Source organism: Desulfoluna butyratoxydans (assembly GCF_900699765.1).
Taxonomy (GTDB): domain Bacteria; phylum Desulfobacterota; class Desulfobacteria; order Desulfobacterales; family Desulfolunaceae; genus Desulfoluna; species Desulfoluna butyratoxydans.
Window position 1 is genome coordinate 344,257 of record NZ_CAADHO010000003.1, and the last position, 115,343, is coordinate 459,599.

Annotated in this window: 91 protein-coding genes and 1 riboswitch (2 of these 92 only partly in view); of the genes, 57 read left to right on the top strand and 34 right to left on the bottom strand. The window is 59.9% G+C overall.

Annotated features, from left to right (window positions below; translation table 11 throughout):
- From MSL71_RS10415 to MSL71_RS10430, 4 genes are all read left to right on the top strand, one after another.
- Positions 1-1,181, top strand: the end of a protein-coding gene (locus MSL71_RS10415) for a right-handed parallel beta-helix repeat-containing protein (protein ID WP_180139945.1). It extends 1,312 nt beyond the left edge of the window; the window shows 1,181 of its 2,493 coding nt (coding positions 1,313-2,493); its start codon lies off the left edge, out of view; it ends in the stop codon at positions 1,179-1,181.
- 88 nt (positions 1,182-1,269) lie between these two features.
- A complete protein-coding gene (locus MSL71_RS10420; protein ID WP_180139948.1) occupies positions 1,270-2,202 on the top strand; it encodes a glycosyltransferase family 2 protein in 933 nt (310 codons plus the stop codon).
- 11 nt (positions 2,203-2,213) lie between these two features.
- Positions 2,214-3,329 (top strand): glycosyltransferase family 4 protein, encoded by a 1,116-nt coding sequence (locus MSL71_RS10425; protein ID WP_180139951.1) that lies wholly within the window; start codon positions 2,214-2,216, stop codon positions 3,327-3,329.
- A 29-nt stretch (positions 3,330-3,358) separates the two neighbouring features.
- A complete protein-coding gene (locus MSL71_RS10430) occupies positions 3,359-4,456 on the top strand; it encodes a glycosyltransferase family 2 protein (RefSeq protein ID WP_218951000.1) in 1,098 nt (365 codons plus the stop codon).
- A 104-nt stretch (positions 4,457-4,560) separates the two neighbouring features.
- Here MSL71_RS10430 and MSL71_RS10435 read toward each other — a convergent pair whose 3' ends face one another.
- On the bottom strand, positions 4,561-4,845 hold the full coding sequence (locus MSL71_RS10435; protein ID WP_180139957.1) for a hypothetical protein: 285 nt from the start codon (positions 4,843-4,845) through the stop codon (positions 4,561-4,563).
- A gap of 558 nt (positions 4,846-5,403) precedes the next feature.
- On the opposite strand from MSL71_RS10435, the gene MSL71_RS10440 reads away from it, so the two are divergent.
- From MSL71_RS10440 to MSL71_RS10495, 12 genes are all read left to right on the top strand, one after another.
- Positions 5,404-6,267, top strand: a complete 864-nt coding sequence (locus MSL71_RS10440; protein ID WP_180139959.1) for an ExeA family protein — start codon at positions 5,404-5,406, stop codon at positions 6,265-6,267.
- Between the two features lie 353 nt (positions 6,268-6,620).
- Positions 6,621-7,334, top strand: a complete 714-nt coding sequence (locus MSL71_RS10445) for an ElyC/SanA/YdcF family protein (RefSeq protein ID WP_180139961.1) — start codon at positions 6,621-6,623, stop codon at positions 7,332-7,334.
- Positions 7,335-7,415: 81 nt separating this feature from the next.
- On the top strand, positions 7,416-9,413 hold the full coding sequence (gene asnB / locus MSL71_RS10450; RefSeq protein ID WP_180139963.1) for an asparagine synthase (glutamine-hydrolyzing): 1,998 nt from the start codon (positions 7,416-7,418) through the stop codon (positions 9,411-9,413).
- Positions 9,414-9,446: 33 nt separating this feature from the next.
- The gene (locus MSL71_RS10455) at positions 9,447-10,532 is read left to right on the top strand and encodes an adenine nucleotide alpha hydrolase family protein (RefSeq protein WP_180139966.1); all 1,086 of its coding nucleotides are present in this window, start codon (positions 9,447-9,449) and stop codon (positions 10,530-10,532) included.
- Positions 10,533-10,534: 2 nt separating this feature from the next.
- The gene (locus MSL71_RS10460) at positions 10,535-10,873 is read left to right on the top strand and encodes an acyl carrier protein (protein ID WP_218951001.1); all 339 of its coding nucleotides are present in this window, start codon (positions 10,535-10,537) and stop codon (positions 10,871-10,873) included.
- Between the two features lie 14 nt (positions 10,874-10,887).
- Positions 10,888-14,097: a non-ribosomal peptide synthetase gene (locus tag MSL71_RS10465; protein WP_180139969.1), complete on the top strand. Its 3,210-nt coding sequence runs from the start codon at positions 10,888-10,890 to the stop codon at positions 14,095-14,097.
- A 39-nt stretch (positions 14,098-14,136) separates the two neighbouring features.
- Positions 14,137-15,423, top strand: coding sequence for a methyltransferase domain-containing protein (locus MSL71_RS10470; protein ID WP_180139972.1), 1,287 nt, complete (start codon positions 14,137-14,139; stop codon positions 15,421-15,423).
- Positions 15,420-20,759 carry a non-ribosomal peptide synthetase gene (locus MSL71_RS10475; protein WP_180139975.1) on the top strand — a complete coding sequence of 1,780 codons (5,340 nt, stop codon included), beginning with the start codon at positions 15,420-15,422 and terminating at the stop codon, positions 20,757-20,759. The genes MSL71_RS10470 and MSL71_RS10475 overlap by 4 nt, the downstream gene beginning before the upstream one ends.
- A complete protein-coding gene (locus MSL71_RS10480) occupies positions 20,756-27,127 on the top strand; it encodes a hybrid non-ribosomal peptide synthetase/type I polyketide synthase (protein ID WP_180139978.1) in 6,372 nt (2,123 codons plus the stop codon). Before MSL71_RS10475 ends, MSL71_RS10480 begins: the two co-directional genes overlap by 4 nt.
- 32 nt (positions 27,128-27,159) lie before the next feature.
- Positions 27,160-27,921 carry a serine aminopeptidase domain-containing protein gene (locus MSL71_RS10485; protein WP_180139981.1) on the top strand — a complete coding sequence of 254 codons (762 nt, stop codon included), beginning with the start codon at positions 27,160-27,162 and terminating at the stop codon, positions 27,919-27,921.
- A 185-nt stretch (positions 27,922-28,106) separates the two neighbouring features.
- Positions 28,107-28,970, top strand: a complete 864-nt coding sequence (locus MSL71_RS10490) for an alpha/beta fold hydrolase (protein WP_180139983.1) — start codon at positions 28,107-28,109, stop codon at positions 28,968-28,970.
- Positions 28,967-29,968, top strand: a complete 1,002-nt coding sequence (locus tag MSL71_RS10495) for a polysaccharide deacetylase family protein (RefSeq protein WP_180139986.1) — start codon at positions 28,967-28,969, stop codon at positions 29,966-29,968. Before MSL71_RS10490 ends, MSL71_RS10495 begins: the two co-directional genes overlap by 4 nt.
- Before the next feature lie 19 nt (positions 29,969-29,987).
- Here the strand turns inward: MSL71_RS10495 and MSL71_RS10500 are convergent, their stop codons facing one another.
- The 3 genes from MSL71_RS10500 to MSL71_RS10510 are packed head-to-tail and all read right to left on the bottom strand — an operon-like array spanning position 29,988 to position 36,959.
- Complete coding sequence (locus tag MSL71_RS10500) at positions 29,988-35,444, bottom strand: PKD domain-containing protein (protein WP_180139988.1); 5,457 nt, start codon at positions 35,442-35,444, stop codon at positions 29,988-29,990.
- Positions 35,445-35,455: 11 nt separating this feature from the next.
- Entirely contained in the window at positions 35,456-36,217 is a 762-nt protein-coding gene (locus MSL71_RS10505) for a YveK family protein (protein ID WP_180139991.1), read from the bottom strand.
- A 22-nt stretch (positions 36,218-36,239) separates the two neighbouring features.
- The gene (locus MSL71_RS10510) at positions 36,240-36,959 is read right to left on the bottom strand and encodes a nucleotide-binding protein (RefSeq protein WP_180139994.1); all 720 of its coding nucleotides are present in this window, start codon (positions 36,957-36,959) and stop codon (positions 36,240-36,242) included.
- 617 nt (positions 36,960-37,576) lie between these two features.
- Here MSL71_RS10510 and MSL71_RS10515 point away from each other — a divergent pair.
- The 4 genes from MSL71_RS10515 (at position 37,577) to MSL71_RS10530 (ending at position 41,218) form a co-directional block, all read left to right on the top strand.
- Positions 37,577-38,698 carry an MlaE family ABC transporter permease gene (locus MSL71_RS10515; protein WP_180139997.1) on the top strand — a complete coding sequence of 374 codons (1,122 nt, stop codon included), beginning with the start codon at positions 37,577-37,579 and terminating at the stop codon, positions 38,696-38,698.
- A 1-nt stretch (position 38,699) separates the two neighbouring features.
- A complete protein-coding gene (locus tag MSL71_RS10520) occupies positions 38,700-39,470 on the top strand; it encodes an ABC transporter ATP-binding protein (RefSeq protein ID WP_218951002.1) in 771 nt (256 codons plus the stop codon).
- Positions 39,471-39,517: 47 nt separating this feature from the next.
- Positions 39,518-40,516 (top strand): MlaD family protein, encoded by a 999-nt coding sequence (locus tag MSL71_RS10525; protein WP_180140000.1) that lies wholly within the window; start codon positions 39,518-39,520, stop codon positions 40,514-40,516.
- Between the two features lie 111 nt (positions 40,517-40,627).
- The gene (locus MSL71_RS10530; RefSeq protein ID WP_180140003.1) at positions 40,628-41,218 is read left to right on the top strand and encodes a PqiC family protein; all 591 of its coding nucleotides are present in this window, start codon (positions 40,628-40,630) and stop codon (positions 41,216-41,218) included.
- A gap of 82 nt (positions 41,219-41,300) precedes the next feature.
- Here the strand turns inward: MSL71_RS10530 and MSL71_RS10535 are convergent, their stop codons facing one another.
- Entirely contained in the window at positions 41,301-42,209 is a 909-nt protein-coding gene (locus MSL71_RS10535) for a hypothetical protein (RefSeq protein WP_180140005.1), read from the bottom strand.
- A 365-nt stretch (positions 42,210-42,574) separates the two neighbouring features.
- Between MSL71_RS10535 and MSL71_RS10540 the strand changes: the two genes are divergently transcribed.
- Positions 42,575-44,137: a glycerol-3-phosphate dehydrogenase/oxidase gene (locus MSL71_RS10540; RefSeq protein WP_180140007.1), complete on the top strand. Its 1,563-nt coding sequence runs from the start codon at positions 42,575-42,577 to the stop codon at positions 44,135-44,137.
- 4 nt (positions 44,138-44,141) lie between these two features.
- On the opposite strand, the gene MSL71_RS10545 is transcribed toward MSL71_RS10540, so the two are convergent.
- Positions 44,142-44,489, bottom strand: a complete 348-nt coding sequence (locus tag MSL71_RS10545) for a hypothetical protein (protein WP_180140009.1) — start codon at positions 44,487-44,489, stop codon at positions 44,142-44,144.
- Between the two features lie 242 nt (positions 44,490-44,731).
- On the opposite strand from MSL71_RS10545, the gene MSL71_RS10550 reads away from it, so the two are divergent.
- A complete protein-coding gene (locus MSL71_RS10550; protein ID WP_180140011.1) occupies positions 44,732-45,355 on the top strand; it encodes a TetR/AcrR family transcriptional regulator in 624 nt (207 codons plus the stop codon).
- A gap of 24 nt (positions 45,356-45,379) precedes the next feature.
- Positions 45,380-46,264, top strand: a complete 885-nt coding sequence (locus MSL71_RS10555) for an MBL fold metallo-hydrolase (protein ID WP_180140013.1) — start codon at positions 45,380-45,382, stop codon at positions 46,262-46,264.
- Between the two features lie 68 nt (positions 46,265-46,332).
- Here MSL71_RS10555 and MSL71_RS10560 read toward each other — a convergent pair whose 3' ends face one another.
- From MSL71_RS10560 to MSL71_RS10570, 3 genes are all read right to left on the bottom strand, one after another.
- Complete coding sequence (locus tag MSL71_RS10560) at positions 46,333-46,953, bottom strand: Rnf-Nqr domain containing protein (RefSeq protein ID WP_180140015.1); 621 nt, start codon at positions 46,951-46,953, stop codon at positions 46,333-46,335.
- Between the two features lie 225 nt (positions 46,954-47,178).
- Positions 47,179-47,460 carry a peptidylprolyl isomerase gene (locus tag MSL71_RS10565; RefSeq protein ID WP_343052620.1) on the bottom strand — a complete coding sequence of 94 codons (282 nt, stop codon included), beginning with the start codon at positions 47,458-47,460 and terminating at the stop codon, positions 47,179-47,181.
- A gap of 107 nt (positions 47,461-47,567) precedes the next feature.
- Positions 47,568-48,230, bottom strand: coding sequence for an HAD family hydrolase (locus MSL71_RS10570; RefSeq protein WP_180140017.1), 663 nt, complete (start codon positions 48,228-48,230; stop codon positions 47,568-47,570).
- A gap of 475 nt (positions 48,231-48,705) precedes the next feature.
- On the opposite strand from MSL71_RS10570, the gene MSL71_RS10575 reads away from it, so the two are divergent.
- Positions 48,706-49,005 (top strand): DUF2845 domain-containing protein, encoded by a 300-nt coding sequence (locus MSL71_RS10575; protein WP_180140019.1) that lies wholly within the window; start codon positions 48,706-48,708, stop codon positions 49,003-49,005.
- 115 nt (positions 49,006-49,120) lie between these two features.
- Here MSL71_RS10575 and MSL71_RS10580 read toward each other — a convergent pair whose 3' ends face one another.
- Together MSL71_RS10580 and MSL71_RS10585 are read right to left on the bottom strand one after the other, a co-directional pair.
- Positions 49,121-49,837 (bottom strand): enoyl-CoA hydratase-related protein, encoded by a 717-nt coding sequence (locus tag MSL71_RS10580; RefSeq protein WP_180140021.1) that lies wholly within the window; start codon positions 49,835-49,837, stop codon positions 49,121-49,123.
- 18 nt (positions 49,838-49,855) lie between these two features.
- Complete coding sequence (locus tag MSL71_RS10585) at positions 49,856-50,605, bottom strand: enoyl-CoA hydratase/isomerase family protein (RefSeq protein ID WP_180140023.1); 750 nt, start codon at positions 50,603-50,605, stop codon at positions 49,856-49,858.
- Between the two features lie 607 nt (positions 50,606-51,212).
- On the opposite strand from MSL71_RS10585, the gene MSL71_RS10590 reads away from it, so the two are divergent.
- Positions 51,213-51,692, top strand: coding sequence for a hypothetical protein (locus MSL71_RS10590; RefSeq protein WP_180140025.1), 480 nt, complete (start codon positions 51,213-51,215; stop codon positions 51,690-51,692).
- A 108-nt stretch (positions 51,693-51,800) separates the two neighbouring features.
- On the opposite strand, the gene MSL71_RS10595 is transcribed toward MSL71_RS10590, so the two are convergent.
- Positions 51,801-52,388, bottom strand: coding sequence for a hypothetical protein (locus tag MSL71_RS10595; protein ID WP_180140027.1), 588 nt, complete (start codon positions 52,386-52,388; stop codon positions 51,801-51,803).
- Positions 52,385-52,783, bottom strand: a complete 399-nt coding sequence (locus MSL71_RS10600; RefSeq protein ID WP_180140029.1) for a (deoxy)nucleoside triphosphate pyrophosphohydrolase — start codon at positions 52,781-52,783, stop codon at positions 52,385-52,387. Before MSL71_RS10600 ends, MSL71_RS10595 begins: the two co-directional genes overlap by 4 nt.
- A gap of 372 nt (positions 52,784-53,155) precedes the next feature.
- On the opposite strand from MSL71_RS10600, the gene MSL71_RS10605 reads away from it, so the two are divergent.
- Positions 53,156-53,953 carry a methyltransferase domain-containing protein gene (locus MSL71_RS10605; protein ID WP_180140031.1) on the top strand — a complete coding sequence of 266 codons (798 nt, stop codon included), beginning with the start codon at positions 53,156-53,158 and terminating at the stop codon, positions 53,951-53,953.
- Between the two features lie 308 nt (positions 53,954-54,261).
- On the opposite strand, the gene MSL71_RS10610 is transcribed toward MSL71_RS10605, so the two are convergent.
- The 3 genes from MSL71_RS10610 to MSL71_RS10620 all read right to left on the bottom strand — a co-directional run bounded on the left by MSL71_RS10610 (position 54,262) and on the right by MSL71_RS10620 (position 57,548).
- Positions 54,262-55,254 carry a sensor domain-containing diguanylate cyclase gene (locus tag MSL71_RS10610; RefSeq protein WP_180140033.1) on the bottom strand — a complete coding sequence of 331 codons (993 nt, stop codon included), beginning with the start codon at positions 55,252-55,254 and terminating at the stop codon, positions 54,262-54,264.
- 228 nt (positions 55,255-55,482) lie between these two features.
- Positions 55,483-55,716: a MoaD/ThiS family protein gene (locus tag MSL71_RS10615; protein WP_180140035.1), complete on the bottom strand. Its 234-nt coding sequence runs from the start codon at positions 55,714-55,716 to the stop codon at positions 55,483-55,485.
- Between the two features lie 101 nt (positions 55,717-55,817).
- Complete coding sequence (locus MSL71_RS10620) at positions 55,818-57,548, bottom strand: aldehyde ferredoxin oxidoreductase family protein (RefSeq protein ID WP_180140037.1); 1,731 nt, start codon at positions 57,546-57,548, stop codon at positions 55,818-55,820.
- 451 nt (positions 57,549-57,999) lie between these two features.
- Between MSL71_RS10620 and MSL71_RS10625 the strand changes: the two genes are divergently transcribed.
- From MSL71_RS10625 to MSL71_RS10655, 7 genes are all read left to right on the top strand, one after another.
- Positions 58,000-59,361, top strand: coding sequence for an MFS transporter (locus MSL71_RS10625; protein WP_180140039.1), 1,362 nt, complete (start codon positions 58,000-58,002; stop codon positions 59,359-59,361).
- 279 nt (positions 59,362-59,640) lie between these two features.
- On the top strand, positions 59,641-63,333 hold the full coding sequence (locus tag MSL71_RS10630) for an autotransporter family protein (protein WP_180140041.1): 3,693 nt from the start codon (positions 59,641-59,643) through the stop codon (positions 63,331-63,333).
- Between the two features lie 96 nt (positions 63,334-63,429).
- Complete coding sequence (locus MSL71_RS10635; protein WP_180140044.1) at positions 63,430-64,293, top strand: dienelactone hydrolase family protein; 864 nt, start codon at positions 63,430-63,432, stop codon at positions 64,291-64,293.
- A gap of 776 nt (positions 64,294-65,069) precedes the next feature.
- Positions 65,070-66,041: an ABC transporter permease gene (locus MSL71_RS10640; protein ID WP_218951003.1), complete on the top strand. Its 972-nt coding sequence runs from the start codon at positions 65,070-65,072 to the stop codon at positions 66,039-66,041.
- A gap of 8 nt (positions 66,042-66,049) precedes the next feature.
- Positions 66,050-66,877 (top strand): ABC transporter permease, encoded by an 828-nt coding sequence (locus tag MSL71_RS10645; protein ID WP_180140046.1) that lies wholly within the window; start codon positions 66,050-66,052, stop codon positions 66,875-66,877.
- Between the two features lie 12 nt (positions 66,878-66,889).
- Positions 66,890-68,521 carry an ABC transporter ATP-binding protein gene (locus MSL71_RS10650; RefSeq protein WP_180140049.1) on the top strand — a complete coding sequence of 544 codons (1,632 nt, stop codon included), beginning with the start codon at positions 66,890-66,892 and terminating at the stop codon, positions 68,519-68,521.
- A gap of 303 nt (positions 68,522-68,824) precedes the next feature.
- The gene (locus MSL71_RS10655; RefSeq protein ID WP_180140051.1) at positions 68,825-70,414 is read left to right on the top strand and encodes an ABC transporter substrate-binding protein; all 1,590 of its coding nucleotides are present in this window, start codon (positions 68,825-68,827) and stop codon (positions 70,412-70,414) included.
- Between the two features lie 269 nt (positions 70,415-70,683).
- Here MSL71_RS10655 and MSL71_RS10660 read toward each other — a convergent pair whose 3' ends face one another.
- From MSL71_RS10660 to rbsD, 8 genes are all read right to left on the bottom strand, one after another.
- The gene (locus MSL71_RS10660) at positions 70,684-72,315 is read right to left on the bottom strand and encodes a methyl-accepting chemotaxis protein (protein ID WP_180140053.1); all 1,632 of its coding nucleotides are present in this window, start codon (positions 72,313-72,315) and stop codon (positions 70,684-70,686) included.
- Positions 72,316-72,858: 543 nt separating this feature from the next.
- The gene (locus tag MSL71_RS10665; RefSeq protein ID WP_180140055.1) at positions 72,859-73,488 is read right to left on the bottom strand and encodes a hypothetical protein; all 630 of its coding nucleotides are present in this window, start codon (positions 73,486-73,488) and stop codon (positions 72,859-72,861) included.
- Positions 73,489-73,622: 134 nt separating this feature from the next.
- Positions 73,623-74,012 (bottom strand): hypothetical protein, encoded by a 390-nt coding sequence (locus MSL71_RS10670; RefSeq protein ID WP_180140057.1) that lies wholly within the window; start codon positions 74,010-74,012, stop codon positions 73,623-73,625.
- Positions 74,013-74,467: 455 nt separating this feature from the next.
- Complete coding sequence (rbsK, locus tag MSL71_RS10675; RefSeq protein ID WP_180140059.1) at positions 74,468-75,394, bottom strand: ribokinase; 927 nt, start codon at positions 75,392-75,394, stop codon at positions 74,468-74,470.
- A 278-nt stretch (positions 75,395-75,672) separates the two neighbouring features.
- Positions 75,673-76,554 carry a ribose ABC transporter substrate-binding protein RbsB gene (gene rbsB / locus MSL71_RS10680; protein ID WP_218951004.1) on the bottom strand — a complete coding sequence of 294 codons (882 nt, stop codon included), beginning with the start codon at positions 76,552-76,554 and terminating at the stop codon, positions 75,673-75,675.
- A gap of 252 nt (positions 76,555-76,806) precedes the next feature.
- Positions 76,807-77,784 carry a ribose ABC transporter permease gene (gene rbsC / locus MSL71_RS10685; RefSeq protein ID WP_180140061.1) on the bottom strand — a complete coding sequence of 326 codons (978 nt, stop codon included), beginning with the start codon at positions 77,782-77,784 and terminating at the stop codon, positions 76,807-76,809.
- Complete coding sequence (gene rbsA, locus MSL71_RS10690; RefSeq protein WP_180140062.1) at positions 77,781-79,286, bottom strand: ribose ABC transporter ATP-binding protein RbsA; 1,506 nt, start codon at positions 79,284-79,286, stop codon at positions 77,781-77,783. Before rbsA ends, rbsC begins: the two co-directional genes overlap by 4 nt.
- Positions 79,287-79,514: 228 nt before the next feature.
- The gene (gene rbsD / locus MSL71_RS10695) at positions 79,515-79,934 is read right to left on the bottom strand and encodes a D-ribose pyranase (protein ID WP_180140065.1); all 420 of its coding nucleotides are present in this window, start codon (positions 79,932-79,934) and stop codon (positions 79,515-79,517) included.
- A 1,011-nt stretch (positions 79,935-80,945) separates the two neighbouring features.
- Between rbsD and MSL71_RS10700 the strand changes: the two genes are divergently transcribed.
- The 11 genes from MSL71_RS10700 (at position 80,946) to can (ending at position 90,508) form a co-directional block, all read left to right on the top strand.
- On the top strand, positions 80,946-81,344 hold the full coding sequence (locus tag MSL71_RS10700) for a (2Fe-2S) ferredoxin domain-containing protein (protein WP_180140067.1): 399 nt from the start codon (positions 80,946-80,948) through the stop codon (positions 81,342-81,344).
- A gap of 94 nt (positions 81,345-81,438) precedes the next feature.
- Positions 81,439-83,232, top strand: a complete 1,794-nt coding sequence (nuoF, locus tag MSL71_RS10705; protein WP_180140069.1) for an NADH-quinone oxidoreductase subunit NuoF — start codon at positions 81,439-81,441, stop codon at positions 83,230-83,232.
- A 12-nt stretch (positions 83,233-83,244) separates the two neighbouring features.
- Complete coding sequence (locus MSL71_RS10710) at positions 83,245-85,014, top strand: NADH-dependent [FeFe] hydrogenase, group A6 (protein WP_180140071.1); 1,770 nt, start codon at positions 83,245-83,247, stop codon at positions 85,012-85,014.
- A gap of 80 nt (positions 85,015-85,094) precedes the next feature.
- Complete coding sequence (nuoE, locus tag MSL71_RS10715) at positions 85,095-85,583, top strand: NADH-quinone oxidoreductase subunit NuoE (protein ID WP_180140073.1); 489 nt, start codon at positions 85,095-85,097, stop codon at positions 85,581-85,583.
- Positions 85,584-85,858: 275 nt separating this feature from the next.
- Entirely contained in the window at positions 85,859-87,235 is a 1,377-nt protein-coding gene (locus MSL71_RS10720) for a [Fe-Fe] hydrogenase large subunit C-terminal domain-containing protein (protein ID WP_180140075.1), read from the top strand.
- The gene (locus MSL71_RS10725; protein ID WP_180140077.1) at positions 87,235-87,588 is read left to right on the top strand and encodes a serine kinase; all 354 of its coding nucleotides are present in this window, start codon (positions 87,235-87,237) and stop codon (positions 87,586-87,588) included. Before MSL71_RS10720 ends, MSL71_RS10725 begins: the two co-directional genes overlap by 1 nt.
- Complete coding sequence (locus MSL71_RS10730; RefSeq protein ID WP_180140079.1) at positions 87,569-88,306, top strand: PHP domain-containing protein; 738 nt, start codon at positions 87,569-87,571, stop codon at positions 88,304-88,306. Before MSL71_RS10725 ends, MSL71_RS10730 begins: the two co-directional genes overlap by 20 nt.
- Before the next feature lie 5 nt (positions 88,307-88,311).
- Complete coding sequence (locus MSL71_RS10735; protein ID WP_180140081.1) at positions 88,312-88,884, top strand: ATP-binding protein; 573 nt, start codon at positions 88,312-88,314, stop codon at positions 88,882-88,884.
- Between the two features lie 10 nt (positions 88,885-88,894).
- Entirely contained in the window at positions 88,895-89,239 is a 345-nt protein-coding gene (locus MSL71_RS10740) for a DRTGG domain-containing protein (protein ID WP_180140083.1), read from the top strand.
- 28 nt (positions 89,240-89,267) lie between these two features.
- Positions 89,268-89,681, top strand: coding sequence for an ATP-binding protein (locus tag MSL71_RS10745; RefSeq protein WP_180140085.1), 414 nt, complete (start codon positions 89,268-89,270; stop codon positions 89,679-89,681).
- Positions 89,682-89,839: 158 nt separating this feature from the next.
- Positions 89,840-90,508 (top strand): carbonate dehydratase, encoded by a 669-nt coding sequence (gene can / locus MSL71_RS10750; RefSeq protein WP_180140087.1) that lies wholly within the window; start codon positions 89,840-89,842, stop codon positions 90,506-90,508.
- A 162-nt stretch (positions 90,509-90,670) separates the two neighbouring features.
- Here the strand turns inward: can and MSL71_RS10755 are convergent, their stop codons facing one another.
- From MSL71_RS10755 to MSL71_RS10765, 3 genes are all read right to left on the bottom strand, one after another.
- Positions 90,671-90,976 carry a panthothenate synthetase gene (locus MSL71_RS10755; RefSeq protein WP_180140089.1) on the bottom strand — a complete coding sequence of 102 codons (306 nt, stop codon included), beginning with the start codon at positions 90,974-90,976 and terminating at the stop codon, positions 90,671-90,673.
- A gap of 1,181 nt (positions 90,977-92,157) precedes the next feature.
- Positions 92,158-94,668 carry an ATP-dependent helicase HrpB gene (hrpB, locus tag MSL71_RS10760; RefSeq protein WP_180140091.1) on the bottom strand — a complete coding sequence of 837 codons (2,511 nt, stop codon included), beginning with the start codon at positions 94,666-94,668 and terminating at the stop codon, positions 92,158-92,160.
- A gap of 110 nt (positions 94,669-94,778) precedes the next feature.
- Positions 94,779-95,354, bottom strand: coding sequence for a DUF3332 family protein (locus MSL71_RS10765; protein ID WP_180140093.1), 576 nt, complete (start codon positions 95,352-95,354; stop codon positions 94,779-94,781).
- Positions 95,355-95,975: 621 nt separating this feature from the next.
- Between MSL71_RS10765 and MSL71_RS10770 the strand changes: the two genes are divergently transcribed.
- From MSL71_RS10770 to MSL71_RS10785, 4 genes are read left to right on the top strand one after another with little or no spacing between them, the layout of a single operon-like run.
- On the top strand, positions 95,976-96,548 hold the full coding sequence (locus MSL71_RS10770) for an ECF transporter S component (protein ID WP_180140095.1): 573 nt from the start codon (positions 95,976-95,978) through the stop codon (positions 96,546-96,548).
- A gap of 11 nt (positions 96,549-96,559) precedes the next feature.
- Positions 96,560-97,303, top strand: coding sequence for an energy-coupling factor transporter transmembrane component T family protein (locus tag MSL71_RS10775; protein ID WP_180140097.1), 744 nt, complete (start codon positions 96,560-96,562; stop codon positions 97,301-97,303).
- A gap of 32 nt (positions 97,304-97,335) precedes the next feature.
- Positions 97,336-98,103 carry an ABC transporter ATP-binding protein gene (locus MSL71_RS10780; protein WP_180140098.1) on the top strand — a complete coding sequence of 256 codons (768 nt, stop codon included), beginning with the start codon at positions 97,336-97,338 and terminating at the stop codon, positions 98,101-98,103.
- The gene (locus MSL71_RS10785) at positions 98,100-98,882 is read left to right on the top strand and encodes an energy-coupling factor ABC transporter ATP-binding protein (protein ID WP_180140100.1); all 783 of its coding nucleotides are present in this window, start codon (positions 98,100-98,102) and stop codon (positions 98,880-98,882) included. The genes MSL71_RS10780 and MSL71_RS10785 overlap by 4 nt, the downstream gene beginning before the upstream one ends.
- A 443-nt stretch (positions 98,883-99,325) precedes the next feature.
- Here MSL71_RS10785 and MSL71_RS10790 read toward each other — a convergent pair whose 3' ends face one another.
- A complete protein-coding gene (locus tag MSL71_RS10790; protein WP_180140102.1) occupies positions 99,326-100,999 on the bottom strand; it encodes a long-chain-fatty-acid--CoA ligase in 1,674 nt (557 codons plus the stop codon).
- Positions 101,000-101,446: 447 nt separating this feature from the next.
- Between MSL71_RS10790 and MSL71_RS10795 the strand changes: the two genes are divergently transcribed.
- Positions 101,447-101,887 (top strand): flavodoxin, encoded by a 441-nt coding sequence (locus MSL71_RS10795; protein ID WP_180140104.1) that lies wholly within the window; start codon positions 101,447-101,449, stop codon positions 101,885-101,887.
- Between the two features lie 93 nt (positions 101,888-101,980).
- Positions 101,981-102,367: a hypothetical protein gene (locus MSL71_RS10800; protein ID WP_180140106.1), complete on the top strand. Its 387-nt coding sequence runs from the start codon at positions 101,981-101,983 to the stop codon at positions 102,365-102,367.
- A gap of 141 nt (positions 102,368-102,508) precedes the next feature.
- On the opposite strand, the gene MSL71_RS10805 is transcribed toward MSL71_RS10800, so the two are convergent.
- Positions 102,509-103,909, bottom strand: a complete 1,401-nt coding sequence (locus MSL71_RS10805; protein WP_180140108.1) for a caspase family protein — start codon at positions 103,907-103,909, stop codon at positions 102,509-102,511.
- 196 nt (positions 103,910-104,105) lie between these two features.
- The gene (locus MSL71_RS10810) at positions 104,106-105,350 is read right to left on the bottom strand and encodes an OmpP1/FadL family transporter (protein ID WP_180140110.1); all 1,245 of its coding nucleotides are present in this window, start codon (positions 105,348-105,350) and stop codon (positions 104,106-104,108) included.
- A gap of 858 nt (positions 105,351-106,208) precedes the next feature.
- Between MSL71_RS10810 and MSL71_RS10815 the strand changes: the two genes are divergently transcribed.
- The 4 genes from MSL71_RS10815 (at position 106,209) to MSL71_RS10830 (ending at position 109,356) form a co-directional block, all read left to right on the top strand.
- Positions 106,209-106,529 (top strand): hypothetical protein, encoded by a 321-nt coding sequence (locus MSL71_RS10815; protein ID WP_180140112.1) that lies wholly within the window; start codon positions 106,209-106,211, stop codon positions 106,527-106,529.
- A gap of 342 nt (positions 106,530-106,871) precedes the next feature.
- Positions 106,872-107,009: a DUF1737 domain-containing protein gene (locus MSL71_RS26895; protein ID WP_180140114.1), complete on the top strand. Its 138-nt coding sequence runs from the start codon at positions 106,872-106,874 to the stop codon at positions 107,007-107,009.
- Between the two features lie 487 nt (positions 107,010-107,496).
- A complete protein-coding gene (locus MSL71_RS10825) occupies positions 107,497-108,564 on the top strand; it encodes a GTP pyrophosphokinase (RefSeq protein WP_180140116.1) in 1,068 nt (355 codons plus the stop codon).
- 166 nt (positions 108,565-108,730) lie between these two features.
- Positions 108,731-108,808, top strand: a riboswitch (cyclic di-GMP riboswitch).
- Positions 108,809-108,852: 44 nt separating this feature from the next.
- Positions 108,853-109,356, top strand: a complete 504-nt coding sequence (locus MSL71_RS10830) for a PEP-CTERM sorting domain-containing protein (protein WP_180140119.1) — start codon at positions 108,853-108,855, stop codon at positions 109,354-109,356.
- 260 nt (positions 109,357-109,616) lie between these two features.
- Here the strand turns inward: MSL71_RS10830 and MSL71_RS10835 are convergent, their stop codons facing one another.
- Both MSL71_RS10835 and MSL71_RS10840 read right to left on the bottom strand, forming a co-directional pair.
- Complete coding sequence (locus MSL71_RS10835; protein ID WP_180140121.1) at positions 109,617-110,399, bottom strand: hypothetical protein; 783 nt, start codon at positions 110,397-110,399, stop codon at positions 109,617-109,619.
- A gap of 294 nt (positions 110,400-110,693) precedes the next feature.
- Positions 110,694-111,176, bottom strand: a complete 483-nt coding sequence (locus MSL71_RS10840) for a pyridoxamine 5'-phosphate oxidase family protein (RefSeq protein WP_180140123.1) — start codon at positions 111,174-111,176, stop codon at positions 110,694-110,696.
- A 327-nt stretch (positions 111,177-111,503) separates the two neighbouring features.
- Here MSL71_RS10840 and MSL71_RS10845 point away from each other — a divergent pair, with 327 nt between their 5' ends.
- Complete coding sequence (locus tag MSL71_RS10845) at positions 111,504-112,109, top strand: peptidylprolyl isomerase (protein WP_180140125.1); 606 nt, start codon at positions 111,504-111,506, stop codon at positions 112,107-112,109.
- Between the two features lie 87 nt (positions 112,110-112,196).
- Here the strand turns inward: MSL71_RS10845 and MSL71_RS10850 are convergent, their stop codons facing one another.
- The gene (locus MSL71_RS10850) at positions 112,197-113,009 is read right to left on the bottom strand and encodes an amino acid ABC transporter permease (RefSeq protein WP_180140126.1); all 813 of its coding nucleotides are present in this window, start codon (positions 113,007-113,009) and stop codon (positions 112,197-112,199) included.
- Between the two features lie 86 nt (positions 113,010-113,095).
- On the bottom strand, positions 113,096-113,893 hold the full coding sequence (locus tag MSL71_RS10855; protein WP_180140127.1) for a substrate-binding periplasmic protein: 798 nt from the start codon (positions 113,891-113,893) through the stop codon (positions 113,096-113,098).
- A gap of 475 nt (positions 113,894-114,368) precedes the next feature.
- Here MSL71_RS10855 and MSL71_RS10860 point away from each other — a divergent pair, with 475 nt between their 5' ends.
- Positions 114,369-115,211 carry a MerR family transcriptional regulator gene (locus MSL71_RS10860; protein WP_180140128.1) on the top strand — a complete coding sequence of 281 codons (843 nt, stop codon included), beginning with the start codon at positions 114,369-114,371 and terminating at the stop codon, positions 115,209-115,211.
- Between the two features lie 100 nt (positions 115,212-115,311).
- A protein-coding gene (locus MSL71_RS10865; protein ID WP_180140129.1) for an agmatine deiminase family protein crosses the window boundary here: on the top strand, positions 115,312-115,343 show its 5' end (the start). Its footprint extends 1,090 nt past the window's final position; only the first 32 of its 1,122 coding nucleotides appear in the window; its start codon is at positions 115,312-115,314; the stop codon falls past the right edge of the window.

The window sequence follows — 115,343 nt, forward strand, 5'->3', positions numbered from 1 at the left end:
AACCCGTGGACCCGGATCCTCCCGATTCCAATGTGCCGGTGCCCCGTGTGGACAGCGTGGAGGTGGTGGATGAGGTGGCCGGGGACGACACCATTTTCATGGACGATTTTGAATCGTCTTCCCTTTCCAGCGACTACTCCGACTACAACGCCGGGGACAACACCGCCCTGTCCATTACTTCGGACCAGGGGTTCGGCGGCTCCTCCAAGTCTCTTGTGGCCAAATGGTTTACCGCAGGCCAGGTGAGCGCCGGGTCGGTCTCCTACTTCTTCGGCCGAAACCCTGCGGGTTCCAAAAGCCGCAGCTCCGAGGATTTCGATGAGGTTTTCTGGCGGTTTTACATCAAGCTCTCCAAGGGGTGGGAGGGCAACGCCAAAAAAGTCACCCGCGCCTCGGTGTTTTCCGCCTCGGACTGGCGCCAGGCCATGATCGCCCACGTGTGGCACGGCAATGAGCTGGCCCTGGGAACGGACCCCAAGACCTTTGTCTCAGGCAGCACCGTCACCTCCACCACCTACAACGACCAGAACAACGGGACCTGGCTGGGGGCCAAGTCTGGGAGTACCCAGATCTATGCCACGGACAACGCCGACCATTGGATCTGCATCGAGTCCCGGGTCAAGCTCAACTCACCGGGCAACAGCGACGGGGAACAGGACCTCTGGATCGACGGGGAGCTGGAGATTCGCCAGACAGGCCTCAACTGGATCGGTTCCTGGCGTGACTACGGCATCAACATGATTTCCCTGGGCAACTATTGGAACGGTGGGTCCCCCCGGCCCCAGCAGCGGTATCTGGATAACCTGGTCATCGCCACCTCACGCATCGGCATGGCAGGCTCTCCGGTGAATCCCGCCATTTACAAAACCGCCTTTGACTATGCGGGCCACACCCAGAGCGGGTTCGAAGGGCAGGTGAGCACCACGTCTTCGGAGACCGGCATGGTGTGGGCCGGGCAGGTGTCGGGCACCGGCAACACACTGGTGGTGAACAGCAGCTCCGGTGCCTTCCAGGGAAGCCTTGCAGGCCAGGCCTCCCTGGCCCAGTGCACCACCTACTACGCCCGGGTCCGACAGGCCGACGAAGGGGGAAACCTCTCGGGCTGGTCCCCCTGGAAGATGTTCGTCACCCTTGAGGCCCCCTGGGGCGGCGGGGAGGTCGGCCCCCTTGAGGTGAACTGAAACGGCTTAAATCATGACAGCGATGCCTCCGGCAGGGCCGCGGAGGCATCGTTGACAACCTAATACTATAAAAGACCAACGGAGACCCATGGATTCACAAGGTCCATCCCTGTCCGTCATTATTCCCGCCTACAATGAAGAGGATTTCATCGGCGCCACCCTGGGGCGTGTGTTTGAGCTGCTGGACGACGACCTTCTCAAGGAGGTGGTGGTGGTGGACAACGGCTCCACCGACGGTACCGCAGCCATTGCCCGGGGGGTGGAGGGGGTGACCCTTGTCCCCCTTGCCGAGGCCGTCACCATTTCGCGGGCCCGCAATATCGGGGTTGCCTCGTCAACAGCCCCGGTCCTGGCCTTTCTGGACGCCGATGTGCTCATCACCGACGAATGGGTGAGGCAGCTCCGCCAGGAGCTTCCCCTGCTGGAGGGCGGTCCCCTGGTGGTGACCGGGGCCCGGTACGACCTCTCCGAAGAGCCCAGCGCCCTTGAGGAGGTGTGGTTCGCCCATCTGGTCCGGCGGACCCATCGGGCCGCCACCTACCTCAATGGTGGAAACATCATCACAACGCGGGCCGTGTTTGAGGCAGTGGGCGGGTTTCGGGAAGACCTGGTGACGGGAGAGGACGTGGATTTCTGCGACAGGGCCCGGGCCGCCGGGGCGGCGCTGCACATCAACCCGGGGTACAGGACCCACCACGAGGGGTACCCGAAAACCGTGAAGGCGTTTTTCCTAAGGGAGCTCTGGCACGGCACCGGGGACATGCAGAGCTTTGCGGCCTTTACCCGATCCAAGGTGGCCGTGGCCGCTTCGGTCCACAGTGCCCTGTGGTGCCTGTCCCTTCTCCTGCTGGTGACGGGGCGCTTTGCAGGGGCCATGGTGGCTGCGGTGGTGGCCGTGGCTCTCAACGTGGGGCTCACCGTCACCAAATTCGGTTTTATCACGCCCCGGGCCCTGGTGCCGAATGTGTTCTACCATGGGGTGTACCTGGTGGCCAGGAGCCTCTCTTTTCTTAAACGCTGACCCGAAAGGCCATGATGCGCGTCTGTTACATCGTCTCCGATGATCTCTGGGCCGGTGCCGAGGTCATGGCGTGGAACCTTGCCCGGACCCTGCATGCGTCGGGCAGGGTGGACGTTCAGGTCATCGCCCTGAACCCGGGGCGGCTCTCCCGCCTCCTCCGGGAAGAGGGTGTGCCCGTGTGGGTGGTGCCTGAGGAGACCCTCTCCTTTGGGGCCCTGTTGGTGAAGGTGCGCAGGATCCTCAAGGACACAGCGCCGGACATTGTCCATGCCCACCGATACAAGGAGAATATCCTCGCCTTTCTGGCCTGCGGCCTGGTGCGAAGGCCGCGGCTGGTCTCCACCCAGCACGGGATGCCGGAGACCTCCCTTAAAGAGTCAGGGATTCTGAAACGATGCGTATCACGGATCAACATGCTGCTGCTCACCCACGGCTTTCACCGGTATGTCTGTGTCTCCGACGATTTAAGGAGAGCCATGGCTCGCAGTTTCGGCCTCAAGGATGGGAAGGCCTGTGTGGTCTACAATGGGGTCACCCCCTCTGGGGGCCTTGCACACCGGCCGGCAGGGAACACCCTCACCATCGGCTCCGCAGGCCGGTTTTACCCGGTGAAGGATTTTGCATTGATGATCGATACGGCCGAGGCCGTGGGGCGCCTCCTGCCTGAGGTGAGGTTCAGGCTGGCCGGGGACGGCCCCTTGCGGGATGCCCTCCAGGGGCGGGTCCAGGCTGCAGGGCTATCGGACCGGTTCTCCTTTGCCGGGCATGTGACGGACATGCCCGCCTTTTACCGGTCCATCGACATCTACCTTAACACCTCCGTGCACGAAGGCATCCCCATGAGCATCCTGGAGGCCATGGCCGCCGGGGTGCCTGTGGTGGCCCCCGATGTGGGGGGGCTCGGCGAGATCATTACCCACGGCAGGGACGGGTATCTGGTGCCCACCCGGGACCCGGGGGATTTTGCCCGGTGCCTGGTGCCCCTATGTGAAAGCGGTGATCTGCGCGGGCAGGTGGCCCTCCGTGCCGAAAAAACCGTTCAGGACCGTTTCTCCGCCGAGGCCATGGCGGAGCATTACCATCAACTGTATGAAGGGGTGCTGGACCGGCCCGGGGGGGATCGATGAGTGCATGGCTGTTCGCGGGGTCCGTGTTCATGATTTTTTTCGCTTACTTTGGCTACCCCCTGTCCCTGAAGCTGATCCGGCCGAGGCATGCCCCGGTGCAAAAGATGTCCATTCTTCCGTCGGTGACCTTTATCATCGCAGCCTACAACGAGGAGAAGAGGATCGGGCAGAAACTCGAGGACACCCTTGCTCTGGACTATCCGCAGGACTCCTTTCAGGTGGTGGTGGCCTCCGACGGCTCCACCGACGGCACCGCCGATATTGTCAGGACCTTTGAGGACCGGGGGGTTGAATTTCTCGAAATGCCGGGGCGCAGCGGCAAGGAGCGGGCCCAGAAGGCCGCCCTGGAGCGTGCCCGCGGTGAGATCGTGGTCTTTTCCGATGTGGCCACTGTCCTGGAACCCCACGGGATCCGGGCCATTGTCGCCAACTTTGCGGACCCGTCGGTGGGGTGTGTCTCCAGCGAGGACAGGCTCCTGGCCCGGGACGGCAAGCCGTGCGGGGAAGGGGCCTATGTCCGCTATGAGATGTGGGTGAGGCGGGTGGAGTCTTCGGTTCACTCGGTGGTGGGGCTCAGCGGCTCTTTTTTTGCCGCCCGAAAAGAGGTGTGCCGGGATTTTTCCGGGGAGATGCAAAGCGACTTCAGGATGCTGCTGTCCGCGGTGGCCCTGGGGTATCGCGGGGTCAGCGATCCCAAGGTCCTGGGGTATTACCAAGACATCGCAGACCCGGACAAAGAGCTGAGCCGGAAGATCCGTACCGTGGTCCGCGGCCTCACCGTGTTTTTTGAAAACAGGCGGTTTCTGAACCCCTTCAGGTACGGTCTTTTTTCCTATCAGCTCCTGGGCCACAAGCTCTGCAGGTGGCTGGTGCCCTTTTTCCTTGTGGTCGCCTTTGGGGCCAACCTGGTCCTTGCGCTCTCGTCGTTTTTTTTCTGCCTGCTGTTTGTGGGGCAGGCGGCGTTTTACGGTATTGCCGCCGCCGAGCATGTGAGAAAGGTCCCCTTTGGCCACTCCCTGCTCCGGATTCCCGGGTATTTTGTCACCGTGAACATTGCCATTGCCCTGGCCTGGAAACTTTACTGGAGCGGGCATCGCATCGTGATGTGGACCTCATCGGAGCGGTAAGGAAAATGATGGAGGAAGAACAAGGAGGCAGTCCATGGAAAAAGGAGAATGGGGTGCCATTCTCCTTTTTTCATGGGCATGCCCCCCCCAGGGGGGGAGGCTGCTCAGTGGGCTTTCTTGGCTTCGAGGCGTCGCCGGCAGATACCGGCAAGGCCGAACAGGGCGATACCGAGGAAAAAGAGCGACGCGGGGTCGTAAACCGGCGCTGCGTCAGCCTTGGCAGCCTTTGGTGTGGTGAGGCTTCCGCTGACGGGTTGCACGGCGTGGCCCATGGTGCGGGAGGTGTCCTGACTGCTGAAGGACGTGGTGACCGTCACGGGCGAGTGGGTCGTATCGGCGGAGGCTATCAGCTGGTGATGGGTTGTGTACCCGGCCTCCGGTGCCACCATGGATTCATGGATAGTATGTGGTGAGGCAAAAACAGTTTCCCTTGCCAAGAAAATGGCGAAAAACGTCAATAGCCAAGGGGTCAAACGGTATTTCATTATGTCTCCAAACGTGGGAAGGGTAAACGATGAGACGATATGTCGGAGCATGACGGAGATGTTTGGAATCGCGGCCCATGGGCGTTGTGCGATCCGGTCATGACGAGGGGGAGTGAGAGGTTACAACTTAAGTGGAAAATACTGCAGGAATGATGCCAGAACACCCTGATGAATCGCAGGGTATGGATGGTTCGTAAATACACCATGTTCAGTTCAAGATGCCATGGGCGGGGCTGGCGCGGAGTGTGGCGGTGTGTACCTTTTTACATACTTTGATGTGTTGATGTGTAACCGATTACACAGTTTGTCCCGCCCGGGAAGCCCGAATACGCCGACGGAAAAACGTCAATGCCATTGGGTTTGATCAAACCACCAGAAACCTCAAGAGTTACCGGTTGTAACGGCATTCGTCGATTTGGTGTCATTGTTATTCCATGAAATATCCGGGCAAGGAGTGTAGCCATGTACGTAGAGCACTATAGCCTGAAGACCAAGCCCTTTGAAATCACCGCGGACCCGGAGTTCCTCTGGCTCGGGGAGAAGCACAGGGAAGCCTATGCCATGCTGCGGTACGGGGTGCTTGAGAACAAAGGGATCCTTTTGCTGACCGGTGATGTGGGGGCGGGAAAAACCACCCTGATCAAGGCCCTTGTGGGGGACCTGTCCGGGGATGTGATCTGTGCCACCGTCCCGGATCCCGGGGTGGGCGTGATGGACTTTTACAGGTTCATGGCCCGCGGGTTCGGCATTGATGCTTCCTTCTCCTCCAAAGGTCAGTTCATCACCGTTTTCGGCACCTTTCTTCATGAATGTTTCAATAGACGAAAGATCGTTCTGCTTATCATTGACGAAGCCCAGAGGATGAGCGAACGATTGCTGGATGACGTGCGCATGCTCTCCAACCTGGAGCACAACGGTGTCAAGATGCTCAACATCTTTTTTGTGGGCCAGCAGGAGTTTCTGGTTGCCATCGGCACCCAGAAGTTCAGGGCCTTTCGGCAGCGCATTACCCTCAGCTATGCCATCGAGCCCCTGGACCTGGAGGAGACCTACCGGTATATCGCCTCGCGGCTGAAGAGGGCCGGGGCAAAGACCAACTGCTTTACCAAGGGTGCCATCAAAGAGATTCACGAGTATTCAGGGGGCTCGCCGAGGGTGATCAACCTGCTCTGCGACATGGCCATGATGGTGGGCTTCTCCAAGGGGGTAACACGACTGGAAAAACAGACGGTCCGGGATGCAGCCGAAAAGCTGCCCGGGGTGACGGCTCCCGTGAAGAAAAAACGGAAGCTGAGACGGGACGAGCCCCGTGAACCGGCGGTTTGAATTGTCTTGATGTATTGAGATGCTGTGCTATAATGTATTTAATTTTTAATCCCTTATAAACTGAGCGTGACAGCCTCATACCTTGTTTTTCATCATGCCTTGCGCAGATTTGCAAGGGATGATGACGGGCTGAAAAGTGGTATCGTACCGCGTTTTTCGTGCCTTTGTTTCCGTGCGTCTGCAGCTTGTCCGCTTGCCGGGGCCTCACAAGCCGTTTGACCGAGACCGTCTTTATCCCACTCACCTCTGTACTCTGTCTTCCTTGAGCACCCCTGTCTCTCATCCCCGTGTATCCCTCAGGTTCATGCTGACATCGCAGGTTATCTCAGCGCATCCATCGGCGCCACCAGTCAATGCCGTCCACCCACGGCTTCGAAGGGATCGGATCGTTTATCGTGCGCAGGCCAAAAGCAACAACGGAAAGATTCGTCCCTCCATGGGCGACGGTGCGGCTCTGGGTGCTGGGCGCTGGTCTTTTTGTGTGCGGGGCATGCCTTCTGGCCTTGTCTGTTCCGGCCGTCAAGGTGGAGCTGAGGGCCGCCCTCGGTGGGGAGCTCATCGACGTGGATTCCCCGCTTCCGGGGAAAGTGGACGTGATTTACGTTCTGGGTGGGGGCGTTCGAAGCACCCGTGCCCATTTGAAACGGGCGGCAAACCTGTACCATCAGGGTGTCTCGGAAAAGATCCTCTACTTTCACCGGGACGGTGACACGGTGAGGGACTGGTCCCTGGGACGCGACATCAGCCGTGACGCCTGGGTGATCAGGCAACTGGCCGCCCGTGGGGTTCCCGTCCCGGCCACCGAGGCCGTCCCTGTCATGGAGGGGTTCTGGGGGACTTACTCCGAAGCCGAGGCGGTGTCGGCCCTTGTGGTGGAACGACGTCGGAAGAGCCTGCTGCTTATCACCTCGCCACACCATACAAAGCGCGTTCGGCAATCCTTTGCCTATTTTCTCCGGGGGCAGGGGGTCTCCGTCTTCGTGGGCGGCTCCGAGGACACGGCCTATCTCCGGGAGCTTTTGATGGAGCACCTGAAGGTGAGGGTGTACGGAATGTTTCTGCTGTAGGAAACCTCGATGAAAATCGACGGCGCACCGGGATCCTGTCAGGGAAAGACGGTGCGGCGGACAATGCAAGGAATCATGCCTATGTGCGGCGTTTCAGGGATATTGGGCGGTCACCTGGACGGACCGTCAAGGGAGAGGGCGATCTGCTCGATGGTCTCCACCTTGACCCACCGGGGACCCGACGGATGGGGCATCTATTGTAGCGGTGAGTTGGCGCTGGGGCATACCCGGCTCTCCATCGTGGACCTTCAGGGCGGTCATCAGCCCATGATGAGCGACCGGTTCGTGATCTGCTACAACGGAGAGATCTACAACCATATTGAGCTCCGGCAGGAGCTTGAGAAGAAAGGGGTCACCTTTGAGACCACGTGTGACACGGAGGTGGCCTTAAAGGCCTTTGAGGTCTACGGCACCGATGCCTTCTCCCTGTTTAACGGGCAGTTTGCCATGTTGATCTGGGATCGGCAGAAAAAGGAGCTGGTGGTGGCAAGGGATCGTTACGGCATCCGTCCCCTGTACGTCCTCCAGTATGGGGGCGCCTTCTATTTTTCCTCGGAGATCAAGGCCTTCGATACCCTGGAAGGGTACCGGCGCACCATGGACATGCAGGCGCTGTTCGAGCATGCCCTGCTGTGGAACACCATGGGGGACAGCACCGTTTACAACGGGATCCGCAGCGTGTCGTCCGGGACCTTTGAGCGGTTCACGGCCCAGGGCCGGGTCGGGGGCGGTCGCTATTACGAGATCGGCGAATCCTGCGGGGCGTCTCCGGAGACCCTTGAGGAGGCGGGAGAACTCCTGGAATCCCTGCTTTTGGATTCGGTGCGCCTGCGGCTCAGGAGCGATGTGCCGGTGGGGGCCTACCTGAGCGGGGGCATCGACTCGTCCGTGATCACCCACCTGACCTCGGTGTGGAACCGCGAGAAGTTCAAGACCTTTTCCGTGGCCTTTGAAGACGCCGAGTTTGATGAGTCCTTTTTCCAGCGGGAGATGGTCTCCCGCATCAACTCGGATCACCTGGCCCTTCAGGTGGGCTACAGTCACATCAACGAGCATTTCCTCGATGCCGTGTATCACTTTGAGCGGCCGGTGTTCCGCACGGCAGGGGTCCCCCTGTTCATGCTCTCTGAGAAGGTCCGGGAGCACGGGATCAAGGTGGTGCTCACCGGGGAAGGGGCCGATGAGATCCTCTGCGGGTACGACTCCTTCAAAGAGCTCAAGCTCCTGGAGTTCTGGGGGCGGGACCCCTCCTCCACCATGCGTCCTCTGCTGATCAAAAAGCTCTATCCCCACCTTCGGCACTACAGCAACCCCAGGCAGTACGGGTTGATGAAGATGTACTACGAGGGGTTTCTCGGGGAGTATGACAACGAGCTCACCGGCCTGAACATCCGCGCCGGCAACAACCGGATCCTTGCCAAATACTTCCACAAGGACCACCCCGTGACGTTCGAAAAGGAGCGCCTCATCGAGACGGCCAGGCAGGTGCTTCCCGACAATTTTTCGTCATGGACCCTCCTCCAGAAAAACCAGTTCATGGAGATGAAGACCCTCCTTTCCGGCTACCTGCTTTCGTCCCAGGGGGACCGCATGTCCCTGGCCCACAGCGTGGAGGGGCGCTATCCCTTCCTGGACCACCGGGTGGTGGAGGCCCTCTTCTATTTCAAGGACAGGTTCAAGCTCCGGGGCTTTTCCCAGAAGTACCTGCTGGGCAAAACCTACGGGCACCACCTGCCCGATGCCATCGTCAATCGCCCCAAAAAACCCTACACCGCCCCGGACCTGAAGTCCTTTTTCCATGGGGGCGGCCTCTCGGAGCAGGCGGCACACTTCCTCTCCCCTGAGATGCTCCGGGAATACGGGGTCTTTGACGAGACCATGGTGGAAAGGCTGGTAAACAAGTTCAACCGCCAGATACCTGCTGAGATCGGCTACCGCGACAACATGCTCATCACCTTTATCCTGTCGTGCCAGATGACCCACCACTGGGCGGGGCACCCGAAAAAGGACCTGCTGGATCCGGCGTCCATGACGGTGAGGATCGACGACCGGCAGGGAACCACAGGGGCTGTTGGATAGGATCGTTGACCTAACCCAAGAGAGGACCATTCCATGAGGGAACATACCCAGGACCGCTGCGTCAGCTGCGTTCTTTCCGCTTCTTTTCCGGGCATTGAGTTTAACGCTGAAGGGGTCTGCAACTTTTGTCGGAACAAGCTCCAGATAACCTCCGATGCCGAGGCCATTGCCCGCGCAAAAGAGAAGATCGAGTCCACCATCAGCCAGCAGCGCGGCCAGGGCCGGTACGACGCCCTGATGTGTTACAGCGGCGGCAAGGACAGCACCTATACCCTGATGCTTGCCGTGCATAAATACGGGCTGAGGGTGCTCTCCTTTACCCTGGACAATGGGTTTTTGTCTGCCGGGGCCATGGACAACATCAACCGGGTGGTGGACGGCCTGGGCGTGGACCAGGTGACGGTGAAGCCGTCGTCGACCTTTTTCCGGTCCGTGGTCAAGGCCAGCGCCCTCAACGATATCTTTGGGGACCGGGCCCTTGTGCGCATCTCCTCCGGGTGTCATGCGTGCATCTCCCTTGTGAACATCACCGCCCAGACCATGGCCCTTGAAAAGGGCATCCCCTTTATCCTGGCCGGGTTTACCCTGGGCCAGATTCCAGCCAACGGCGTGATGTACAAGACCAACTACCGCTTTTTGATGGACAGCCGCAAAACTGCCATGGACAACCTCAGGGCCCACGTGGGCGACGAGGTGGATGCGTATTACGGGATCCGGGAGTCCCTCATCGATGCGGTGACCTCCTACCCGTACACCATGAACCTGCTCTGCCTTGAAGATATCACCGAGGCCGAGATCGTGCGGGCCATCGAGCCCCTGGGCTGGCAGAGGCCCGGAGATGTGGACGGTTGCTCTTCCAATTGCCGCCTGAACACCTTCAACAACCATATCCACCAGGTGAAATACGGATACAGCCCCTATGAACTCGAACTCAGTCACCTTATCCGAAAAGGGCTGATGGCAAGGGACGAGGCCTTGGAGAAGATATTTGATCAGCCGGTTGATCAGTTTCAATCGGTGATGAGCCAACTCGGCATGACAGACAACGACATCGATTCCCTTGAACCCCGGAGGCAGGAGGCCTGTTCCGGGGGCCTGGGAGCGATGGGGGGGACTTGACCATGGGATCAGTGAACTCAGGAGACCGCCCCGACAATGGGGCTGAAGGAACCAACACCATCGTGTTTCGAAAAAAGGAGATCCAGGAGGCGCTGCTGGAATTCATCACACGAAACTTCATGGTGGAACGCAGTGACATCAAACTGGATCTCTCCATGATTGACGAAGGGATCATTGATTCCTTCGGTCTGGTTGAAATCGTCACCTTCATGGAGACGACCTTCGACATGGAGGTGGCCGACGACGACATGAACCGAGACAACTTCGGCTCGGTCCTGAAGATCGTGGATTACATCCACAGGCAGACCGACACCGACATCCCAATCCGTGCCGCAACATAACCCCGGGAGGTATTATGACGACCTTCAGCAGCGAGGCCGCGAGTTATCCTGCATCGGCCATTCAAGAGCAGTTCTGGCTCATCAATCAGCTCCATCCGGAGAGCTCTGCCTACAACATTCCCCTTTTATTTCGCATCAGGGGGCCCCTTGATCGCGACAGCCTGGAAAAAAGTCTCAACGACATGATCGGACGCCATCAGATCCTTCGGACCCGTTTCGCCATGGACCGGGGGGATCTGGTGCAGCATGTGGCGCCCAGCCTGAACCTTCCCCTGGCCTGCGATGTGCCGGAAGGGGAGGAGGCGGTGAACCGCTGCGTCCGTGAGGAGCTGAGGCGGCCCTTTTCCCTGTCGGAGCTTCCCCTGATTCGCTTCCGGCTTTTTCGGACAGGGGAGGAGGAGCATCTCTTTCTCATTGTCATGCACCATATCATCACCGACCTGCGGACCAAGGAGCTCTTTACCGAAGAGCTCTCCTCCCTGTACGGAGCGGCGGTGACCCGACGCCCGGCCCTTCAGCCCGCCTCGTCGGTGCCTTATGCTGAGTTTTCGAGGTGGCAGAGGGACTGGCTCGCAGGGGATGAGTGCCGCTCCATGCTGGTGTACTGGAAGGAGCACCTCAAGGGCCGCACCGATTCCCTTGACCTGCCCATGGAGAAAAAGCGGCCGTCGCTTCTCTCCCTGGAAGGGGAGGCCGTGTTCTTCCATCTGGAGCCCTCCTTTGTGGGGGAGTTAAAGCAGTTCAGCAGAGACCGCAGCGTCACGATTTTTCTGACCCTTCTGGCCGCCTACGCGGCCTTGCTTTTCCGCTACGGCGGCAATCCGCAGCTCACCATCGGCGTGCCCCTGACCAATCGTCGCAAGGAAAGATACAAGGATACCCTGGGGTGTTTTGTCAACATTCTCCCCCTGGCCGTGACCGTATCCGGGGAGACCAGCTTCCCGGAACTCCTGGGCAAGGTCCGACAGGCCATGCTGGGAGCCCACAGGCATCAGGAAGCGCCCTACCGCCTTCTGGCCCATACGGTGGAGCCCAGGACAGGGGCCAGCCACAACCCCCTGTTCCAGGCCGGGTTCACCCTGGATCCGCCTGTGGGCATGAGCTTAGAGGGCCTTGAGGTGGAACCCGTGGCCGTGCACAGCGGGGGCGCTCAGCTCGATCTCTTTTTTACCTTCTGGGAAGGGGACGACGGGATCAGGGGGTATTTTGAGTACAACTCAGACCTCTTTGACGAGGCCATGGTCCGGCAGGTGTCGGAAAATTACCGAACGCTTCTCCGGGAGGTGCTCCGGGACGGGGACCGCCCCATTGCCGCCATTCCCGTGGTGTCCGAAGGGGAAAAAGAGACCCTGTGCGTGGCGTGGAATCAAACGGAGGCACCGGCTTCCCGAGGCACGGTGGTGCACCGGCTTATCGAAGCCCAGGTGGATGCCGCCCCCCATGCCGTGGCCGCTGTATTTGAAGGGGAGTCCCTCACCTACGGTGAGCTGAACCGGCAGGCCAACCGGCTGGCCCGGTACCTTGGGACCCAGGGCGTGAAACCCGGCGATCTTGTGGGGATCCACATGGAGCGCTCCCTGGACATGCTCGTGGCACTGGTGGGGACCATGAAGGCCGGGGCGGCCTATGTCCCCCTGGACCCGGCCTTTCCCGAAGAGAGGCTCCAATACATGCTTTCCCACACCGCGGCCTCCGTGGTGTTGACCCAGGAGAGCCTCAAAGGGACCCTGCCCGCGTGCACGGCCCGCCGGGTGTGCATGGACACCGACCGGGGGGCCGTGGCCGAGCAATCCGACGACAATCCGGAGGTGGCGGTCTCCCCCGACGACCTGGCTTACGTGATCTATACCTCGGGGTCCACGGGGCGCCCCAAGGGCGTTGCCGTGCACCACGACGCCGTGGGCAACTTTTTGTCCAGCATGGCCAGGGAGCCCGGGCTCACATCCGAGGACGTGGTGCTGGCCGTGACGACCCTCTCCTTTGACATCACCGTCCTGGAGCTCTACCTGCCCCTTATCGTGGGCGCCAAGGTGGTCATCGCCCCCAGGGAGACCGTGGCAGACGGGCGGTTGCTTTTAGAAGCCCTGTCCCGGCATGGCGTGACCCTGCTCCAGGCCACCCCCGTCACCTGGCGCCTTCTCGTTGCCGCCGGGTGGCAGGGGGGGGATAACCTGAACGTCCTTTGCGGCGGCGAAGCTCTGCCCGCGGATCTGGCCGCCGCCCTTACGGCCCGGTCGTCCCGGGTGTGGAACATGTACGGCCCCACCGAGACCACGGTCTGGTCCACCTGCGCCCGCATCACGGACGGGGAGGCCAGGGTGACCGTGGGCCGCCCCATCGACAACACCCGCACCTACATCCTGGATCCCTGGATGCAGCCGGTTCCCACGGGGGTCTCAGGGACCCTTTTCATCGGCGGGGCCGGGGTGGCCAAAGGGTACCTGCACCAGCCCGACCTGACCCGGGAGATGTTTGTCCCCGATCCCTTTGCCGGGGAAGCCGGGGCCCGGATGTACAACACCGGGGACCTGGCCCGTTACCGCGCCGACGGCACCATCGAGGTGCTGGGGCGTTCGGATTTTCAACTCAAAATCAACGGGTTCCGCATCGAGGCCGGGGAGGTGGAGACCGTGCTTTCCGGCCATCCGGCAGTCTCCCAGGCCATTGTGTCGGCCCATGAGTTTGAACCCGGGGATGCCCGGCTCGTGGCGTACATCACCCACACCAACGGCGGCCAGACCCTGGTCTCCGATCTCAGGGCACACCTTGCAGGGAGCCTGCCCGATTACATGATCCCCTCCATTTTCATGCCCCTTGACTCCCTGCCCCTGACCCCCAACGGCAAGGTGGACCGCAAAGGGCTTCCGGTGCCGGATACCCGGCGGCCCCGGACGGACCAGGCGTTCATGGCCCCGCAAAGTGATCTGGAAAAGCTCCTCTCGGAGATCTGGAGCCAGGTGCTGAAGGTGGACACCATCGGCACCGGAGACAGCTTTTTCGAGCTTGGGGGCAACTCCCTGCTCGGGGTGCGGGTGGTGGGGAAGGTGGGGGAATCCCTGAAACGGAAGGTCCCTGTCCTGGCGCTGTTTCAGTATCCCACCATTGCCGCCTTTGCAGGCTACCTCGCAGGGGAATCAGCGCAACCGGCTGTGGCCCAGGACAAGATTTCTGATCGCGCCACACAGAAGAAGCGGGCAATGGCCCGCCGACGGCGGTCGCCATAAGGCGTCGGCGACGCATCACAGCCATGGATGGAGACAAGGATGAACTGTTTACGCTCATACAAAATCAAAGATTTTTCAACCAACGTGGAAGGCGAGGTAAACCGCCTTCGTTCCCAGGTGGACCTCTTCTGGCAAAAGGAGGTGAGGGCGTACCGGCGGTTCGGCCTGAAGGACGGCATGCGGGTGCTGGAGTGCGGGAGCGGTCCCGGCCACGTCATTGAAAATCTCCTGAAGGCCTTTCCGGGATGCCGGGCCACGGCCGTTGAGATCGACCCTTACCTTGTGGCGATCCTCAAGGAGAGGCTGGACGGGCGGTGCGATATCTCGGAACAGTCCATCATGGAGCTGGGCTTTGCCTCCGGCAGCTTCGACTTTGTCATCACCCGCCTGGTGCTGGAGCACCTGCCGGACCCCCTGGGGGCTGTGCGGGAGGTCCATCGGGTGCTGAAACCGGGGGGCCGGGCCGTGTTCGTGGACAACGATTTTGCCATGCACCTTCGGACCCACCCGGAGATCCCGGAGTTGAGCGACCTCTACGATGCCTACTGCCGCCTGCGGGTCGACGAAGGGGGCAACCCCCTCATCGGCCGCGAGCTGCCCTCCCTCTTGAGGAAAGGCGGGTTCACCGATGTGGACCTGGAGGTGGTGTGCGCCCACAGCACCGTGACCGGGGACGACATGTTCCTCAAATCCGAAGGGGTGGGCATTCCCTCCCAGCTTGTGAAGGAGGGGTACCTGCCCTCGGGGCTCCTGGACCGGCTCGCCGTGAAGTGGCACCGGGTGCTGCGCCATGAGCACCACTCCATCTTCAGGCAGCTATTTGTCTCCGGCGGAGAGAAACGGGCATCGGGCTCCCGCGGGATTCCCAGGCTCCACGGGGAAGCGGGCTCGGAAAACCGCCTGGGGCGGGAAGGGCAAGGCATCGCTGCGGGCAGGGGGCTGGGGCCCCATCAGGTCATGGCTGCCCAGCCCCATGAGCGCCTGGCCCTTTTGAAAGCCTATCTGGTGACGCGTGTGGCCGATGCCCTGGGGGCCTCTCCGGAGTCCCTGGAGGGCGGCATGCGGGTCAGTGACCTGGGGTTTGACTCCCTCATGGCCGTGGAGGTGATGGACGAGGTGGAGTCTCAGTGGGGCGTCTGCCTCTCCCTGATGGATTTCTTTGAGGGGCAGAGCCTCGACGACATCACGGTCACCCTGCACGGTCGGCTGTTTCAGGAGGCACCGAAGGAACCGGACGAGGCGTTGGCTGAAGAGCCACAGGCCGTCCCGAGCGCCGTCACGGGCCCGGACGATGACGTCACGGAATGGGAAGAGGGTGAGATATGAGCATCGCGTATATCATGGAAAAACTCAGCCGGCTGGACATTGACCTGTGGGTCGAGGGCGGAGGCCTGAAATATCGTGCCCCCAAAGGGCGCATGACCCCAGAGCTGCGTCGCCTGATCAAGCTGAACAAACCCGGATTGATGGTGCACCTGGGGGGCTCCGTGGGGGACGACAGGTCCGGTCCCCTGTCCTACAACCAGCAGTCCCTCTGGATCCTGAACCGCATGGACCCGGATTCCGCATGCTACAATGTGTCCTTGTCGTGCCGCATCGTCACCGAGGTCCGGCCCGAGGTGATGAAGGGGGTGTGCCGTCAGCTGGTGGCCCGCCACGAGATCCTGAGGACCACTTACGGTTTTGGCGACGACGACGGGCAGACCAGCCAGACCGTCCATGACACCATGGAACCGGAGTTTCACCTGGTGGACGCCCGGGAGCTCTCCGGGGAAGCGCTTAAGGAACGGGTCCGGGAATACCATGCCCGGCCCTTTGACCTGGAGAAGGGCCCCCTGTTGAGGGTCTGCCTCTTTGCGCTCTCCGGGGGCGAGCACATCTTTGTGATGACCATCCATCATATCGCCAGCGACGGCAGCTCCTTTCATCTGCTCATCGACGAGTTCGGCAGGCTCTACCGCGCGGCAGCGGCCGGAGAGGAGGCAAGGCTCGCCCCGGTGGAGCGTCAGTATCGCGACTTTGTCCGATACCAGCAGGAGATGCTTGCAGGAGAGGAGGGGGCCCGGCTGGAGCACTTCTGGCGGGATCGGCTGTCGGCTCCGCTTCCGGTCATGAACCTTCCCCTGGACGGAACACCCCCCGCTTCCCCCAGCTTCACCGGGGCCAGCTACCCCTTTCAGGTGACCGGCGAGGCCTATGAAACACTCCGGACCTTTGTGGGCACCGAGAATGTCACCCTCTACGTCATGCTGCTGGCGGTGTTCCAGGTGACCCTCATGCGTTTCTGCAATCAGGGGGACCTGATCATCGGCACCCCGGCCGTGGGGCGGGTACGGCCGGAGTACAAGGGGGCCTGCGGCCATTTCATCAACATGGTGGCCATGCGGGGGGACCTCTCGGCGAGCATGAGTTTTCGGGAGCACGTGACCCGGAGCAGGCGGGTGGTTCTCCAGGCCCTGGACCATCAGGCCTACCCCTTCCCCCTGCTCGTGGAGAGGCTGGGCCTGGATCGCGATCCCAGCCGTTCGCCCCTGTTCCAGGTGATGTTCAACATGCTCAACCGCAAGATCCTGGGCCCTGCCGCGGACTTTTTCATGGGCGCATCCAACGAAACCCCGGTGGATTTCGGCGGTATGGGCATCATGCCCTACCCCCTGGACCAGGAGGAGGGCCAGTATGAGCTGGTCCTGGAGATCGTTGATAACGATGAGAGCCTGGCCTGCGCCTTCAAGTACCGGACGGACCTGTTTTCCGAAGAGACCGTCGCCTCCCTTGCCTCGGCCTTTGAGGGCTGCCTCGGCCACGTCATGGCGTCCCCGGACATGCGCCTGGGGGACGTGCCCATGCCCCTGGGAAGGGACGGGGACCGGCCGGGCGGAAAGGTGCCGCGAGGGGTCTCGCCCGTGCCCTGGGAGTGGGAGCAGGGGGCGCGCCTGGCATCCGGGCCTCCCGTCACCTTCATGTTTACCGGGCAGGGGGCACAGTCTGTCCGCATGGCAGAGGGGCTGTACCAGGGCGAACCGGAATTCCGGAACTGGGTGGATTACTGTGCGGACCGGCTGGTTCCCCTCATGGGTTGCGACATCCGCCGCTTTATCTATCCTTCCCCGGAAGAGGCCCCCGAGGCCGAGGAGAAGCTTAAGCAGACCGCCGTCACCCAGCCCGTTCTCTTTACCCTGGAATACGCCCTGGCACGGCTCTGGATGAGCTGGGGCGTCCAGCCCCGGGCCATGATCGGGCACAGTATCGGTGAATACACCGCCGCCTGCCTGGCCGGTGTCTTTTCCCTGGACGATGCCCTGGATCTGGTGGCCGCACGCGGTCGCCTCATGCAGGGGCAACCCGGGGGGGCCATGCTGGCCGTGGGCCTGCCGGAAGAGAAGATCATCCCGTTTTTGGGCGACGGACTCTCCGTTGCTGTTATCAACGCGCCTTCCCGGTGTGTTGTATCCGGGCCCCAGGCCTCAATCCAGGCCCTGGAGGAGAGGCTGGGCAAGGCCATGAAGATGGAGGGAAAAAAGGCCCGGTGGAGCCGTCTGCGCACCTCCCATGCCTTTCATTCGGAGATGATGGAACCGGCCCTTGCCCCCTTTGAGGCCTGCGTGGCCAAGGTCTGCCCTGCGGCCCCGCGGATTCCCATTGTCTCCAACGTCACCGGGACCTGGCTCACCGCAGCCCAGGCCATGGACCCTGCGTACTGGTCGTCCCACCTGAGGGAGCCGGTGCGTTTTTCCAAGGGCGTGGCGACCCTTTTGACCCAACCCGCAGGGGTACTGCTGGAGGTGGGGCCAGGAAGCACCCTGGCGCTTCTTGCCCGCCAGCAGGTGGCGGAAACGGGTCGCCCGTTGATCCTTACCTCCCTGCGTCATCCCGGCCAGGGCGGTTCCGACGACGCCTTTATACGGGAGACCGTCATCTCCCTGAGGGAGGCCGGGGTCTCCGTGGATTGCTCCGGGGAGGCCTTTGGCTCAGGGACCACCCCGGGCGGATCATCGGAAACAGCGGAACTCGCCTATTGGAAGGAGACCCTGGGCACGGATCTGCCTGTGCTCCAGCTTCCGGTGGACCATCCGCGTCCCGCCCATCTGGCATTCAGGGGCGGCACCCAGCGGTTCCGTCTTTCCTCGGAGTGCATCAAGGCCCTCAAAGGCCGTGGCCTGTCCGAGGGCGGCACCGTCTCTACCCTGCTGCTGGCCGCTTACGTCACCTTGTTGACACGCTATTCTGGGCAGACGGACCTCATGGTGGGGGTCTCCGGGGCCGACGGCGAACGGCCCGGAAACGGCGGGGCCTCCTCCCATGTGTTTCCCTTGCGCGCGGATGTGTCGGATCCCTGCACCTTTGATGAGCTGCATCGCCGCATTTGCGAGGCCGCGCGCACGGCACGGGCCCGTGCCGGGATGTCCCTGGCCCGCCTTGCCCAGCTCCTGGACCCGGACCATGCCCCGGATTCCCACCCGCTTTTCCAGGCGATGTTCACCTTCCAGGACGGCCCCTTGCCCGGCGGCATCGAACAGGGGGCTTCCCTTGGGGGCCCGGGTGAGCCAAAGGGGCCTGCATGCGATCTCTCCCTGTTTGTCCGTGATGATGGCGAGCGGTGGCACGGCGGTTTTGTCTACAACGCCGAGCTCTTTTCCGCTGCCACCGTGGCGCGTATCTGCGAGAGTTTCGAGGTGCTTCTGGATGCCGTGGCCGTGGGAGGGGACGTTGCCCTGGACCGCCTGCCCCTTTTGAGTCGGTCCGAACGCGACAAGCTGCTTTTCGAGTGGAACGACACAGGGCGGACCTACCCGGAGCCTGTCTGCCTTCACGAGATGTTTGAGGTCCAGGTGGCAAGGACCCCCGATGCCGTGGCCCTGACCTTCGAGGGCGATACCCTCACCTATAAGGATCTCTCCATACGGGCCAACCGCCTGGCCCATGCCCTTCAGAAACACGGCGTGGGACCGGAAAAGCGCGTGGGCGTGTTTATGGAGCGCTCCGTGGAGATGGTCGTGGCCCTCTACGGGACCCTCAAGGCCGGAGGCGCCTATGTGCCCCTGGACCCGGATTACCCGTCCGAACGGCTGGCCTTTATGCTGGAAGACACCGAGGTACCGGTGATTCTCACCCAGGAACACCTCAAGGAGATGCTGCCGGACCACTCGGCCACGGTGATCTGCCTGGATACCCAATGGGAGACCGTGGCCGGTGAGCCCGCCGAGGCCCCTGACGCCGGGGTCACCGAGGACAACCTGGCCTACGTGATCTACACCTCCGGCTCCACGGGCAAGCCCAAGGGGGTCATGAACGACCATCGGGGCATCAGCAACCGCCTGTACTGGATGCAGGAGGCTTACGACCTTACCGCCGAGGACCGGGTGTTGCAGAAAACCCCGTACAGCTTCGACGTGTCCGTGTGGGAGTTTTTCTGGCCGCTGCTCTTCGGGGCGCGTCTTGTGGTGGCCCCTCCCCGGGTTCACAAAGACCCCGACGCCCTGGGCCGTCTCATCGAGGATGAGGGCATCACCATCCTTCACTTTGTCCCTTCCATGCTCCAGCTTTTTCTCCGGGAAGACCACGGGGACCGGTGCCGGAGCCTCACCAAGGTGATCTGCAGCGGGGAGCCCCTTCCCTGCGAGCTGCGGGATCGCTTCTTCGACACCCTGTCTGCAGAACTCCACAACCTCTACGGCCCCACCGAGGCGGCCGTGGACGTGACCTTCTGGGAGTGCAAACGTGAGGACCGCGGCCTGGTGGTGCCCATCGGCAGGCCCGTTGCCAACACCCAGATCCATATCCTGGACCGGCACATGGAGCCCGTGCCCGTGGGGGTGGCAGGGGAGCTGTATATCGGCGGCGTCCAGGTGGCCAGGGGGTACATGAACCGTCCCAAGTTGACCCGGGATCGCTTTATTCCCGATCCCTTCGGCAAGGAGCAGGGGGCGCGCCTGTACAAGACCGGCGACCTGTCCCGCTACCTGCCCGACGGGCAGATCGAGTACCTGGGCCGCAATGACTTTCAGGTCAAGGTCCGGGGCCTGCGCATCGAACTCGGAGAGATCGAGGCGGTCATCGCCGGGCATCCCGATGTTCTGGAGGTGGTGGTGGCGGCTCGGGAGGATGACTCCGGCAACAAGAAGGTGGTGGCTTATGTGGTGGCGGCCCATGGGGCCACGGGCATGGCCTCGGCCCTGCGGGGATTTCTTTCGGAAAAACTTCCCGAGTTCATGGTCCCCTCGTACTTTGTCCAGCTTCCCGCCTTCCCCCTCATGGCCAACGGCAAGGTGGACCGCAAGGCCCTGCCCCCGCCCACCACGGACAGACCAGAGGTGGGCACCCTCTATGCCGCCCCGAGCAACGACGTGGAATCCGCCATCGCCGAGGTGTGGCAGGACCACCTGGGGGTGGACAACGTGGGGGTGGACGACAACTTCTTCGAGGTGGGGGGAGACTCCTTTCTGCTCGTGGAGGTGGCCAACAAGCTGGCCGGTACATTGAAGACGGACCTGAAGGTGCACCATCTCTTTGAGTATCCCACCATCCGTGCGGTGGCGGATTTTCTCAAACCCCAGTCGGTGGCGGAGTCGGCACCGGCACGCGACGACATGGAAGCGCGTCTGAAAAAGAGAAAAGAGACATTGTCCAGGAGAAAAAAAAATAGAACGGGAGATCGCACATGAGCCAGGTGGATCAGTATGCAAACGCCATTGCCGTTGTGGGCATGTCCGGCCGTTTCCCAGGGGCTTCCAGCTGTGAGGCCTTCTGGGACAATATCGTAAGCGGCGTGGAGTCCATAACCACGTTGTCCGACGAGCAGCTCAAGGCCCATGAGCTGGATTACGATGCCGTAAAAAACGATCCGAACTACGTGCCCGCCCGGGGCATCATCGAAGGGGCCGACCTGTTTGATGCAGGTTTCTTCGGCTTCAACCCCCGGGAGGCGGCCATGCTGGATCCCCAGCATCGCCTCTGGCTGGAGTGTGTGTGGGAGGCCCTGGAGCGGGCCGGGTACGACCCGGAAAAGTACGACGGGGTCATCGGCCTGTTCGGCGGCGGGAGCTTTATCGACAGCTATTTCCTGCACAACATCACCCGCAGCCACGACCACCTGGAGCGGATGCTCCGCCAGCGAACCCCGGATGGCTTTGCCGCCATCCTGAGCAACCGCATGGAGTTTCTTACCACCCGGACCTCCCACCGACTGAACCTGAAGGGGCCCAGCGTCAACATCCAGACCGGGTGCTCCACCTCCCTTGTGGCGGTGTACTATGCCTGCCAGAGCCTGTTGAACTACGACTCCGACCTCTGCCTTGCCGGCGGGGTGTCGGTGATCTTTCCCCAGGAGTCAGGGTACCTCTACCAGGAAGGGGCCATCAACTCCCCGGACGGGCATTGCCGACCCTTTGACGCCAAGGCCCAGGGCACGGTCTTCAGCGGGGGCGTGGGGGTGGTGGCCTTGAAGCGCATGGAAGATGCCCTGGCCGACGGAGACCAGGTCATCGCCGTGATCAAGGGGGTTGCCGTGAACAACGACGGCTCCCAGAAGATCGGCTACGCAGCGCCCAGCGTCCAGGGCCAGGCCGAGGTCATCGCCATGGCCCATGCCGCAGCCGAGGTGGAGCCCGACACCATCTCCTACGTGGAGGCCCACGGCACGGCAACGCCTTTGGGGGACCCCATCGAGGTGGCGGCCCTTACCAAGGCCTTCCGCATGCAGACCGATGCCAGGGGCTTTTGCGGCATCGGTTCGGTGAAGAGCAACATCGGCCACTCCGACGCCGCCGCAGGGGTGGTGGGGCTCATCAAGGCCTCCCTTTGCCTGCAGCACGGAAAGATTCCAGCGAGCCTCCATTTCCAGAGCCCCAACCCGGAGATCGATTTTGAGAACAGCCCCTTTTACGTGGTGGACCGGGCCATGGACTGGACCCCGGAACACCTCCCGAGGCGGGCAGGGGTCAGCTCCTTCGGCATTGGCGGGACCAATGCCCACGCGGTCTTGGAAGAGGCCCCGGAATCTCCCCCCGTGGGAGAGGAGCGCCCCTGGAAGCTGATGCTGCTCTCAGCAAAGACAGAAACGGCCCTTGAGGCCCAGGCCGAGCGCCTTGCCGATTTCCTGGCAGGGTCGGGGGAGACGCCCCTGGGAGACGTGGCCTATACCCTCCAGGTGGGTCGACAGGACATGGCCGTGCGGCAGGCCTTCATCTGCCGCGACGCACAGGAGGCCATGGCCGCGGCCCGTAAGGAAGAGGGGCCGTGGTCCATGACACGCACCCCGGGCCGGCGGGATCCTTCCGTTGTGTTCATGTTTTCAGGCCAGGGCTCCCAGCACGTCCGCATGGGGGAGCAGGCCTATCAGTGCGAGCCGGTGTTCCAGGAGGCCCTGGATCGGTGTGCCGACGGCCTGGAGCCCCACCTGGGGCTCGATATCCGTGAGCTCCTCTTTCCTGCCGAAGGCCAGGAAGAGGAATCCACCCGGCGCCTGGCTCGAACCGAACTTACCCAGCCCTGCCTGTTTGCGGTGGAGTACGCCCTGGCCCGGCTCTGGCAGAGCTGGGGCGTGGAGCCCGAGGCCATGATCGGGCACAGCATCGGTGAGTACGTGGCCGCCACCCTGGCCGGGGTCTTTGCCCTGGAGGATGCCCTGGCCGTGGTGGCTACCCGGGGGCGCCTCATGCAGCAGATGCCCGAAGGGAGCATGCGGGCCGTGAGGCTTCCCCAAGAGGAGCTGACGCCCCTGCTGACCCCGGGGGTGGCCCTGGCTGCGGTGAACGCACCGTCCCTCTGCGTGGTCTCCGGCGCCCACGAGCACATCGAGGCCTTTGAGCAGGCCCTGGCCGAGCGGGAGATCGACACCAGGAAACTCCACACTTCCCATGCCTTCCATTCGGAGATGATGGAGCCGGCCCTGGCTCCCTTTGCCGAGGCCCTGGAGGGCGTGGAACTCCACCCCCCGGAGATCCCTTTTATCTCCAACGTTACGGGCACCTGGATCACCGAGGAGATGGCCATGGACCCGGGGTACTGGGTCAGCCAGCTTCGTCGTCCCGTCCTGTTCAGCGACGGGATCCGCGAGTTGCAGAAGGTCTCCGGTCGGGTGCTCATGGAGGTGGGGCCCGGAACAGCCCTGAGCACCTCGGCCCGGCAGCATCCGAACCGGGCGGCGGAGCAGACCGTCATCGCCTCCCTGGGGCACGCCAAAGAGACCCTGCCGGCCCTGGCCTGCCTGCTCAAAGCCTTGGGTGAGTACTGGCTCTCCGGCGGACAGGTGGACTGGGCAGGGTTTTCCTCTGCCGAGCGCAGGCAGCGCGTCCTGCTGCCCACCTACCCCTTTGAGCGGACGCGCCACTGGATCGAACCGGCGGACAGGGCCCCCGCAGCCGAGGTGCCGGAGACCTTTGCTGCAGCGGCTGCTGCACCCGAGCCCGCAGAGGCTGTGGCCGCGTCTGCAACCCCTCGGCAGGCAACCGGCACCGATGCCATCGTGGCGCAGCTTAAAGAGATCATGCACGAGCTGTCGGGCATCGATTTTGATGCGTTTTCCCCATCGGTGACCTTCCTGGAGATGGGCATGGACTCCCTTTTCCTTACCCAGGTGAGCAATCGCCTGAAAAGCGCCTTTGGCGTTACCCTGGCCTTTCGGCACCTGGTGGGGGAGTATGCCACCTTCCCGAAGCTGGCCGCCTTCATCGAAGCCTCCCGGCCCGAGAGTGCGCCCGCTGCCCCTGAAGAGGCCCCGGCCGTGGCCCGGCAGCCCGAGGCCGCAACGGAAGGCCCTGCAGGGTTTGCCGGGTCCACCGCAACGGAAGGGGATGCCCCCCTTTCGTCCATGCAGCAGCGCCTCTGGTACATCGATCAGCTCAACCCCCTCTCCCCCGTGTACAGCCTTCCCTTTGCCATTCGGTTTTCAGGGGTTGTGGACGGGGAGGTGATGCGGCAGAGCCTCCAGGCCTTCATGGACCGCCACGACGCCCTGCGCACCACCTTTGCCCTGGACGGGGGCGCACCGGTGCAGGTGGTTGCCCCCACACAGGAGTTCGACTTTATCGCAGTGGATTACAGCACCCTTCCTTCGGAGACCCGGGAGGAGACCCTGGCAACCTATCTGGAAGCCGAAGCGGCAAGGCCCCTGAGCCTGGCCCAAGGGCCTTTGGTACGCGCCGGGCTGGTGACCCTCTCCGCCGACGAGCACGTGCTCTTCTTCATGCCCCACCACAGCATCTTCGACGGGATCTCCTTTGTGATCTTCCAGCGGGAGCTGTTTGCACTGTACGAGGCCTTTTCAGAGGGGCGAGACCCTGAGTTGCCGCCCCTTCCCATCACCTACGCAGAGTACTCCCGCTGGCAGCAGGAGGTGTGGCTGCCCGGGGAGGACTATCAGCGACAGCTCGCCTATTGGAAAGATCAGCTGGCAGGGGATTTGCCCGTGTTGCAGCTTCCGGCGGATTTTCCCCGCCCCGCGGAGTTTTCCGGTCGGGGAGCCACCGAGACCCTGGTGATCCCCGAGGCCCTGGCAGCCCCCCTGGAGGAGCTGGCGCGCCGGGAGGGGGCCACGCTGTTTATGCTTTTTCTGGCGGCGTTCAAGGCGCTCCTGTATCGCTACACCGGCCAGGAGGAGATGTGTGTGGGCTCTCCCTTCGGCAACCGTGTTCACGGGGAGACCGAAGAGATCGTGGGCTTTTTCACCAACACCCTGGTGCTGCGAACGGCCTGTGGGGGATCCCTCTCCTTTACAGAGCTCCTCGGGCGCGTCAGGGAGATGTGCCTCGATGCGTACAACCACCAGGAGATGCCCTTCGAACGCCTGGTCCAGGAACTCAATCCCCATCGGGACCTCAGCATGACCGCCCTGTACCAGGTGTTGTTTGTCTTTCTCGGGGACATGGAGCAGGAGCGCACCATGGCCGGGGTGCCGTGGCGGGAAGAGCCCGTGACCACCCACGTGGCCCAGACCGATCTGATGTGCACCGTGGGCAGGGAAGGGGCCGGCATGAAGGTGGCCTTTGAATATGCCACGGACCTTTTTACGGCCGAAACCATGAAGCGGCTCCTTGAAAGCTATGCCGTGCTTCTTTCCGGCATCGTGGCCGAGCCCGATGCCGAGCTGGCAAGGCTGCCGGTGCTGTCGGAGACGGAGCAGGGGCTTTTGGCCCAGTGGAACGAGACCAGGGTCTCCTATCCCGAGGATGCCTGTATCCATGAACTCTTTGAGGCCCGGGTCGAGGCTCATCCCGACGCCCCGGCCGTCTCCTGCAACGGAGGCTCCCTGACCTACGGGGAGTTGAACGCCAGGGCCGATGAGATAGCCGCCCACCTGCGCATCTCCGGGGTGGGGCCGGACGTTCTGGTGGGGATCTGTGTGGAGCGGTCCACGGAGATGCTGGCAGGGCTCCTGGGGATCCTCAAGGCAGGGGGGGCTTATGTGCCCCTGGACCCGGAATACCCGGCGGAACGCCTCGCCTACATGGTGGAGAGCGCCAAGGTCTCGGTGCTCCTCACCGAGCAGGCCCTCCTCGACAACCTGCCGGAGAACAGCGCCCTGGTCATCTGCCTCGACAGGGATGTCTTGACGGGCCAGGGGCGGGGCCTGGACAGCGTGTGGGAAAATCCGGGCCCCAAACATCTCGCCTATGTGATCTTTACCTCAGGCTCCACGGGCAAGCCCAAGGGGGTTCAGGTGCCCCACGGCACCGTGGTGAACTTTCTCACCAGCATGGCCCGGACCCCGGGGATGACTTCGGAAGACACCCTGCTGGCCGTGACCACCCTCTCCTTTGACATTGCCGTCCTGGAGCTTTTCCTCCCCTTGAGCGTCGGGGGGGAGGTGATCATCGCAGACCGGGAGACCGCCCGGGACGGCCTGGCCCTGGTGGACGTCCTGAAGAATTCCGGGACCACGGTGATGCAGGCCACGCCAGGCACGTGGCGGCTGCTTCTGGCCGCGGGCTGGAAGGGGGCGCAGTCCATGAAGATCCTCTGTGGAGGAGAGGCCTTTCCCCCGGATCTTGCCGAAGAACTCACCGGCTGCGTGGGCGAGGTGTGGAACATGTACGGACCCACCGAGACCACGGTGTGGTCCACATGCAGCCTGCTGGACAAAAACGGCGGGCCCATCCGCGTGGGGCGTCCCATTGGCAACACCCAAATCCACATTCTGGACGGGCGCATGCAGCCCGTGCCCGTGGGGGTTCCCGGGGAACTCTTGATCGGCGGGGCCGGGGTCACCCGGGGCTACCTGGACCGGCCCGAGCTCACCGCAGAGCGGTTCATCCCCGACCCCTTTGCATCGGGGCCCGGGGAAAGACTCTACAGGACCGGTGACCTGGCACGGTACCATCCCGACGGAACCATCGAATACCTGAACCGCATGGACAACCAGGTGAAGGTGCGGGGATTCCGCATCGAGCCCGGGGAGATCGAGGCCAGCCTCACCGACCACGAGGCCGTGCGTCAGGGGGTCGTTACGGTTCGGGAGGAGAGCGTAGGGGACGTGCGCCTGGTGGCCCACCTTCTCTACGAAGAGGGGGCCTCGGCCACGGGGTCCCAGCTGCGCAAGCACCTGCGAAAGACCCTGCCGGACTACATGATTCCCCAGCACTTTGTGGAGATCGACGATCTGCCCCTGACCCCGGCCGGAAAGATCGACCGCAAGGCCCTCCAGGCCTCCTTCAGCCTGGGGGCGGTTGCGGCCCGGGAGTTCGTGGCACCGGAGACCGACAGCGAAAAGATCCTGGCTGCCATCTGGCGGGATGAGCTGGGCATTGCCCAGGTGGGGGTCCACGACAACTTCTTTGACGCCGGTGGGCACTCCCTGCTGGCCATACGGGTCATCGCCCGGGTGCTCAAGGAGACCGGGGTGAAGCTCAGCCCGAGGGATATCTTTTTGAACACCCTGGGCCAGATCGCGGCCCGATATCCCTTTGTTCAAAAGGACGACAACAATGACGGGCCGGGAACCAGGCTCCGCCAGCTCTGGGAGAAGGTGGCCGGGGCGCTGAAGCCCAAAGGGGATCCCGTGGAGGTGCCCGTCAACGAGAACAGGCCTGCGTGACCGCGTTGCCACAGGAAAGGTGAAACACGCCCATGGTCCCATTCTATTTCGGCGCCCACGACACCCAGTTGTTCGGAATCTACTACCCCCCGGCAGGGGCGGGGCTGCACCAGGAAGGGGTGCTGCTCTCAGCCCCCGTGGCCCATGAACACATACGGACCCACATGGCGATCCGGCAGCTGGCCCTTGCCCTGGCCGCCGCAGGACGGCACGTGCTCAAGTTTGATTACTACGGGGTGGGTGACTCCGCCGGAAAGAGCGAGGAGGGGGACGTGGCCCGCTGGACCCGGGATCTGGTAACAGCGGCCGGGGAACTGAAGGATATCTCCGGTGCCCTGCGGCTCTCGGTGGTGGGCTTGCGCCTCGGGGCCTCCCTGGCCGTGGCCGCGGCGGGAGAGGTCCCAGGCCTCAAAGAGCTGGTGCTCTGGGACCCGGTGGTGGACGGAAAGGCCTATCTGGAAGCCCATCGGCGGGCAGGGGGCACAACCCGTCCGCCCGGGGGGATACAGGAGGAGATCCTGGGCTATGCCTTCTCCCCGGAGATGATCGCCTCCATTGAAGCCGTGGACCTGCTGGCTCCTCATTCGCCCCTGCCGGGTCCCGTCCACCTGGCCCTGTCCGAAGAAAAGCCCGAGTACCGGTCCCTTGAACAGGCCCTGGCCACGGCTGGAACCACCGTGGACACGGCCCTGGTGCCGGAACCCGCCGGGTGGGAGCAGTTTAACGGCCATGACGAAGTGCTGGTGGCCAACGCCATGGTCCAGGCCATCGGAGATCGGCTGACAACTCCATGAGCAGGCGGTTCTTGCAAAAGCCTGCCTCCGGCGGCGAGGTGTGCCACCTCGAAAGCTGATTGCCCTTGCGCGCTGCACCCGCCACCAACGTTGATGGCTATATGAGCGGTGCCCAAAGGCCCATAACGGTGTGGATTATATGGTTGGCCGCTGAAGGCATTTTTTATCCCCAAAGGAGATAAATCATGGAAAAAGTGCTGGTATTCGGTGAGCACCGGAACCTTGTGGGGATTTTGTCCGAGCCGGAGGGTGGTGGCGGGGGGATGCCCGGGGTGCTTTTGCTCAACGCGGGGCTCCTGCACCGTGTGGGGCCGTATCGTCTTTATGTGGAGCTGGCCCGCGGCCTGGAGGCCTCGGGGTTCCATGTGCTGAGGTTTGACGGCTCCGGTCTGGGGGACAGCGCCATGCCCCACGACTCCCGCGATTACGACGAGCGGTCCAGAGACGACATCACCGATGCCATGGATCTGCTGACGGAAAAAAAGGGGATCGAGACCTTTGTGCTGGTGGGGCTCTGTTCCGGGGCGGACAACGCCCATGCCGTGGCAAGCGTGGATGAGCGGGTTACCGGCGTGGTGATGCTGGACGGGTTTACCTACCCCACCCTGCGGTTTTACCTGAAAGACTACGCCCCGTACATGATCAACCCTGTGCGCCTGGCCTGGTTCCTGGCCAAGTGCCTGGGCAGGGCCGTGGCCCGGCTTATTCCAGCCCTGAGGGCCTCCAAGGGCGGTGGGGATGTGTACGAACGGACGTTTCCACCCAAGGCACGGGTGGCAGGGGAGCTGGCGGAGATGGCGGGGCGGGGGGTTCGCATGCTCACCATCTATTCCGGGGGCATTGCCGGGTACTACAACTATGCGGATCAGTTCACCGACATGTTCAAGGGCACGGATTTCAAGGGGCTCCTCCAGCTGGAATACATTGAGGAGGCAAACCACACCTACACGGCCCTGTCCGTGCGACGGCACCTCATGGGCATTATCTTTACCTGGGTGACAGACCATTTTGCAGGGGACGCACCCGTGTATCTGGAGGGGACGCCATGACCGTTCACGTGTACATCACCATCGATACGGAAGAGGACTCCTGGGACACCTACCACGCCACGGACAACCCGGTGGAGAACCTGGCGAGGATTCCCGAGCTTCAGCGGCTCTTCGACCGGTACGGGGCCGTCCCCACCTACCTCATCAACTGGCCTGTGGCAACGGACGACAGGGCCCGGGACATTTTGAAGGGAATCTACGACGACGGGCGTTGCGAGATCGGGACCCATTGCCACCCCTGGAACACCCCGCCCCATGACGAAGAGATTTCGGTGGAACACTCCATGATGTGCAACCTGCCCGAGGCCCTGGTGAAACAGAAGATGACCCGCCTCCATGGCGCCATTGAAGAGCGGTTCCACCTCTCCCCTGTCTGTTTCCGGGCGGGCCGGTGGGGGTTTGACGCCAAGGTGGCGCGGACTCTCAAGGCCTTGGGCTACCGCATCGACACCTCCATCAGCCCCTTTGTGGACTGGAGTGCTTACAGCGGGCCTGATTTCAGCCGGGGGCTCAGCGAGGCCTACCCCTTTGACCCGGACCGTCCCATGGTGCCCGACCCCCAGGGGGCCCTTCTGGAGGTGCCTCCCACCGTGGGATTTTATCAGAAAAACGGGCGCCTCTGTTATGCCCTCATGGAGAGGCTCCGCAAGAAGCCCCTGTCCAGGCTGCGGCTGCTGGGGATCCTGGATCGGCTGAGGCTCCTTAACTTCAGGTGGCTCTCACCGGAGCTGAGCAGCGGGGCGGAGATGGTCCGGCTGGCGAAGCAGTGCGTTCGGTTCGGCCACCGGTTCCTCAACATGTCCTTTCACTCCACCTCCATGCTGCCGGGCAAGAGCCCCTTTGTGGACAGCGAGGAGGACCTGGCACGGTTCCTGGCCGACATCGAGATGTTCCTGGACTACGCCGCAGGCCAGGGCTTTGTCTTCTCCCCCCTGTGCGAAGCCCTGGAGGCGCCCACGCTCCGTGAGGAGCGGGGGCGCCTCGGCCAGGGCCGTTAAACCACTTCCTTTTTTCCGGTTAATCTCCCCGTGAGGTGTCGATGAAGCAGCCCGAAGAACCGGAGCCGGTGTCGGGGGTTTCCTCTTCATCGGGCTCATCCGGTGTGTCCGGGGTGTAGGGGCCCATGCCGATGGCCACGAAGTGTTCGCCGTTGGAGATAAAGGGCGTGGGCCTGCTCTCACCGTTGGCCTTGTTGTAGGGGGAGAGCCCAAGCTGGCCCCACTTCACCACGGACTGGTCCGCGGTCATGGCCGGGAACCGGCCCTCGGGCAGGTGCTCGTCTGCGGGTACGGGGCCCAAGCCGATGATGATCTCGTCGATGCCGTCGTCATTGATGTCCGTGGTGGCCGGGCGCGTTTCTCCCTGCATGCTGTTGTAGTCGTTCCAGTCCACGGTGAGCCAGCTGTGGTGTACCGGGGTGCCGTCCACCATGGCGGCGACCTCCGTGCGTCCCTCGCCGCCGGCCCCCAGGCCCAGGAGAATTTCATCGCGACCGTCGCCGTCGATGTCCCCGCAGGTGGGCCAGGTGGCGCCGTTGGAGGCGTTGTACTCGGTCCACTGGCTCTGGCCCCAGGCCATGAGTTCAAAGGGATCGTTGAGGTTGCCGTTGCATACCTTGTCCAGGACGGCGTAGCGGCCGTTGGGCGTAAAGCTGGTGCTTTCGTCCGATCCCAATCCCACCACAATCTCCATGCAGGGGTCGTCGTCCAGGTTGCCCAGGGCGGGCCGGGTTTCTCCGATGGCCTCATTGTAGGCGTCCCAGGGAACAGAGGTCCACTGCCGGAGGGCGACATTGCCCAGGCTGTAGGAGAAGACAGCCAGTTTCCCCTGCCCCCCTTTGCCCAATCCCACCACAATTTCATCGACGCCGTCGCCGTCGATGTCCCCACATGCCGGCCATGTCTCCCCATTCAGGTCGTTGTACTCCTCCCAGGGAATCTGGCCCCAGGCCAGGTGCTTGAAGTCATGGGAGATGATCTGGAAGTACCCGCCGGGGATGGCAGGGTCCGAATCCACGGGCCCCAGGCCGATCACCAACTCATGATAACCGTCCCCGTCCAGGTCGCCGCTGGCCACCCGGGCTTCGTTGTTGTGTTTGCGGTAGGCATCCCAGCCGATACTGAGCCAGTCACGGTGCTGCATGTCGCTGTCAAGGACCTCGATGGAGGCGTTGCCCGTATCGTCCGTGGGGTTGGTCTGCACCAGGGTGTCGGTGACCTTGACACTGTCCGAATGGGAGAGGCCGCCGTTGTCCGTGATCGTCAGGGTAAACTCCAGCTCCACGCCGCCCGGGGTTGATTTTGGCGCCACAAAGTGAACCACGGGATCGCCCGGAGGCGTCAGGGTCACGGTGGGCCCGGAGGTCTGGGTCCAGGTCCAGGTGGAGATGCCGTCGTCCGGATCCAGGGATGCCGATCCATCCAGGGTGACCGTCTCTCCTTCCAGCACGAACTGGTCTTCCCCGGCATTGGCCACGGGAGGCTGGTTGACAAAGAGGACCTGCACGGCGGTGGTGTCCGTGTCGGTGAGCCCCTGGCTGTCAGTCACGGTGACGCGGAAGAGGAGCCTGGTTCCCTCGGTGCTCACGATGGGCGCCGTAAAGGTGGGGCTCACGGTTTCGGCGTCGGAGAGGAAGACCGTGGGGCCTGACGTCTGCTCCCACAGATAACCGGCCAGGTTGTTGTCCGGGTCATGGCTTCCCGCAGCCGACAGGGTGACCACGGTGCCTTCGTCCACCACCTGGTCCGGTCCTGCAGAGGCCACAGGGGGACGGTTCACAAAGGTGACGGTGACCTTCACATCGTCGGTGGTGAAGAGCCCGCCCTTGTCCGTTACCGTAAGACGGAAGGCGAGGGTGGCACCGTCCGTGGAGACCGCAGGCGCCGTGAAGGTGGTCACGGCCTGGTTGGGTGTGGCCAGGGCCACATAGGGCCCTTCAATCTGCTCCCACCGGTAGGCCTGGATGCCGTCATCCGTATCGGTGGAGCCTTCGCCCGAGAGGGTCACCGTGGTTCCTTCATCGGCAAAGAAGTCCTCCCCGGCATCGGCCGTGGGGGGCTGGTTGGTGTCGGTGACGTTGATGAGGACGCGGTCCGTTGCCGTGAGCCCGCCATTGTCCGTGACCGTCAGCTCAAAGGTCAGGGTGGACCCGTTGGGGCTGTCGGCAAGGGCGGTGAAGACCGGTGCCACGACCGTGGCATCGGAAAGGGTCACCACCGGTCCGGATTTCTGGGTCCAGCGGTAGGCGGCAATGGAGCCGTCGGGGTCGCTGGAGCCTGCTCCCGAGAGGGTGACCTCGGTGCCAACGGGCACGGTCTGAGCGTCACCTGCATCGGCCACCGGCGGCTGGTTGAGGGTGGAGATGGTCACCTGCACGGTGTCGGTGGCGGTTAAGCCGCCCGTATCGGTGACCGTGACCATGAAGGTGAGCTGGGTGCCGTCGGGCAGTCCGTCAGGCACGGTAACCCTGGGAGAGACGGCCGAGGTGTCGGAGATGGCCGCAGGGGGACCCAGGGTCTGGGACCAGGCAAAGGAGGCGATGCCGTTGTCCGGGTCGCTGGAACCTGCCGCCGAAAGGGTCACGGTGCCCCCTGAAGTCAGGGTCTGGTCGGGGCCTGCATCGGCCACCGGCGGCTGGTTCACGAAGATCACGTTGATGACGGTCTGTGCCGTGGCTGCGAGCCCTCGGCTGTCCGTGACCGTCAGTTTGAAGGTGAGGCTGCCCCCGGACGGCCCCACATCCGGGGCCGTGAAACCGGCAACGGCGGTATTGGCGTCTATAAGTTCAACGGACGGACCGTCCAGCTGCTCCCAGCGATAGGAGGCAATGGGATCGTTGTCGGGATCCGACGAGTTGACGCCGGAGAGGCTCACGGGCTCCCCTTCCCGGGCGGTGCGGTCCGGTCCTGCATCGGCAACGGGGGGCTGGTTCTCAAAGGTGACGTTTACAAGGCTCGTGGCTGCGTGGGTGGCCCCTTCGTTGTCCGTGACCGTCAGCTGGAAGGTCAGGGCGCTGCCGCCTTCATCCACACTGGGGGCCGTAAAGGAGGCTGTCTCGGTGTCGGCACCGGTGAGGGGCACCACGGGCTCGTCGGCGGTGGTCACCTGCTCCCATGTATAGGCGGAGACGGTGCCGTCCGGGTCGCTGGAGTTGGCGCCGGACAAGGTGACCTCAATCTCGGGTTCCACGGTCTGGTCCGGTCCGGCGTCGGCCTTGGGCTTTTGGTTGACCTTGGTGAGGGTTACCTGGACGGTGTCCTGGGCTGTGGCACCGGCCGGGTCGGTCACCGTCAGGGTGAATTCAAGAGCGGTGTGGGAGTCCACGTCGGGGGAGACAAAGCTGGGCGTTGCCGTGTCGGCGTTTTCAAGGGTGACCGTGACCTTGGAGTTGGCGTCCGTACGGACCCAGGCGTAGCTGAGAACGCCCCCTTCCGGATCCCTGGAGCCCGTGCCGTTGAGCACCACGGTGGTGGGGGTGCCGTCTGAGGAGATCTCAGGGTGGGTCTGGTCCGGCCCGGCGTCGGCCACCGGCGGCTGGTTGAGGTGGGTGATGGTGACCTGAACGCGATCCGAGGCCGTGGCACCGTTGTCGTCGGTGACGGTGAGTTCAAACTCCAGGGTGGTGTCGGCGGAAACCGCAGGGGCCGAGAACTGCGGGGTGGGGGTATCGGCCCCCTGGAGGGAGACGGAAACCCCTGAGTTCGTGTCCGTGCGGACCCAGGCGTAGCGGGTGAGGGCACCGTCCGCGTCACTGGAACCGTTGCCGTTTAAGGTGATCATCGTGGGAACCCCACCGGTGGTCTCGGGGTGGACCTGGTCCGGTCCCGCATCGGCCACGGGGGGGTGGTTCACATGGGTGATGGTGGTGCGGACGCGGTCCGAGGCCGTGGCGCCGCTGTTGTCCGTAACGGTGAGTTCGAACTCGAAGGTGGTGTTGGCGGACACGTCCGGGGCCGTAAAGCTCGGGGTGGCCGTGTCGCTGTTTTGAAGCGAGATGGGGATGTCCGCATGGGAGTCGATACGGGTCCATGCGTATCCGGTGATGGACCCGTCCGGGTCGCTGGAGGCACTGCCGTCCAGGGTCAGGGTGGTGGGGACTCCCCCGGTGGTTTCCGGCTGGGTCTGGTCCGGCCCGGCGTTGGCCATGGGGGCCAGGTTGACGTTGGTGATGGTGATGGTGACCTGGTCGGAATCCGTGGCTCCGTTGTCGTCTGTTACGGTGAGTTCGAAGATGAGGTCCACGTCCACCGAAACACTGGGCGCATTGAAGGACGGCCGCACGGCCGTGGGGCTCGACAAAATGGTGGAGATGTCGGTGTGGGAATCCACGCGTCGCCAGTGATAGGCGATGATGGTGCCGTCTTTATCCGTGGAGCCCGAAGCATCCAGGGTGATGCGGGAGGGGATGCCCCCGATGGTTTCCGGATGGGACTGATTCTCCCCTGCATGGGCCGAAGGGGAGGTGTTCCCGCCGGGCAGGGGGATGGTCTTGTTGACTTCGTTGGAGTACTCCGACGGCTGGTTGCAGGCGTTGAACGCCTGGACGGCAAAGTAATAGGTGGTGTCCTGGATCAGCCCGGACACGGTATGGACCATCTGGGGCGGAAGGGGCGATGGTTGCGGGATGGTGGTGCTGTGTTCGGTGTAGTTTCCCGCCTCGGTGCCCCAGTGGACGATGTAGTAGGAGGCCTCGGTGGAAGCGGGCCAGGTCAGGGTGGCGTCGCCTGTCTCCACCACCCGTTCGGTGATGGTGACCCTCACCTGGTCGGTGTCCGTGGCTCCCTTGTCGTCGGTGACGGTGAGCTCGAACTCAAAGGCGACGTCTCCGCTTACCTGGGGCGCGGTAAAGGAGGCCGTGGCCGTCCCGGCGTTATTCAGGTCAAAGGTGTAGTCCGTGTTTGTGTCGATGCGCGTCCAGGCATAGCCCGCGATGGATCCGTCGGGATCGCTGGAGGCGCTGCCGCTTAAGGTGACGGTGGTGGGGGACCCGTCGGTGGTGTCCGGGTGCTGTTGGTCCGAACCGGCGTTGGCCGTCGGAGGAACATTTGTCCCGGGGGCGGTGATGGTCTTGGAGACTTCGTTGGAGAAGGCAGAGCTTCCGTTGCAGGCGTTAAAGCCTTTGACGGCAAAAAAGTAGGTGGTGCCCTCGGTGAGTCCGGACACGGTATGGGTGATGCCCGACGGCAGGGGGGACGGCTGGGGAATGTTGGCGCTCTGCTGGCCGTATTGCCCGGAGGCGGTCCCCCAGTAGACCACGTAATGCGAGGCTTCGGAGGCAGGGGGCCAGGTGAGGACGGCATCCCCTGCCAGGGCCCCGGAGGGGCCGAGGAGCCAAAAAAGAGAAACCCACAAGAGGAGAAAGGCGCGTGTTCCCGATTTTGCGGGGAGGCGCCTGTTTTCCGGTCCGTTGGCGGTGCATGGGTGCAGGTGTCGGGTTCGGGGGCGGTGATCTCGTGTTGCGGGCGTGTGTCTCATGTCGTTATTGCTTATATCTCATGGCCTTGTGAGGCGTCTTTCCCAGCGGGGATGGCGTTGAGGTTGGGGAGCCGGCCCAGGATCGGGAGCCGGGTGTCTTCAGCGATCTGTTTTTCAGATTTGTACGAGCTGTCCATGGTTTCCAGAAGGATGTGGACCACCACAAAGGCCACGAGCCCGGCAAAAAGCCACAGGAGCGTGGGCATGGCCCTGTCGCTGCTCCAGGCAAGGCGAGTTGCCGGAGGCACGGGGTCCATGCGGGGTACGTCGATGATGGGGGCCTTGATGTGGGCTCCCTGCCGTTTGTAGCCCTCCTGTATCCGCTGGTGGAGGGTGGTGCTGTAGTAAAAGACCAGGTGGCTTCCCAGCTCCTTGTCGGAGCCCCGGTAAACGGTGCGCAGGTTGTTGTCCTCGACCTTGATCGACAGGTTGGTCAGCGCCTCACGGTAGATCTCGTTGGTCTTTTTCGGGGAGATGGGAAGGCCGTAACCCCGGGGGTATCCCATGATGCGCTGGGAGTTGAAATTGGCCTTGATGAAGGCCTCCCAACGGGAGGGACTGGAAATAAGAGGGGCCAGGGGGGCCACGCCCGTGGGCGTGCCCGTCTGGGCCACGGGGGCGTCCTCGGGGACGGCAAAACTCGACGAGAGGGTGTAGACGCTGGGCGTCAGGGCCATGTAACCGACATACGCCAGGGGGGGAATCAGGACCATCCAGAAGAAGATCCAATGTGCGGTAAGGCGGTAAGCCAGTCGTTCAAGGTAAAAAATCATGGTCGACCTCATGATAGGGCGGTTAGCGGTTGGAGTGCACCAGGCGCGCTCCCGCTTTTCCCGTCCCGGATCGGCGCGCAGGGCCGTGGCTTAAGGGAGAAAGGGGGTTCCGCCATTGGTTGGCGACAATGCCGAGTACCTGGGCCCCGCTTGACTGCAGTGCGCAGCAGGCGCGTTTGGTTTTGGACTTGGGGGTGACATGGGTCAGGGCCACGAGGATCACCCCGTCGGCGGCTTTGCCCAGGAGCATGGGATCGTTCATGTTCCGGTTGGTGGGGTAGACGGCCGAGGTGTCGATGAAGATCTGGTCGTACCTGTTTTTTGCCTCGTTGATCAGGGCCGCCTGGCTGGGGATGGAGCTGGCATCGTTCCAGCTCTCCGACTTGGCAAAGGCCGCGGCCGTGAGGATGGACAGGTCGCCCATGCCGGGCACGGCGATGACGTTGTCCAGAACATCATTGGATGCATTGGGTGGGGGCTCAGCGGGGATGCCGAACTGGGTGTGCACCTCCGGTGAGAACCAGTGGTAGTCGATAAGCAGCACCCTTTTCCCTTTTTCCCGTGCGGCCAGGGCCGCCAGGTTACAGGCCAGGGTCGTTTTACCCTCACCCCACCAGCCGCTGGTGATGAGAACGCTCCGGGGGGGCGACGTCCCTTTTTGTTCGAACACGACCGAGTAGATGCGTCGTGTTTCGGCGCTGTCCCTCAGGATGGACGACGTGTTGCTGTGTTTCCGATCCATGGAGTACCTTTAGGTTTTTGGATGTGTATAAAGATACGCATTCAACGGGCCCGTACACATGGTCACCGCCCCGGAAAGGGCTCACGGCCGTCTGTGGGGTGCGGGCTACGGTGTGTTTGGGTTGAACACAACGTCTCCTGTCACCGGACACAACGGGGCCGTTGGGTGGATGCGTCGGCATGTACGGACATCGGGATGTAAAACAGAATCACTTCAGGAAGGAATATCAGCAGGTTGGAATATCCATTTCGTCAAGCTGGGAAGTGGGGTGACGGGTGGTCTGGTGAAGCTCAGGGGGAATCGATGAATCCTGTGTGTTTAAGACCAAATATAGTCGAATGTGTTCTTGTTTTCAATGCAAATTAAGGTGGCACCCTTAGTTTTTTGAGGTGAGCGATGTTCAATTCAAGGGACCCCGGGCAGGCGTAAAGCCGTTGCTTGTCCGGGGTGGTTTTGGGACCGGATTTCCCTCCCAGGGGGCTATCCCGCTTGTATTATGGGTGCAATATACGTATATCTGTCTGGCATTGAGGGATAAACACGGAACATCCGGAGCCCGGGGCCGACAAGTCGGCACGGGCCGGAGCCACAGGATCGGGACAGGGAGCGAAAAAGGCATGCAGGAGCAGGGCGGTATCACCATCACAACGGAGCAGGAACAGGGCGTGGTCTCCCTTCACGGTCCCTGGGACCGGGCGGAAACGGGCCTTCGGGTTTCAGAGTCCCTTCTCGCCCTGGGGCCGGTGCGGAGGGTTCGTTTTGATACCACGGGGCTTGTCAGCTGGGATTCCCGCCTGGCCGTCTTTGTAAGCGGCCTGGTTGAGGACCTCAAGGCCCGGGACGTGACGGTGGATGAGAAAGGGCTTCCCACGGGGATGCTCCGGCTCATGGCCCTGGCCGCCCAGGGAGCCGGTGCGGCGGGCGCCTCGGTGAAGCCGCCGCGGGAACCGCTCCTGATGCGGGCGGGCCTGAAAGCCACGGCAGCGTGGGCGGTCCTTGTGGATTCCCTTGGCTTTATCGGGGAAACAGCCCTTGGCCTGGGCCGCCTGGTCACGGGCAGGGGGCGCTTCAGGCGCGACGATTTTTTCCTTCTCCTGCAGGACTGCGGAGCATCGGCCCTGCCCATTGTGTCGCTCATCAGCCTGGTTATCGGGGTGATCTTTGCCTTTGTGGGATCGGTGCAGCTCAAGTTGTTCGGGGCCCAGATTTATGTGGCGGATATTGTGGGACTTGCCATGGCCCGTGAACTGGGCGCCATGATGACGGGCATCATCATGGCGGGTCGCACCGGCGCCGCCTTTGCCGCCCAGCTCGGCACCATGCAGGTCAATGAAGAGGTGGACGCCCTCACCACCATGGGATTGAACCCGGCGGAGTACCTGGTGATTCCGCGGGTGGCGGCCCTGGTGATGATGATGCCTTTGCTCTGCCTGTATGCGGATTTTCTGGGCATCGGAGGGGGCATGGCCATCGGGGTGGGGATGCTGGACATTCCCCTGGTCCAGTACTGGAACCAGACCCGGGCTGCCCTTGACATCACCCAGTTTATGCACGGGATCCTCAAGAGCGCCCTCTACGGGGTCATCATCGCCATGGCCGGCTGCTATCACGGCATGCGGTGCGGTCGCAGCGCATCGGCTGTGGGGGATGCGGCCACCCGGGCCGTGGTGGCCGCCATTGTGGGCATCATCATCGCCGACGGCCTCATCGCCGTGGTCACCAGCATTATCGGAATGTAGCATGACAAACACACGTGTGGGGGATCCCCCCCTGAAAGTGACGGACCTCACCATGGCCTACGGCCCGCGGGTGATACAACGGGACCTCGCCTTTGAAGTGGCAAAGGGGGAGATCTTTATCATCATGGGGGGGAGCGGCTGCGGCAAGAGCACCCTGCTGCGCCATCTTGTGGGGTTGAAGGAGCCTGCCAGGGGAAAGGTCTTCCATGGCCGGACATCCCTGTATGATGCCTCGTCCCGGGAGCAGAGCGCCTTGATGCAGCGCATCGGGATTCTGTATCAGAGCGGGGCGCTTTTCAGTTCCATGACCCTTTTTGAGAACGTGGCCCTTCCCCTGTACCAGTACAGCGATTACACGGCGTCCGAAATTCGGGAGCTGGTGATGTTCAAGCTGGCCCTCGTGGGCCTGGGCGGATTTGAAGACCACCTTCCGGCAGAGATAAGCGGGGGCATGAAAAAACGGGCCGGCCTGGCCCGGGCCATGGCCCTTGACCCCGAGATTCTTTTTTTCGACGAACCCTCGGCGGGACTCGACCCTGTCAGTGCCCGTCGCCTGGACGACTTGATCCTGGAGCTCAAGGAGTCCCTGGGGGCCACCATCGTGGTGGTGACCCATGAACTGGCCAGTATTTTTGCCATCGGCACCGATTCGGTTTTTCTGGACGCAGAGACGAAGACCATGATCGCCTCAGGGCATCCCAGGGACCTTCTTGAACGGTCGGAGGATGCGCGGGTGGTCCGGTTTCTGACGCGTGGGGAAGACAGTCGGTAGGCGTCAGGAGCCGTGCAGAAGGGAACCTAATTCAGTTTGGAGCGGGCATGAAGCAGAAAGCAAAATTCAGTATCATCGGCGCCTTTGTCGTGGGGGGCTTCCTCCTGGCTTCGGCCATGGTGGTCACCTTCGGGGCCGGAGAGTTTTTCAAGGAGAAGGACCAGTATGTCCTCTATTTCGAGGATTCCCTCAAAGGGCTTGATGTGGGGGCCCCGGTGCGGTTTATGGGGGTCAAGGTCGGCAACGTGACAAGCATCGGCCTGGTGTTTGACATGAAGAACCTCTCCTTTACCACCCCGGTCCACATCGAGGTGGAGAGCGACCGGGTCAAGCTGATGGACTACGGCGCGAATACCGAGATGATCCTGGGGTCCATGAACGAGGATGATTTCAGGGAGGAACTGGTGAAGCGGGGGCTCAGGGCCCAGCTTAAGATCGACAGCCTCCTGACGGGCAAATTGTACGTGGCCATCGGGTTCCACCCGAACAAGGCGTACACCCTCACCGGCAAGTCAAAGGATGTCATGGAGTTGCCGACCGTTCTGTCCGATATCTCGGAGCTCTCGCGGGCCGTGGAGAACATCCCTGTGGAGGCCATTGCCGATCGGTTTCTCTCCACCGTGGATTCCATCGATCGCCTCATCGCCTCGGTGGAGGAGGACGATACCTTGGGGCAGATGAGCGAAGCCCTCGTGGCCTTCACCGATCTCATGCACCAGGCCAGGAAATCCCTGGACCCGATTGCCGACTCCATCGAAGGGGCGGCCACGGAGACAAAGAGCCTTGCGGTGAACTCCGGGGAAGGGATCCAGCGTACCTTAAAGGCCCTGGAAGAGGTGGCCGTCTCCTCCCAGTCCATGGTGGCCACGGCGGAAAAGACCATGCAGAGCCTCGATGCAGGCTTGGGAGCTGATTCAGCCGTCACCTACCGTTTGAACCGTATGCTAGGGGATGTCTCCGAGGCGGCCCGGGCCCTGCGGGCCCTGGCCGATTACCTGGAGAGGCACCCGGAAGCCCTGGTGTTTGGAAAGAACAAGGGGGAGTAAGGCCGCCGAGCAACGACGCAACGACATGCGGGGCGTTCGTCTTTATGGGCCTCGCAAGCTGATCGCCTGTTAAGGCTTTGTTTCCGACGTTTATACCACTGGAGAAAAAAGATGCCGAAGACTGTTAACCTGATTGTTGTGGGCGCGTTTCTGTTGATGGCGGGGTGCGCCTCCTCGTCTGCCGTGGTGACCTATCACCTGCTTCATCCCGTGGCCGCACCCGTGGAGGCCGGGCACTGGGACCCGTCGACCTACGTGGTGGTGGGGCCTGTGGAGCTGCCCTCGTACCTGGACCGCCCCCAGATGGTGTCCCGTCGAAGCGATCACACCCTTTCGGTAAACGAGTACCAGCGGTGGGCAGAGCCCCTGGATGAGGGCATCGCCCGGACCGTGGCGGAGAACCTTTCGCAGCTCACCGGTGGGGAGAAGATGTTCCTCTACCCCTTTGATGCGCCCAAGGCATCGGCCACCATGCAGGTTTTTATGGATGTGGTGCGGTTTGACACCGATGAGGCGGGAAAGGCCGTGCTGGATGTGCGGTGGGGGCTGAAAAATGGAAAAAGGGAGACCCTCTTGACCCGGCACACTTCCCTTTCCGGGGTGGTGGACGGTGAGGACCAACCGGCCCGGGCCCGGGCCCTGAGCCGATTGGTTGCAGAGTTCAGCAGAGACGTGGCCCGAACCCTTGTGAACCCGGAGTAAGGTCCCGTCGTCAAAAAATATCATCCCAAGGGGTGTCGGGGGGGAGGACACCCCTTGGGGTTTATCTCCCGGGCGGGCCGGATCAGCTCATGGCCTTGAACATCCCCGTCACTCCGTCACCGCCTGAAAAGTCCCCCAGGTCCACCTTGACCGGCTCCAGCAGGGTGGGGTCGACACCGAAACCTTCCATCATCAGGGTGTCCAGAACCCGGATCTTGTGGCGCATCTCCTCTTCGGTGTGGGACGGCCCGATCATCCCCTGCATCATCATGGTCTCCATGGTCAGGGTCTTTAACCCCTCTTCAAACTGATGGGCTTTTTCCGCAGCCGCTTCCATGTCCTGGCGGATGGCCATGAAGTGATCCTGCAGAGAGTGACCACCGCCAAAGGAGCTCATGGTGATGATGGCGGTCACCAGGTGGTCTTCCAGGTCCGCTCCCCGTTTTGCCAGCCCCTTGAGAAGCCGATTGAGAAACCCCGTGGTTTCGTCGGTCCATCGCATTTTTTCACCCCTGAGCAGCACAAGGAAAAGATCGTCCCGTCCACCGGCCAGGTGGGCCCGTGCGGCGTCCACCACGCTTTGCGGCGGGTTGGCCTTCACGTTGAGTCGTTTGACGAACAGCTCCATGCACTCCCTGGGCAGGGTGACGCACACCGGCTCGGTGGCACCTTCCAGGGTGATGTTCACGTCCACTGTTTCTTTGCAGACGGCATCCAGAAGTGTTTTTTCGTCCTCGGCGGTGAACCTGAACTCGTCAAAGAGGGGTTCGAGCCTCAGCTTGGTCCGGCGGTCGGGGAAAAAGAGCAGCTCAAAGAGCATGTCCCGGTCGGGGTGGTCCTCATCGTTAAAAGCGAGGCGCAGCTCCTCGGGGGTGGTGATGGAAAAGGTGGACTCCAGAAAGTGTGACATCTCTTTTTCAGGGGTGATTCCCCTGCGAAGTTCTTCGAGAAGTGTACGGGTCAGCTCCTCGTGTTGGCTTTTTTTGTTCATGGTCTTTCCTTAGTATTGAATGATCCATGGTTGAACATCTGGTACCTGGCCGAACGCCTTTGGGATGGTCCAGAGTTTTGACGGGGCTGGCTTTTCGACATAAGATGGTCATGCAAATGTCAACGCGCCGGGTAATGCATGGGAGGGATCGGCGGGCCGATGTGACCGGTGCGGAGTGAAGGGGACGTGAGAAAGGAGTGAATGGCGCTTACTTGTTCATAATATAATGGCTTTACGCCGCAGCGCAAATTAATTTTCGGCGACGGACTGTTTTGCGGATGCCCGGGCACCGCTGGGAAAAACAGGACGGCGCCGGGGCGGACCTGTGGCGTGAATCGACTCAATGCAGCGGAAAAGGAGGTACCATGGATCGAACCGGGATGCTCAGTCAGGCGGCAGAACACGGACGCGTATGGGACATGATCGTGGTGGGCGGAGGGGCCACCGGCCTGGGAGTGGCCGTGGAGGCCGCTTCGCGGGGATACACCACCCTGCTTCTGGAGCAGGCGGATTTTTCACAAGGCACCTCCAGCCGAAGCACCAAGCTCATCCATGGCGGTGTCCGGTACCTTCAGCAGGGAAACATCACCCTGGTGCTGGAGGCCCTCCACGAGCGGGGCCTGCTTTTTCACAACGCCCCGCACCTGGCCCGTCACCAGTCCTTTATCGTGCCCAACTACAGCTGGTGGGAGGGCCCGTTTTACGGCATCGGCATGAAGGTCTACGACATGCTGGCCGGAAAGCTCGGCATCAAGCCGTCCAAGCACTTGAGCCGCCAGCGGACCCTTGAACTCATCCCCACCCTGGAGCCGGAAGACCTGAAGGGCGGCGTCATGTACTACGACGGCCAGTTCGATGACGCCCGCCTGGCCATCACCCTGGCCCTCACCGCAGAGGATCACGGGGCGTGCCTTGTCAACGGCATGCGGGTGGAAGGGCTCATCAAGAACCAGGGGCTGGTGTCCGGGGTGCGGGCCGTGGACGCGGAGAGCGGTGACGAGCTGGAGATCATGGGGCACTGCGTGGTAAACGCCACCGGGATGTTCGTGGACGAACTCTGCCTGCTGGACGACGCCGCCCGGGAGCCCATGATCGCCCCGAGCCAGGGGGTGCACATCGTCCTGGACAAATCCTTTCTGCCCGGAGACAGCGCCATCATGGTCCCGCAGACCGATGACGGCCGCGTCCTTTTTGCCGTGCCGTGGCACGACTGTGTCATTGTGGGCACCACGGACACCCCCATTGAAAAGCCCCTCATGGAGCCCGATCCCAAGGAAGAGGAGATCGAATTCCTGCTCACCCATGCCGCCCGGTACCTCACGAAAAACCCCGAGCGAAGGGATGTCTTAAGCGTATTTGCAGGCGTTCGCCCCCTCATCGGGTCCACAAACGCCAAAAAGACCGCGGCCCTCTCCCGGGATCACCACCTGGAGATCTCCAACTCGGGCCTGGTCACCATTGCAGGGGGCAAGTGGACCACCTACCGGAAGATGGGGGAAGACGTGGTGGACCATGCCGCAAAGGTGGCCGGACTCCCGGAACGGCCCTCAAGGACGGCCTACCTCAACCTCCACGGGTGGTCCGCAGACGAGGCGGGCAACGCCCCCTACACCCTCTACGGCAGCGACGCACGCCTGATCAAGCGCCTGGAAAAGGAGACCCCGGATCTGGCCGAGCCTCTCCACGAGAAGCTGCCCTACCGCAGGGCCGAGGTGGTCTGGGCCGCCCGGCACGAAATGGCACGCACCGTGGAGGATGTCCTCTCCCGCAGGACCCGGGCCCTGATCCTGGACGCCCGGGCCGCCATGGAAGCGGCTCCGGATGTGGCAAACCTCATGGCCGGGGAGCTCGGCAAGGACAACGCCTGGGCCGATGATCAGGTGCGCGCCTTCAGGGAATTGGCCACCGGTTATATCCTGGAAGGGTAACGGGTTACTTCATTCCCTTGGCAAGGGCCATGAGGCCCTTGCCAAGGAGCCAGCAGGCCAGGGCGAGCAGGGGAAAGGCGATGAGGGCCGGGGTGTTGGCGAGTTTGGCGGCCCCCAGGATCAACTGGCGCCGAATGGCCGAGAGCCTGTCGTCCAGGATGAGCTGGAGAAAGCCCAGGTCTGCGGCCTGGTGGGTTTTCAGCCAGGCCCAGCCCCCCTTGTCGATGACGAGCATGATTTGAAGGATAAGGGCCTTGATCGTGACGATGACGGAGAGGGTGACCCCTGCCAGGGGGATGTAGGCCAGGTAGTGGAGGGCAACCGACGTTGCCTTGGATGCCGGGTGACTCATGGGAACCTCGCGGGATTGTGTGGATGGCGGCACAAAAAAACGGACACACGCCGTGAACGCATGGTTTTCCGGGGCACATCATCAGGTTGTGGGTGGTGACGGTCAAGTTATAATACGGTTCGGGGGTTGGCAACAGGGTTTTCTCCGAATCAGAGGATAAACGGGTTGATTCCCGCCATGGTGTGGGATACACTCCTCTTTTTTTATGACCGGTCGGTCGGTCATAACATATGGAGGGCGAGATGCCGAAGATTGTGGACAAAGAGGCCAGGCGGGAAGAGATCGCCGAGAAAGCCGCCCATCTTTTTTTCCTTGAGGGGTACGAGAACACACCGGTTCGGGCCATCACCGAGGCGGCAGGTATCTCCAAGGGCTCCTTTTACGACTATTTTTCGTCCAAGGAGGAGATCCTGGGCTTTATTGCCGAGGCGCGTTTTCGCAAGTGGCGGGACCTGTTTGAAGGGGCCGTGCGTTCGGTCGAGGGCCAGGGTGCCGCAGCCGAGCTATCGGCGGTGGTGACGGAGGCCATCCGGTCGGTGGCGTCCCTGACGCCCCATACGGTGAATATGCTGGACCTCTGGCGCATGGCCATGCGCGGCCGTGGCGCCTCGGACCTGGCACACGCCATGGACCGTGCCATGGCCGAGCTTCGGGCCATTCTGGAAACGGTGGTGGACAAGGGGAAGGCCGCAGGCGAGTTCCGCGGAGACACCGACTCCCGGGCCACGGCCGTGGGTGTCCTGGGGCTGGTCTCCGGGCTTACCATGCATGTGAACATGATGAACACCACCCCCATGGATCCGTCCCACATGGCTGAGAAGACCTGCGGGCTGATTTTGTCGGGGATAGAAATAAAGGCGCTGTAACGCGCCGGACGGACAGGTATACGGATGGTAGTGTCGTTGGGAGATGGTATCTCCCTGATTGTGAATGCAGGGTACGGCGGGTCAAACTGCCTGTATGTGGACGGAGAGCAGCGGGTCCTTGTGGAGACCGGCGGGGAAGAGGGCCTGTCGGAAATCGATCCCGAGGGCGTGGACCTTATTATCAACACCCATCGCCACATCGATCATGTCAAGGGCAACGGGTTGTTTCCAAAGGCCAGGGTGTGTGTTCACCCCGACGAGAGGGCGGCCATGGGGGATGTGGACCTCGTGGCAGCCAGCGGCGGGTGGCCCCGCCTCATGGACGGGGGATTCCAGGATTACATGGACGAGTTTCCCGTGGACCCGGACCTGCTGTACGCCGAGCGCCCGGTCCACGGGACCCTTACGGACGGCGAGGTGATCGACTGCGGGCGGACCCGCATGGAGGTCCTTCATACCCCCGGCCACACCGCAGGGCATTGCGCCCTGTTTTTTCCCGAGGAGGAGCTTCTTTTTGCAGGGGATATCTGCTTAACGGCGGTGGGACCCAACTATGCCGATCCCGATGCGGACATCGACAAGCTTATGGACTCCATTGATCGGATCGCGGCCCTGAAGCCCAAAGCCCTGGTGTCATCCCACAGCAAACAGGTATTCAACGGCAATTCCGCAGAGGTGCTCTCCGAGTTCCGGGGGCGCATCCTGCGTCGGGAAGAGAGGGTTCTGGCCGCCATCAGGGAGCAGCCTGCTGATATCCATGCCCTGGCGGCAAGACGGCTCATCTATCCCCGTCACCCCACCCGCTTTGTTGTGTTCTGGGAAAAGAGCATGATCGAAAAACACCTTCTCCGCCTGGAAAAGGCCGGGCTTGCCGAGGTATCCGAGGATGGAATCTGGCATCCGGTGTAGAGATGCCTCCACCTCGCCGCCGGAGGCACGTTTTTTGAGCCGACTTTAACCATAGAAGGTCGCCTATCTCAGGGCTCTTCCCTCTTTTTCTTGTTTTCCCGCGCCCCATAGGCGATGAGCCCCAGAAGGGCCCCTCCGGCCACGGCACCGTAAAAGGGGTTTTTGCCGTAGTGTGACAAAAGCTGGGTGAGAAAGCCGACAAAGAGGAGGTAAGCGGTGAATCCCAGGCCCGTGAAGGCGCCGTCCACAAGGGATTCCCGCACAGGGTGACGGCGGGGAAACCCGCCGAACCGGCTGAGGATCAGGCAGCCGATGGGGATATAGGGGGAGAGGCCCTGGACATGGGGAAAGAGCCCGGGGGCTAGGAGCCGCAGGAAAAGTTCCAGAAAGGGGATGAGCATGGAGGCGCAGAGAAGGTAGAGCATCCCCCGAAGCACGGGCAGGACGTACCGAAGGGAAGACGGCGCCTCCCTCAGGAAACAGGGCGAGGAGGACGCCCAGGAGAAGAAGGCGTTGGCGGTCAAAAGCACCAGGGTTGTGCCGCCTCCCAGGAAGAGGGCCGAGAGGACACCGGTACTCACCGAAAAGAGACTCACCAGCCAGAAAACACTGAAAAAAACCACCCACCCCGGCGGATCGATCCACACATCATAAAAAAAACGGCGGAAAAGGCGCCCCACTAAGTTCATGCGATGCTCCCTGTTGCTCAGGTTGAGACGACGTGGCCGTGCGGTCGGCCCCGGTTGTGTATGTGCTATCTGATATATCACAAAAACCATAGCACAGTTTGGACCGAAGGAGCAGGATATTTGGAAGGGGGAACCCAGGTGCGCCCCGGGTGTGCATGGATTGCCCCGGGACCGACACATATCGCGTCCCGGGGCGGGGACAAGCATGGGATGGAGCCCATGGCATCAGTCCTTACGGCTGATGACCTCCACGAGGTGGTAGCCGAAGTCTGTTTTGACGGGGCCTGTGACCACGCCGGGCTCTGCGGAGAAGACCACCTTATCAAACTCGGGTACCATCTCACCGGGCTGGAACTCGCCCAGGAATCCTCCCTGGTCACCGGAGGGGCAGGTGGAGAATTTTTTGGCGAGCTTGGCGAAATCACCGCCGTTTTCTATCTTTTTCTTCAGGTCGTTGCACTCTTTTTCGGTTGCCACAAGGATGTGGCGGGCTTTTGCACTGGCCATGATGTTGTCCTTTGTCGATGACGATGGGTTTCGGGTGTCGGCCTGTGTCCCGTTGGAGCACTGGCCCAAAGCTTTTCTATACCATGCCCCGAGCCGTGAGCGGAGGATTATCTCTGCAGGGCGTCTTCCACCCAGGCCGCGACGGCAGAGGGGGATTCGGCCACCGGGTGGCCGGCGGGCCCCCGTTCAAGGCCCCATCCGTAGGAGACGCCCAAAAAGGGAGCCCCTGCCTTTTCTGCGGCAAGCCGGTCCGAGGGCTGGTCTCCCACAAAGAGAAGGGCGGTGACCGGAATGCCCAGGGCATGCGCTCCGAGCCGGATGGCATCGGCTTTGGGCATGCCGTCGGTTGTGTCCCGGGCAAAGACGCAATGGGGGTGAAAAAGGGTGAACAGATCGCCCAGGGGGCCCTGGACATTGGCCAGGGTGTTGGCCGTAACAATGCCCAGGGGAAGGCCCGAGGCCGAGAGGCTGCGGAGCATCCGGGGAACGCCTTCGAACAGCGGAATGCGGTAGCGGTCCGTAAACCCGGCGCGATACTCCCGGTCTCCTTTTCGGGCAGCCTCTTCGGGGAACCCCACAGCACGAAAAAAGGCCGTCATGGGGCTGATGGGAATCCCGCTTGCGGCGATTTTCTTGAACGCGTCACTGTTCGGGATGTCCAGTCCCAGGGCGTACCGGGCGTTTAACTCCCTGCAGATGGCAAGGTGGGGGGGAAGGGAGTCCAGGAGGACCCCGTCCACGTCGAAAAACACGGCCTTTATTTCGGGCATGGTGTGGTTGACCTCCAACGGGCGGTTGCAGGGGCCTGGTCCGGGGCCCGGCAGCGCAGATAAAAGTGTGGGTATCGCATGAACTGGCACCTTGAGATGCACTCGAACCCTTCTTCTGCACACCATATCAGAAAAGAGTCCGGGGCGGAGGGTGTGTTTTTGGCTTTATCCCGGGGGCGCTGCCGGAAGGGGATAGTTTTGCCTGATCTTGCGTAAATGGAAGTGTTGACAGTGCTTTTCAGGTGCTGGTATCATGAAAAGGTGATTGGGTGCCTTCTTCCCCCTCAAGATTCATCTTTCGTGCTTTTCGTTTTCCTGTATCTGTTTTTTCATGCATTTTCAGTTGTGTCCGGTCGATCCGCCTGTCTGCCGATGTCAGACAGGAATGTCATGGCTTTTTTTCGAGTTGTGCCTGCATATGGGGCAACCCTCGAAGACGCCTGTGGTACCCCATAAACCTGTATAAGGAGCGAACATGATACGAGTAAAAAGTCTGGCTGTTGCCATGGTTGCCGCTTTTTTGCTGGCGTCGGCAGTACCGGCCGTTGCCGCCACCTCATTCCGGTGCGGGTCCACCATCGTCAAGCCTGGGATGCTTGACGTGGATATCCTGAACAACTGCGGCGAGCCCTCCAGCAGGGAGATTGTCGGGAAAACCACCGGTAAAATGGAGCTCAACATCGAGCGGTGGGTCTACGGCCCCATCAGCGGGTACATGTACATCCTCTATTTTAAAGCCGGAACCCTGGAAAAAATCGAATCCTACCGGCCCTGATCGGGCTTATATCAGCTTTTCCGATGCGGTTTCCCCCGGAAAGATAAACGGCACGGTCTGCCCTTTGCCCGTGAACCTCTGGTTCACGGGTTTTTTATTGGGCCGGCGCAAGCTGTCAACACTTCAGGGCCTTGGATGCGAAGGTTTTGAAGGCCGATTTTTCACGGGCGAGGCCCTCATCCACATGGGCGCCGCTCTGTACTTCGATAAAGGTTTTCACGGTGTGCATCATGGCACGGTTTACCGAAGCGATGCTCTCCGCGAGCTCCAGGGCCCGTGTGAGAAGGGCCTCCCGGGGCACCACCTCATTGACCAGGCCCCAGCCAAAGGCTTTTTCCGCCGGGACCTTTTCGCAGGTCAGGGAGATCTGGAGGGCACGCCTCCGGCCCACGGCCTGCTGAAGGAGCTGGGTCATGCCCCAGCCGGGGTGGATGCCGATTTTGGCGTGGGTGTCCATGAAGTAGGCCGTGTCGTCTGCGATGAGAAAATCGCAGTTCAGGGCCAGCTCAAAGCCTCCGGTGACGGCGTAGCCGCTCACCGCCCCGATGACCGGTGTGGCACACTCCTGAAACACGTCCACCATGTCTTTTCCGTCCCCTCGGGGGTTGACCAGGTTGTCTGTGGCAAGGCAGTCCAGGTCGATGCCCGAGCAGAAGCTGGTCCCCTGGCCGCAAAGGACCAGGGCGCCTACGTCGTTGTCGTTATCGCCCTTTTCCACGCAGTCGAATAACTCCGTGAGCAGCTGCTGGGTGATGGCGTTGCGGCGCTCGGGGCGGTTAAGGGTGATGAGCCCCACGGCTCCCTTTTTTTCGTACATTACAACCGGGGTCATGGCGGGTGTCTCCTGTGGCTACTGGTTCGGGTTGTGCATGGCAAAGGCCATGAGCATCTGGTTGCGGTCCTCCATCTGGAGGCAGGCCTCCAGGCCCCCCGCATCGATGTTGGCGTTGATGGCTTCCTTGGTCATGCGAATGCCCAACGGGTTTTTCGAGAGCATGATGGTGGCCAGCTCCGTTGCCGTGGGGATCATGGCCTCCCTGGGGACCACGCGGCTCGCAAAGCCTAAAGCCATGGCCTCTTCTGCGCCCATCCAGTTGCCGGTAAGGAGGTACTCGTTGGCCCGGCCCGAGCCGATGAGTCTGGGCAGGAAGTAGCTGGAGGCCATGTCCGCCCCCCCTAAACCGATGTTGATGTAGGCGGCGGAGAAGCGGGCGTTGTCGGCGAGGATGCGGATGTCCGAGGCCATGGTCAGGGAAAAGCCGATGCCTGCGGCGGCACCGTGGACACAGCAGATCACAGGTTGCGGTATGCGGCGCATGGCCAGCATCAGGCGGCTCATGCGTGCCTGGGCGTTGTAGGCGTCGACGGGGCGCATGGCAAAGATCTCCGGGCCGTATCCCTGCATGTCCAGGCCTGCGCAGAAGCCTTTGGCCTGTCCACCGTCCAGGATGAGGACCCCCACCTCTTCGTTGTACATGAGCTCTGCGAAAAGGGTCTCCATTTCGCGGACCATCTCTTCGTCAAAGGCGTTGTACTTATCCGGCCGGTTGAGGGTGAGTCGGCCGATGCGTCCGTCGCAGCTAAACGTGAGTCGTTCCATGGCGGTCTCCGTGTCCGTCGGTGGTTGGGTGGGGTGTGGCATCGAAAAGGTGCGCTGTCCTGCATGCTTACAGGGGGAGCTACACGGCATGGGGCGGCGCGGTGTGTTGTCCCGGAAATGCTAATGGGATTGCTCTTTGTTCGTCAACGAAAAGAGTGGCACCCATGGAAAAAAGTGGGGGCTGAGGGGTGTTTTTTCACCTTATCCCTTTGGGACGCCTGGCGTGGGACCGTGTCTTTCGCAACGTCGACAGGGCTTTTGCGATGGGGGGTCGTTTTTTTGTAACGGATTGATTTCAATGGGCTTGAACCTCCAGTTCACGGCATGGTATATTAAACTAAAATTCAATCCAGGGAGTCCATCTGATGATGCCCTGTTGATATCCTTCTCTTTATTCCATTCATTCCAAATCTTTCTTCTTTTCGGTCATACTTTCCAGACTTCTCCCCGATTGAGCTGTTCTTGCAACAGTGGTCATTCGTAATGGTGCGGGCTTCCTTCTGTTTTCGAGGTCGGCAACCCCAACGACCTGCGCATCCGGCCTGGGTCGTTCAATGATCTCGTCGGCATGCATGTCGGCACAAGTGAGCCAAATGGAGGCAAAAAAATGAAAGCTCTCAAACGATGTGTGACCCGTTTTCTTGCTGTAGCCTTGGTGGTGACGGCGGCCACCCTGGTGGCCGGACCGGTTTCTGCCGGGGTGTTTGATTTTACGTACGGACGGGTCGCCGAACCGGGCAGCGACCTGTATGCTCTGGGCAACGAAGCCCTTGAACGGGGTCTTGGGGGGACAGCCTATTTTACCAACGGTGAGGGCCGTGTGGTGGAAGTCCGGGCCAAGAAGATGGCGAGCGGGGATTTGCGCGTCACCAAGCGGCGGGTTTTTATCCCCAAGAATTACGTGGCAAAAAACCATGACCAAACCCTTGAAGCCGAGCAGACTTACAGCCGCCTTGAGGAGCTGGCCGAGGAAAGCCCCTGGGTCGGTGGGTATGCGTTGCTGCCCCAGAACGAGGGATATGAAGCCTACAAGTTTGGGGTAATGGTGGAGACCGAGTTCAACAGGAACCACGTCTCGGACAATTGATGACAGACACGTGATAACAGATAGACAGGGCAGGCGCCGTGACAGCTCGTTTCCATGGCGCCGCCCAGGCCTGATCAAAAGGGTGCATGACGTTCATGCACCCTTTTTTTATGCGCGGGGAGAGGAGACGATCCGTGGGCAGGCCCGGCCCCCATGGGGATCTTTGAACCGGCCCCTGAAGGCACCGTTGCCTTCAGGGTCGCACCAGAGAGCCGGTTTACCGGGGCTCAGCGGGGCAATCATCCGGCTCCAGAACCGGTTGCGAAGGGCCACCTGGTTCATGAAAAGGGGCCCCTCGGAGTCCATGAGGGGGAGGCCGTTGCCATCGGTCTTCGGGACCATGGCGTCGGTGGAGGAGAGGGAACCGGTGAGGATCAATCGCTCCCGTACGTCGGCGGGAAGGTGCCCGTGGAGGCGCGACCAGATCCAGGAGCCGATGCCGCGTCGTTTTAAAGCATCGGGCAGGGAAAACCGCCCCACACACATGAGGAGCTCATCCCGGCTGTTTGTGAACCAGCTCTGGGATTGGGCGTGGCGTCGGGTGGCACCGCCTGAAGAGGGATCGGGGTAGGTGAGGGTGATGGTGACGCGGCCGTGGCCCTCGGAGGGCATGGAAAAGGAGAAGGCCACCTCACACAACAGGGTGCGCTGGCTTGCACAGAACAGGCGATACGGAATAGGGGGGCTTTTCTTCACCTGGCCTGGGATTCCTCGCGCTGCATGTATCGTCTGGCAAGGGGCAGGTCGGGCTCAAGGAGGTCGTAGGAGAGAAGGTCCCGGGGGCGTACCCAGTCGATGCGGTCATGGTCTGTGGGGGCAAGGTCCCCGGACTCCCACTTCAGCTCGTAGCCCAGCAGGCGGATGGCGGCGGTACCGGTGTGGGCGATGCTCTCCCCGACGTAGGTTACGACCGAGGCACGGATGCCCAGTTCCTCACGGATTTCCCGGACAATGGCCTCCTCCGGGGTCTCTCCGTCCTCAACCTTTCCCCCGGGAAATTCCCAGCGGCCCCCATGGCGGGTGCCGGCTCGGTGCCGCGCAACAAGAATGGTTCCTTTTTTGCGGATAATGGCTGCAACGACGGTGAGCATGGGATGTTCCTTGTGGGTTCGGGTAAAAAAAAGAAATGTACCCTATCAGCTCAACCAACGGCGCGCAAGTCTTCCCGGGTGCTTCCTCTGGGCCAACGCATGTAGATTTTTGCCTCCGGCGCCCTGTCGGAGGATGCGTCCCTTCAAGGCATAGCCTCTCTTCTTTATTTTATTACCGAAACGTTTTTGCGGAGCTTTTTTCAAAAAGCGACCCGCCGGAGGCAAGTGGATTATTACATGCGTTGGCCCCCGGCGCTTCCTGGGCGCCCCTGCGTTTTTTTGGGGCCGTTGCCTCGACTTTGGGGGGGAATGGGTGTATCTGGAAGCAGGATAACCGGAAAAGGATAGACCCCAACCCACAGGACAGGACCCATGGACGACAGCCACCCCAGAGAAGACCGAAATTTTGACGACCTGGCCGATCGCTTTGCAAAGAACATCTACGGCACCACCAAAGGGCGCATTCGCCTGGCCCTGCTCACCGAAGACCTGCAGGAGAACCTGCCCGGCCTGTACGAAGGAGACCGGCCCCTGGAGATTCTGGATGCGGGGTGCGGCATGGCCCAGATGGGTTGCGAGCTGGCTGCAAAGGGGCATCGGGTGCATTTTTGTGATCTGTCTGAGCGGATGCTGGATCTTGCGGGCACCATGGCCTCGGAGGCAGGGGTGACCGAGCGTTGCTCTTTTCACCACGGGCCGTTTCAGGCGTTTATCAACGGAAAAAAAGGGGCCTTTGATGTGATTCTCTTCCATGCCGTCCTGGAGTGGCTGGTGGAGCCCAGGGCCTCCCTGGAAACCCTGGTGGGATCCCTGGCGCCGGGGGGCTCCCTTTCCCTGATGTTTTACAACGTCAACTGCCTTATCCATCGCAACGCCATTCTCGGCAACTTTCGCAAGGTGATGTCCGGGGAGTTCGGCGGATTTTCCAGGAGCTTTACCCCCCTTCATCCCCTGGACCCTTCAGAGGTGGAGACGTGGGTGGCCGGGATGGGGCTTACCGTGCTTCGGAAAACCGGGGTACGGGTGTTCACTGAATACATGCGAAAGGATGTCCTGAAGGACCGGAGCTATGAGGATACCCTGGAGGTGGAACGGGCTCACTGCCGCAAAGAGCCCTTTGCCTCCATGGGACGCTATGTGCATCTGCTTTGTCGCAAAGAGATGGAATAAAGGAACGACACGCATCATCTCCGGCGCAAGATGGGGCACCTTGAAACCCTGTGGCGAATGCACGGCGGCCGCCATCACACACATGTTTTCGGCGTACTGGCGTGGCCTCTGGCATCGGGTCAACGATTTCGTCGGTGGGCATAAAAAAACCGGCCCAACGGTCGGTTTTTTCTGGCATCCATTCTGTTTTTGGCTAAAATTCCCTATTCCCTATTCCCTATTCCCTATTCCCTATTCCCTATTCCCTATTCCCTATTCCCTATTCCCTATTCCCTATTCCCTATTCCCTATTCCCTATTCCCTATTCCCTATTCCCTGTTTTCTTCTTTGAACCGCTTCTTGTCTTCAAACATGAGGGCATCGGATTCCAAAAGCAGGGAGTCGATGGTGTAAGGCTCTGAAGGCGTACAGGTCCGGGTCCCGAAGCAGAAGGAGGGGGCCGTGATGTCGGGGTCGCCTTCCAGGATGGATTCAAAGGAGCGTCGGATCCGATTAACCAGCATGTCGGTTTCCGGCAGGCTTTTCTGGAGGGCGAGGAGCACGAACTCGTCGCCTCCCATGCGGGCTGCGCAGTCTTCGATGCGGGTGGCCTCCATGAGGGCCCGGGCAAAAGCCCGGATCAGGCGATCGCCAGCCTGGTGTCCGGCGGTGTCGTTGATGTTTTTGAGGCCGTTGAGGTCAAAGAAGGTCATGGCAATGGAGAAATCGTTGCGGCGTGCCAGCTGGACCATTTTGCGGGCAAGGTCCATGAATCCGCGGCGGTTGTTGAGCTGGGTCAGCTCGTCTTTCAGGCTCAGCTCATGGAGTTTTCGGGCGGTGACCAGCTGGCTGAGGTCTCCGTCGATGACATGTTTCAGCTGGTGCATGAGCTCGATATACTCATCGGGGAGGTCCGTCTCCTCGGTATCCATGGTGCAGAGGGTACCGAAAACCGTGCCGTCGGGCCACTGGATGGGAACTCCGAGATAGGATTTGAACCCATACTCTGTGTATTCCGGGTTGTCATCCCAGCGGTCTTCGTGGTCGGCGTTTTTGACGTACAGGGCTTTGTTCCGGGTGATGACATGGCGGCAGTAGATGTTGGCGTCCTGTGGCACGGCATCACCGGGCTTCAGGGGATTTTCGGGACCCTTGTCCGCCAGCAGGGTTTCCATGCCCGCTTCATTGGCTTGGATCAACCACGCACCGGGGGCTTTGTAGATGACGGCGATGAGGTCCACGAGGCGCTGCCACTTATCCAGGGGGATCTCCGGGGGCATGTGCTGAAAAAACGACGGCTGATCAAAGGGGGACTTGGGCATAACAGAATCTCCGGGTGCGGGGTCAAACGGACGTTGCTGAAAAGAGCATACCGACTCAGGGCAGTATACCCCATTTTTACGGAGACGTATAAGCCTTCACGCAAAAATGATGGGATCAAACAGAGGGCGGGGGTGTGCATTGCCCTGATATCAAGAGCGAAACAGGCAGGATGCCCTCCGCAGACGTAACCAAAGAGAAGCCGCTCCCCTTGGGCATGTCTGGTGGGCTTATCCGCCCCCCACCGGGGGGAAGATGCCAAGCCGGTCTCCGGCGCAGAGTTCCCGGTCCCGGTCCGCGTGCCTGCCGTTGACAAAGATCAGCCGGACCTGCTCTTCCGGGAGTTTCAGGAGCTCAATGACATCGGCCACCGTGGTGTTGTCCGGCACTTCCAGGGTGCCGTCTTCACAGGTGCCCTTCAGGTAAGGCCGGAGCGTGGCGAAGAGTTTGAGTTCAAGTTTCATGGGCTCATCGTGTCTGTGGTGTGGTTTCATGGGACCCTGACACAAAGAGCCGCGCCTTATGAATGAAGGACGCGGCTCTCCGGTTGTCAGGGGTGCCTCGGCTACCCGAAGGAGAGGGTTCCGTCGAGTTCGTCGTCGGTGAAGTCCCAGGTCACGTTGTGGGGCTCCAGGTTCTCCTTGAACATGGCGGGCAGGCGATCATCGTGCTTGGTGAATCCAGCGGCACGGTTGAAGGCTTTTTCCGTCTCCAGGGTGTTGATGCCGATGGCCAGCACGTCGTCGGCAGTCAGGTTGGTGTCGTAGCGTGCGTTGATCATGTCCACGATCATGCCGAATCCCTCTTCGCTGTCCAGAACGGGGAAGGCCACAAAGATGCAGAGGCCTGCGGCGTCCAGAACGGCGGTTGCCACCTGGAGGTTTTTGGACACGTCGATGTTGCCCTCTTTTTTCAGGGCGTCCACGTCTCCGCCAACCTTGAGGATGTTCTGGCAGACACCGTAGCCTGCGGTGTGGTCGGCTCCCATGGGGGTGGTGGCGTAGGTGACGCCCACCCCTTTGACGGCACGGGGGTCGTAGGCGGGCAGGGCCTGTTTCTTGACCACGGGAATGCGGTCCACGCCCAGTGCCTGACCGGTGAAGGCTGCGCCGTTGCCGATGATCTTGCCAACGGGATCGCCGGTTTTCACCTTGTTGAGAAGGTCAATGGCCGCGGCCTTGTCTCCCCATTCAATGAGGCCGCCCTCCATGGCCATGCCGATGGCCACACCCGCGTCAATGGTGTCCAGGCCGATGTCGTCGCAGAGGCGGTCCATCTCGGCGATGGCGTCCAGGTCGTCGATGAGGCAGTGGGCGCCGAAGGCCCATACGGTTTCATACTCGAACCCGGAGGTGAGGTAGTCCCCGTTCTTGTCGTGGTAGGCCTGGGAGCACTTGATGACGCAGCCCGGATGGCAGCCTTCCTTGATGATGCCGCCGCGTTTTTCGATGAGCTCTGCCATCATCTCGCCGCTGATTTTGTCCGCCTTGTCAAACCGGCCGCTTCGGAAGTTCTTGGTGGGCATGGCCCCGGCTTCATTGACCACGTTGACAAGAATGGCGGTGCCGAACCCGGGAAGGCCTTCACCTGAGACGGGGTGGCTGGTGAGGAGCTTGGCCCATTTTTTCGCCACCTCGGAGAAGGCCTCCTTGTTGGCGGGCTTTACGCGCTCGCAGCCGGTATCGTCGATGACCATGGCCTTGATCTTTTTCGATCCCATCACAGCGCCGAGGCCTCCGCGCCCTGCGGCACGTCCGGGGTTGCCCTTGGGGTCGGCAAGCTGGATGGAGGCGCCGGTGAGGCGCTGTTCCCCGGCCGGGCCGATGCAGGCCACGCCCACCTTCTCGCCGAACCGCTGCCAGAGGGTGGTGATCACCTCGGAGTTGGTCATGCCCACCAGATCATCGGCGGGGAGAAAAGAGACCCCCTCTTTGGTGATATGGATCAGGCTGTAGTCCGCTTCCTCGGGTTTGTCCTCAATGACAATGGCCTGAATGCCCATGCGGGCCAGTTTCTGGGACACCAGTCCGCCGGCGTTGCTCTCTTTGATTCCGCCGGTGAGCGGAGACTTGGAGCCCACGGACAGCCTGCCGGAGTTGGCGGCGGTGGTGCCTGAGAGCAGGCCGGGTGCGATAACGATTTTGTTGTCGGCACTCAAGGGGTGGCACGTCGGCGGGACCTCGTCCATGACCATGCGGGACGTCAGGGCACGCCCCCCCAGGAGGGCATACCGGTCGTCCGGGTCGGAATAGGAAAATTCTTTCCTCTTGGTGTCGATTCTGAGAATTTTGTTCATGATGCGTTCCTCTCCAAAGTAAAACACAATGAAAAAAATGATGAAATTATCATCTCTTCATGCATACCACAGCCGGAACACGGGATAAATAACAAAAACCTAATCTGCTTGATTTTAAACGGTATTTGTGTGTATTGTCTGGAATGACAGCGGCTTGACACCCAGGGTTTGACCGGGTGCCTGAAAAGGAAAAAACGGGCTGTGCTCTCACAGGGAAGAGCATGCTCGCAATGAGACTTTCGATTCCTGAATTTGTGAATCGTTGTAACGTCTCGGGAAGAAACGGGATCCCGGAGGTTGCGGCGGAGCATCTGCCTGCCCGTAAAGGGGCGGACTCCTCCGGATGAGGCATTCGGTTCGTTCCTGCCTGGACGTGGCCCGGCCCGCGTTCGTGGCTTTTTTTTCTTTGTTAACCGGGTATTGCCGGTCGGGTGCCCATGGGAGATGTGCCATGCATGATGCACCGGTCAGGTCGCCATTCTCCGTTGGAAACGTCCGTCTATTTATCGCCTTTCGCGTTTTTTTTACCGCCCGCTTTTACTACCCCGTGTTTTCCATTCTATTCCTTGACTTCGGCCTTACCGTTTCACAGTTTGCCCTGCTCAACGCCGTGTGGGCCGCCGTCATCGTGGTGGCGGAGGTGCCCTCCGGGGCCCTTGCCGACACCCTCGGCCGCAAGCGCCTGCTGGTGGCCACCGGGGCCATGATGGTGGTGGAACTTTTTCTCCTGTGCGTTGCCCCCATCCGCGGCGGAGGGCTCCTCTTTTCTCTTTTTCTGGTGAACCGGGTCCTGAGCGGGCTGGCCGAGGCATCGGCCAGCGGAGCAGACGAAGCCCTGGCCTATGACGCCCTGAAGCGCGAGGGGATGGAAGAGGCCTGGGGGCGTGTGCTTGAGGTCCAGATGCGGGTGCAGTCCGTTGCCTTTGTGGTGGCCATGGTCTTAGGCGGCCTGGTGTACGACCCGGAGGTGATGGGGCGGGTTTTCTCTTTTCTGGGCCTTGGGATCTCCGTGACCCAGGACCTGACCCTGCGCATTCCTTTGGTGCTGACCTTTGGTTTCGGGCTCCTGACCCTGGGATGCGCCCTGGCCATGACCGAGCCGGCCGACCCGGATCATACAGAGCAGCCCTCCACGGCGGAGGCCTTTGCAAAGACCCTTTCAGCCGGGCGCTGGATCCTGACCACCTCCTTTGCCCTTAAGGTGATCCTGGCAGGCCTGATCTTCGACGGGGTGATGCGCATGGTGATCACCCTGGCAAGTCAGTACTACCGGGTTATTGGCATCCCCGAGGCAAGTTTTGGCCTCATCGGTGCCCTGGTGGCGGCCCTGGGCATCGTGGTGCCGAAGATCTCCCGCCACATGGCCGAGACCCGGTCGCCGCGTTTCAACCTGATGGTCCTGGGGGGCCTTACCCTTGCCAGCCTGGTCTGGATGAGCTTTTTCCCCCTGTACCTGGGGCTTGCCCCCGCCCTGGTTCTCTTCGGGGCCATGAGCATGGTGGCCTTTTTTGTCAGCCATTACCTGAACCGTCTGGCCCCATCCGAAACCCGGGCCACGGTGCTCAGCTTCAAGGGGCTGGCATACAACCTCTCCTACGGTTTTCTGGGCCTTTTTTACGCCGTGATCGTCGCCATGGAGCGGCGCTCCCTTCTCTCCGTCACCCCCGGTCTTTCCGGACAGGGCCTCCAGGATCGCCTCTTTATGGACACCTTCTTCGTGTTTCCCTTTACCTTTGTCCTCCTCATGGTTTTTTTCCTTCTTTTTGCCATTGTTAAAAAAGACAAAAATGATCACCAGGGTGTGATGTCATGATCGATACACTGTTTTGATCAGATATCCTGATGACTCTTTTTTGGCGTTTTTTTAGCAAAAACTTAACCTTCTTTTAACTATGTTTTTTAAAGTGGTGATTTTATAACCGGCATGGATATCAATGTGTCGCGGGGACGCCGTGTTGCGTGCCGGACTGCCTTGAGTATTTATGCTGTTAATCTTGTGATTTCCGGCCCACGTGATGTGGGCTTTTTTTGTGGAGCCGGGGTCTCCAGGGGGGCAGGTCGGGTGATTTGATTTTGATGAAAGGTGTGTGTTGTGAAAACGTTTCGATTGGATTGGATGTATGCGGGGCTCCTGGCCCTGGTGATGTGCGGACCGGTTTCGGCCGGGGCAGGGGAGGCGACGCCCGTTTCTCCTGTGGTGATTTCGGGAAAAGGAAACTCCGTGAAGGTGTATTACCCGACGGTATCGGGCGTCACCGTAAAGCTTAAGGCCGGTTCCGAGCTGGCCGTGACCGGGGAAGAGGAGGCGGTTTTTCTCGGTCACGATGCCACCGTGGCGCTTGAAGAAAGGTCAACATTAAGCCTTTCCACAGATTACGAGGGCAAGGCCCCCGTCCGCGCCATCAGCATCGACGGTGACGAGAAAGCGAGCACAAACAGCGTTACCCTGTCCAAAGGTGCGGTCATATCCGTGTCCACCACCAAGGCAAAGGAGACATCAGCTATTGATATCTTTGACACGGATAACGCCCATGTTGCCCTGGATGGGGCACGGGTCAAGGTGTCTGCCGAGGGCGGGGAGGTTTCTGGGGTCAAACTGGAAAAGGTGGCCATGCCGGATACAGCGTCCCTGACCCTGAGCAATGGGGCCGGGATAGATGTATCCGGGGGGGCCGCTTTCGGAATTGAAAAAGGGGGAGACCCCGAGGGTGAGGCAAATGGTGCTCTGATAAGTCAAGCGACGCATGGGGAGGTAAGGCTTTCCGGTGGTTCGGACATAACGGTTTCGACCTCATCGTCCCTCAAGGATGCTGATGCGGGGAGCGATGGGGTGGAAATTACACGTACAGAGGCTGCAGAGGTGGCATTGAGCGGCATGTCCTCCATCAATGCCCAGGCCTTGTCCTCGGGTCTGAGCGGTTCTGCCTACATCAGCGGGGTGGATGCCGACCATATAAAGACCCTTTCCATCTCCCTGGACGACGCCTCAAAGATTTGTGGTACGGGCACAGCATCGCTGGAAAAGGGACATGCCGGGGTCTCCGGCATCGAGATTGACGAGGTGCAGGACATAGAGGTGGGGTTGGCGGGGCAGGCCCAGCTTCGTGCCGTGGCCACAGGACAGGAAGCTGTGGCAACCGCATTCCATTCCGTGAGCTCCGGTTGGGAGGGATCGGAAGACCCAATCCATGCAACCGTTGTATTGGCTGAAGGGGCTATGGTCGTAGGCGAAGCAGCCGGAGCGTACTCTCAGGCAGGCGGTGTCATCATGGAAGACAGCGACTTCGGGGTTGTCAGGGGCAACGGCGGAAGCCGTATCACCGCCAATGCTGCTGGGGCTCAGGTCAGGACATCTTCCAAAGAGGATGAGGGCATTCGCTGTGCTGCCGCTACCGTGGTGGGGATGCGAGGGGTCAAAAACGCGGCGGTTGCTTTTAGTAATACCACCCTCGTCGGTAACATGACCGCTGAAGTTCATCGTACCGATGCGGGAAACACCAGAGCTATCATAGGGCCCGGGGACAGAGGGATTTTGCCTGTGGGCATCGGTGTTGTGGGCTACACCCAGGCGGACATCCGCTTGAGGGACACCCAGGTGGTGTTGACAGCCGAGGCCACTGCAAGTGCTGCGAACGGTGAAAGCATGGCTGTCGTCGGTGACATAGAGCATATGGGGGTGCCTGTCAGCGGGGTATTGGTCATGGCTGAAGAGGAGAAAAAATTTATGCGTGCCGACGGTAAATTGTCGGCGACAACAAAGCTTGTTGAAAAGCAAACGGCGATTCACCTGACTCGGTCGAGTATCGACGTCACGGCCAGGGCTTCGGCAGAAAAGAGCCTGGCCTTGGCTTCGGGTATCACCCTGAAGGGACTTGCCGGAGAGAGTGAAGGCGATCCTGCCACCCTTGTGCTCACCGATTCCGGGGTAAATGTTGTAGCTGAGGCCCAAGGGCCCCGGACCAGGGACATGGGGCTGGAGAAGCCTTCGGCCGTGGCCTTGGGTGTTGCGACCGACGATTTGGCAGGAAAGACCTCCGTCATTTTGGACAACAGCATCATTACGGCCAATGCCGCGGGTGATATGGTCAGTGCCCTGGGAATTGCAGCCATGGACGGAGGGGAAGGCCATGGCCTGGATGTGACCCTCTCGCGGGGGAGCCAGATCAAGGCGGAGGTATCCCGGGGTATCGGGGGCTTTGCTGACGATGCCCCCAGATCTGCCGCCATTGCATTGGCTTCCGGATCCATTGCCGTGGACGAAACATCCTCTCTCCAGGGAGAGTGGGCGGTATTCAGGCAAGAGGCCACCGAGGAACTCCGAGACGGTACGCCCAGAAGGGCCGCACCCCTACTTGCATTGAACAACAAAGGTCTTGTCAAAGGGCGGTTGAGCGGCGTCGCCCTGGACAATGCTTCAACGGGCATCCTTCAGGCAGATTTTAACGCCACAGGGGATTTTTCTTACGCCTCATCAGGTGCGGATAACACCTTTTATTTCCAAACAGACTCAGCCAAGCTCACCAACGGCACCACCTTCCGTATTGTCCCTAACGAGGGGTTGGGTCTATCCAGGCCCGGTCAGACCCAGACCTATGCCCTGCTTGAGTCCGGAGCGCCCATTCAGGGAACCAAAGCGGCTTTGAATCTTGAGGCCAAAGGCAACTCTCCCTTGCTGGGCCTGAGCTGGGTCGATACCTCCAAGGATACTGAGCTGGTGGCTCAAATTCGTTTCTTGAGCCCCTCGGAAGCAGGCGTGTCGCGCAACGGGAGCGCTGCCTTTACCGCTGCCCTGGCTGATATGCCCACTGCCTTTGTCCTGGGCACCGATCCCGAGGGATGGGCACCCAGCGTTAGCGGCGCCTTTCTTTCCGGCATGACCCAGACCGTGGGTGCTTCCCATACCAACATCGGCAACCGTCTGGGCGGGCTCATGGGCCTGAACAGCGGGGATGAAATCGTGGCTTCAGGGGGCCTGTGGTATAACGCCAGCTTTACCGACGCCGATCAGGACGAGCGAGGTGGTGTGGTGGGATTCGATGCAGATACAACCGGGTTCAGCCTTGGCCTTGACCGCCAGCAAGGGGACCTTACCGTGGGCGTTGCCCTGACCCAGGGTAAATCCGAGGCCGTGGCCGACGACAACAGCTCCGAAATGGACATGGACGACTACCTCGTGAGCTTTTACGGCAGCTACGACGCCGGGAGATGGTTCGGGGAAGCCGTGCTCTCCGCCGGGGTGGGCAACGTGGACAGTGTGAGGCGTTTGGACGATACCACCTTTACCGCCGACTACGACAGCACCAGCTACAACGCCATGGCCAAGGCTGGAATGACGCTCAACGCGGTCGGTTTTCAGATCAATCCCCTGCTGACCATGGAATACTCCTTCAAAGAGTACGACAGCTACATAGAGTCCGGGGGCAAGGACAGCGGTGCCCTGGAGGTGGCGTCTCAGGACTACACTGTATTCAACGTAGGCGGCGGCGCCATCGTGCAGCGAAGCTGGGTAAAACCCTGGGGCGTCCTCACCCCTGAAATCTCCGCCATGGTTCGTTACGACCTGAAAAGCGACGGTATCCTCACCACTGCAAAGTTCGTGGGCGGCAGCACCGCCTTTATCGCCCGGGGAGCGGATCCTGCAGAGACCAGCTGGGACATCTCCACGGCCCTGACCCTGGCCAGCTTGGAAGAGAGCGCCGTAAGCCTGCGCCTGGGCTACGACTATGCCGGGCGTGACGACTTTGCCGCCCACAGCGTCAGCGGCAAGGTGCGGTTTGAATTCTAAATAAGTCCATGGCACGTAAATAGAAAAAACTGGAAACGCAACCATGCCTCGTTTATACGGGGCATGGCTGTTTGGGGTACACCACGGGAGGTTCGAATGGGACTTACAGGAAAGATCCGGCACCGGGTACTATGTGTGGTCGCGGCGATGTGCGTGGCAAGTGGGTGTGCCACGGCACCGCGTCAGCTGACCTTTGCCGATCTTGGGCAGCGCGGGAGATTGGCCGGGCTTGAGACGTGTCGCATCGAGGGCAAGCAGTTTACCCTGGCAGCCCTGGCACCGGTTCACTTCCGTTTTGCTGTACTGCGGGTCTATATCGAAGGGGATGGCCTGGCCTGGCGCACCCGCCGTCTGCTGTCCGCCCATCCGTCGCCTGTGAATCCCACTGCCCTGAACCTGATGCTTGCCGACCCCATCCACGATAAAGCCTATCTGGCGAGGCCCTGCCAGTATCTGCAGACGGACGCATGCCACCCCCGGTACTGGTCGACTTACCTCTTTGCCCCTGAGGTTATCTCAGATATGGACCGCGCCTTGGATGCCTTGAAGGCCCTGGGCGGCTACGATCGGTTGGAGTTGGTGGGGTTTTCCGGCGGGGGGGCGATGGCGGCCCTTCTCAGTGCCGGTCGGGACGACGTGGACAGCCTCACCACGGTGGCGGGAAACCTTGATACTGAGGCCTTTTGCAGGATCCATGGCCTGTCCCCCCTTGCCGGTTCCATGAACCCGGCCGATGTTGCAGAGTTGCTGGCGACCATTCCCCAACGGCATTTTGTGGGCAAGGACGATACGGTAATTCCACCTGTGGTCTGCGACTCCTTTGTATCCCGCATGGCACCTTGCATTGCCCCGTCGCCGGTGCTTGTGGACCATGTCACACACCAGGGCGGATGGGAGGCCCAATGGCCTTTTCTGTTGCGATTCCACAGACCGAAGCCGTGCCGGTTACCACCTCCCTGATCCCGGATATTTCATGAGACATCAGGTGAGTTAAAGCCATGGGGTGCTATTACACCTGGTTGTTGGGAAAAGGTTAGGTATTTTAATGATATAAACTGTAATTCACGGCTTTCTGAGCATTTTTTTTCCTGCGGGCGATGGGCCTGTCTCATTCTCCGTCGTCTTATCGCCCACTCAATTTCTTTCCTTATTTTTTGTGCGCATGGCTCCGGTATGTCTTCATCCCACGCCGGTTCTCTCTTTTCGAGTCTCCTTGCGTGGGTGCCAATGCCTCTGCCCGGGGGACGTGTGAACTCCTTTTTTCTCTTTTTTGAATTTTTAGTTGTAACGCGTGGATAGCTGCGCTGGGAGCGGCTTTGCGTATGGCGTTGTGTCGCAGACGCACCATTGCGCCCTTTGTGTATTATCCGTTGTCGGGTTGTGAATGAATAAACTTTTATGTATGCTAAGTAGATTTTAAAAATCAATGTTTATAGTTTTGGAGGCGACAAAATCTCCACGAAAGCCTGGGAGCCATCGCTGCGGTGTTGGGTCCCTCCGGTTTTCCTGCGCCCTGTTTCTGGGGCGGCTTGCGTGGATGGTTTTTGGGCCTTTGAGGTGTCTGTTCCAGGATCCGGGCTACAGATAAGCGATAAGGTGAAGTCCCTGACTTCCCTTTGGAAACCATAAAAGAAAGGAGAGAGGAGGTCCGGTGGATTCCGGGCCTTGTGTCATGCATCGACCACTTTGTTATGAAAAAAAAGGTGATGGATCGCGGTGGTCGTATGGCGCGTGTTATGAATGGTATTATCAACAATCCAATGGTAAGCATGGTGGCCCGGCGACTGGCCATCGGTATCGGGACCCTTCTTGTGATCTCGGTTCTTATTTTTGTCGGTGTGGAGGCCCTTCCCGGGGATCTCGCCGAATCGGTTCTGGGCCAGAACGCCCTGCCGGAAACCGTAGCGGCCTTTCGCGCCGAACTCAACCTCGACCTTCCAGCCCATGTCCGTTACGGGACCTGGCTGGCTGAGGTGGTTAGGGGAGACTTTGGTAACTCCCTTGCCAGCGGAAAACCCATCGCCGATCTCATCGGATGGCGGTTCAAAAACACCCTGTTTCTTGCGGGGACCACGGCCCTCATTGCCGTCCCCCTGGCGCTCTGCCTCGGCATGCTCGCCGCGTTGTACCGGGACACCTGGATGGACCGGTTTCTCTCCATCTCCACGTTGAGCGCCATCTCCTTTCCTGAGTTTTTCGTGGCCTACATTCTCATTACGCTCTTTTCCGTCAAGCTGGCTCTTTTTCCCAGCATCTCCACCCTGACACGTGACATGTCCCTGGCGGTGAAGTTGCACACCATTACCCTTCCCTGCATCACGCTGACCCTGGTGGTCCTGGCCCACATGATGCGCATGACCCGCGCTGCCATCATCAACGTGATGGACCTTCCCTTCATCGAGATGGCCCGCCTCAAGGGAATTTCCCGGCGACGGATTGTCTTTGCCCACGCCCTGCCCAACGCCCTGGCTCCCATCATCAACGTTATCGCCCTGAACCTTGCCTACCTGGTGGTGGGGGTGGTGGTGGTGGAGGTGGTCTTTGTCTACCCGGGGCTGGGACAGCTTCTGGTGGACTCTGTCTCCAAGCGCGATTTGCCCGTGGTGCAGGCCAGCGGCCTGATCTTTGCCGTGACCTACGTGGGCCTGAACCTGACGGCTGACGTGTTGTCCATGGTGAGCAACCCGCGCCTGCGGCATCCGAAATAGGGGGGGATATGAAACGGATTTTGAATACATTAAAGAGCATGCCGCCGAGTGCCCTGTTCGGGGTGGTGGTCATCGCGCTGAATCTTTTGGTCTTTCTGGTGGGGCCTTATGTGGCCCCTTACGGCGAGACGGAGGTGGTGGGGGATGTGTGGCTCTCCATGGGGCCCGGCCATCTCCTGGGGACGGACCATATCGGTCGGGACATGCTGACGCGCCTGATCTACGGCGCGCGAAACACCATCGGCATCGCCCTTTTGATCACCGTTATCGCCTTTGTCTCCGGCACCCTTTTGGGCCTTGCCGCCGCCACCTTGAAAGGGTGGGTGGACCAGGTCCTGGGGCGACTCGTGGATATCGTCATGGCCTTTCCTCCCCTTATTTTTGCCCTCATGGTGCTGTCGGTCATGGGTACTTCGGTGACCGTGCTGGTGGTGGTCCTTTCCCTGCTGGACTGCACCCGGGTGTTTCGCTTGGCCCGGGCCGTTGCCATGGACGTGGAGGTGATGCCCTATGTGGAGGCCGCCCGCCTGCGCGGCGAAGGGCTCTGGTGGGTCATGCGACGGGAGATCCTGCCCAACACCCTGCCGCCCCTCATTGCCGAGTTCGGCATGCGGTTCTGCTTTGTGTTTCTTTTTATCAGCGCCTTGAGTTTCCAGGGCCTTGGCTTTCAGCCCCCGGCCGCGGACTGGGGGAGCATGGTGCGGGAGAACGCCGGGGCCATCACCTTCGGGATTCCCGTGGCCCTCTGGCCCGCTTCGGTGATTGCCGTCCTGACCATCGGGGTGAACCTGGTGGTGGATTGTTTTCTCAACAGGCAGGGCACATCAGCGCAGTAAAGGAGAGAACGCATGGCAACACATAAGAAGGAGAAGAAAAACGGTCTGCTGACCATGACCGATATCCATATCGCAGGGGGCCAGGGGGAGCGCCGGGAGGAGATCATCCACGGCATCGACCTCACCCTCAAACGGGGGGAGGTGCTGGGGCTCATCGGCGAGTCCGGGGCGGGGAAATCCACCCTGGGCCTGGCGGCCATGGGGTATATCCGCTCCGGGTGCGAGGTGACGAAAGGCTCCATCGTCTTTGACGGCATGGACCTTATTACCATGTCCCCGTCGAAGCGGCGAAAACTCTGGGGGCCCCGCATCGCCTATGTGGCCCAGAGCTCTGCCGCCTCCTTTAACCCGGCCCACACCCTGATCCGTCAGTTTACCGAGGTGCCCCTTCAGCATGGCATCGCCGGAAAAGCCCGGGCCGAGGAGAAGGCGGTGAAGCTCTACGATCGCCTCAACCTGCCCCAGCCGGACCAGATCGGGCACCGGTATCCCCACCAGGTCTCCGGGGGCCAGCTCCAGCGGGCCATGGTGGCCATGGCCATGGCCGCAGACCCGGATATCATCATCTTTGACGAGCCCACCACCGCCCTGGACGTCACCACCCAGATCGAGGTGCTGGCCGCCATCCGGGACGTGATCCGCGACAAGAACACGGCCGCCATCTACATCAGCCACGACTTGGCCGTGGTGGCCCAGATGGCAGACCGGATCATGGTCCTCAAGGACGGGAACCTTGTGGAGGAGGGGGAGGCCGAAGCCCTTCTGGACGACCCCAAAGAGAGTTACACCAGAGATCTCATCTCCGTGCGCCTGGACAAAGGAAAAAATCGAAAAGGAAAGAAAGCCGGTGAGACGCTCTTGAAGGTCGACGGCGTCACCGCCGGGTACAAAAAAGGGGAGCGGGTGCTCAAGGAGATCTCCCTTCACGTGGAGCGGCAAAAAACCGTGGCCGTGGTGGGGGAGTCGGGAAGCGGCAAGAGCACCCTGGCCCGGGTCATCACCGGCCTGCTGCCCCCGTCCAAGGGCCGGATCCGGTTCGGAGGCGACCTGCTCAAGCCCAAAACCGCCCAACGGGACCGGGAGACCTTAAGGCGCCTCCAGATGATCTACCAGATGCCCGATGTGGCCTTAAACCCCCGCCAGATCCTCCTTGAAATCATCGGGCGGCCCCTTGTCTTTTATTTCGGCATGGACAAGGAGGCGGTGCGGGACCGCGTCTTAGAGTTGCTTTCCATGGTGGAGCTTCCCGAGGCCTACCTGCATCGCTACCCTTCCGAGCTTTCGGGCGGGGAAAAACAGCGGGTCTGCATCGCCCGGGCCCTGGCGGCCGAGCCTGATCTCATCATCTGCGACGAGGTGACCTCGGCCCTGGACCAGCTCGTGGCCGAATCGGTGCTGAACCTTCTTCGGCGCCTGCAAAAGGAGCTGGGTGTCGCTTACCTGTTCATCACCCACGATCTCAACACCGTGAAAGCCATCGCCGACGAGGTGGTGGTGATGCTCAAAGGGCGCATCGTGGAACAGGGCCCGCGGGCTGACGTCCTCAGCCCGCCCCATCATGCCTACACCGAAAAACTTCTCGCTTCCGTGCCGGAGATGGACACCGACTGGCTCGATAACTACCTCGAAGGGAGCGTGGCTTAGGGCAAAATAAACGTAACTATTCAGCCTGCCTCCGGTGGGTGCAGAAATATTTTAGGGCATAGCCCTTATCACAAACGATGGCTCGATACGCATGAACGCGGATTCGGCCTGAAGCGTTTTCTTGTGCGATTGTTTTTGCCCGCACCCTACAGAATGCCACATCACACGCTGTGAAGGTCCTTCCGGCTGTCTGAGGCAGATTGAGCTGAACCGTTACCTTTACTCATGTTTCAGGCGTTGGCTTTCGGCAACGCCGTCAACCCCGGTGCGATACGCACCGGAGAAAGGAATCTGTAAAGACGTATGCATGCATTAAAGGAGTTGGAAACACAGTTGGAGAAAGGGCGCATCTCGCGTCGAGAGTTCATGCGGCGTGCAGCCACCCTGGGCCTTGCCCTGGCCGTTGCCCCGTCCATGTTTCCCCTGGGGGCCCAGGCTGCCCAAGGGCCGAAGCGGGGCGGGCGCCTTCGGGTGGGCATGGGGGGCGCCTCCACCACGGACACCCTCTCCCCCGCGGTGATGACAGACATGATGATCCAGACCCTCGTCTACGGGCAGCTGGGCAACAGCCTCATGGAGATCGACAACGAAGGGCGTGCCGTTCCCGAGCTTGCCGAGAGTTATGAAGCCTCTGCCGATGCCGCCACCTGGGTGTTCCGCCTGCGCAAAGGGGTGACCTTCCACAACGGCAAGACCATGACCGCCGACGACGTGATCCACTCCATCAACCTGCATCGGGGGGAGAAGAGCACCTCGGCAGCCAAGGCCATCGTGAAGCCCATCAAGGAGATCGTCAAAGAGGACGCCTACACCGTGCGCATGGAGCTTGCGTCCCCCAATGCCGATTTCCCGTACATCCTGACGGATTATCACCTGGTGATCGTTCCCGAAGGCCACGACGGCACCGACGGGATCTTCACCGGCGTGTATCGCCTCAAGGCCTTTGAGCCCGGTGTCCGCAGCCTCACCGTGCGAAATGCCGATTACTTCCGGGACGACAGGGGCTGGTTCGACGAAGTGGAAACCCTTGCCATCAACGACATCAACGCACGCACCAACGCCCTCAAAACAGGGCAGGTGGACCTGATCAACCGGTGCGAACTCAAGACCCTTCGCTTCCTGGAGCGCACGCCCGGCCTTCAGCTCATCAAGCAGACGGGCTACAGGCACTACACCTTTGCCATGCACACGGACGCGGCACCCTATGCCGACAACAACGTGCGCATGGCTTTGAAGCACGCCGTGGATCGTGAGCAGCTGGTAAAAACCGTGTTCCGCGGGTACGCCGTGGTGGGCAACGACCACCCCATCAGCACCGGCAACCGCTACCACGCAGGGGACCTGCCCCAGCGGGTGTATGACCCGGACAAGGCAAAGCATTACCTGAAAAAAGCGGGGATGGACAACCTGAAGGTGGGCCTTCACGTGGCCGATGCCGCTTTTCCCGGTGCCGTGGATGCCGGGGTTCTCTTCAAAGAGAGCGCGGCAAAGGCAGGCATCGACCTGAACGTGGTGCGTGAGCCCAACGATGGCTACTGGAGCAATGTCTGGCTTAAGAAACCCTTCTGCGCCGTCTTCTGGGGTGGGCGTGTCACCGAGGACATGATGTTCTCCACCGCCTACGCCGACAACGCCGCCTGGAACGACACCAACTGGAAGCACAAGCGGTTCAACGAACTCCTGGTGTCGGCCAGGGGCGAACTCGACGAGGCCAGGCGAAAGCAGCAGTACGGAGAGATGCAGCGCCTGGTCAGGGACGAAGGCGGGGTCATCATTCCGGTCTTCGGCATGGACATTGCCGCTGCAAGCAGCAAGATCGGGCTCAACAAGCCGGCGGTGAACTGGGAGCTGGACGGGTTCCGATGTGCCCAGCGCTGGTGGTTCAAGGCGTAACGATGTGCCGTCTATGGTCAATGTTTCTGGAAAAAGCATGCCTCCGGCGGCCCTGCCGGGGGCCAAGCTTTTGAAAAGTTTGATAAACAGGTCTTAAAAAAGTCGTTCCAGGCTTCGCAGAAAGACATTCGTTATTTCTGCACCCGCCCTTTGTTTTGATCGCCCCGAAGGGCGATCAAAACAAAGGGCGGGTGTATTTGGAAAGTTTTTTGCGGAGCTTTTTTTCAAAAAAGCGACCCGCCGGAGGCAAACTGAATAGTTACCGTTTTTTATATGCTGAATGTGGCGATTCTTTTTTTGAGGCGAGTGCCGATGTCTGCCAGGGCATCGGCGTCCCGTCCCACGGAGACGGCTGTTTGAAGGATATCCCGGGAGGCTCCGTCGATTTCCGAGATATCCCCTGCGATCTCCTGGGCGGCGATGGTGCCTTCGGCCAGGTTGCCGTTGACTCCCTCAATGCGTCCGGAGGTTCGGGCCAGGCGCCCCACAACCTCCCGGGTGGCGGCGGACTGCTGGTCCACGGCTGCGGCGATGTCGGAGATGATGGTGTCGATGTCGTGGATAATCTGAGCGATGTCCTCGATGCCTTCTGCCGTGATCCGGGTGGTTTTTTGCATGCCCGACAGGTGATCGTGGATGCCCAGGGTGGCTTCGGCGGTCTGCTTGGACAGGGCTTTGATTTCATTGGCCACCACGGCAAACCCTTTGCCCGCGGCACCGGCCCTGGAGGCTTCGATGGTGGCGTTTAAGGCCAGAAGATTGGTCTGATTGGATATTTCGGTGATGGTTTCGGCCACGTGGCTGATGTCCGTTGCCGATTGGGTGAGTTCCCGGATCCTCGACGATGAGGAACCGGCGGTGGATACGGCGCGCTCCGAAATGGAGCTCGCTTTTTTTGTTTTGGCGGCGATGTTGTCCATTGCAGCCTGCATTTCCTCGGTGGCCACAGCCACCCGTGTGAGGTTGGCCGTGGCTTCTTCGGAGGCCGTGACGATGGCACTTAAGGTGGCGCTCATCTGGGCCCCTGCCGCTGCAACGGTGCCGGAGCGGTTGGCGGTGCTTTCAGCGCTGCGTGTCATGGTACCGGAGATGGCGTCCAGGTTGGCCGAGGCAGAGACCAGGGCGTCTGTCTCCCTGGACACCTCGCCGACAATGGCGTGGATGTTGCCCACAAAGACGTTGAACCAGTGGGCCAGTTTGCCGATCTCATCCCGGTTTTTCACGGGGAGGCGGACGGTGAGGTTGCCGTCCTTTGAGGCGATGTCTTCCAGGGCCCCGGAGAGCACCCGCACCGGCTGCACCAGTTTTTTGATGAGAACGCTACCCAAAAGCACCAGGCTGGAGATGACCACGATTCCTACGCCCAGGTTCAAGCGCCTGGACCGCGTGATGAGGGTTTGTTTCCTGTTTTTTTCCCGTGCTGCGATATCGCCTGTGATCGTCTGGCAGGACCGTGCATGGGCGACCATGACCGGCTCCAGCTCGGTTTTTCGCACCTGGTAATCCGGGGTGCCGTAAAGGGTGGTCAAATGACGGAAGTCGGTGATGTAAGAGTGGATTTCCCCTGTGGCCCGGGCAAGGGGCTCCCGGTACACCGCAGGCACCGTGCGGCCTGCACGGTCCAGAAGCTCCAGAATGATCTTGCAGTGGGCTTCCCATTTTTCCAGGGAGTTTTTTGTGTCCTTGCCATGGGCCGTGAACCCGCGAAGCTGAAAGTTTTTCTCCTGCCGCCTGCACTCCAGGATGCGGGTGTTCATTCCCTCCAGGAGTCCCAGGGTTTGGTCGATGGCAACGATCCCACCCATGGCCAGGTTGGAATGGATGCAGATAATGGAAACGCCCACCGTTATACCGATGAGCAGGACGACCGCTTTTTGCCTGATGGTAAGCTGTTTTGGCATGTGTATCTCTCCCATGGTCAATCATCATTTCTTTCATGTCTCACGATTGACCAGTGAGCAAGTTGCATACCAAGGGCGGGCATGGCTTTTGCGGATGGAAGTGACGTGAAATAAGGGGCTAATCGAGGCGTACGGCATGTACCTTGGGTGACTGCGGGATTTATCTGTCAGGAGGATTGGCAGGGTGTAAAGATGAGCGGCATAGCTGTTGGAAAAACGCCGGGCGCGATTTATGAACTCATGTGATGGGCCTTACCCCGGGGAAGGAAGGGTGAGGCCAGATCCAAGCTGGGGCATTGGCCCGTGATGCCGGAGACCGTGCGGTTAAATCGCCAGTGGGCACATAGCGACAACGTATCCTGTTTCTTCGACGCGTGTGAGCCAGCCCGCGCAAACCATCAGCGTTTCTGTCGGTCGAAGCCCGGGCCGAAGGCCCTTGCGCTTTGGCCCGAGGAACGAGGGACAAAACGCAAGGGCAATCAGCTTTTGAGGTGTTTTAGCGATCGTGGCTTCGCCACCCTGGCCGCCGGAGGCGGGGTATTATTAAATCCAGCCCAGACCCCCGAAGACGGCTGCGCAGGCAAAATCAAAGGCAAGGATGGAGGAGACCACCTTGACGCGCTGCCGGTCGGTTTCCATATCGTGGACCCAGAAGGAGACGACGAAGAAGGGGAGGTAGCCGATGAGGAAGATAAAAATGGGGAACTTGATGCTCCACCATGCCCAGTCCCAGGTGAGGGCCCCGATGGCGTTGAGAACGCATTCCACCACCACGCAGGCCGTGGTGAAGAGGATGATGTAGAAGGACCGGTTGGGAACCCCCAGGATTTTTTTGTCCTTGTCCGCGGGAAGGCTCTTGACCGCTGCCACGCCCATGACCATGAACATAAAGAGAATTTCAATGTTCCAGCCGATGAGGATGATGTAGCTGGAGTCGGCCGGGGCTCCCCACACCGGGGCGTATCCGGTGAAGTGAAAGACCAGGGCGTTCCAGAGTTCGTTAAAGAAATCCATGCCGATGAAGGCAAGTCCCGCCAGGACCACCTTCCAGTTTTCCTTGCCCATCTCCACGGAGTAGACATAGATGACAAGAAGAAGGATCGGAATCATGGTCCATTGAAAGTTGGCTGTGTCCCTCAGGGCGGCGAGCCCCTGCTGAGCGGCCGGTGTCATAGGCTGGTCCTCCTTGATTTACTTTGTGATGAAAGAATGGATGTAAGATATCCCATGGTTATCGGTGTTCAGGGCTGGGTGTCAATGAAAAAATGAACAAAATGATATTATGTTCATTTTTTGTGCTTTTGCTTTCAGCCTTTTTTCACGCGAAGCAGGGTCCACTCCACGTGGTGGGCGTCCTTGATGTCCACCGGAACCTTGTCTTTGAGGGTGGCCTTGAAGGCCTTTTTTTTCATGGGAGGGATGGTGCATCGAATCTTGGCGCTGCCCAGGGGCTCACCAAAGACGTTGCAGAACGAGATCTCGGCGGTGAGGGAAATTTTCTGTCGGGTGGTGTTTTCAATAACCCCCGATGCTTTGGGCCGGTATGTTTCCGCCCCCGAAGGCGGTGGTGTGAGGGCCAGGCGATCGTAGGACAGGTCCCGGTTGATGGTGCCCCGGGTAAAAAATGCCGCGGCAGGGGACGCATGCATCAGGCCGATGACGAGGCAGAGAGCCAGAACGGACAGGGCGCGTTTCATGGTGACTCCTTTGATGTGGGAAATAGGGCAGGGGGGCTTTTTTAAAATGAGGGGGATGTGATGAAAGAGGTAACATGAAGCGTGGCGTTGGGCAAGGGGAATGGTTATCCGTGAATAGTGAGTGGTAAGTAGTGAATAGAAAAGCAAAAATGCAAAGGCTGGAATAGTGGTGAATGGGGCATAGACGACAGGTGGAAGGGGGCGTGTGCGCACCGCTGAAAAAAAACGTTCATCAAACCCCTTGGGTTCGAAGGATGATTGCCTCGCAGCGTGTGAATGGAATTATGAGATAAGCTTATCCTGCAAAGGCAGTCGCCAGATGTCATACCTCACGCGAATGCCCTGAAATCTCATACAGAACAATGACCTTCATGCATTCGCAACCAGCTTTCGATGTGGCACACCTCGCCGCCGGAGGCTGTTTTTTTCATCTATTTTGCTCTTATGAGAACACTCTACCTTTGCTTTCGGAGAAAATCCTCTGTTTCGGTGCGTGTGGGAATGGAGGTCTGGGCACCCATGCGCGTCACCGAGAGGGCGGCTGCGGCGTGGGCAAAGGTGACGGCTTCGGCGAGCGGCTCGCCCCTTTGCAGGGCCGCCATGAGGGCTCCGTTGAAGGTGTCCCCGGCGGCGGTGGTGTCCACGGGGGTGACGTGGAATCCGGGGACCACGGCACCCCTGCCCTTGGCACTCACAAAGGCGCCTTTGGAGCCTAAGGTGATGATGGCCGTGTCCACCCCCATGTCGTGGAGGCAGGCAGCGGCTTCCATGGCGCTGGCAGCGTCGTGGATGGTGATGCCGGTGAGGGAAGCGGCCTCGGTTTCGTTGGGGGTGATCATGGCAAGGTGTTTTAAGAGCTCCTTGGGAAGGGGCCGGGCCGGGGCCGGGTTCAGGGCCACGGGTACCCCTGCCTTTTTTGCCTCTTCCGCAGCCATGATCACCGTTTCCATGGGCGTTTCCAGCTGCATGAGAAGGGCCGAGGCCCTTTGGATGAGGCCCAGGTGCGGGGCCAGGCGTTCAGGCGTCAGGCAGGCGTTGGCCTCGGGCGAGATGCCGATGCAGTTTTCCCCGTTTTCCGCCACAAAGATCATGGCCATGCCCGTGGGCATGGCCTCCTCGGTCATCACCCCCTGGATGTCCATGCCTTTGGCCTGAAAGGCATCCCTCATGCGACGTCCAAAGTCGTCTTCCCCCACACAGGCGATAAAGGCGGTCCTCGCCCCGAGCCGCACGGCCGCCACTGCCTGGTTCGCCCCCTTGCCCCCGGGCACCACCCGATACCCGTGGCCCGTCACCGTCTCCCCGGGCCGGGGAAGCTCTTTAACCTGCAATATATGATCGGCGTTGACACTGCCCAACACAACCAACGGCTTATCTCTCATCCCATATCTCTCCCACGTATTGAACGTAAAAGCTGGCTTTCTATGGTTAAAGTCGGCTCAAAAATCCAGCCTCCGGCGGCCAGGTGGGGGCACCTGGAAACCCTGTGGCGAATGCATGGAGGCAGACACCATGCGAAGGCTTTCGGGGCATTCGCGTGGTGTGTGACATGTGGCAGCCGTTTCTGCCGGAGAGGCCCATTTTATTTACAAAACCTGTTTGTCAAACTTTTCAAAAGTTTGGCCCCCGGCAGGGCCGCCGGAGGCATGCTTTTGGTTTTTTACTCCGTAATGACCTTCAACGGCACGGGGATGTACGGATCCACGGCGTTGCCTTTGAGGACGCCCACAGCGGTTTCCACGCCCAGGGCGCCGATGAGGGCGGGTTGCTGGGCGATGGTGGCGGCCATGTCGCCGCGCTGGACGGCTTTGATGCCGTCGTCGGTGCCGTCAAAGCCCACGACCAGGGCTTTTTTATTGGCTGCCTGGAGGGCGCGGATGGCGCCTAAGGCCATTTCATCGTTCTGGGCGAAGACGGCCTGGACATCTCCGTGGGCGGCCAGGAGGTTCTCCATGACGTTGAGGCCTTTGGTGCGGTCGAAGTCAGCGGGCTGGCTGGCGATGATGGTGAGCCCGTTTGCTTTGGCGGATGTGAGGAACCCTTTGCCCCGGTCCCGGGCCGCGGAGGTGCCTGCCAGGCCTTCGAGCTGGATCACCTTGGCCCCTTTGCCCAGTCTGGCTGCGATGAAGTCACCTGCCATGGCGCCTCCCTGGACGTTGTCCGAGGCGATGTGGCTGGACACCTTGCCCCGGCTGGCGCCCCGGTCAAGGGTGAGGACGGGGATCTTGGTTCTGTTGATCATGCGGATGGCATTGGAGACCGCATCGGAGTCCGTGGGGTTGATGAGGATGGCTTTGACGCCCCGGACCGAGAGGTCCTCCACGTTGGCCAGCTCTTTGCTGGGGTCGTTCTGGGAATCCAGCACGATGAGGGAGACGCCCAGCTCGGCGGCTTTTTTCTCTGCCCCGTCTTTCATGGTGACGAAAAACGGATTGTTGAGGGTGGAGACCACCAGGGCCAGGGTGTCTTTGGCCAGGGCCGGGGCAGAGATCCCCAGTACCACGATAAGGGCTGTGATCAAACCGGTTGTTTTTTTCATCATGAAACTCCTTGGTAATGATTTTTTTTCGTTTCCAGGCGGCCGGAGGCAATGCGGTTAAATCGACAATGGACAGGTAGCGACAACGTATCCTGTTACATCGAAGCTTGTGAGCCAGCCCGCACAAACCATCAGCATTTATGTCGGGCGATGCCCGCGTCGAAGGCCCTTGCGCTTTGGCCCGAGGAACGAGGGACAAAGCGCAAGGGCAATCAGCTTTCGAGGTGGCTCACCTCGCCGCCGGAGGCGTTTTTTCTATGTCTTGCTGCGGGTATCCACCAGGACTGCCAGGAGGATCACCACGGCTTTGGCGATCATTTGGTAGTAGGAGGAGACGTCCAGCAGGTTGAGGGCGTTGTTGAGGAACCCGATGATAAGAGCGCCGATGAGGGTTCCCATGATGGTGCCTTTGCCTCCCATGAGGCTGGTGCCGCCCAGGACCACGGCGGCGATGGCGTCCAGTTCGTAGCCTGCCCCTGCGGTGGGTTGTGCCGAGGAGAGGCGGGAGGTGATGATGAGTCCGGCCAGGGCGGCGAGGAAGCCGCAGATGGCGTAGACCGTGATCTTGACACGGTCGGTGTTGATGCCGGAGAGGCGCGTTGCTTCTTCGTTGCCACCCAGGGCGTAGATGTAGCGGCCCAGGCGTGTGTGGTTGAGGAGGTACCAGGCCAGGCCGAAGGTGGCGGCCATGATCCAGACGGGAACCGGGATGCCCAGGAGGTAGCCGGTGCCGATGGCGGAAAAAGCGTCTGCGGTGTCTGTGAAGCCGGTGGAGATGGGGCGTCCGTCGGTGTAGACGAGGGTGAGGCCCCGGACCAGGGTCATGGCCACGAGGGTGGCGATGAAGGCCTGGACCCGGCCTTTGGCGATGATGATGCCGCTGACGGCTCCCACGGCGGTGCCTGTGGCAAGGGCGGCCGCCACGCAGAGGGGGACGGGAAGTTCCATGGCGATGAGACGGGCCCCCACGGCGCCTGAAAGGGCCAGGATGGAGCCCACGGACAGGTCGATGCCCGCGGTGAGGATCACCAGGGTCATGCCCACTGCCATGATGGCGTTTACGGCGGTCTGGCGCAGGATGTTGAGGAGGTTTGCCAGGGTAAAGAAGTTGGGGCTTAAAAAGGAGACGATGATAATCATCACCAGAAGGGCGATGAGGGATTTCTGCTCGATGATCCGGTCCTTTAAGGACGGTCGCCCGACTGTCCGGGCCTTTTTTTCGTTGGGGGTCATGGGGCGTCGGTCTCCGTTCGGCCCACGGCGCAGGCCATGATGAGTTCCTGGGTGGCGTCTTCTGCGCTGAATTCGCCGGTGACGCGGCCCTGGTGCATCACGATGATGCGATCGCTCATGCCCAGGATCTCGGGCATCTCCGAGGAGATGAGGAGGATGCTCATCCCCTCTTTTTTAAAGGTGTTGATGAGCTGGTAGATCTCTTTTTTCGCGCCCACGTCCACGCCCCGGGTGGGCTCGTCCAGGATGAGCACCTTGGGGCGTGTCATGAGGCCTTTGGCGATGGCCACCTTCTGCTGGTTGCCGCCGGAGAGGTTGCCCACGGCCTGGTTCCGGCTCGGGGTCTTGACGGCGAAGCTCTGGATGAAGTCGTCCACGGCCCGGCGTTCCGCCTCGTGGTTGAGGCGTCCGGTGGCGGTGCTGAAGGCGTGGAGGGCGGCCAGGGTCATGTTCTCTTTGACGCTGAGCATGGCCACCAGGCCGTCGGCTTTGCGGTCTTCGCTGATGTAGGCAACCCCTGCGTCGATGGCGTCTTTGGGGCTTTTGATCTCAAGGGGCGCGCCAAAAAGTCGGATGGTGCCCCGGGTGACGGGGTTGGCGCCGATGACGGCCCGCATCAGTTCGGTGCGGCCCGAGCCCATGAGCCCGGCCACCCCCAGGATTTCGCCGCGCTTTACGGAAAAGGTGGCTCCGTTGACTCCGCAGGCTGCAAGGTCGGTGACCGTGAGGCTTGTTTCTTCGGGGGGTGTCTGGACCCTGGGGTACTGCTCGTCTAAGCGGCGGCCCACCATCATCTCGATGAGGGTCTCTTCGTCGATGTCCGGCACGGGGCGCTCTGCGATGAATTTTCCGTCCCGGAGCACGGTCACGTCGTCGCAGATTGCGAAAATCTCGGCCAGGCGGTGGGAGATGTAGACGATGCCCCGGCCTCCTGCCTTGAGCTCTTCGATGACGGTAAAGAGGGCCTCGGTCTCCGTGTCTGTGAGGGCGTCGGTGGGTTCGTCCATGATGATGACCCTGGATTCAAAGGAGAGGGCCTTGGCGATTTCCACCATCTGTTGGGCTCCGATGCCCAGGGTTCCCAGGCGGGTTTTGGCGCTGTGGGGGACCCCGAGCCTTGCCAGGAGGCGGTCTGCCTCGGCGTACATCTCGTGCCAGAGGATCCGGCCGAAGCGGGATGTTTTTTCCCTTCCCAGAAAGATGTTTTCCGCGATGGTAAGTTCCGGCAGGAGGTTGAGCTCCTGGTGGATGATGCCGATGCCCGCCTCCTGGGAGTGCCTGGGGCCGGGGAAGGCGACCTTTTTGCCGTCGTAGGTGATCGTCCCTGCGTCGGCCCGGTAGATGCCGGTGAGCACCTTCATGAGGGTGGATTTTCCTGCGCCGTTTTCTCCCACAAGGGCCATGACGCGGCCGGGGGTGACGGTGAGGTTCACGCCGTCCAGGGCCTTGACGCCGGGAAAGCTCTTTTCGATACCCGCAAGGTGCAGGATGGGGTGGGCCATGGGCTCTCTCCACATCATCGAGGGGGTTGTGTATGAAGCAGCATGTTGCCGTGTTGGGGAGAGGTCGGGGCAGAAGGGGGGAGGTCACATGGGGTCGGCGCCTGGCACGGCATGGATTGAGTATAGCACAATCCGGTTTTAAAAGAGCGCATCCCCCGATGCCTGTCCGCCGAAGCGGATCCGAGACAAGGGCATCGGGGGAGGCGCCAATGGGTCAGAGAAGACTGGCTAGAACCGAACCCCAGCCTTGAGGATCACGTTGGCGTACGGGGTAAATTCCCCGGTGCGCACCACGGCCCGGCACCGCTTGGTGGCGAGCTTGAAGGCTTCGTGGCGAACGGCCAGCACAGGGATCTCCCTGCCCTGGGCCTCTTCTTCCTCTTTGAGGAGGGCCATGAAAGCGTCGTGGAGCTCCGGGCTTTTTTCCGGGAACTCTTCGGCCATCTCCACCGAGTCCAGGGTCATTTCCGAGAGCACGGCCTTGACGGTGTCGATAAATGAGGGGATCCCGCGGCTTAAGGCCAGGTCGATGCGCCGGGTCTCGGCGGGGATGGGCAGCCCTGCGTCGCAGACGCAGAGTCCGTCCAGGTGTCCGAGTCGTGCCACGGCGTGGCTGAGTTCCGAGTTGATGAGTGTGCCTTTTTTCATGAAAAAAATCCCAGTCTATTCCGATTTATGTGTGCGTCTGTGCCTTTGTAAGGGGTTTTGTCCCCTGGGTTAAGGCACCGGGCGGTTTTGCCATGGCGGGCGAGGCCGTGCAGGGTACCTGCAGGGCCTGAACGTTGAACGCAACAACGCCCTGATCACTGATTTTAGTTCAATGTATCAGACGGGGAACCTTTTGCGCAAACGGTTCCCGGGGATGCTGTGTCTGGCGGGTGATGGGATGCCCTGTGGTTACCTGCGTTGGCTTTCCTTACGCACGATCTGAGATCTCCTTTTGAACATAAGGGGATACCGATGGGGGAGCATGACATTTTTTCAGTGCTCCCTGTGCTGTCACCTGTTGGGGTGTCCGATTGGTTTGTAAACAATTTTCACGGCCCGGATTTGTTTCGCACAGCGTCATATGGCGGGGCTTTTTCCGGCAGGAATGTTGCAAACCGAAAAGGTTTGGTTCCTCTTTGTGAGCGGTGCAGGGTTTCTTGTCAACCCATAGTGATCAGAAGGGAAAATTGTGTCGGCGTTTTTTCGGGGTGGATGTTCATATGTGAAAATTAAGGCAATGTAAAGTGTTTTTCATTTATCTATGGGATCAACGGAATTTATCGGGTTTGCCCTTGACTAATGGCCTGATTTTTAGATTGATGGTTTTTCGTCGGAATCTATGGTGGTGATAACACATCGCTTTTCAGTAAGTAATTGCATTTGCTTTTGCTGTTGGGTGAAGTGAGTAAAAAAAGGAAAACGTCGTTTCGGGTTTTTGTCAGGCACACTCTCATCCCGCAGCATGTTCCACAGGCTTGCCCCGTGCCGGGGGACCTCCCGGTTTCTCCCGCTTTGTCGACGTACGCCCTTCCCACGGGTGCCCATGCGCCCCCTTTCGCTCAGTTCGCCCCGTCACCCTGTATTTTCGGCTTGTTTGCATTCCCATTATCCAAAAACGTTAGTTTGATTTGCACCGGCTGTTCGGCCAGACGCAATGACCGGAGGGTAGTCATGACAAAGATCAAGTCCCTGGATGATTTACGGAAAATGAAAGAGAAGCTCCAGTCCAGTGTCCATTTAAGGGAGAACGGAGAGCGCTGCGACCAGTTGGTCCAGATTCGGGTTGCCATGGCAACCTGCGGGATCGCAGCGGGAGGCAAGGAGGTCTACGGGGCCCTTTTGGACCAGCTGGATCGCCGCAACATTGAGGCGGTGGTCACCCAGACCGGGTGCATGGGGTACTGCTACGCCGAGCCCACCATCGAGGTGACGCTTCCCGGAAGCGAGCCCGTGGTCTTCGGCGAGGTGACCACGGAGAAAGCCGCTGAGATCGTGGACCGCTATGTGGCCAACGGCGAACTCCTGCCGGGCATCATCCCTGTGAATTACGAAGTGGTGGACAAAGACTAACGCCCGGGGCCACCAGAGGGGTTTTCGCTTGACGCCGGAATCGGCGGGAATCGGTTTCCCTGGGCCTTGAAACACACGAAGGAGCATACACGAGATGGGACGATACAAAACGCACATTCTGGTCTGCGCCGGTACCGGCTGCCGGGCTTCGGAAAGCGATCTGATTTTTCAAAAACTCGACCAGGGCATTAAGAAACGCAATCTCCAGCGTGATGTCCAGGTGGTGAAGACAGGGTGCTTCGGTTTCTGCGAGAAGGGCCCCATCGTCAAGTTCATGCCGGACAACACCTTTTATGTGGAGGTGAGCCCCTCCGACGCCGACATCCTCATCGAGGAGCACGTGGTCAAGGGGCGCCGGGTGGAGCGGCTTCTCTACACCGACCCCAAGAGCGGGGATCGCATTTCCGATTCCAAGCACATGGGGTTTTACCGCAAGCAGATCCGTATTGCCCTGCGCAACAGCGGGTTCATCGACCCCGAGAATATCGACGAGTACATCGCCCGGGACGGCTACCAGGCCCTGGGCAAGGCCCTTTTGGAGATGAGCCCGGACAAGGTCATTGAAGAGGTGAAATCTTCGGGCCTTCGCGGCAGGGGCGGCGGCGGCTTCCCCACGGGGCTGAAGTGGCAGTACGCCCGGGCCGCCGAAGGGGACGAAAAGTTTGTGGTCTGTAACGCCGACGAAGGGGACCCCGGGGCGTTCATGGACCGCTCCATCCTGGAGGGCGACCCCCACTCGGTGCTGGAGGCCATGGCCATCTGCGGCTATGCCATGGGTGCTGAGACCGGCCTGATCTACATCCGCGCCGAGTATCCCCTGGCCATCCAGCGGCTCCTCATTGCCATTGAGCAGGCGCGCGAGCTGGGCCTTCTGGGCAGGGACATCATGGGCAGCGGGTTCAACTTCGACATTGAGCTGAAGTACGGTGCAGGCGCCTTTGTCTGCGGCGAGGAGACCGCCCTGATCCACTCCATGGAGGGCCACCGCGGCGAGCCCACGGTGAAGCCTCCCTTCCCTGCGGAGTCCGGCTACTACGGCAAGCCCACCAACGTCAACAACGTGGAGACCCTGGCCAACATCCCGGTGATCATCACCCGCGGGGCCGACTGGTTCTCCTCCATCGGCACGGAGAACTCCAAGGGCACCAAGGTGTTTGCCCTGGCTGGAAAGATCCGGAACGTGGGCCTCATCGAGGTGCCCATGGGCACCACCCTGCGTGAGGTGATCTACGACATCGGCGGCGGCATCTCCAGCGGCAAGAAGTTCAAGGCGGTGCAGACCGGCGGGCCTTCCGGCGGGTGCCTCACCGAAGAGCACCTGGACGTGCCCATCGACTACGACAACCTCGTGGCCAACGGCTCCATGATGGGCTCGGGCGGGATGATCATCATGGACGAGGATGACTGCATGGTCTCCATCGCCAAGTTCTATCTCGACTTTACCGTGGAGGAGTCCTGCGGCAAGTGCACCCCCTGCCGCATCGGCAACAAGCGCCTCTACGAGATCCTGGAGAAGATCACCGAGGGCAAGGGCACCCTGGACGACCTGGTCAAGCTCCGGGAACTGGGGGAAGCCATCAAGGACACGGCCCTCTGCGGCCTGGGCCAGACTTCGCCCAACCCGGTCCTCTCCACCCTGGACAACTTTTACGATGAGTACCTGGCCCACGTCACCGACCACACCTGCCCGGCCGGGCAGTGTAAGGCCCTGGTGACCTACGCCATCGACCACGACAAGTGCGTGGGCTGTACCCTGTGTGCACGCAAGTGCCCGGTGAATGCCGTGGAAGGGGTGCGTAAGCAGCCCCATACCATCGACAGCTTCCACTGCATCAAGTGCGGGGTCTGCTACGAAAACTGTAAATTCGGTGCCATCACCAAAAGCTAAGGACGAAAAACCATGGAATCCATCAAACTGACCATAGACGATCAACCCGTTGAGGTGCCCGAAGGGACCACCGTCCTCGAGGCGGCCAGGGAGCAGGGCATCACCGTACCGGCCCTGTGCCATATGGATCTTTCCGGCATTGGTTTTCACAGCAGCAACGCCTCCTGCAGGCTCTGCGTGGTGGAGGTGGAGGGGCGCCGCAACCTGGCTCCCGCCTGTACCACCCTGGCTGCCCCCGGCATGGTGGTGAAGACCCGTACCCAGAGGGTCTTGAACGCCCGCCGCATCAACCTGGAGCTGATCCTCTCCGACCACCCCAAAGACTGCCTGAGCTGCTCCAAAGCGGGCTGCTGCGAGCTCCAGGACCTGGCCCAGACCTTCGGCATCCGTGAGATCTCCTACGAAGGGGAGATGTCCCACCACGTGAAGGACACTTCGTCCCCTGCCATCGTGCGGGACCCCGACAAATGCGTCATGTGCCGCAGGTGTGAAAACGTCTGCCGCGAGGTCCAGGGCGTGGGCGTTTTAACGGCCGTGAACCGAGGTTTTGAGTCCGTTGTCGTCACGGCCTTTGACCAGAACCTGGACGTCACCAAGTGCACCTACTGCGGCCAGTGCGTGGCTGTGTGCCCCACCGGCGCCCTCTCCGAAAAGGACGAGACCGCCTCCGTGCTTCGCGCCATTGCCGATCCGGACAAGACCGTGGTGGTCCAGGTGGCCCCTGCGGTGCGCACCGCCCTGGGCGAAGAGTTCGGCATGGCCCCGGGCACCCTGGTGACGGGCAAGATGGCAGCGGCCCTGAGACGCCTGGAGTTCGACTACGTCTTTGACACCGATTTTGCCGCCGACCTCACCATCATGGAGGAGGCCTCCGAGCTTCTGGACCGCCTCACCCGCCACCTGGCAGGGGACACCTCGGTGAAGCTTCCCATTGTCACCTCCTGCTGCCCGGCCTGGGTAAACCATCTGGAGAAACGGTTCCCGGATCTTCTGGACTACCCCTCCACGGCCCGGTCCCCCATGCAGATGTTCGGTTCCATTGCCAAGAGCTACCTGGCTGAGAAGATCGGCGTGAAGCGTCAGGACATGGTGGTGGTCTCGGTGATGCCCTGTGTGGCCAAGAAGGCCGAGTGCGCCCGGGAGGAGTTTGCCGTGGACGGCAACCGTGATGTGGACATCACCCTCACCACCCGTGAGCTGGCCTCCCTGATCAAGCGGGCCAACATCGATTTCCATCGCCTGGAAGACGACGACTTCGATTCCCCCCTGGGCGAGTCCACCGGCGCGGCCGTGATCTTCGGCACCACCGGCGGGGTCATCGAGGCCGCGGCCCGTACCGCCTACGAGTTCCACACCGGGGAGACCCTGGAAAACGTGGATTTCACTGCCCTGCGAGGGGTTGACGGCATCCGGTCTGCCACCGTGGATTTTGCCGGTATCGATATCAAGATCGGCATCGCCCACGGCCTGGCCAACGCCCGCGTCCTCATGGAGGAGATCCGCAAAGGGACCTCCCCGTATCACGCCATCGAGGTGATGGCCTGTCCCGGGGGATGCATCGGCGGCGGGGGCCAGCCCTTTCACCAGGGTGACGAGTCGGTGCTCCGCGCCCGTCAGCAGGCCCTGTACACCGAAGACGAGGCCAAGGTGATCCGAAAATCCCATGAGAACCCCCATATCAAGAAGCTCTACGAAGAGTACCTGGGTAAGCCCCTGGGAGAAAAGCCCCACAAACTGCTCCACACCCATTACGTGGACAGAAGCGGCAGGAAAACCAAGTAGGATTCGATTGAACGGAAAAAGCGCCGGGCAAGGTTTCGGCGCCCAATCCTAACGATCTCATGATACAGGAATGAATCGCCATGACTTTAGTACAAGGCAAGTTGTCCCGCAACGCGGTAAAAGAGATTCAGTCCATCTGTCAAAGCTACGGCAACGACAAGGGCGAACTCATCAATATCCTTCATAAGGCCCAGGACTTCTGCGGCTACCTTCCGCCGGACGTGCAGGAGGTGATCGCCGAAGAGCTCGACATTCCGGTCTCCACCGTTTACGGTGTGGTGACCTTTTACTCCCTGTTCGTCATGGAGCCCAGGGGCAAGCATCACATCTCCATCTGTACAGGAACCGCCTGTTTTGTTAAGGGTGCCATGGACGTGATGGATGAATTCAAGCTCCTTCTGGGCATCGACCTGGGGGAGACCACCCCGGACGGGAAGTTCTCCATGGACAGCCTGCGGTGTATCGGCGCCTGCGGCCTGGCCCCTGTGGTCATGGTCGGGGACAAGATCTACGGCAGGGTGACCCCGGATGATGTCATCAACATCCTGGACGACTACAAAGACAAATAAAGGGGCGCGGCTAGTCCCACCCCTTGTTCCCCGGTGCCATGGCACGGGCCACACGCTCTGGCGGGCCTTTTGCGCACGATCTGCATCGGGGAGCGGTTCTCTATAGATCGGCACCGCCGCATCGCGTGATGCGGCGGTGCCGGTCCCTGACAGGTATGCAGGACGGCGGGTTTGCTTTGGCGACCCGCCCTGCGTATGCGATGCCCTTGGTTTCGGGTTCCGGGCGATACCGAGCGGCAGGGCATAAAAAAAACTGAAATAGCGTGGAAGATGCCATGAGCAACAATGCCATACATCATGCACTGCGGGTGGATGAGGAGAAGTGCAGGGGGTGCTGCCGATGCATGTCGGTGTGCCCCACCGACGCCATCCGGATCCGCAACGGCAAGCCGCTGATCTTCCAGAACCGGTGCATCGACTGCGGTAAGTGCTACCGGGCCTGCCCGGAGTCCGCCATCCGGGTGGAGCAGGACGACTTCAACGAGATTTACAAGTACACGCGTCGGGTGGCCCTGTTGCCCTCCATCCTCAAGGGGCAGTTTCCCGAGACCATTCCCAAGCAGCGGATCTATGCCGAGCTTCTGGAGATGGGCTTTACCGATGTGTTCGAGGTGGGGATGATGTGGCGGGTGTTCCACCTGGCCACAGCCCGGTACATCAAGAACAACCAGGTCAAAAAACCCTTTATCTCCTCCTTCTGCCCGGCGGTCCTGCGCCTGATCCAGACGCGTTTTCCCTCCCTTCTCGACCATGTGATCCCCATGAAGGCCCCCGTGGACATTGCTGCTCTGTTTTACAGACGCCAGCTCCTGGCCCAGGGCGTGCCCGACGACGAAATCGGCACCTTTTACGTGACCCCGTGCGCCGCCAAGATCTCGGCGGTGAAGACCCCCAATCCCCATGAACGCAAGATTCTAAACGGGGTGATCAACATGGACTACATCTACAACCGGGTGTGGAAACGCATCCGTGGTGAAGAGAAGTCCATGCCGCCGGAGCCCCTGGCCGAGACCCTGTGCGAGAAGGGGGTGCTCTGGTTCCTTACGGCAGGGGAGTCCGAATACGCCCGTGGGCGCAGCCTTGCCATCGACGGCATCGCCAATGTTTTCGAATTTCTGGAGAACATGGAAAACGAGGAGATCTCGGATATCGATTTTCTGGAGCTCCGGTCCTGCGACCAGAGCTGTGCCGGGGGCGTGCTCACCAGCTGCAACCGGTTTCTTACCGTGGAGCGTTTGAGGAACCGGGCGGAGCGATCGCGAAAGGCCGCTCCCCTGAAAGACCCGGACCGGTGGGACGACATCGACGACGACACGGAGTACCTGGTGGACCACATCATGCTGGGCAAGATCAATCCCAGGCCGGCCATGAAACTCGACGAGGACATGGGCCGTGCCATGGTGAAGATGGAGCGGCTCCGCAAGATCCTTGCGTTTTTGCCCGGTGTGGATTGCGGGCTCTGCGGGTCTCCCAACTGCCAGGCCCTGGCCGAAGATGTGGTTAACGGAGATGCGGTGCTGAGGCAGTGTGTGTTCCTGCAGAAAAAGCAGGTGGAGAGGGGACAGATGACCCTCACCGACGCCGGGAATATCCTGGCCGATGTGTGGGGTGACAATAGACTCGACGGCGCGTCCGTCGATCTGGAGGACTAATGAAGGTTAAAGAGCTTGTTGAAAAAATGAACCTCACCGTGTTCGGCGGGGAAGCTGGCCTGGATCGCGAGATTCGCGGGGGCTATGTGTCCGATCTGCTTTCGGACGTCATGGGGTGTTCCGATGAGGGGGACCTCTGGGTGACCCTTCAGTCCCATCGAAACGTGGTGGGCATCGCCGCCCTCAAGGACCTGGCCGGTGTCATCGTGGTCAAGGGGTTTACCCCGGATGCCGACACCATCGAGGACAGCAACCGCGAGGGGCTGCCCCTTCTGGGCGCCACGGCCGAGACCTTTGAGGTGGCGGGACGCCTCCACCGGATGCTGGCGGGCGATGCAGACCTTCCGGGCTGATCTTCACCTCCACACGGTGCTCTCCCCGTGCGGGGACGTCTCCATGAGCCCTGCGGGCATTGTCTCTTCCTGCGCGGCCCAGGGGATCTCCCTTCTGGGGATCACGGACCACAACTCCACCCGGCAGTGCCGTATCGTTAAGGAGCTGGCCGAGGAACAGGGGCTTTTTGTCCTCCCCGGCGTGGAGCTTACCACCCGGGAAGAGGTGCACCTTTTGGCCTATTTCGGCAGTCTGGAAGAGGCCGAGGCGTTCCAGGGGTGGATCGACGACCACCTGACGGTGATCCGAAACCGGCCGGAGCTCTTTGGCTACCAGGTGGTGGTGGACCGTGACGAACAGGTGGTCTACCAGGAGGAGCGTCTTCTTATCGCGTCTCTTACCACCGACATCCACGAGACCGCCGAGGCCGTGAGGGCGGGGGGAGGCCTGGTGGTCTGCGCCCACGTGGCCAAGGGCAAGAACAGCCTCTTCAGTCAGCTGGGCATCATGCCCAGGGGATTCTGCCCGGACGCTCTGGAGGTGGCCCGAAAGGACCACAGGGCACAGGTGTGCAGCCGGTTCCCTGAAGTGTCGGATCTTCCCTTTGTGTGCGGGTCCGATGCCCATTACGCCGAAGACATCGGGAAGGTGACCACGGAATTTATATTGGAAACACCCGGTTTGAGTGAGATTCGCCTGGCCTTCTCAGGGTGCGGGGGTCGGACGGTGGCGCTGTGAATGAGATGTCGCATTATGTTCTTGATATTTTGGGTAACTCGGTGCGGGCCGGTGCCCGTGTGGTAAGGCTGACCATCACCGAGAGTCCCGGGGAAAATATCTACAGGATGGTGTTTGAAGACGACGGCAAGGGGATGAGCCCGGAGCTTTTGGAAGAGGTCTTCAGCCCCTGGATGACCACCCGCAGGGAGCGCCGTATCGGCATGGGCCTGCCCCTTTTGAAGCAGGGCGCCCAGCAGTGCGGCGGGGACCTTGTGGTGGATTCCACCCCCGGCGTGGGCACCACGGTGACCGTGGCGTTCGAGTACGCCCACCTGGACCGGCCTGTGGCCGGGGATATTGCGGGAAGTGTCGTCATGACGGCGGCTTCGGCCCCTGATATTGTCTTTTTGTACACCCACACCACGGACAAGGGAACCTACCGGTTCAGCACGGTGGAGGTGGAAGAGGCCCTGGACGGGGTGTCCTTGACCAACCCATCCATCATGCGGGCCGTGCAGGAAATGATTCGGGAAAATCTGGATGAGATCGGCGCCGGGCTGGATGAGCGCACCGTGCTCCATAATGACATGATATAAAATGAAACCAATGAAAATAACCAATATTGCGACCCTTTTGGGGGGGAACATTGTCACCGGCAAGGAGAGGGTTGAGACCCGCGTCTCCTATGGGTTTGCCGCCGACCTTTTGAGCGACGTCCTGACCCTGGAGGTGGAGGGCGTTCTCCTCATCACCGGGCTGTGTACGCTCCAGACCATCCGCACCGCGGAGATGGCCGAGATCGAGTGTGTGGTTATCGCCCGGGGCAAGAAGGTGAGCCCTGCCATGAAGGACCTGGCAGAACGCACCGGCCTGATCCTCATCGAGGTGGAATGCTCGGTGTTCAGGGCAAGCGCAATGCTGTTTGATGCCGGTCTCGAACCCGTTTTTTAACCAGGGCCTCCCAACATGAAGGGGTGTTATGAAGTTTGAATTTGAGATTGAAGACGGGGATTTTGCAAAGGCGGGAACCGCCTCCAGCCAGGTGAAGCACATCCTCAAGCAGCTCAACGTGGACACCAAGATCATCAAGAAGACCACCGTGGCCATCTATGAAGCCGAGGTCAATGTGGTGGCCCACGCCGTGGGGGGCGGTACGCTCACGGCGGACATCAATCTGGAGAGGATCGTGGTGGAGGTGGTGGACCAGGGCCCCGGTATCGCGGACATCCCCCAGGCCATGACCGAGGGGTTTTCCACGGCATCGCCCGAGGTGATCTCCATGGGCTTCGGGGCGGGCATGGGCCTTCCGAACATGCGGAAAAACGCCGACAAGCTGGAGATCACCAGCGGGGTGGGCGAGGGGACCCGTGTGGTTATCACCAACTACATCTAATCCGGTAGAGCTGGTGTGTTGGCTCAATTATGGGTATGGTTAATAGAGTGAATCGGGCCCTCGGGCCTCTTCCGAAACGCGCGAACGTGGGGAAACGTTCGGGAAGCGGTCCGTGCAGGCTGAAACGTTACGTATAGATCAGGATCAGGGACGACGTTATGGGAGAGTTGAAAAAGCTGTTTCAAAACAACAGGCAGTGGTCTGCTCAGGTGACTTGCGAGCAGCCCGATTTTTTTAAAAAACTTGCCGACCAGCAGAGCCCGGACTACCTCTGGATCGGCTGTTCGGACAGCCGGGTGCCCGCCAACGAGCTGGTGGGCCTCATGCCCGGCGAGGTTTTTGTGCACCGCAACGTGGCCAACATGGTCATCCACACCGATTTCAACGGCCTGTCCGTGATCCAGTACGCCGTGGAGGTCCTCAACATCAAGGACATCATTGTCTGCGGCCATTACGACTGCGGCGGGGTCAAAGAGGCCCTTGCAAACTCCTCCAGCGGCCTGGTCAACAACTGGCTCCGTCATCTCCGGGACATCCAGTTCACCCACGGTGACTTTCTGGACGCCATCGCCGACCCCAAAGAGCGCAGCGATCGCCTCTGTGAGCTCAACATCATCGAGCAGGTGAGGAACGTCTGCCGCACCACCACCGCCGAGCAGGCCTGGCAGGAGGGCAAACCCCTCACCGTTCACGGCTGGATCTACAACATCGGCAACGGGCTCCTCCAGGACCTGGATGTGTCGGTGAGCAGTGCCGATAGCATTCGGCCCGTCACCGAGGCGGCCCTGAAGAAGGTGTATGGGCGCACTGAGAGGATCAGGGCGTAAAAGGGGCTAAAGGTTAAAGGCCAAAGGCTAAGGGCTTAAAGGCTCAGGGCCAGGGGCTAAGCGTGATGGACGTTCGGCGATCCCATGACATGGCGTCGGCGTTCATCCCCACGTATCATCCGCACAATTATTTTTTCCTCTATCTATCCGCCGGTTCCGGCATCAGCTCCATTTTTTTCCCAACTCTTCCAATCCTGCATTGGCCAGGTCCTCAGGGGACATGACGATCCGGAAATGGACATCTGCGTCAAAATTCAGGTGAAAGGGCTCCGAGTAGAAGGGCAGGCCCGAAGCGTTGGTGGCGTTGATGATCAGGACGGCGGCCCGCATGCCGTTCTCCTCGGTGAACCAGACGGAAAACGGTTTTATCTCTTCGAGGATTTCATCCAGCAGGATAACGGCGGTCCCTTTTTTCACCAGGGTGTTGAACGGCTCGTGGGGAAACGTGACATGCATGAGCATCTTCATGATGGCCCTCCTTGGGTTGACGGGTGGGTGGTGCGTGTCGGCAGCCGTGCGGCGACGGATCAATGGCCCGGGGTCGAAAGAAAGGCGCTGAGGCGAGGGGTGGGCGACGGCACAAGGAGGGGCGGCTGCGGTGGTATGGACTTGTATTAAAATACAGGGGTTTCGGGTTTGTTTCAAGGGGGAAGGGGAGGGCGGTGAAAGGTGGTAGGGGATAGGGGGAGTGAATGGTGAATAGTGAATGGGGAATAGAAGGTTGATAGGAAAGAAAGGGCATGGGGGATAGGCCGTAGGGTGCATTTTATGCACCAGGGTTCGTTTTTACTTCGTTCCCATGGTGGTGGGGAACATGGAATGGCTGTGTGTTATCAGCCGTGGAGGCAGAGCCTCCGGGCAGCATTTCCAGGCGGAGCCTGGAAACGAACGGTAAGCTTGTGTGCGGTTTGGGCTTGAACCGTTCCTGCCCCTGGGTATGGCCGTTGATGGGGCAGGGGACGTTTTTATCTCGCTCCCAGGCTCTGCCTGGGAGTGAGGTGCGCAAGGCTCCGCCTTGTCAGGTCGCACTCCATGGTGGTGGGAAAAATGGCATGGCTGCGTGGTAGCAGCCGTGGAGGCAGAGCCTCCGGGCAGCATCCCCAGGCGGAGCCTGGGAACGAACGGTGCGCTTGTGTGCGGTTTGAGTTTGAAATGTTTCTGCCCCTGGGTATGGCCGTTGAGGGGGCTGGGGACGTTTTCACCTCGCTCCCAGGCTCTGCCTGGGAGTGAGGGGTGCAAGGCTCCGCCTTGCCTGGTCGCATTCCATGGTAGAGGTAAACATGGGATGGCTGTGGGGTATCAGCCGTGGAGGCAGAGTCTCCGGGCAGCATCCCCAGGCGGAGCCTGGGAACGAATGGTACGTTTCGGCCGTTGACCACGGGCGCAGCCCGTCAGCGAATGTGACAACCCGAGGCATCCGCCTACGCCCTTGTCTGTGTGCCACCACGTGCACCATGTCGTTGGGCTACGGCGCGACACGCGAGGGTTGGAGCATTCGCGAACCAAGGGATTTAGGGCCATACCACGAATAAATTACACATGACGGGATCATCCCATAAGTCCTCAGCATGATGCTTTGATCGTTGCTTCGACACATAACGAATTTAAGGTGGAGTATCGTTATGTATTATTATTTTAGGGCATAGCCCTTATCCCCTGCCTTTGGGCTTGGCCCGGTTGGTGGCCACGGCGGTGAGGGGATCGTCGGGCCAGGGGTGTTTGGGGTAGCGGGCTTTGAGCTCTTTTTTCACCTCGGGGTAGGTGTTGGTCCAGAAGCTGGAAAGGTCACGGGTGACCTGCATGGGACGTGAGGCAGGGGAGAGGAGGTGACAGGTCACATGAATCCTGCCGTCTGCCACCTTTGGCGTCTCGGTGAGGCCGAAGAGCTGCTGGATGCGGGCGGCAAGGACCGGGGGCTCACCGGTGCCGTAGTCCAGGGGGATGCGGGTGCCGCTGGGGATGGCCATGTGGGTGGGGGCCATGCGATCTATTTTCCGGTGCCAGGCATAGGGGATGAGGGCGGTGAGGGCACCGGCCAGGTCCATTTTGCTTAAGGCCCCCATGCTTGTGATACCAATGAGAAAAGGGGCCAGCCACTGGGGGGCGGAGGTTTCCAGGGCGGTCTCCGAGAGATCGGGCAGCTCATCAAACCCTGCGTGATTGCGAAGAAAAAGAACCCGGGCCTGGAGACTTCGGGTTGTTTTGTTCCAGGGGAGAACCGACAGGCCCCGGGACTGAATACCCTGGATGAGCGCGTCGGTGACGGCACCGGCATCCGGCTTTTTCAATGGCTTTTCAGACAGGATCACGGCGCCCAGGCTGCGGCGCGTCACCGCCTCCACCCGCCCTTTTTTCTCGTTCCAGAATACCTTTTCTTCGGCTGCAATGCGGTGGCCGTGATCTGCCTCAAGGGCTTCCATGGTCAGGGGGGCGGCCAGGTAAACGCGGGCGTTCTGTCGGTTGCCGTCCAGATCTGCCACGGCCACAAAGGGTTCAAAGGCAAGGGGATCGGACTCATGGATGACGGCGCCGCCCCCTGAGGCCATCTGGAAGTGACCGGGCCGTCCCGGCCGTGCCATGGCGATGCGGTCTGGAAAGGCAAGGGAAACAAGACGCCCGGCAAGGGCGGGATCCTTGGCAGCCCCTTTGACGCCCAGGCGCGCGCTGAGCTGGCGGGATGTTTCCCGGATGCGGGCCGCAGCCCCGGGGTTGAGTGTTTGACCCCGAGACCCTTTTTGCATCATGGCTTCCATGCGCAGGCGGATGTCTGTTTCGTTTCGGCCTCCGGTGAGGGGATCCCGTTCCGTGAGCAGGGCGGCCAGGAGGCAGGCCTCGGGGCCCGCCTTTTTCTCCTTTGCCATAAGGATCATGTGGGCCAGCCTGGGGTGGACGCCGGGGCGCGTCATGGCCTTGCCGTGGGCCGTGATGCGGCCTTTCTCATCTAAGGCGCCCAGTTTTTGGAGCACGTCCCGGGCCTGGGCGCAGGACCCTTCGGGGGGCACGTCGAGCCAGGTGAGTTCGGCAGGGTCGGTGACTCCCCAGAGGGCAAGCTCCAGCACCAGTGGGGCCAGGTCTGCGCTAAGGATTTCCGGTGCGGTAAAGGGCGTGAGGGTGGTTGTGCGGGCCTCGCTCCAGAGGCGGTAGCAGGTGCCCGGGGCGGTTCGCCCGGCCCGTCCCCTCCGCTGGTCTGCCGAGGCCTTGGAGACGGGCAGGGTCACCAGGCGGCCCATGCCCGACCCCGGTGAAAACCGGGAGACCCGCATGAGCCCGGCATCCACCACCAGGGTCACCCCGTCGATGGTCAGGGAGGTCTCGGCAATGGCCGTAGCCAGCACCACCTTGCGACGCCCGGCAGGGGACGGCTTGATGGCCTTGTCCTGGTCGGCCTTGGTGAGGGCCCCGAACAGGGGGTAGAGGTCCGTCTGGGGCGGGAGATCCATTTTTCGGAGCCGCTCTTCCACCCGCCGGATCTCGCCTGCCCCGGGCAGGAAGACGAGCATGTCGCCCTCTTCTTCGGCAAGGCCCCTGGCCACGGCACGGGCGCAGGCGGCCTCGATGTCCCGGCGTGTGGGGGTTGGTTCTTTTAAGGGCAGGTGACAGGTGGTAACGGGAAAGGCCCGGCCTTCGGAGGTGATAACAGGGGCGTCTCCGAGAAGCGCGGCCGCAGGGGCGGCGTCCAGGGTGGCGCTCATGATGAGGATGCGCAGGTCGTCCCGCAGCACCCCCTGGCACTCCAGGGTGAGGGCCAGCCCCAGGTCGCTGTTCAGGTTCCGCTCGTGGAATTCGTCGAAGATCACCAGGCCGATGCCCGAGAGCTCCGGGTCGGACTGGATCATCCGCGTGAGGATCCCTTCGGTGACCACCTCGATGCGTGTGGCCTCCGAGGTTTTTTTCTCCATGCGGATGCGATAGCCCACGGTCTTTCCGACCTGTTCGCCGAGCATCTCTGCCATGCGTGTTGCTGAGGCTCGGGCCGCAAGGCGCCTGGGCTCCAGCATCACGATTTTTTGTCCGGCAAGGAACGGGGCCTCCAACAGGGCCAGGGGGACCCCGGTGGTCTTTCCCGCGCCGGGCGGGGCTTGTATCACGGCCGAAGGCCCTGCTTCAAGGGCATCGCGAATGTCGTCCAGAACATCATGTATGGGTAGTGTCGGGCTCATGGGTGGGTTGTATACTACGCGCCCCGGTAAATGCAAAACGTATCTGCCTGGCCATGCTCCGGCGGGTCGTTTTTCGAAAAACCACCCGCCTGCCCCCTGAAGCCGCGGGCTTACCTGGAGCTCTGTGCCGCAATGGTTACCGGTTGAGTGCGGCGAATCTCCGCAACATACGTTTCAAGGGCTTCATGGGTTGCATAGGCAACAAGGCGGTCATCCACGAAAATATTGACATACCCTTCAGGCGACCGGAGACCCACAACGGATTGCATCGTGCCGTCCTCAAACCGGAGGTCCATTTTTATGGAACTGCTGTCCGGTGTGGTGATGTCGATGGATTCCACCGGCATCCCCAGAAAGGAGAGGGGAGCTTCCGTTGCCGCCGGGTCCAGATTATCGTCGACCTTCATCCAGGCATCCACGGGGGTATCGACAATGGCCGGCTTTTTTTTGGTGATGGGGTTTGTGCCTGTCCAGAACTCGATGCTGTTGATGATGAACAGGTCGATGATGGATGTAACGGCATAGATGGGTGCCCCGAGGATATAAATCCCGGCTCGGCCGTAGCGGTTGTCAACGAGCTTGAGGTTGACGCCGATGGCTTTCTGGCTGAGGCCCATCTGTCCCATACAGCCCATGCCGTACATGGTGATCAGAAAACCAATGAGAAGTCCCGTTGTCTTTTTCATGTGATCTCTCCCTTGTTGATGGTGGGTGTCTGCACCCCATTTCCGACGGGGTGCATCATGCGGGGGTGTGGCTTTGTGGCTGGGTTCAGCGGGTGATGCGAAATAGTTGAAGATACGTGTCTGTTCCTCAGGCTTTTTCTGACGATCAGGCCGTATTCAGGCGCGTGGCGTCCGGGGCGGGTGATTTTCAAGGGGGTATGGGTAGGGGTGAAGTGGCGAGTTGCCTGGAATCGTTGCGTAAATATAACATTATTATAAACGTATTATCAATAGGGCCTGGGGGCAGAAGGAAATGGGTCTTTTCTGCAGAAACGGTTGCATGGTGTCTGCCCCTCTGCATTCGCTGTAGGGTTTTCCATGTCGCAAGAGGCCCCGAACGTATCCTGTTCGGGCAACACACTTTCGAGGTGTTCATCTCGCCACCGGAGGTTTTTTCCCATTCACGTTAGCCATAGAGGGCATCCGGATCCGGTATGGGATATTCGGGTGATCAATGATTTGTCGCGAGAATATTGAAATTATCGTTTTGACCCCCTGCGATTCCGGGTGGTACGAATCGCGGAACCTGAAACGGGGCCCGTGGGGCCGCATGGATGATGCATTGCATATGAAGGGGGAACAATGAAGATCCAAGACGAATTCACGACCTTTACGGTGGCCCTGATTCCCGTGGCCATGGCTGTCAATATCGCGGTGGGCCAGCTCGTGGCCCTGCTGAAACTCCCGGTCTACCTGGACTGCATCGGCACTCTCCTTGTGGGATTTGCCTGCGGGCCCTTTGCAGGGGCGGTGACCGGAGGGCTTTCCAATGTGGCCTGGGGCCTTTTCTCTCCATCGGCGCTGCCCTTTTTTCCCGTGGCGGCCTGGATCGGTTTTGCCGCCGGGTTTTGCGCCCGCTGGGGCCTGGCCGATACCTGGTGGAAAGCTGCCCTGTCCGGCGTGGTGGTTGCCGTGACCACTCCCTTTGTGGCAACGCCCATCGTGGTCTTTGTCTACGGCGGGGTAGAGGGCAGCGGTGCGTCTCTTATTACCGCTGTGCTGGTGAAATCCGGCATCAAGGTAACCTCGGCCGCGTTTTACAAGAACCTGATGGTGGAGCCCCTGGACAAGGTTCCCACGGCCCTGGTGGCCTTTGCCCTGATTCGTTCCCTGCCGGATCGAATGCTGGCCCGTTTGCCCCGGTTTTCGGCGTAGCTTTGTCGCCTATGCCTTCTCTTCTTCTCTCATGGACTCCCTGGACCCGGCTTTGCCTGCTGGCGGGCATGGTACCGGTAACGTTTCTGCTTTTTGAGCCGCCTTTGAGCCTGTTGCCTCTGGCCGTGGTCCTGCCCCTGGGGCTCACGAGCGGTGCGGCGGTGAAATGGGTGGGCAGGACCCTGGCCTTTTTGGTGCCTTTTGTCCTGCTCCTTGCCTTGATGTACCTTGTGGCCATGCCCCGTTCCGGCGATATTCTCTGGGCCTGCGGCCCCTTTGAGGTGGGCCGGGACAATGCTCTTCTGGCTTTATCCGTTTTTTCCCGGGTGGGGGTGATGCTCTCCTCTTTGTGCCTTTTTTCGGTCTCCACCACAGGGGCTGAGCTCCTGACCGACCTGCGCGGACGCGGCGCATCCCCGTTTCTGGTGTATGTGCTGGCTACCACCTTGAACCTGGTGCCCCTGCTCAGGCATCGTGCGTCCTGCGTGTTGGATGCCCAGAGGGCCCGGGGTCTTGATGTTGATGGACACCTTCTGGCCCGGGCACGGCGCCTGGTGCCCCTGGTGGGGCCGCTGATTCTGGGGGCTCTTGCCGATGTGGAGAAGCGGGCCATGGCCCTGGAGCTTCGCGGCGGTCTGAGGCGGCATCCGGTGGAGGATTGTTGTGAATCCATGGGAGAGGTAAGCCTTCGCCTGGTTTCAGCCGTCATGGTGGGCGGTGCGTTGGGGTATCGGGTATGGATGTTGTTCGGTTAAAAACGTGTTCCTTTACATATGCGGGGGCCTCAATGCCCAGCCTGGGGGACGTGAGTTTTTCCATGAAAGAGGGGGAGTGCCTTGCGGTGCTGGGGGCCGACGGATCGGGGCGCACGACCCTTTTGTCACTTCTTGCAGGGCTCATGGTCCGGTTTTATCCCGGCCGCCTTACCGGAGAGTGCCTTGTGCACGGGACCCCTTGTGGTGTGCGTCGTTCTAAACGCGCGGCCCTTTCCCTGGAAGACCCCACCGCGCAGTTTTCAGGTGTTGCCTTCTCCGTTTTTGACGAGGTGGGCCTGGCCCTTGGGGGCGATGGCGCAGAAAGACGCGGGGAGGCTGTGCACCGTCTCTTGTCGTGTGTGGGGGCAGACCATCTCGCGGATCGCAACCCCTTTACCCTCTCAGGCGGAGAAGCCAGGCGCGTGGCCCTTGCCGTGCTTCTGGCCGGTGCCCCCGACCTTCTGCTGCTTGACGAGCCCTTTGGCCAGCTGGATCCCGCGTCCCGGGATGAGGTGACAGGGGTGCTTCGGGACCTTAAGGCCCGGGGGGCAACTCTGGTGATTTCGGGCAGCGATGCGGGAGAGGTTTCAGGTCTTGCGGACCGGGCCGTGGTCCTTGAGACAGGAAGGCTGGTGTATGACGGGGCTCTGGCAGCGTTGCCCGAGGACGGCGATCCCGAAGGGTGGGGGCTGACCCTGCCCCTTGTGACCCGTGTTGCCCAAGTTGCAAGGATGCGTGGGCTCTACGCTGGGCCGTTGCCCCTGGATCTTGACGCCGCAGAAGGGAGGTGGCGGCTGTGATACGCACGGACAATCTTACCTATGGATACGGTGACGGGCCATCGGCGGTTCACGGGGTCTCCTTTGCCCTGACGGCCGGGACATCCCTTGCGGTGGTGGGACCCAACGGATCGGGCAAGAGCACCCTGCTGCGCCTTTTGGCGGGCCTGCTCTCTCCCTGCCGGGGGGCTGTTTCCATTGCAGGCTTTCCCATTGATACCCTGCGGCCCTCACTCCGGGCGCGCCATGTGGCCATTCTTTTCCAGAATCCGGATGATCAGATATTTGCGACCCGTGTGCGGGACGAGTTGCGGTTTGCACCGGTGCAGGCAGGCGTGCCGTCCCATGTTATCGATGAGCGCATGGACCGCGCGGCTGCGCTGTGCGGCATCCGGGAAGACCTTGATCGAAACCCCCATGACCTTTCCCGGGCCCGTCGCAAAAGGGTGTGCCTGGCGTCGGTTTACATGATGGAGACCCCCCTGGTGCTCCTGGACGAGCCCCTTTCCGGCCAGGATGCGGCAGGACGGCGGGTGGTGATGCAGATGATGGCTGCCTTAAGGTCCCGGGGCCGCACGGTGGTGGCCGTGACCCACGACATGAATTTTGCCGCATCCTTTGATTCCATGCTGGTCCTCAGGGCAGGCGGCGTTTGTGCCGTGGGGGACCCGCGCAGCCTTTTCTCCGATCCTTCCCTTGATCTTCCCCTTCCCGATGCCCTGGTCCTGGGGCGCAGGCTTGGATTGCATGATACCTGCCTGACCGAGGGGGAGCTTCTCGAGGCCCTCAACCCGCTTTAGTCTTTAGCCCGGATATTTCATGAGAAAACAACCAGTCAAAAGAAAAATGCCATTATTTCGGGTGTCTGCAGTAAAAATACCAGCTGTTTTGAAACTGCAAAATGTAAATCGACGTTTGCTGCTTGAGTTTCTCACCCTTCGGGCGAGCCGAGTGCACCCATCTTCTGCGTTATCAGAGCTTTTATAAAACCACGACATCTGCAGCACTGATGCCTTGAATATGGAGCACTCGACTCGTGAAATATCCGGGTTAGCCTCCGGAGGTGGCGAGGTGAGCCACCTCGAAGGTGTATTGCCTCTGCGATGTGTCCTTCGTCCACTCGGGTCAAACCCTGCCCGGCTTTAAAATTACATGTATTCAAACTGTTTTTGTTGAATTTGTTTGTTAAACTTTTAAAAGTTTAGCCCCCGGCAGGGCCGCCGGAGGCTTTTTTTTTGCTGAATCAGGCCGACATGCGCTTCAGGTCGGTTTTGAGTACCTTGCCCACGGAGGATTCGGGCATGGCGTCGATGATGTGGATTTCCGCGGGCCATTTGTACTTGGCCAGCTCTTTATGGCAGTGGGTCATGAGGGACTCCACCGACGGGGTTCTGCCCGGCCTGGGGGTGACAAAGGCCTTGATGTTTTCTCCGCGCCGGGTATCGGCAACACCGATGACGGCAGCTTTGAGGACGTCCCCATGGGCCTGGAGCACCTCTTCCACCTCCCTCGGGTAGATGCTGTAGCCGCTTGAGATGATCACGTCTTTTTTACGGTCCACGATGTAAAAGTACCCGTCTTCATCCATCCAGGCGATATCCCCGGACGTGAGCCAGCCGTTTTGAAACGCCGTTTCGTTTTCCCCGTACTGGCCCAGGTAGCCACAGGAGACCTGGGGGCCCTTGAACCACATTTCTCCCGCCTCGCCGGTTGCGAGTTCCCGCGTACCGGTCTCCAGGTCCATGATGCGCACCTCGGTTCCGGGGAAGGGGATGCCGATGCTTCCGGGTTTGTTTCTGCCTTTCAGGGGGTTGAGGTGGGTCTGGGGGGAGGTTTCGGTCATGCCGTAGCCTTCGTTGATGGTGATGCCGGTGCGCTCCTTGAATCGGTGGAAAATCTCTTCGGGAAGGGAGGAGGCGCCGGAAGTGATGAGTTTGAAGGAGGTCATGTCCGTTCCGGCAAGGGCTTTTTCTTCCAGGAGGTCCGAGAGCATGGTGGGAACCATGGGGGCCAGGGTGGGCTTGAACTTGCGGATGGCATCCAGGAGTTTGCCCGGTTTGGGCCTGGGCTCCAGCACCACGGACCATCCCATGTGGACGGGGAGGTTCATGGCCGTGGACATGCCCAGCACATGGAAGAAGGGGGGAGCGGCCAGCACCCGTTCATCGGCTTTTTCAAGCTGGAACCAGGCCTCATACATCTGGGCCATGCAGGTGAGGTTGGTGTGGGTCAGCATGGCCGCCTTGGGACGTCCGGTGGTGCCGCCTGTGTATTGGTAGACCGCCACCTCCTCGGGGTGGATGGCGGGCTCGGGGATGGGGGTTCCCCGCAAGGCCATGGCATCCTTCCAGCTGTAGACGCGGTCGGTTGCAGGTACTTTAGCGGCAAGGCCCTTTTTTCCGGCTTTGAAAGAAAACACCCATTTAAGGTGTGTGGGGAGAAAGTCGCCCAGGGAGGCATAAATCACGACCTCTATCTGGTTTTTGTCACGAAGGGCAATGGCCCGTTGGGCAAGGAGATCCAGGGTGATGAGAAGCTTGGCATCGGCGTCGTTCATCTGGTGGTTGAGCTCCCGGTCGCTGGCCAGGGGATTGGCCATCACCACAATGGCACCGATGGTAAGGGCCGCATAGTAGGAGACCACCGTTGCCACGGTGTTGGGAAGCCAGATTCCCACCACGTCGCCTTTGCGGATGCCCAGGGTGGTGAGGGTGATGGAGAAGGTCCGTACCAGAACCTGGAGTTCGGCGTAGGTGATATGGTGTCCCTGATAGATGAGGGCCGTGTGCTGGGGGTATCGTCCCACCGTGGTCTGGAACATCTGAGGCAGTGTGAGGCGGCGATAATCAATGACGGTGGGGACGCCTTTGTCGTAGTGAGCCAGCCATGGCTTGTCTGAGCAGGTGAGGGTGATCATGTCTTTCTCCGCAGGAGATAAAAGGTTTAACCACTGTTCATCCCGATGACGACGGTTTTAAGATACGGATAGTTGATCTTTTAAAGTCTGTCAATAACACCTCGAAATAAATGAAGTATTATGGATGGTTGTTCCCGCAATGGGTGCGGAGGCCGGGTGGTCAGAAAGAGCTGATGGGGCCTGTATGCCTGAGCCCGGGCCCCGGTTACACGAGGGCAAAGGGATGGTCAGAGGGGTTCGGTGGAAGGGGGCTCCGGTAAGGCCCGCTGAGGGTTGGTGTATGTTTTGGGTCTATAAAAAAATTAGGCACGCCTAAAATTTTAGTTGACCCAAAAAATATTTGGGATTATGTATAGCCCAGGTTCGAGAGTGATGTTCTCGCCCCACGGGGGGACAGGACATGCCCTGTATCGACGACTGATATTTACACAACCATGCGGAGGGCATATGGCACGCGCACTGATTATTTTTGGATCCACCACTGGAAATACGGAAAACACGGCAGAACGCATCGGCGGAATCCTCAGCGCCAAAGGGCTTGAGGTAACCGTTGAAAATGTGAGCGACGTCACCTTGGGCAACGAGTCCGACTATGATCTGGTCCTCTACGGATGTTCCACCTGGGGCGAGGATGAGATTGAGCTTCAGGACGACTTCATCGACTACTACGAAGCCATGGACAAGGCTGCCTTGAGTGGCAAGAAGGTGGGGGTCTTCGGTTGCGGAGACAGCGCCTACACCTATTTTTGCGGTGCGGTGGACGCCATTGAAGAGAAGGTACGGCAGATCGGTGGAAAGCTGGTTGCCGAGGGCCTCAAAATCGACGGGGAGCCCGACGATTACGAGGCAGAAATCGACGCATGGGCCGAGCAGGTGGCGGCCGCATAACGCTTATGGCCCGGGGCCTGAGGGTCCCGGGTGCTTATTACACTGATTTAAACCCCATTTAAGGATAAGGCGATACGCCGGAGGAGCTGTACGATGACGAAGAGAGAATCCAAGGTCATGCGTTCGTTTCAGATTAAGATGATGACAAGATTGGCCCAGGGAAAATTCGACTCCGTGGATTTGAAAAACGACCTCTTCGTCAAGTGGCTGGTGGGTTTCCTTGCAGAATCCAGGGTTCCTTTTAAACTGGTGCCCCTGGGCGGCGGCGTAACCCGTATCCTTCACTCCGGTGGGCTGTGCCCCCTGTGCAGCGGCACCGGCATCATCCACGCCGAGGAGCCGGTTCTTTCGGAATCCCCCGATCCCAGCTCAATCATCCCGGAAGAGGAGGCACACTCCTGTTGCGGCGATGGCTCCTGCGGCGGAGGCAGCTCCTGTTGCGGCGGTTCATGCTGTAAAGAAAAACGCAACGCTGCGTAATTTAATCCGGTTTTCTATCCCTTCCCACATCCTCCTTCCCGTAGGTTCCCAGGCAGCGACGATGCTGTCCCCTGACACAGGCAGCCCCGCAAGGGGCTGCTTCTTCCTTGTGGCCCGGATTCGACTTGTGAAATATACGGGTTAGTTCTGTGATATAAAAAGGAAATCACCGCCGTCGTGGCCAGCCTTTCGGATGTCACCGTATTCCGGGGTTTGGTCCGCGTTCAGAATCACCGTCCGTCTGAGTTGAGAGAACACTTCCGTGCCTTCGATGACGGTGTTGTTGGCCTTCAAGGCGTTGATGAAGGCAGCCGCAAAGACAGAGTGGCCGTTGCTGCCGCTGTCTTCTACGGGCTCAAGGCCCCCCGACGCCATGGCAATACGGGCTTTCTGTTTGCACAGCCGGTTGAAATAGCCCGGTATTTTGCGGTTGATATGGATTGCGCGGGTAAGTTTTCCCGAGTAACAGCTGTCGGCGACGACAAGCACATGCTTGGCTTCATTGGCGCGTATGGAGGCGGTGATGGTTGAGTTTGAGATCCAGTTGGACTCGTCGTTAAGGGTAGCGTCCGCGGGGAGCCAGTACCCCTCATCTGCTTTGTTGTCCAGCCAGCCGTGTCCGGCATAATAAATGAGGAGGTTGTCCTGCCTGGTGAGTTTATTTCTCAGGTTCCCGAGGGCGGTGATAATGTCGGACCGACCCGGATTTTTAAGGAATGTGACATCAAACCCATATTTTCGACGGAGAATGTCGGAGACAACCCGGGCGTCATTGATTGCGGTTTTCAGATGGGTGAGATTCGGGTAGTTGTCGATGCCAATGACAAGAGCGTGGTAGGTCCCGAAGTTGATGGCCGGGACGACGGGCGGTTCATTGCCCTCCGGCTTAAGGGGGGCGACGGGCTGGTGGGGCCGTTGGGGAGGTTGGGTCAAGGCAATGATCCGCTTGTCCGTTGTGAGCTGGTTGGTGATCTTTTCGAAGGCGGATTTATAGCAACTCCTCAGAGCTGAAACGGCTTTTCCGTTGCGGAAAAAGCCATAAAAAGTAACTGAAAACGGTTGACTGTCATCCGCGTCAAACTGCGCTACGCGTTTGCCTGTGTGATCATACACATGGCTGGATATGGAGACAGAGGCCTCCCCCTTTTTCGGTTGAAAAGGCCAGTATAATGGCATCGGGTAGATTGCGGGCCAGGATAACCACCAGTTGAAGTGGTGGGATTCTTTGGGGGTGATGACCGTCCTTATGATGAGTGACTTTTCCCCACGGGATGGGTCCACCTCAGTGTAGTCAAGGACATCGGAAAAGTAGCGGGCTTGGTTCAGGTAGTGTTTAAAATTGGTCTCGATTTTGTCCTGGTCTACAGGATCGGCACTGTTGATTTCAACAGAATCAACGTAAAGGGAAAAATCACTCCTTGTGGGCAAGCTGGACTCGGGCGGAATGGGGGGAAGGGATGCAAGGTTTACTTTCATGCAGCCCGATAATAGGAATATTATTGAAATGAATAATAAACAGCTGACTGATTTTGTCTTGTTCATTGAGATGTCCTTGAACCCGGTATTTTGATAAAAATGTATGTATAACATGGCCATTCGGATGAGTCAAAACGAGGGAGGCGGGCAAGGTTTTGCAAGGGGAAATGAAGCAGAAGAACTGCTATTTTATGTACTCAATGGAGAACAACAAAACGGCTCAAGGATACCTTGAGCCGTTTTGTTGCCTTATTGCGTTCTATTAAAATGTATACCCCAAGGTGACGGCGCCCAGGTGGGTCACCCCGTTTTTGGAGGTGCCGTCGAGGATGCCGGGGACGCCATTTGCTTTCTTGTAGGTTACCTTTTCCGCCTTGATGTAGGTGTAGGCCAGGTCCAGGGTCCAGCTGCCGAAGGAGCAGCCCGTGCCCACCCCGATGAGATGGCGGTCATCGGCAGGGATCATGTAATCCACGTACTGGGCGTTTTCCGGGGCTTCGTCAAAGCAGTAGCTGGCCCGGAGGTCCCAGTTGTCGGTGATGCCGTACTCCACGCCGAGGTTGTAACGCCAGACGTCGTCATAGTTTTTGGGCTGGGGTATATGGCCTTGGCCATCAATGTCCAGGTCCAGGTCGGTGTAGGTGGACCAGCGGGTTTGAATGGCCCCCACCTCCACGCTCAGGTTTTTGGCGGGGTACCAGGCGATGCCGAAGTTGAGCATGTCCGGCAGGATCACGGAGCCGGTGGTGTGGTAATCGCCGTCTTTGGGGGAGTGGGTGCCTGAGAGGGTGGTGTCTCCGCTGGCATCGATCTTTGCCTGGCTGTGGTAACCGAATCCGAAACGCCAGTTGTCCAGTCTGTAGTGGATCCCGGCGGTGAGGGCGGTGCCGTCGCCATCGGCGGTGAGGGCGGAGGTGGGGGACATGGACGGAGGGAGAAGCTTGTCATCAGGGCCTTTAGCGGGAAGCCTCTTTTTAATGTCCAGATCCACGTAAACATACTCCACGCCCACGGCCACAGAGAGTCGGTCCGTTACCTTGTAGGCGATGTTCGGGTTCAGTGAGGCGCTTTTGATGGTGGCCTCAAAGACGTTGAAGGCGCCGGGCCAGTCGTCGTGGTACTTGAAGCCCAGGCCGAAACGGGAGAATTCGCCGATGCCTGCGGCCCATCTGTCGTTGATGCGGTGGGTCAGGTAAAACTGGGGGATGGCGAAGATGTGGTTGTCGCTCTTGGACGTGGTGACACCCCCAGACGCTGGGGTTTCCACCTCACAGACGGGGTGGGCAAAGGTGGCCCCGAGGGCGACCTGGGTGCCCTCAAGCTGGGTCAGGCCCGCAGGGTTGAAGGCCACTGCCGACGGGTCGTCGGCGCGTCCCACCAGGGTACCGCCCAGGGCGTTGCCCCGTGCGCTCCATTCATACAGTGCAAAACCGGCGGCGGATGCGGAGCCCGCAGCCGCCATGACCAAAAGACACGACACAAAAAAACTCAGGAACTGACGCTTCACTTTTTCCCCTTCTGACATACAAAAAGGTCCGGGGTACAGACCACTCGCCTGCGAACCCGGCTACCCGTTCTGTGGTGATGTTGAGGGCTATGATCAGTGTTTTTATATGGGATCTTAAAACACCAATTGAGCTATTTCTTAAGAAATACTCACACATAAATCCCCAAAAAATTAAAACGCGAAATCAGCGGTGGCAGAAGCTTTCCGCTTTTATTCTCTTGATACGCCCACGCGATAAATTCAGTTATCAATACCTGTAGGAATAGAGAACTCTCTATGCAGGGCGGATAGTTCATATCTTGCCTGCTTGCCGGAAGCAATGAATTTTCAACTGTTCCCTGGCAAGGACGAATCATGCTGCACAGGGCAGGCGAAAGGAGCACCGAAAATGCGGTGGGTTAGGGCGTGCTTTCGGAAAAACGGTAACGGGAAAGCAGTTGTTGCAGATGCCTGGGGCTCTTCGGTTTCAAGGCAAGGGGACGGCAAGGAGAGGCCCTTGAAAGCAGGTGTGAGAAACGTCGGGGGTCATCTCCGGTCTTGCTCCCGCTCTTCAATCGTGGGGATGACTTGTGTGTTGCTGATCAGTAAATATTGCTATTTCTTCCTTGATCATCGGGTGGTATCTCTCGTATAGCTGACTCATCCGTTTTACCCGGATATTTTGAGAGAAATCGACCGGGACAAATTAATAAGACCTTTATTACAACCGGTTACTCTTGGAAATCAGGCAGTTCAAATCCGTGTAACCTGTAATTGGCCGTTTTCGGGCCGATGTTGCTTTTGGAGCGTTCGAGAAAAGATGGTACCGCGTTTTGCATTCACAGGTCGCGGGGTCTATGAGAAATCCATGGAGCAGGTATGAGTTCAAATTCACTTATTATTCTTTCTGTTACACTCTACAAGCTGGCCTCTCTTTCGGTGGGGAGCCTCTTCGCCCTTCTGGGGTTTCGTCTGTTTATGGCCAATATTTGGGGAAACGCGGGCGAGCTTGAAACGGAATTTGGGGATACCAAACTGGTTGTAAAGAAAGCAGCCCCAGGGACTTTCTTCGCCCTGTTCGGTGCCGCCATCATTGCCTTGACCCTGTATAAGGGCATGGAGCTGAAGAGTCACACAAGCGATTTGGTCAACGGAACGTACATCCAGACCACGGATGAGGACGCAGGGGACACGACCTGACCCTCGACGGACCAGGATTTCAAAAATCCGACGCACGTCTCAACGGCGTGTTCCCCCTATTCATTGATATTTGATGCTGTCGTTATTTTCTGACAATTTGAACTGTGAGGAGAGGACCTTGAAACTTGCATTGCGATGTTTTGTTGTGGTGGGCCTTATGGGGTTTGTGTGTGCCTGTGCGACAAGCGAGAATACCGGTGACAATGTGATGCGCGGTATGTACGAAAGCTCCAGGCAACTACAGGAAACAGATCGATGTCATGCGCCTTCACCAGGGCTGGAGATTCCCACCTATGACCAGTACAACCGGTACAGGCACGGTTAATCTCGTATCATCAGCGAGTGGGAGGTGTTTCTCCGACGGACAAGAAGTTAAGTTACCGCCTGATTACCGGAAAAGACCATGCCGGTTTCTGTAAGAGGATTTCAGCGCTCATTGACGAGGGATACGTGCTGTATGGCTCTCCGTCAGCCACATAACGGCAAAGAGTCATTGTCGCTCAAGCGGTTGTTTTGCCGGAAATACGTCGTGAGAGGGCTTCGTCCTGACATGGGAGTGTGTCTCCCCTCCTTTCGTTTTTACATGCTGCATCCCGTTACCAGGGCTCTGCTGCCATGGTATCGATATGTACGTATGGCCGGGTAGATGTGGGCCGACGTGTTCCCTGTAAAATACCGGCTATTCTTGTTTCGCATTTTGTGGTTTGATAGGACTCTGTGGGATCACAATTGGATCGGCATTTAGTTTGAGAGGGGCGGTGGATCCAAAGGGTCCCCTGTCTATTCAGTTTGCCGTGTCTATGCTGGCTCGCCCAAAAGCTGAGAAAATCAAACAGCAAACGCTGATTTACATTTTGCATTTTCAAAATAGCTGACATTTTATTGTAGCCTTTCCGAAATGATATCATTTTCCTTTCGGGTGGTTTTTTTATGAAACATCCGGCTATATAAGCACAAGGACTGTTCAATGCCTTCACTCGATTTTGAAAAAGAAAAAAAGACCTTCAGAGCATATTACGACCAGAATTTTCAGATACTCGATGAGGCAAGAAAATCCTTTGTCACGTTGGTAAAAGCACTGATAACAAATGATTCTTCCCTCACGGGTTCCACTGTCTACGGGCGTGTGAAACAGAAAGAAGAGTGCATTAAGAAATTTTCCCGTAAATATCGCTCGAAGCTTGAAGAAACAGAGACTCACTATGAAATAAAAGAATACATTACGGATTTGATCGGGTTAAGGGTGGTGTGTCTCTATCAGGACGATATAGAAAAATTATCGGACATGCTCAATGAACACTTCGATGTGATTGACGTGACGGATAAAATCTCTGAATTGGAGAGCACGGAAGACTCTTTTGGCTACAAAGGGCTTCACGTGGATCTACGATTAAATGAGGACAGGAGAAACCTTCCTGAATACAAGCCGTATAGTGAATTTAATTTTGAAATTCAAATACGAACCATTATCCAGGATTCCTGGAGTGCCCTTGACCACAAAATCAAATACAAAAAATCAATTCCACAGCACCTTAAAAGAAGAATCAATGTTCTCTCTGCGCTGTTCGAATTGGCAGATAGCGAATTTAGAGAGATACGGGACGCCACCCTTGCCGAGATTGAAAAGGCCAGCAAGGAAGATATCCCTTCCCCCACATCTGATGCTGAACCCGAACAGAAAACGAAAAAGAATAAAAATGTCTATGAACTCAACGCGTTCAACTTCCTTAGGATCGGCGGGCATTTTTTCAGTAACTACGAGTTTGAAACCCATAAAGTGGATGGGTTTGTTCAAAATGTCCATGAGTTGTGCCCGGGGATAACGCGGGCAAAATTTCATAAGCTGATAAATAAGAATATTACCAAAGTAAAAGCCTACAATGATTATTCTATAAAAAAGAATCAGACTGAGGGGTTTAACCCCTATTCAGTCATTCGGCATTGCCTGTACCTGGGGAACAGAACAACCTTTCGAAGGGTCCTTGCAAACGCTGCCAGAAAATCCTTTGACGAATGGCTTGACGCGAATCCATAAAGAGCAAAGGGCCTGCCCACCAAATGATGTAATCCATTACATCATTCCTGCCATGCTATAACCTGAATTCCCTAAATCTACCCGTGATGTTCCATATGTGGTGTTCGTGTTTTGCTTGATTCGCTACATGTTGGTGGTATGTTTTTTGCTGATTTTGGCGGTCAACACAAGAAAAAGCCAAACCCGATGTGAGTCGGGGACGGAAAGCCCACGGGTCTCATGGGGAGATGGCCGGGTTGCTCTTGCCGCAAAAGCAAAGGACTGCAGAAAATGAGAAAAATTTTATGTATGTTATGCTTTTTGGTGTTTGCTTTGGCCGGGCCGCTGGGGGCGACAACCATCGACCCCACCCAGGGCTGGACCGGGTATTTTGGCTGGACCGGTGGGTTGGGTCAGATCGACAGCATCGACCAGGATTCGACCCAGGACGAGTGGTATATTACTGTGGCCGAAGATTCCAGCATGGCTGTGGCCACAGCCTGGGATGCGTTTGTCCCCGGCGATGAGTTCGCTTTTTATGTTGATGGTGCCGAGGTGGCCTGGGACGAGACCTATGTGGACGGAAGCGGGTATTTCCATGGCCTGTACAACGACCTGTTCCTTACCGCCGGTACCCACACACTGACCTTCTTCGTGACGGCAATGGCTGACGGTTTTGACTATGGTGGCGCCTATGCAGAATTCTCTCCTGTGGATGCTGCTGCGCCCGTTCCCGAGCCCGCAACATTTTTTCTGCTTGGGGCAGGGTTGCTTGGGTTTGCAGGCTTGAGGCGAAAGAAGATGGCCAGCTAAATTTTACTTTGATGACTCTGGCGGGCAGATGGCACGATCTCTGCCCGCCTGTTTTTTTGGGGTGGGGGATAAAGAATGGGTAAGAGGGGCGGCGAGTCTCGTCCAGGCGACCCCGCCTCCGACACAGCGGAGCCTTGCCCCACTGCGTTTCAGCACGCATTAAAAAAGGGCTTTGACGGCATATTTCGCGTCAGAGCCCTTTTTTGGATGCGGGTTTCAAGGGGCTTACCGGATCAACACAGGCGCTGAGTTGGTGGTCTTCAGTTTACTGTCTTACGTGTCAGAAAGATCATGTGCAGGAGTTTTCTTTTCTGGGGCGTGGTGAGGACATCCTTGGACTTGAGCTTGTATTTTACCTTGTTGTCGATGAGCTTGGTTCCCAGGTCGGTGATGGCCAGAAGGAGCTTGTCCACTTTGTCGCTGTCAACTTCCTCGTTGATCAGCTCGTTTTCAAGGTCGATGACCTTGAACTTGATATCTCGTTTGATTTTCAGTTCATTGATCATCATCTGGGTTCTGTTGCTGATGATCTCTTTGACCTGTTTGTCGCTGAGCCCCAAGAGGTCGATGAGGTCGTCCAGCTGAACATAGGTCGGAAGGGCCTTGTCCGCATATTCATCCTCGAATTCCAGGCTGTGGACGAGGCGGAAGCGCTGTTCCTGGGTCAGGACGTTTTTGATTTTGAGGATGTACTCCACCTTGGTCCGGATCATTTTTCCGTAGAGTTTGCTGATGTCCGTGACCAGCCTGTTGACATTCCTGGCTGTTTTTCTCTCCTCACGGCTCGTTGTGACCTGATCCTCCTGGCGAAGTATGGTGGTGAGCTCGGAGAATTTGGACTCGATTTCCGTCATCATCTCGTTTTCTTTGCCAATGTACTCTTCAATGGTGTCCCCTATGAGATCCATCTGCTCGGCAGTGAGGTCAAAGGTGTCCAGGGGAAGCAGCTTGCTTTCCGCTGCGAGTGCCGAACCGGAGCTTGACAACAGAAAACCAACCAGGATCAGAAGGATCCATACACAACGTTTTTTGAGTGACATCATGGCGCTTTCCTTTGTTGGTGGTTAGGGAATCCGCAACAATAACACGGGCAATAACAGAACCTGTGCATGCCTGGGGCAGGCTGACATGGCATGGAAAAGACTGGGCAGGGAGAATCCTGCCGGGATATCTGCCCTGCTTGGATGCGTCTCAGGATGGGATGGGCGGAAAGGTGGGGGGCGCCGCCCTTCTCCCGCGCGGCAGAAGGGCGGGGGACGGCGGCGGGTATGCATGTAATCGACTCAAAGTATACGGAATTTAGGCGCGGTTAGCAACTGTGCAGCGCCAAGGCCTGCTTATTCCTGAGCGCCGGGGCCAGGGGCGGCCTTGCCGGTGAGGTGAGCGATGTCCACGGCCACCACCGTGGTTTTGTCACAGGCGTTGCTGATGTAAGCCTCCCCGGAGGAGACATGGTCGGGAGAGAGCCTGCGGACAAGGGCCAGGAGCCCCTCTTTTTTCTCGTCTCCCTCCAGGATGCGGGCCGTGCCGAAGGCCACGACGCTCTGGAACCGGGTGGTGAATTTTTCCGGTACGACCTCAGCCTGTGTCACCACGCAGAAGGAGACCCGGGAACAATGGGCGATGTTGTCCAGTTTGTGACCTGACGGGGCGCAGTGGAAAACGATCCGCCCGTCGTGGAGCACATAGTTGAGGGGAACCCCGTAGGGAGTACCGTCCTCACCGACGGTGGAGAGGGTTCCATATTCCCCTGCTTTGAGGATATCAAGGGCGGCTTCGTGGCTGAGGCCTTTTTTGGCGCGTTTCATTTCTTTGAACACCTTATTACTCCTTCGGTCTTGTTTCCGTGGTGGCTCCCCGGAAAAGGGATACCCTGGGCTGTTTTGTCTGCTGTGTCAGATGACAGCATACACCGGCTTTTGCCCGGCCAAAAGAGGGGGAATGAAAAAAGAGCTGGAAACGGGGGGCGGACAATGAAAACAAAAAGGTTTGATAAACAGGCCTTAAGAAAATATGGTTAGCCCGGATAGTTCACGACTCGAATGCACCCATATTCAAGGCATCAGAGCTGCAGATGTAGTGGTTTACCTCACTGCTCTGATAACGCAGCAGAAGACCGATTCATTCTTTTTAACCCAGGAGACCCCATGAAAACCACGACGTCCATTTTGCTCAGTCTGATTGTTCTTTTTGCTTCAAGCTCACTGGCCTTTGGCGCTGAAACAGCAACGGGAACCAACCCAACCGGCGAAATCAGGGCCGCCATGGAGACCAGCAAGGGCGTGATCAACCTGACCCTTTACGCAGACAAAGCCCCCGTCACCGTGGCCAACTTCGTGAACCTTGCCAACCGTGGCTTCTACGACGGCCTGATTTTTCATCGCGTCATCGACAACTTCATGATCCAGGGCGGATGCCCCCAGGGCACAGGACGAGGAAACCCCGGTTACCGGTTCCAGGACGAATTCCACCCCGATCTCCGCCACAGCGGCCCCGGCACCCTCTCCATGGCAAACGCGGGCCCCAACACCAACGGCAGCCAGTTTTTTATCACCCACGTGGCAACCCCCTGGCTCGATAAAAGGCACTCCGTGTTTGGCCATGTGGTGAGCGACAAAGATCAGGAGGTGGTGAACAAGATCAAGCGCGGGGATCGCATCATCAAGGTTACCATTTCAGGCGACACACGTGCCCTTCTTGATGAGCAAAAAGAGCACATTGCCGCGTGGAATAAAACCCTCGATTCAAAATAACCCCGGTGGGAGGGGGGCCGTCCGAAGGCCCGTGCATGAACGAACAAGGGTTGTGCCGTTTTTTTTTATGGCGCAACCCTTTTTTTGTTACCGTGAGGCGTCGAGCCTTTTTTCAAGGACGCGGACGCCCAAGGTCAGCGAGAGGGTGAGGGCGAGGTAGAGGAGTGCCACCACGTTGTAGGTTTCGAAGAATTGAAACGTGGAGGCGGAGTAGACCTTCCCCAGCTGGGTGATGTCCTGGACCCCTAAGGCGGAGACAAGGGCCGAGTCCTTGATCATGGCCACAAAGTCGTTGGCCAGGGGAGGAAGCACCGTTCGGATGGCCTGGGGGAGGATGACGTGCTGCATGGCCTGGCGGCGGCTCATGCCCGAGGCAATGGCCGCTTCCATCTGACCGGAGGGGATGGCCTCGATGCCCGCCCGGAAGATTTCCGCGATAAAGGCGCTGTAGCCCAGGGTGAGGGCGAGGATGGCTCGCACAACAAAGCTGATGTCTCGGACGCTGATCTTATCAAAGAGGCCCGCCTCAATAAGGGGCGAGGCGACCCAGTTGAGGCCTTTGACCAGGGACGGGGCGCCCACAAAGGCGATGTAGTAGAGAATGATCAGCATGGGGATGCCGCGGACGATCTCTATGTAAAAGGTTGCCACTTCGCGGATCACCCGATTTGAGGAGATGCGCATGAGCCCGAAGAGGAGGCCCAGGGCGGTGGCTGCCGCATAGGCAATGAGGGAGACATAGAGGGTGGTGTAAAGGCCCCGGGTGAGGGCGGAGAAGATGACGCCGTAGGATTCGCTCCGCACCATGTGCCAGGTGGCGATGCAGCCGAAAAACAGGGCGGCAAGCAGCCACGAGGGGATGGACGAGAACAGGGGGAAACGCCGATGTGCAGCTTTCATGGGGGCTCCGAAAAACAGGGAAGAGTGGTCTATACGCCAGGCGGCCCTTCATCCCACGGGGTGAAGGGCCGCTGCATCAAGGCGAGCTACTTGTTGTACTCGTAGAACCACTTGGTGTTGAGCTTGTCCAGGAAGCCGTCTTTTTTCATGGACTCAATGGCCTGGTTGAAGGGCTCCACAAGATCGGAGCCCGGGGTGAAGATGAACCCGAACTCTTCTGTGCCCAGGGGGCCGCCCACGATCTTCAGCTTGCCGGGCATGGCGCCCATGTAGCCTCGGCTGGAGGCCGCATCCATGAGGACCATGTCCACGTCTCCGGCCACCATGGCCTGAACCGCGGCGCCGAAGTTTTCAAACAGCTTGATGCGGGGGTTGGCCTCGTTGCCGTCCAGAACGCTGTAAACACCCACGTAGAAGTTGGTTGTCCCGGCCTGGGAGCCGATGAGGAGTTTCTTGTCTGCGGCAAACGCCTTCTCGTCTGCAAAGCGGTCTTCATCGGCGCGCACCAGCATGAACTGCTGAGTGACCATGTAAGGCACGGAGAAGTCCACCTGTTTTTTGCGCTTTTCGTTGATGGTGATGCCGTCCATGCCCACATCGAACTGGCCCTCGCGGATGGCGGAGATCATGGTATCCCAGGTGCAGACATCCCACTGGATTTCGCAGTTGAGGCGGCGCCCGATCTCATTGACCGCATCGTATTCCCATCCCACGGCTTTACCGGTTGCCGGGTCCACAAAGTTCAGGGGCGTGTAGTCGTTGCCGGTGACGGCTGCGACCTTTCTGCCTTTGAGGTCGGGGAGGGCATCGCTGGCCGCGGCAGCCGTCGCAACGGTCAACAGGGTTGCCAGGACGGCGATACAGGCTTTTCCAGTCCACTTCATCTTGTCTCTCCTTCTTTCCGGGTGCAACGCGAGGTTCCCTCGCATGGGTCAGGCATCTTTTTTCATAACAAAAAAAGAAAAATCGGAACCATTCATATAACCTGGCCGGTACGCAAGTCAACCATTGCCTCCGGCAGGTGGCTTTTTGAAAAAAGCTCCCCCAAAAACGTTCCGGTTGCATGGCGTTGGAAGCCAGAAACCGTCGGCTCGTCAAATGCTTTCGGGACGGTGTGAATCATTAATAAAGCCCGTTTGATAAGATTTTCAGAAGGTTGGCATCCAGATAAAGCCGCCGGAGGCAAACATGATGGGAATCGTTACATTTTTTCTTGACCTTGACATGATGTGAACCTTTAGGGTGCTATGAAAGGCAGAGGGGCCTGTTATCATGGGACGATTTGTCAGGCATGCCTGGGTGGGCCCATGGAATGGGGGCTCAAAATGATATGGAAACGCTTCAAGGGAGCTGCCCTGTATGTACAAAATAAGCCATTTTTCAAAACAGACCAAATTATCCCCCCGAATGCTCAGGCATTACGACAGCATCGGCTTGTTGCAGCCGCAGCATGTGGATGAGGAGACAGGGTACCGGTATTACGCAGAGACCCAGTTTCAGGATGCCATGGAGATCATTCGGCTGAAGCGCTTCGGGTTTTCCCTGGACCAGATAAAGAGGCTCCTTGAAAACCATGACCCGGAGTATTTCCGAAGCATGCTGCGTATGCAGATCCGGACGTCGGATCAGCTCCTCAGGGAAGGGAGCTCGATCATCGATGAGATGGAGCAGCTTCTCAGCCAGGGGGATGATGTGCTGGGCAGGATGGTCCAGGCTGAGGCCTACGGCATGTATACCGGGGTGGAGCCGGAGCGGTATGTCCTCCGAACACGAGCCGTCATGGCCGAAGACGAGATGAACGAAACCGTTGAGAACCTGCACGAGGACGCCGAAAACAGGGGGCTGTTCCCGTACAACCTGTCGGGGGCTGTGTACCATGGCGAAGACCATGACCGGAATGCCGTGGACGTGGAGGTGTTCGTCCCGGTCAGGAACAAAACGGGGGAGCCGCAACCATCGGGCAGCAACCCGTGGCCGGAGCACCAGTTGGCTGTCATCCCCTCCCACACCGTGGTTACGACCCTTCACACAGGACGGTATGACGACATCGGGTTTGCCTGGCATGCCATCGAAACATGGATCGAGCAGTGGGGCTACAAACAATCCGGCAGCCCTTATGAGGTCTTTCTTCGCTCAACGGAATCGGCCGTTTCGGAGCACGAGTATGTAACCAGGGTCTGTTACCCCGTTGAAACATCATGACGGATTGCAAAGGGTCGGTAATCCCAAACGCTTTTGCTCAAGGCCACCTGCGGCTAAGACGACCAGACATGGTTACGAAAACACACAAGGGAAAAACATCATGTTATCACGACGTAACTTTATCAAATGGAC

Bases quoted from the DNA above. Each gene is read 5' to 3' on its own strand.
- MSL71_RS10610 (WP_180140033.1), bottom strand. From the start codon at position 55,254: ATGCCCAAGTCCCCCTTTGATCAGCCGTCGTTTTTTCAGCACATGCCC.
- asnB (WP_180139963.1), top strand. From the start codon at position 7,416: ATGTGCGGCGTTTCAGGGATATTGGGCGGTCACCTGGACGGACCGTCA.
- MSL71_RS10460 (WP_218951001.1), top strand. From the start codon at position 10,535: ATGGGATCAGTGAACTCAGGAGACCGCCCCGACAATGGGGCTGAAGGA.
- MSL71_RS10480 (WP_180139978.1), top strand. From the start codon at position 20,756: ATGAGCCAGGTGGATCAGTATGCAAACGCCATTGCCGTTGTGGGCATG.
- MSL71_RS10710 (WP_180140071.1), top strand. From the start codon at position 83,245: ATGGAATCCATCAAACTGACCATAGACGATCAACCCGTTGAGGTGCCC.
- MSL71_RS10425 (WP_180139951.1), top strand. From the start codon at position 2,214: ATGATGCGCGTCTGTTACATCGTCTCCGATGATCTCTGGGCCGGTGCC.
- MSL71_RS10540 (WP_180140007.1), top strand. From the start codon at position 42,575: ATGGATCGAACCGGGATGCTCAGTCAGGCGGCAGAACACGGACGCGTA.
- MSL71_RS10570 (WP_180140017.1), bottom strand. From the start codon at position 48,230: ATGCCCGAAATAAAGGCCGTGTTTTTCGACGTGGACGGGGTCCTCCTG.
- MSL71_RS10665 (WP_180140055.1), bottom strand. From the start codon at position 73,488: ATGACACCGGCCGCTCAGCAGGGGCTCGCCGCCCTGAGGGACACAGCC.
- MSL71_RS10800 (WP_180140106.1), top strand. From the start codon at position 101,981: ATGACGAAGAGAGAATCCAAGGTCATGCGTTCGTTTCAGATTAAGATG.
- MSL71_RS10730 (WP_180140079.1), top strand. From the start codon at position 87,569: ATGCAGACCTTCCGGGCTGATCTTCACCTCCACACGGTGCTCTCCCCG.
- MSL71_RS10555 (WP_180140013.1), top strand. From the start codon at position 45,380: ATGGTAGTGTCGTTGGGAGATGGTATCTCCCTGATTGTGAATGCAGGG.
- MSL71_RS10560 (WP_180140015.1), bottom strand. From the start codon at position 46,953: ATGAACTTAGTGGGGCGCCTTTTCCGCCGTTTTTTTTATGATGTGTGG.
- MSL71_RS10465 (WP_180139969.1), top strand. From the start codon at position 10,888: ATGACGACCTTCAGCAGCGAGGCCGCGAGTTATCCTGCATCGGCCATT.
- can (WP_180140087.1), top strand. From the start codon at position 89,840: ATGGGAGAGTTGAAAAAGCTGTTTCAAAACAACAGGCAGTGGTCTGCT.
- MSL71_RS10850 (WP_180140126.1), bottom strand. From the start codon at position 113,009: ATGAAAGCTGCACATCGGCGTTTCCCCCTGTTCTCGTCCATCCCCTCG.
- rbsA (WP_180140062.1), bottom strand. From the start codon at position 79,286: ATGGCCCACCCCATCCTGCACCTTGCGGGTATCGAAAAGAGCTTTCCC.
- MSL71_RS10670 (WP_180140057.1), bottom strand. From the start codon at position 74,012: ATGAAACGCGCCCTGTCCGTTCTGGCTCTCTGCCTCGTCATCGGCCTG.
- MSL71_RS10605 (WP_180140031.1), top strand. From the start codon at position 53,156: ATGGACGACAGCCACCCCAGAGAAGACCGAAATTTTGACGACCTGGCC.
- MSL71_RS10535 (WP_180140005.1), bottom strand. From the start codon at position 42,209: ATGAACAAAAAAAGCCAACACGAGGAGCTGACCCGTACACTTCTCGAA.
- MSL71_RS10830 (WP_180140119.1), top strand. From the start codon at position 108,853: ATGTTATGCTTTTTGGTGTTTGCTTTGGCCGGGCCGCTGGGGGCGACA.
- MSL71_RS10530 (WP_180140003.1), top strand. From the start codon at position 40,628: ATGCCGAAGACTGTTAACCTGATTGTTGTGGGCGCGTTTCTGTTGATG.
- MSL71_RS10565 (WP_343052620.1), bottom strand. From the start codon at position 47,460: ATGGCCAGTGCAAAAGCCCGCCACATCCTTGTGGCAACCGAAAAAGAG.
- rbsC (WP_180140061.1), bottom strand. From the start codon at position 77,784: ATGACCCCCAACGAAAAAAAGGCCCGGACAGTCGGGCGACCGTCCTTA.
- MSL71_RS10525 (WP_180140000.1), top strand. From the start codon at position 39,518: ATGAAGCAGAAAGCAAAATTCAGTATCATCGGCGCCTTTGTCGTGGGG.
- MSL71_RS10435 (WP_180139957.1), bottom strand. From the start codon at position 4,845: ATGGTGGCACCGGAGGCCGGGTACACAACCCATCACCAGCTGATAGCC.
- nuoE (WP_180140073.1), top strand. From the start codon at position 85,095: ATGACTTTAGTACAAGGCAAGTTGTCCCGCAACGCGGTAAAAGAGATT.
- MSL71_RS10825 (WP_180140116.1), top strand. From the start codon at position 107,497: ATGCCTTCACTCGATTTTGAAAAAGAAAAAAAGACCTTCAGAGCATAT.
- MSL71_RS10780 (WP_180140098.1), top strand. From the start codon at position 97,336: ATGCCCAGCCTGGGGGACGTGAGTTTTTCCATGAAAGAGGGGGAGTGC.
- MSL71_RS10655 (WP_180140051.1), top strand. From the start codon at position 68,825: ATGCATGCATTAAAGGAGTTGGAAACACAGTTGGAGAAAGGGCGCATC.
- rbsB (WP_218951004.1), bottom strand. From the start codon at position 76,554: ATGATGAAAAAAACAACCGGTTTGATCACAGCCCTTATCGTGGTACTG.
- MSL71_RS10745 (WP_180140085.1), top strand. From the start codon at position 89,268: ATGAAGTTTGAATTTGAGATTGAAGACGGGGATTTTGCAAAGGCGGGA.
- MSL71_RS10775 (WP_180140097.1), top strand. From the start codon at position 96,560: ATGCCTTCTCTTCTTCTCTCATGGACTCCCTGGACCCGGCTTTGCCTG.
- MSL71_RS10520 (WP_218951002.1), top strand. From the start codon at position 38,700: ATGACAAACACACGTGTGGGGGATCCCCCCCTGAAAGTGACGGACCTC.
- MSL71_RS10735 (WP_180140081.1), top strand. From the start codon at position 88,312: ATGTCGCATTATGTTCTTGATATTTTGGGTAACTCGGTGCGGGCCGGT.
- MSL71_RS10475 (WP_180139975.1), top strand. From the start codon at position 15,420: ATGAGCATCGCGTATATCATGGAAAAACTCAGCCGGCTGGACATTGAC.
- MSL71_RS10545 (WP_180140009.1), bottom strand. From the start codon at position 44,489: ATGAGTCACCCGGCATCCAAGGCAACGTCGGTTGCCCTCCACTACCTG.
- MSL71_RS10725 (WP_180140077.1), top strand. From the start codon at position 87,235: ATGAAGGTTAAAGAGCTTGTTGAAAAAATGAACCTCACCGTGTTCGGC.
- MSL71_RS10645 (WP_180140046.1), top strand. From the start codon at position 66,050: ATGAAACGGATTTTGAATACATTAAAGAGCATGCCGCCGAGTGCCCTG.
- MSL71_RS10855 (WP_180140127.1), bottom strand. From the start codon at position 113,893: ATGAAGTGGACTGGAAAAGCCTGTATCGCCGTCCTGGCAACCCTGTTG.
- MSL71_RS10615 (WP_180140035.1), bottom strand. From the start codon at position 55,716: ATGAAACTTGAACTCAAACTCTTCGCCACGCTCCGGCCTTACCTGAAG.
- hrpB (WP_180140091.1), bottom strand. From the start codon at position 94,668: ATGAGCCCGACACTACCCATACATGATGTTCTGGACGACATTCGCGAT.
- MSL71_RS10505 (WP_180139991.1), bottom strand. From the start codon at position 36,217: ATGATTTTTTACCTTGAACGACTGGCTTACCGCCTTACCGCACATTGG.
- MSL71_RS10445 (WP_180139961.1), top strand. From the start codon at position 6,621: ATGCCGTCCACCCACGGCTTCGAAGGGATCGGATCGTTTATCGTGCGC.
- MSL71_RS10660 (WP_180140053.1), bottom strand. From the start codon at position 72,315: ATGCCAAAACAGCTTACCATCAGGCAAAAAGCGGTCGTCCTGCTCATC.
- MSL71_RS10790 (WP_180140102.1), bottom strand. From the start codon at position 100,999: ATGATCACCCTCACCTGCTCAGACAAGCCATGGCTGGCTCACTACGAC.
- MSL71_RS10420 (WP_180139948.1), top strand. From the start codon at position 1,270: ATGGATTCACAAGGTCCATCCCTGTCCGTCATTATTCCCGCCTACAAT.
- MSL71_RS10510 (WP_180139994.1), bottom strand. From the start codon at position 36,959: ATGGATCGGAAACACAGCAACACGTCGTCCATCCTGAGGGACAGCGCC.
- MSL71_RS10620 (WP_180140037.1), bottom strand. From the start codon at position 57,548: ATGAACAAAATTCTCAGAATCGACACCAAGAGGAAAGAATTTTCCTAT.
- MSL71_RS10575 (WP_180140019.1), top strand. From the start codon at position 48,706: ATGATACGAGTAAAAAGTCTGGCTGTTGCCATGGTTGCCGCTTTTTTG.
- MSL71_RS10515 (WP_180139997.1), top strand. From the start codon at position 37,577: ATGCAGGAGCAGGGCGGTATCACCATCACAACGGAGCAGGAACAGGGC.
- MSL71_RS10755 (WP_180140089.1), bottom strand. From the start codon at position 90,976: ATGAAGATGCTCATGCATGTCACGTTTCCCCACGAGCCGTTCAACACC.
- MSL71_RS10455 (WP_180139966.1), top strand. From the start codon at position 9,447: ATGAGGGAACATACCCAGGACCGCTGCGTCAGCTGCGTTCTTTCCGCT.
- MSL71_RS10470 (WP_180139972.1), top strand. From the start codon at position 14,137: ATGAACTGTTTACGCTCATACAAAATCAAAGATTTTTCAACCAACGTG.
- MSL71_RS10580 (WP_180140021.1), bottom strand. From the start codon at position 49,837: ATGACCCCGGTTGTAATGTACGAAAAAAAGGGAGCCGTGGGGCTCATC.
- rbsD (WP_180140065.1), bottom strand. From the start codon at position 79,934: ATGAAAAAAGGCACACTCATCAACTCGGAACTCAGCCACGCCGTGGCA.
- MSL71_RS10700 (WP_180140067.1), top strand. From the start codon at position 80,946: ATGACAAAGATCAAGTCCCTGGATGATTTACGGAAAATGAAAGAGAAG.
- MSL71_RS10805 (WP_180140108.1), bottom strand. From the start codon at position 103,909: ATGAACAAGACAAAATCAGTCAGCTGTTTATTATTCATTTCAATAATA.
- MSL71_RS10585 (WP_180140023.1), bottom strand. From the start codon at position 50,605: ATGGAACGACTCACGTTTAGCTGCGACGGACGCATCGGCCGACTCACC.
- MSL71_RS10500 (WP_180139988.1), bottom strand. From the start codon at position 35,444: ATGAGACACACGCCCGCAACACGAGATCACCGCCCCCGAACCCGACAC.
- MSL71_RS10720 (WP_180140075.1), top strand. From the start codon at position 85,859: ATGAGCAACAATGCCATACATCATGCACTGCGGGTGGATGAGGAGAAG.
- MSL71_RS10625 (WP_180140039.1), top strand. From the start codon at position 58,000: ATGCATGATGCACCGGTCAGGTCGCCATTCTCCGTTGGAAACGTCCGT.
- MSL71_RS10740 (WP_180140083.1), top strand. From the start codon at position 88,895: ATGAAAATAACCAATATTGCGACCCTTTTGGGGGGGAACATTGTCACC.
- MSL71_RS10650 (WP_180140049.1), top strand. From the start codon at position 66,890: ATGGCAACACATAAGAAGGAGAAGAAAAACGGTCTGCTGACCATGACC.
- MSL71_RS10845 (WP_180140125.1), top strand. From the start codon at position 111,504: ATGAAAACCACGACGTCCATTTTGCTCAGTCTGATTGTTCTTTTTGCT.
- MSL71_RS10640 (WP_218951003.1), top strand. From the start codon at position 65,070: ATGAATGGTATTATCAACAATCCAATGGTAAGCATGGTGGCCCGGCGA.
- MSL71_RS10590 (WP_180140025.1), top strand. From the start codon at position 51,213: ATGAAAGCTCTCAAACGATGTGTGACCCGTTTTCTTGCTGTAGCCTTG.
- MSL71_RS10430 (WP_218951000.1), top strand. From the start codon at position 3,359: ATGATTTTTTTCGCTTACTTTGGCTACCCCCTGTCCCTGAAGCTGATC.
- MSL71_RS10485 (WP_180139981.1), top strand. From the start codon at position 27,160: ATGGTCCCATTCTATTTCGGCGCCCACGACACCCAGTTGTTCGGAATC.
- rbsK (WP_180140059.1), bottom strand. From the start codon at position 75,394: ATGAGAGATAAGCCGTTGGTTGTGTTGGGCAGTGTCAACGCCGATCAT.
- MSL71_RS10795 (WP_180140104.1), top strand. From the start codon at position 101,447: ATGGCACGCGCACTGATTATTTTTGGATCCACCACTGGAAATACGGAA.
- MSL71_RS10815 (WP_180140112.1), top strand. From the start codon at position 106,209: ATGAGTTCAAATTCACTTATTATTCTTTCTGTTACACTCTACAAGCTG.
- MSL71_RS10835 (WP_180140121.1), bottom strand. From the start codon at position 110,399: ATGATGTCACTCAAAAAACGTTGTGTATGGATCCTTCTGATCCTGGTT.
- MSL71_RS10440 (WP_180139959.1), top strand. From the start codon at position 5,404: ATGTACGTAGAGCACTATAGCCTGAAGACCAAGCCCTTTGAAATCACC.
- MSL71_RS10765 (WP_180140093.1), bottom strand. From the start codon at position 95,354: ATGAAAAAGACAACGGGACTTCTCATTGGTTTTCTGATCACCATGTAC.
- MSL71_RS10600 (WP_180140029.1), bottom strand. From the start codon at position 52,783: ATGCTCACCGTCGTTGCAGCCATTATCCGCAAAAAAGGAACCATTCTT.
- MSL71_RS10550 (WP_180140011.1), top strand. From the start codon at position 44,732: ATGCCGAAGATTGTGGACAAAGAGGCCAGGCGGGAAGAGATCGCCGAG.
- MSL71_RS10490 (WP_180139983.1), top strand. From the start codon at position 28,107: ATGGAAAAAGTGCTGGTATTCGGTGAGCACCGGAACCTTGTGGGGATT.
- MSL71_RS10770 (WP_180140095.1), top strand. From the start codon at position 95,976: ATGAAGATCCAAGACGAATTCACGACCTTTACGGTGGCCCTGATTCCC.
- MSL71_RS10860 (WP_180140128.1), top strand. From the start codon at position 114,369: ATGTACAAAATAAGCCATTTTTCAAAACAGACCAAATTATCCCCCCGA.
- MSL71_RS10635 (WP_180140044.1), top strand. From the start codon at position 63,430: ATGGGACTTACAGGAAAGATCCGGCACCGGGTACTATGTGTGGTCGCG.
- MSL71_RS10495 (WP_180139986.1), top strand. From the start codon at position 28,967: ATGACCGTTCACGTGTACATCACCATCGATACGGAAGAGGACTCCTGG.
- nuoF (WP_180140069.1), top strand. From the start codon at position 81,439: ATGGGACGATACAAAACGCACATTCTGGTCTGCGCCGGTACCGGCTGC.